Genomic DNA, 115,343 nt, shown 5'->3' on the forward strand with positions numbered 1-115,343 from the left:
AGACCACAAAGGATTTAATCGCGGTCAGCTTCAGCCGCTCACCGGCAATAAAGATATACTTACTGTCCGGAATGACTTTAACCGAGAACGCAGAAAGCCCTTTGTTGTTGGTGCCGGGTTCAAAAGTCACCGCCGCATCTTTCTTTATCAGTTCAGGGTTGGCGACTTTAATCACATGAAAATAGCGGTTATCGCCGTTTTCATCTTTGATAAATCCAAAACCTTTATCTTTAAACCAGGTTGTGATTGTTCCGTTCATCGCTGTTACCGCCTGTTAACTCGTTTATCTGCTCAATTTTTGCAGCGCGCAGTGTAGAATACAATGCCCGCACAGACTATGTTTTTGGCACCTGACTGAGTGATAATTTTGCCGGTGTTCATCTGATTCATTCCCCATTCACCCGGCCAGAAGAAAAGTCATGATGATTTATCGGCTGTCAGGTCAGCCCTTTGGCAGTCACCACTTCGCTGATAAAATCCAGCACTCTTCGCAATAACGGGGAATCCCTTAAATCGGCATGGACCACCAGCCATATCTCCGGAACAAATAGTTCACCGCTGAACGGCACACGTTGCAGATCAGATTCGGCGTCACCGATAAATTGTGGCAGAGACGCCACTCCGGTACCACTTTTCGCAGCCATCAACTGGCTGGTGATATCACTGACGGCACAGCTCAGCGGCCGTCCGTTCGCTGCGGCTACTATCCATTTCGCATGTGGCATAGCGGCATACTGGTTATCGTAGCCAATAAATGCCCAGTCAGACGGCTGGTTTTTCTGTGGGTAATCCCTGTGTGTGTAGAGTGAAAACGGCATGACTCCCAGTTTACGAGCCACATCGTTATCGTCTACAGGGCGGGCCAGCCGCAGAGCGATATCGGCTTCCCGGCGACTCAGGGAGATCCGTGCCGCCTGGCTGACAATGCTGAGTTGAATCTGAGGATAGCGCTGCCGGAAAAGTTGCAGGTTGCCCGCCAGCAGATGAGTCGCCAGCACCGGGGGCGCACTGAGGGTGACCTTGCCCGCTACCTGCTCCTGTTCAGCAAGGGCACTGCGTTCAATGGCAAATGCCGCCTCTTCCATCCGTCTGGCCATACCAATAATCTGCTGTCCAAACGGGGTCACAGAACAGCTGCGGGTGGAACGCCGAACCAGCGTACTGTTAAGGCTTATTTCCAGGCTGTTAAGCCGCCGGCTGACGGTGGCATGATCAACCGCTAAGAGGCGGGCAGCCCCCGACAAACTGCCGGCTTCGGCTACAGCCAGCAAATAACGCAAATCTTCCCAGTTTAGCATCTGTGCATTTTTCCCCGGAGTGTTGTGCAACTATAGGGAATTAACGCACAGCTCACAATTCTCTATGCTGCATCCTCTGAACAAAGGAGTGATGCCGTCATGAATTATCGTACCCGAATCACACAGATTGCCACCTGCCTGGCCTTCGCGATTGTCCTGCTGGACACCAGTGTGGTGAATGTGGCTATCGCCGCAATACGCCTCAGTCTGCACACCGATATGCGTGGTATACAGTGGATCATTAATAGTTATTCCCTGACCTTCTCCGCGCTGTTACTGACCGCCGGCGTTTTGGGGGACAGGTTTGGTTGTAAACCGGTGTTTCTTGCCGGGTTTGCCCTGTTTACTTTCGGGTCATTGTGCTGCGGGCTGTCCCAGACTGCCGGAACATTAATTGCTTCACGGATCATCCAGGGAGCCGGTGCTGCCTTGCTGGTCCCCGCATCACTGTCGCTGATCCACATTTTGTTCCGGGATGATGCCGAGCGCGGAAAAGCCATCGGCTGGTGGGGAGCCGCCGGAGGGATTGCCCTGGCCGCTGGCCCCATGGCCGGAGGCTGGCTGGTGACATGGCAGGGCTGGCCATCGGTATTTCTGTTAAACGTCCCTGCCGGGATTATCGGGCTGCTCATCGTCGCCCGCTATGCTCCGCCTTCCGTGCCACGGCCTGGTAAGCATCCGGATATTGCCGGTCAGTTGACAGTAATCATCACGGCAGGTTCACTGGCTTACGGGCTGATTACTGCGGGGCATAATGGTTGGGCCAGCCACAGTGTACTCAGCTCACTGACCGTTTCCGTGGTCTGCGCGGCGCTGTTTATCGTCGTCGAACGCCGCCATCCTGACCCGATGCTGCCACTCAGCCTGCTCCGCCAGGTCACTTTACGCACCAGTACCCTGGTCGGTTTTATCGCTAACCTGGCATTTTACGGCATGATCTTTGTGCTGAGTCTCTATTTCCAGACGGTACTGCACTACTCTCCGCCACAAGCCGGAAGTGCATTTTTGCCGATGATGGCAATCCTGGTGGTCATGAATATCCTGGCAGGAAGAATCATGCCGAAGGTCGGGGTAAAACGACTGGCTGTGTACGGGTTACTGATCTCTGCCGGCGGCTACGGGTGGCTGATCGGCGCTGGCCCTCTGACAACGCCTCTGGCGATGCTACTGGCCGGTAGCGGGATTGCCCTGGCGATTCCGGCAATCACCAGCGCAGCGCTGGACTCTGTGGCTCCGGGGCAGACGGGTATTGCGGGCGGGCTGCTGAATGCGGCACGGCAGGCTGGCGGGGTTTTTGGGGTAGCGCTGTTTGGCACACTGATTAACAGCCACAACCCAATACAGTTCACTCACGGAATGCATACTGCCCTGGCGATTTCAGCCGGACTGCTGTTGTTCGCTGCCGGAATCAGCGGATTATGGCTTAAACACCGACATAAGGACCGAAAAAACGACACCTTCCGGCCTGACCTGCGGACAGGGGGCATGCGACGGTGTTGTCAGCGCAGTGGCGGCAGCTCTGACAACGTGATGTTCTACCCGGTATTGTTATTCTCCGCCACTCAGTCCCCGACGATGATGATGAACCCGCCCTTCAGCCAACGCGGTAAGCAGTAACACCACGGTAGTCACCCAACTGGCGCATTCCAGTCTTAGCGGCGCAATGATCCATGGGATAAGACAGAGTACGACCGCCCCCGCCAGATGGGGCGCGGGAATTTTTCCGTAAACGGTTTTTTATAAAACGCACTGCCTGCCAGAAAGATCACCGGACCTGCACACAACACCAGGCTGTGTAACAGTCCGGTGGCTTGTTCCGGAGATTCCATGGTCAGGTCATTCCCGACCGCCATCACGATGATGCCGCCTATCAGGATGACATGCAGATAGTGGAACCGGGCCCCCATCCGGCCCTGATCATCAGAGCGGCTGATCGCCAGTGTCGCCTCTTTGCCGGAGGTTCCGAAATAAAGCCACCATACTGCCAGCACCGACAGGAAAGTCGCCGCCATCGCGGAAATTTCAGCAAAACTCCAGTGAGATTCCGCCGACAGTGAACCTCCGGTGGCCAGTAAGGTTTCACCCAGAGCGACAATCACAAATAACTGACAGCGTTCCGTCAGGTGCCCACCCTCAATCGTCCAGTCACGGGTGGAAGATCGCCCCATTCCCGGAAAGGCAAAACCGCTCATCGGCGACAGGTATTCACATAACACCGCAATCACCCACAACAGGGTGCGCAGATCTCCCCCAGCCAGCGCCCCACCAAACCAGAACACCGCCGAAACCAGCAGCCATGCCAGCATCCGTCGGTAATTAGGACTCAGCGCATGTTCACGGCCCAGCACTATCACTATCACTATCACCAGGGTACGTCCGGCCTGTATCACCACATAAGCCAGGGCAAAAATCCACGCCCGCTCAGTGAATGCTTCGGGTATCGCGGCAGACATCACCAGTGCGGCCGCCATCACAAAAAATAATAGTCCGCGAATGGCCGGGGTTTCCGGACTAAACCAGTTGGTTACCCAGCAGGTATATTGCCAGCCCAGCCAGACAGCGAACCAGAGGATTAAGGTGTGCAGTCCCCCTGAAAAACTCAGGTCATGCAATAAACTGTGGCTGAGTTGCGTCACCGCAAACACATACACCAGGTCAAAAAACAGCTCCTCCCATGTCACCCGCGCATGGTGGCCATCACGCTGGCGTAATAACGTCGACGCCAGATTATTATCAGCCATATATAGTCTCTTTATCGTCAGTCAGGGCTTCCTGCACGTCGGTTGCCGCCCGCTTTTAAATGCAACCAACCCGGTACTTTCCGGGATCAGACCAAAAGCACCGGGTAATGATCCTGCCGGGTGCTGCCGGAGACTTCAGGCAACAGGGTATGGCAGTTATTTGGTAGTATAGCCACCATTGACGAGGATAGTTTGTCCGGTCATCCACCAGCCATCAGTGACCAGAAAACGTACCCACGGCACAATATCTTTGATATCGGTCAGACCGGTTTTACTGAATGGTGACAAAGCCGCTGCGGTTTTGTGATAGGCCACGGCATCCGCCCCTTCGGCAGGGTAGAAGAACGGAGTATCCATCGGCCCCGGTCCGATGGCTGTTACCGAAATTCCGCGTTCGCCCAATTCTTTCGACGCCGCCCGGGTGAAATGTTCCACCGGGGCTTTCATACCGGCATAGGCGGCATAATACGGGGTATAGGCGCCCAACAGTGATGTGACCAGCGTACAAATCCGGCCATTATCGTTCAGGTGTTTACCGGCTTCTTTAAGAAAAAAGAAAGCGGTCTTGGCATTCACCGTACTCATCTCGTCAAATTCTGTTTCACTGATATCAGCCATCGGCTTTTTCAGTACCTTGCCGACCGTGTTGATGGCAATATCCGGACGACCAAACTGTGCCACCACATCGGCGAACAGTTTTTCCATCGCCGCCGCTGAACTGAGGTCCGCCTGAAATGCTGCCGCGTTGGCACCGGCAGCAATAATCTCTGCCACGGTATCGTCGGCCTGCTGTCGGGTCGCCGCACTGTTGTAATGTACGGCAACGGCCGCCGCGCCCTGTTGCGCAAAATCACGGGCAATCAGCCCCCCGAGGTTTTTTGCCCCTCCTGCGATAATCACGACTTTACCTTTAAGTGTATGTTCTGACATAACCAGCCCTCTGAGTGAAAGATGATGCGGCGATCCCGCTGATAAGCAGATTAGTACAGATTTTTATTGTATAAAGGTGGATGATTTGTATTCACTATGCAGAAAATACGATTAATAAGTGCTTATGGATTCCATTGAACAGTTTCGTATATTCATCCGTGTCGCAGAGATTGGCAGCTTTATCCGCACGGCGGAAACCCTTGACCGGCCAGCCTCTACCGTGTCGGCAGCCATCCGTGAGCTGGAGAGCCGGCTCGGAACCCGGCTGTTTCACCGTACCACCCGTCACGTTTCTCTGACTTCTGACGGAGAAACCCTGTACGCACGCAGTCAGCAACTGCTACAGGATATGGAAGAAACCGAGAACCTGTTTCGTCAGCAGGACGGCAGGGTGACCGGCAAACTCAGGGTTGATGTACCGGGAAGAGTTGGTAATCAGATAATCATTCCCGCGCTGCCAGATTTCTTTGCCCGCTATCCGCTAATCACCCTCGAACTCGGGGTGACCGATCGCAGTGTCAATCTGACGGAAGAGGCTATCGACTGTGCGGTACGGGTTGGCAAACTCAGCGACTCCGGGTTGATTGCCCGCCCCACCGGAATGCTGAAGCTGATTAATGTGGCCTCTGAAGGTTATCTGAACCGCTATGGCAAACCCACGACCCCGGGGCAACTACAAAATCACTACGTGGTCGGTTATGCTTCTCCGACCTCTGGTCGCCGGGAAAACTGGCAATGGGCCGCAGATGGCGAAACTTTTTCAGCACAGGTGAATGCCATGCTGAGTGTGAATAATGCAGAAGCCTGGATAACTGGCTGCGTCGCAGGGATGGGGATGATTCAGATTCCGGAATATGATGTCGCAGAGCTGCTGGCTGCCGGCACCTTGCATCAGGTGCTACCGGATTACCTGCCCCCCCCACTGCCGGTCAATATCATCTACCCACATCGCCGCCATCTGTCACGACCACTGCAGCTGTTTATCGACTGGCTGGAACCCTTATTGCGGGAAAAAATGCGACTCACCCGCCCACAACGGCCTCGGGTGAGTAAAACTGATTACCGGTAATTACACAGCCTAACGACCCCTGAAGGAATATTTACATTTTTATCATTTAATATAATAGGTTACTTAAAAATATTCTGTCATATCCTTCCGTCGGGCAGATCGGCAATTTTGCAGACACCAGGCAGATGATTTTGCTGGTATCAAAAGATCTCCACGCCCGCCCACAGTGCATATTACGTACCCGCATGGATCACTTTTTTGCGCTATATAAAAAAATACATAATGAATTCAACCACTAACTCCTGAAGAAAAATTCTTTTAACTGAGATTAATCAAACAGTTAAATTTTCATTTTCGTGGAATCAAAACATGGCACGATTCTGGCTTTGCATTAAGTATAAATTTTTCCCTTAAATGCAAAATCAGGAGCTGTCATGGTTAATGTTGTGACTACGGTGAATGAAAGCACATTATTCAGTCGCCAGATGAAACGTGTTTTATACGCCAGTATTATTGGCTCCGTCATTGAATGGTACGATTTTGTGATTTACGGGATGGCGGCAGCACTGGTGTTTAACCATCTCTTTTTTCCAGCCTTTGATCCTTCGGTTGGCATCATTCTTTCACTGAGCACTTATGCCGTCGGCTATTTCTCCAGACCGCTCGGGGGCATCATTTTTGGCCATTTTGGTGACAAGCTGGGACGAAAAGCGATGCTCACACTGACTCTGGTGCTGATGGGGATGGGAACATTTCTGATTGGCTGTCTGCCCACTTATCACCAGATCGGTCTGATGGCGCCGGTTTTACTGGTAATACTGCGCTTTACTCAGGGGCTGGGCATTGGCGGTGAGTGGGCAGGTTCTGTGGCCCTGGCAGTTGAACATGCGCCGAAAAATAACCGCGGACTGATAGGCAGCCTTATTCAGCTCGGCTACCCTCTGGGTGTGCTGCTGTCTACGGCAGTGTTTGCTTTAATGACTCTGCTGCCGGAACCGAGTTTTATGAGTTGGGGATGGCGAGTCCCGTTTCTGGTCAGTATCGTGCTGGTGTTTGCCGGAACACTGATCCGCTACTACGTTGAAGAAAGCCCGGTATTTGAACATTCAGCGAACAAAGCCGCCAAAACGTCGTTACCTTTTCTCGATATTCTTAAACATCACCGTCGGACCTTTTTCACCGCGATTGGAATTAAACTCTCGGAGATCGCCTGGGTGGTGACCATCACCGTGTTTGGTGTCAGCTATGTCACTCAGCAACTGGGATTACCAAAAACCGTCATCCTGAACGGGCTGGTGTGCGCCGCAGCTCTGGAACTGATCACCATCCCCTTATTTGGCTATTTATCCGATCGCTTTGGCCGACGTCCGTTGTTCTTCTGCGGCTGCCTGTTCACCATCATTGCAGCATTTCCGTTGTTCATCCTACTGGATACCCGCGATCCGACCATTATTGCGCTCACTGTAGCTGTGGCTGTCAGCTTTGGTCAGGGCATCATGTTTGGCCCGGAAGCCGCGTGGATTTGTGAGCTGTTTCCTACTCACTTACGTTATACCGGTGCTTCCATGGGAATGCAGATAGGTGGCGCTCTGGGAGGCGGCATAGTCCCTGTGGCGGCATCCGCTTTACTGGTCTGGGCCGGTGGCTCAACCTGGGCCGTGTCAGTCATGCTGATAGTCATCGCCTTACTCACCCTCTGGGCAACCTTTGCCGCCAGAGAAACAGTCCACAGTGATCTTTAGAGGTAATCATGAATTCACTCAACCGACCTGCCAGTAACGACCCAATAACCTTTTGCGGCAAAGTAGAGTTTTTACATCTTTGCCCGCGGGCGTTTCTGCCAATGCGGACCGTAAGCTCATTAAAACTTATTGCCGGTCAGGGGATTGAAGGCGACCGCTACAGCCTGAGCAGCGGTTTTTATTCCCATAAACCAGAGGAAGGACGTCAGGTCACTCTGTTTGAAATTGAAACACTTGAGGCCCTGAAACGGGACCACAATATTGATTTCACCCCGGAAGAACATCGCAGGAATATCACTGTCCGGGGAGTACCGCTTAATCATCTGGTCGGTAAACGCTTTTGGGTGGGCGAGGTATTACTGGAGTCCACACGGCTTTCAACACCCTGTAAACATCTGGAGGAAATTACCGGCAAGCCGGTCTTTGACCCGCTGATTAACCGGTCCGGGCTGAACTGTAAAATTATACAGGGCGGAATTATTTATGTGAACGATGCCATCCGTAATGCGTGAGTGAATACTATGCACCCTATCACTTATATTACTACCAAAATTACCGCCCTTCAGCCGACCGGCGATGATGCCTTATTGATCACTCTGGCTGATCCGGATCGCTGGGAACTTCCCCCGTTTTCTGCCGGAGCTCATATTGATTTACTGCTCGGCAACGGGGTAAGACGTAGCTATTCACTGTGTGGTGATCCCGCGAATCACTATGCGTATCAGTTAGCCGTAAAACGTGAAACAGAGAGTCGCGGCGGATCCCGGTGGATCCATGAACAGTTTTCTCCCGGGATGGAAGTCCGCATCTCCCTGCCACGCTCCACTCTTCAGCTTCAGCCGCACAGGCAACACCATCTGTTAATTGCCGGCGGGATTGGTATTACTCCTATGCTGTCGATGATTTACTCACTGGAACGCGCCGGTCTCTCATATCAGTTGCATTACTTCTACCGCGGATGCCCTCCATTACTGGCGGAAATTCAGCAGGTAGCACAACAGGGTGAAATCTTCCTTTATCCGCACGGATACAGAGAAGGCCGGAAATTTGAATTGCAGGATATTATCCCGCAGCCCGATGAAGAACTGTGTCTCTATTGCTGTGGTCCACAGAGAATGATGGATGCCTTTAATCTGTGCACTGCAGACTGGCAAAGTTCACAATGCCAACAGGAGCATTTCTCCGGCGTGGAGGTAGATGACGCCATGTTTCCGTCCTACCAACTAGAGCTTCGGCAATCCGGTAAAGAAATCACCGTCAGGAAAGGACAGTCTCCATTACAGGCTTTGCTTGAGGCCGATGTTTATGTTGACCACTCATGTGAAGGCGGTATTTGTGGGGCCTGTCGTGTTAACTGGTGTGAAGGCAGCCCGGTACACAGAGATAAAGTACTGACTGAGCAACAACGCCAGCAGGAGCTGATCCTCTGTGTGGCTGGCTGTAAAAGCAACAGGCTGGTGCTCGATTTATAATAATAAACGGCGGGTTTTTCATCGCATCGCTGAAAACTTCAGGCTATAGTGAGCTGCCCTATAACCGAAGAACTCAAGCCTGATCTGCTGAGTCCAGGATGAACACAGATAAGCTATGACCAGTGGCCCTGAAGAAATTACCCGCAAAAAAATTGCTCTGCAACTGAAACAACGCCGCAAAGAATTAAACCTTTCACTGCAGTCCCTGGCAGAAAGTTCAGGGGTCAGCGTGTCGATGATTTCGCGGACGGAGCGTGGTGAAGTTACCCCCTCAACGTCGGTACTTTCGCGACTGGTTAATGCACTGGACTTAAGTTTTGCCGGCCTGATGGGATCCAGAGCCTCAGAAGATATTGTGGTTCTGCGTGCAGGTGAGCACCCTGTTCTCCGGGACAAAGCCAATCACTTTACCCGCACCTGTTTGTCACCGATCCTTCCAGGCAGAGGTATTGATGTGGTTAAAGTAAACCTGGGCGGACATTCAGACTCCGGTGAACTGGTCGCCCACAGCCATTCTGTCAAAGAATATGTCTACGTGCTTCAGGGACAACTACAGATTACGGTGGGAGAAACCGTCAGCCTGTTAAACGCCGGTGATTCCATGTTTTACACGGCCACCGTTCGCCATGGCTTCTCTAATCCAGCGGCAGAAGACTGTGAGTATCTGCTGGTGATTGACGGGAAATAAGCCTGTACGGACTGAGCGATGGCTGACTCGTCATCGCCCATTCTGCAATTCAGGCAGAAAAGTCCGTAGTTTCGGTCAGCTGTAAGGCCTGCAACAGAGTTGCGGGCGTGACGGCGAACGGCAAATCATCCAGGCTGTCAGCCGGGAAACGAATCTGATGGGCAATCTGATACAGTCTGGCCGCCCTGTCGCCCTTCAATCCTGGCAGGCGCAGTGGTGTACCAAACTGCCGTAACAGACTGAGCAACTGCGGATCGGGCTGCTGCAGGCCGTTATCCAGTAATGACTGAAGTAGCAGACTGAAGCCAACCTTTTCCCCGTGCAGCCAGTCATGAAGTTCCGGCTGATGGGTCAGCGTATCATGAATTACATGGGCCACTCCGGGAGTCGCCAGTGAGCCACGAACGCTGTTTGCCAGCCCGGCCAGGGCAATATTCGCTTCAATCACCTTCTCAAGATCTGCGGTCACCTGCTGTGACTGATTAGCGACGACTGCCGCAGCTCCCTGGCGCAGAAAAATGTCAGTGGCCTGCCGGGCTGCCGCCACTTTTAAATCCAACGCCAGCAGATGAGGGTTTTTCCGCTGAAAGGGTTCGAACTCATACCATTTCGCCAGCGCATCGACGATACCGGATCGCAGATAACGCGGGTCCGACGCCGCAATGATGGCACTGTCCACCAGAATCAACGCCGGCATCTGTGACAGTTCGTTGCTGCTCAGATGCCCGCCCTGCGAATTATAGATAATCGCTAACGGCGACCAGGCTGCGCAGGTCGCGGCCAGCGTGGGTACGGTAATCAGCCGACGATCGCCTAAGGCTTCATTCGCCGCTTTGGCGGTATCCAGCACCCGGCCACCGCCAACCGCCAGAATGCCTTCGGCTCCCTGCTGCTGAACATTGTCACGGAAACCCGCCACCGCCTGCGCGGTACATTCTCCCTGCAAATACTCAGTCTCCCAACGGATTCCTGCCTGCTCCAGGCTATGGATCAACTGCGGGTTTACCGCCTGCCAGGCCCGGGGAGAAGTCAGTATCCGCAGATGGCTGGCCAGGGGGCGAATCAGTTCACCGGCCCGGACCAACAGACCTGGTTCCTGCAAATAATTTTGCGGAGATTTTACGCTAAACATCTGAATTCCTTAGCCGGTTAACGACGATGGGCCAGCGAACGCACGACAATATCGCCGGTTTTCTGAATCGCCAGCACCAGGAACAGCAGCATAATCACCGTCCCTGCCATCAGCGTGTTATCAAAACGCTGATAGCCATAACGAATGGCCAAATCTCCCAATCCACCACCGCCCACTACGCCGGCCATGGCAGAGAAACCAATCAGCATAACGATAGTTAACGTAACCCCGGACACCAGCGCAGGTAACGCTTCCGGCAGCAACACCCGGCTGACGATATACCAGAGATTACCGCCCAGTGACTGCACCGCTTCAATACGACCGCGATCCACTTCATTGAGTGCACTTTCCACAATCCGTGAAAAGAACGGAAATGCTCCGAGAGTAATAGGTACCACGGCAGCGGTACTGCCCAGGGTAGTCCCGACAATCAGGCGCGTGAAAGGGATCACCGCGATCAGCATGATCACAAAGGGTAATGCCCGGCCAATGTTCACCACCCAGTTCAACAGGTGAGAAATCACTGGATTTGGCAGTAAGCCGCCCTTACGGGTCAGGAAGAGTAATACACCCACCGGCAGGCCAATCAGCAGCGTAAAGACTGCTGACAACAACACCATATACAGAGTGTCCGTGGTTCCGCTGATCATCAGATCCCGAAACTGTCCCCAGTCTACGCTACGCATCTCTGAGCTGCCTCCGTGAGATATTTTGCCCTGAATGCACGATCGGTATCGCCATCCTGCAACAGTAGTTGCCGGAGTTCCCCGTCAGGGCGGGCCATAATTTGTTGCAGCGTCCCGCTCTCCACCAGTTGGCCTTTTTCCAGTAAGGCCGCACCATGGCAGATACGTTTAACCACCATCATTTCATGAGTGATCAGCACCACCGTTATCTTCAGCTTTTGCTGAATATCGGCCAGTAAATCCAGCACCGAACAGGTGGTTTCCTGATCCAGCGCGCTGGTGGCTTCATCGCACAGCAAATAACGGGGATTGGCCGCCAGTGCGCGGGCAATACCGACCCGCTGCTTCTGTCCTCCAGACAGGCGGCCCGGCCAGGCATCCGCAAAGGCTTCCAGCCCGACCAGTTGTAATAACTCTCTCACCCGCTGCCGGCGCAATGGTTTGGCCACCCCGGCAATCTCCAGCGCCAGATCGATGTTCCGGCTGACGGTGCGTGAGTGCAGCAGATTAAAGTGCTGAAAAATCATCCCCATCTGCTGTCGTTGCTGACGCAGACCGCTGACCGGTAACTGCGCGATATCCTGACCATCAATCAACACCCGCCCCGAAGTGGGTTGTTCCAGGCGGTTCAGACAGCGCAGCAACGTACTTTTCCCCGCCCCGCTGTGTCCGAGGATGCCAAAAATGGTTCCCTGCTCTATGGTCAGTGACACATCACGAATCGCGGGTTCAGCGGCTCCGGGATAGAGTTTGCTGACCTGTTCCAGCCGAATCATTGCCCGGCATCCCTGACTGGGATCACCGACCCGTTATACTTCTTACGAATGAAGTCAGCGACCTGCTGAGATTCCAGATCTTTTGCCAGTTCAATGATCCGTGGATCATTTTTAAGCTCAGGCCGGGTCACCAACAGGTTGGCATAAGGGTTATTTTTGGCTGATTCCAGTCCCAGTGCATCTTTGGCCGGAACCAGCCCGGCTTCCAGTGCATAATTGCCGTTAATAATCGCGGCATCGACATCATCCAGAGATCGCGGGATCTGCGGTGATTCAATTTCGATAATTTTAATCTTTTTAGGGTTATCCACGATGTCTTTCGGGGTCACCAGCACCGAGGTTGCATCGCCGGCAGATTTAAGCTTAATCACCCCTTTGTCCTGGAGTAAATAGAGCGCACGACTCAGGTTGGTGGAATTATTCGGTACCGCGATACTGGCGCCCTGCGGCAGATCGGCCAGCGATTTCACTTTATGAGAATAGATGCCTAATGGCTCGATATGCACCGAGGCCACAACGCTAAAGGTCTTACCCAGCTCTTTTTCCTGATCTTTCAGATAGGGCAGATGCTGAAAATAGTTAGCATCGACATCGCCGGAAGCTAATAATGCATTCGGATTCACACCACCATTCATCTGGATAATTTTCAGATCTAATTTCGGATCTATTTTCTGAACATATTCCAGTATTTCTGAATGAGGTACGGGATCAGCAGCCACCCTTAATGGCGCGGCATGTACCGCCTGGGAAATAATTAACGCCAGCCCTGCCAGACCATAATATGCTGATTTCATCATCTCACTGTTCCTTATTTTCCGAATGAATTGTTATTTATTATTGAGATACTCGCTGTAAAAACGTTCGGCAACCTGCGGGTGGGAGCGCAGGCGACCTTTTAAATAATTCCAGCCCACATCACGCAGCAATGGATTTAACGGATCACTGGCGGGTCCGTTGGCTAATTTCGCCAGATGATCCGGTAACTGGTATAGCGGTACTGTTGCATCGAGCTGCGCACCGAGAAAGAAAGCCACAGACAACCGTTCATGCCCGGCCTGCGGCGAAATAACCCGGTGGATAGTCGCCCGTAAATAGCCATTAGTCGCCAGTTCCAGTAACTCGCCGATATTCACCACAAAAGCATCTGGCACCGGTACCGCATCCACCCAAACATCTGGCGAAACTTCGACCTGTAACCCCCCCTGCTCGTCCTGCAACAACAGGGTTAAGAACCCTGAATCCTTGTGCGCACCCACGCCCTGACGCGACTGGTCGTCGCTACGCCCGGGGTAACGGATGACCTTGATATGTTCGTTAGGATATTCACCATACAGGCTGTCAAACGCATGACGAGGCAGAGACAGCGATTCAGCAAAGGCACGTAATAACTCCAGTGCCACTGAGGTCATCTCCTGTTGCCAGCGGGTCAGCACAATGCGCAGTTCCGGCAGGGTTTCCGGCCACTGGTTGGGCCCCTGCATCCGCTGCCAGACGGGAGCCTTTGGGTCATTTATCGCAGGTCGTTCTGCACCAATATCAAATTGCTCGCGGTAGTCCGGCTGGCTGCGGGTAATTTCCACTCCTGCGCGGTTATAGCCACGAAAATGCGGTGAGTTTGCCATTCTGACGCTCAGCTTATCGGCTTCCGGCAACGCAAAGAAACGCCTTGATATATGCTGAACATGGGAGAGTAATTCAGAAGAAATACCATGGCCGGTCAGATAAAAGAAACCGATATCACGGGCGGCTTTCCCCAGTTTTTCCAGCAGTGCCGCACGTTGTTGCGGGCTGCCCTGTAATTCGGAGAAATCTATCACCGGTAACGCTATATTATCTGCTGCCATGAAAATCTGCTCCTGACTGATGAATAATTTCATCATGCCATTGCAGTTTATTATTCACTACCAACATAAAGTTCTGTGCTTAAGCAAAAAAATGAATATCGCGATTCATTGGTTTATCAGCCAGATACACAGAAAAAATGCTTTATTTTCCAGCCTCTGTACCGTGAATAATAAACTCCGGTGGCTGCCAGGCCGTTATTTCCGGCAGTGGTCCGGTGTATATTTCAACCTCAACAAAACAGGTCTGGGCACTGCAACCCTGACCGAGCCGTGAGCTGCCGGTGTCCGGGGTTAAGATATTCGGATTGCCATGCTTATCCAGCGATCCTTCGAGCATCGGATCCAGCGGATCATACCAGGCGCCGGTCGACATCTGGATCACTCCTGGCAATATATCTTCACTTAACCGCACCCCGGCCAGCAGGGCACCGCGTTGATTAAATACCCTGGCCACAGACTGGTCAGCGATCCCCCGCGTTGCCGCATCCCGGGGATGCATCCAGAGAGGTTCACGGCCCTGAATCTTGGTCTTGCGGCTGACCGACCCCTGGTCATACTGGCTGTGTAACCGGGTCCGGGGCTGGCTGGAGAGTAAATGCAACGGCCATTGCCGTTGCTCCTGTTGCCGGGCAGCCTGTTCATCAGGGTACCAGCAGGCATAGCCCGGAGCCTCCGGATAGCCAAACCCGGCTACGGTCGCGGAGAATAATTCAATTTTCCCCGACGGGGTGGACAGTGGCGCAGCCTGCGGATCTTCACGGAAGTCTTGCAGTAAGATCTGTGGCTTCACCGGCCGCGGATATTCAATAACACCGGCTTGCTGAAATTCGGCGTAACAGGGTAATTCAATGCCCTCCGCAGCAGCCCGCGGCAGCGATTGCTGATACAGGTATTCAAGCCACTGCTGTTCATTGCGGCCTTCGGTAAACCGCTCCGCAAATCCCAGTTTGTCGGCAAGCTGGCTAAAAATAGCATAATCATCCCGGGCTTCGGCGTATGGCGACAACTGTGGGTGCATGGCTATCATAAAACCATCATTAGAAGCGCTGCCAATATCTTCCCGTTCCAGCGAGGTGGTCGCCGGCAGAACAATATCGGCAAATTTTGCCTGCGCGGTCCAGTATTGCTCATGAACAATCACCGCCTCTGGCCGACGCCAGCCACGAATCAACCGGTTAAGATCCTGCTGGTGATGAAAGGCGTTTCCTCCGGCCCAGTAAATCAGCCGGATATCCGGATAGGTCAGGGTCTGACCATCAAACTGATACGGTTTTCCCGGGGCCAGCAACATATCGGTAATTCGTGCAACCGGAATCCGCGCCTTCACCGGATTGATACCGGCCGGCATCCTCGGCCCGGAAAAACGGCGTCGGTGCGCCCCCGCCAGATTAGTAGAGGCATAGCCAAAACCGATCCCTCCGCCCGGGGTTCCGATTTGCCCTAATAGTGAGGTCACGGCAACCAGTGCCCAGAATGCCTGCTCTCCCTGCCTGGCTCGCTGTACAGACCAGGCCATATTGACCATCGTTCGCCGTGCCGCCATCAGACGGGCCAGTGAGCGAATGGTCCCAGCTTCCAGCCCTGTTATCTCTGCAGCCCATTGCGGATTTTTTATCTGACCGTCAGTCACGCCTTGCAGGTAGTTATTAAAGCGGTCAAAACCCACTGTGCAGCGCCGGATAAAATCTTCGTTAACTAACTGCTCTTCGCTCAGAACCTGGCAAATAGCCAGAAGTAATGCGGTATCGGTCCCCGGTTTTATCGCCAGCCAGTCAGAGGAAATGCCACTGGTGAGATCATGACGAACCGGACTGACATTGATAAACCGGCAACCATTGTTCTGCAGGGTTTGCAGCCAGTGGTCCAGCGCATGATCATTGGCACCACCGCCGTTTACCTGAGAGTTTCGCGAAGGTAGTCCGCCAATAGCCACAAATAACTGGCAATGTTCGGCCAGTACCGGCCAGTGAGTATGCTGACGCTGAAGTTCGTCCAGATCACCCAGAATATGGGGCAGCACACGCTCGCCGGCGGCGATGCTGTAGGTGTTGGTACTGCCGGTATAGCCGCCGAAACAGTTGAAAAAACGGTGGAGCTGACTCTGAGCATGATGAAAACGGCCGGCGCTGGCCCAGCCGTAAGACCCCCCGTAAATAGCCTGATGACCGTGGGTTGTCGCCACCCGTTTCAATTCACCGGCGGTCAGACTGAGTGCCTCCTCCCAGCTCACTTCAACAAAGGGTTCCCGGCCACGCTGTTGCGGATTATTTTTGCCCTGTAAAAAACCAAGGCGAACTGCCGGGCGTCGTACCCTGCTGTTTCCCTGAACACTATCCGGCAACGAATAACCAATCGGTGATGGCTGGCGGTCGGCCGCAAAGGGGGTAACCGCAGTCAGGCGACCTTGCTCTACCTGTGCCTGATAGGTTCCCCAGTGAGTGACAATCAATGAATGTCTGGCATTTTTTCGGACGGCTCATCGCGCTCCCGCAGTTTCAGTCAATACCGTTAAGGTGCTTAGTCACGGCGAATTCTGCGTGCCAGCCGGGTACCTACCGTCTGAAGCAGCTGTACCACCACAATCAGTACCAGCGCCGTAGATACTGTGGCAAACACATCAAAGCGCTGATAACCGTAAGTAATCGCCAGATCGCCAATTCCCCCTCCGCCAACGGTACCGGCCATAGCGGTGGCCCCAAGTAAACCGATAGTCGCCGTGGTGAGCGCCAGAACCAGTGAAGCGGCCGCTTCCGGTAACATAAAGTGCCAGATGGTCTGGAATGTACTGGCGCCCATCGCATCGGCAGACTCCAGTATTCCGTCATTCACCTCCAGCAAAGAGCTCTCAATTAACCTGGCGATATACGGAGCGATAAACACCACCAACGGGACAATCGCTCCTGGCGTCCCAATCGTTGTGCCTACCAGCCAGCGGGTCAGCGGCAGGATGGTAATTAACAGAATAATAAACGGCAGTGAGCGCAGAATATTGATAACGGGATTCAGTAACTGATGCACCAGATGGTTGGGCAATATCCCGCCAGGCCGGCAAATCACCAGAATTATCCCCAGCGGAATTCCCGCCAGCGCCCCAAACCCCAGAGAAATACTGACCATCAGCAACGTATCCTGTGCTGCTCCCAGGAACTGATCGCCGGTGACGGCGGTGTTAAAGAAATCAAACATCGCTGATTTTCACCCCTGCATTCACTAAATAGCCGACCGCAGAATCAATATCAGCCGTCTGACCACTGATCCGCAGAATCATAAAACCAAGGATGGTCTGACTCACCTCCGACATACTGGCAAACAGGATATTGACCTGCACCGGATAGTCACGGATCAGCTGATTAATAATCGGTTGCTGTGCCGTCTGCCCGACAAATTCCAGCCGCAGCGCCCTTCCGCCCGGCTGCTCACGAATAGCCGCCAGTGTCTGTTCCGGCAGCCGGTCATGAATAACCGTCTCAACCAGCCCGGCGGTCACCGCCTGCTGTGGCTGACTGAACAGATCCAGCACTCTTCCCTGCTCGACGATTCGCCCTTTGGACATCACGGCGACTTTATGGCAAATTTTTTGTACCACCGACATTTCATGAGTGATCAGCACAATCGTGATCCCATAGCGGCGGTTAATTTCCTGTAATAACAGCAAAATCTGAACCGTGGTATGCGGGTCGAGTGCCGAGGTCGCTTCGTCACACAGTAGGACCGACGGGTTGGTGGCCAGAGCTCTGGCAATACCCACCCGCTGTTTTTGCCCTCCGGACAGTTCATCCGGATAACTCTGAGCCTTGTCACTGAGATTCACAAATGCCAGCAATTCACTGACCCGCTCACGGATCTCCTGTTTACTGCGCCTTTGCAGAATCAGCGGAATAGCCACATTATGAAATACCGTCCGCGAGTTCAGCAGATTAAAGTGCTGGAAAATCATACCGATATCTTTTTTAGCCTGGCTACGCTCCCGCCCCGAAAGGCCCTGCAACGACACACCATTGATCAGGACTTCACCACGGTCGGCAGTTTCCAGGCTATTGATCAACCGCAACAAGGTACTTTTACCGGCCCCGCTGGCGCCAATAACCCCAAAAATCTCACCGCGCTGAATGGTCAGATCAATATTATCTAACGCAGTCACACTTTCGCCTTTACGGGAGAAGACTTTACTGACGGCGTTAAACGTAATGATTGGAGAATTCATTTGAAATAGTCAGGCAATAAATAACCATCATACTGATGGTGAGAAAGAATATAGGATTTAAATTCGGCAGAATGATATCCGGCGATAATATCTTTGGCGAACGGCGCCTGTTTATTTTTCCCGGCGACCGTCACCACGTTAATAAACTGGCTGACCGGGGTTTCGAGTTTCAGTGCCGATGCCAGTTTAATCCCACTGGAGACCGCAAAATTCCCCTGAATTAATCCGTAATCAACATCCGGCAATGCCCGTACCTGCTGAGCATTGTCCATCTCTTTCAGGACCAGCTTATAAGGGTTTTCACTGATATTGCGCTGCGAGAAAGTCGCAGGATCACTGTCCGGGCTTATCTTCAGCCAGCCTAAACTTTGCAGTACCAGCGCGGCACGATACTCATTCGGTGCCTGGTTAGGCACCGAAATCACAGTGCCTGGCGCCGGAGTATTCAGGGTTTTCAGTTTCCCGGCATACAATCCCATAGGCGGAGTGGGTACCTGGACAATCCCGACATTATCAATGCCCAGCCGGTCATTGACTGATTTCAGATACACCGGATGCTGCATAATATTAGCTTCGATTTTCCCCCGGGCAACAGCATCATTCACCTGAATTCCGTCGCTGAAATCCAGATATTCAATCTTATAGCCTTTCTTAATTAAATAAGGAGCCACGCCTTCACGGAACTCATCTTTATAAGGTCCCGGGTTAAATCCTACCCTGATAAGTTTTGTATCCGCGTGAGCCACAGAGAAAAGGGCCGAAGAAGCCAGCAAAGAAATAATAAGCCTGTTCGTCAGTGAACGATACATAAGAAAAAGATCTCCCAAAAATTCCGGTAACTATTGATAAATCACATATCTACCCGAAACTTCCGGTTAGTACCAGACTCTGCTTATGGCTTTTATTTGCTAAGGTTTAGCGTTAATTTGTTATTACCTTTTATCGCTATCTTTATCTTAATTATTGCTTGTGCACTCAGCGGATATCACTGCCGGGCAGCAGCAAGCTGTGAGATAGTTTGTCTGTATGAACTGAAAATGAGAAAACTATGCCGGTATTTCGCTCGTCACCGCTAATAAGTCAGTTAGAAGACAATATCTTTAGTGTGCTGGAGAAAATGGCAGCACAAACCGATGCTTCGCAGAGACCCGTCATTGACCTGTCATCCGGTAGTCCACGACAGCCGACACCGCCGGCGGTGGTCGCAGCCCTGCAGCTGGCCGCCGCCCGGCCAGATAATCACGATTATCCTTCCTTCTGGGGAAAAACAGAGTTACGCCAGGCCATTGCCCGTTATTGCGAGGCCAGTTACGGCTATTGTCCGGACCCGGAGAGTGAAATTGCAATTTTTCAGGGAGCACATATCGGCGTTTCAGGAATTCCCCGTGCTATCCTGAGTCCTGGCGAATACCTGATATCTACCGATCCCTGCTACCCCATCTACCGTTCTGCGGCCGCTCAGGCTCAGGCCAGATTTTATGGTATTCCTTTGCGGGGTGAAACAGAATGCCGGCTTGCTGATGCTGAACTACCCGCATAACCCCACCGGGGCCATTGCTACAGAACAGTTATTTGATGAAGCACTGGACTTTGTGCGGCAGCAGAATATTCCATTGTTGCATGATTTCGCCTATGCCTCAGTGGGCAGCCAGCCTCACCCTGCTCCACTGAGCCTGATGTCCCGTCCTGAGGGCGCAGAATGGGGCGTGGAAATTTATACCATGTCGAAAACCTTCCTGATGGCAGGCTGGCGGCTGGGATTTGCGGTCGGTAATGCCTCGGTAATTAGTGCCTTTAAAAAACTGCACACGCAGAGTTACAGCACGGTATTTGGAGCGATACAGGATGCAGCCGTCACTGCACTCTCACTGCCCCCGGAGGCCGTCAGCCAGTTTGCTGAAGTCTACCATCGTCGCCGTGAGCAGGTCATCCGCAGGCTGGATACCATGCGCTGGCCGGTCGCCCCTGACCAGGGAACGTTCTTTCTGTGGTTGCCGGTGCCGGCAGGCTACCAGAGCCAGCAATTTGCCGAATTTTTACTGCGCGAAGCTCAGGTTCTGGTGGCACCAGGCCAGGCATTTGGCCCGGCCGGAGAAGGCTTTATCCGACTGAGCCTCACCACCGATAACAGCGTACTCGATGAGGCACTGAAGAGAATGGCGGCGTTAAAACTATTCCATTGACCCTGTGCTGAATGGCAGGGTAATTTGCCATTCAGCCTGATTATCCTGCCATGACTTAATGTTCGTCGCTGAATTATTAATTAATCTGCTTCCCTGTACATAAAAATACTCTTTAATCGTCAGTAATTTACCGACAAATAATCCTTAACAAAAAAAAAAAAAAACATAAAAAATATAACTATTAGAATTTTCTTAAGGCGAAAAATATAACCTATGCCAGGCTTAATAGTGAAAAATCACATTAACCGAGGTGAATAATGAGTGATTCAGAAAACACAAAAACTAAAGTTGATTTTCTTCGTGATGTTATTTCACAGCTAAAAGAAATACGCCATTATGCACAGACCAATACCGAAACTTTATCGGCACACTGGCTGGCTTTTGATACCGGTGAATATGAAGATAAAGAACTGGCTGAACGGATTAATACCTTACTGAATCAGCAAGGGAAATTACTGGATGAGACAGAATCCGTGATTCAGGATCTGGAAATTTCGGTAAACCACAGCGAACAGGAAAGTTAATCGTGGTTATCAGGGCACTGGCGGTGCCCTGAAAGTATTCAGTCAAATTAAAGATCGTTTTTCACCACGACTTTATCCGCACCCGGTAAAGTATAAACATTCTCCTGATACCACTTCTCAGACAGTTTTGCCAGCGTACCGTCTTGTTTCAGCGAGGTGAGGATATTATCAATCTTGCTGATCAGAGCCGGGTCTTCCCCTTTCTTGTACAGTACAACGGTCGGGAACAATCCAACGCTGGCAGATGCTTTGATATTCAACGGCACTTTCTTAATAAGTGACAGATACCCGCCGATAGGATAGATAGCAGCATCATATTCCCCCGAATCTACCGAACGGAACATATCCAGGGCCGACTCTTCTCCGGAAGGGGTCAGCGTAATCGGGGTGGCCGCATGTGCCTTGTTGTACTGTTCAATCACCGTATAACGGGCATCATTGACATTAATTGGGTTCAGTTTTTTATGCTTAGTCGCAATATCGTCCAGAGAGTTAATACTGTTATCGTCTTTTCTGACGATTAGCCTTAAATCGCTGATCCCTGTAGGCTGATGCGAATAATCAAAGCTTTTCGCACGATCTTTGTTCAGATAAAAATGGTTTGCTGAAAGATCGTAAGCCCCGGTTTTCAGTCCGGTCAGAATTGCATCCTGAGACACCGTGCTGTAGCTAAATTTATATTCTGGCAATTTCTTCTGAATAATTTTTAACAGTTCGCCATCATAGCCGGAAATGGCTCCGTTCTCATCCACATAAGAGAATGGATAGTTATTGCTGTCCAGCGCGACATTGACCTGTTGCACGGCTGCCTGAGCAAGAGATGCAAACGATGATAATGCCAGCCCGGAAACTATCAGGGCACCTGCCAGTGATTTTTTAAATGACATGAGTATTCCTTTTAATATTATATCAGTGTTTTTTTAATAATAAGATCGATAGCTTTAGCAAATAACAACCCCAGCCCGACAAACAGGATATATACGATCAGGTAGGATTCGACATAATTAAATGTCTGGGCTGAAACAATATTTGATTTAGCCACCACATCAATCACTCCAATAGTAGAAGCTAATGCCGAGTCTTTAATCAAATCCATTACCACGTTACAGAATGCCGGGCTGTTGGCGACCATCATCTGCGGAAAAATAATTCGCCGGAAACTGCTGAACGGTGGCAGATTCACAGCCTTGGCGGCTTCCCACTGGCCGCTGTCCACGGAGCTCCAGGCAGAGCGAAAGAACTCCGAAAAATAACCGGAATAGACAAATACGAGTGAAGCAATAGCCGCAACATTCTGGGGGAGTTTCAGTTTCCAGGCCGATATTCCGTGAATACCCACCAGGTTAAATAACGCCACCAACAGATATGGCAGGGTGTAAAATACCATGTACATCAGAACAATGACCGGTATGGAACGGGTCAGTGACAGATATAGGAAAATCAGCTGCTGTAAGGCACGGTGTTTTACCTTCAGGCTAATCAGGCAGACCACCCCGCCGGCAATCAGCGAAAATAACAATGACAACACAATGATTTGCAGCGTTTCGCCTAATCCGCTAAGGATAAATGGCGTGGAGGTGAATAAAAATGTCTTATCCATGCTATTTACCCGTAATGATCTGGTATTTATTTTCCAGAATTTTTAGCACACCAGAGATGATCATACTGAGCAACCAGTAAATCAGCAGCGTGCTTATAAAAGACTGAATTTGCAGCATTCCATAACTGGCATTCGAAATTCGCTTCGCCAGACCGAATACATCATTAATCCCCACCAGATTCACGACTGAAGTCATTTTTACAATAGTGATCAAAAGGTTGGCAAAGCTTCCCACCGAAATCACACAGGCCTGCGGTAAAATGATTCTGAGGAACCCTGTCAGTGGCGGAATATTACTGGCAGCAATGGCTTCTGCCTGCCCGCTGTCAACCGACTGAATTCCCGAGCGGATAATTTCGGCAAAATAGGCTCCGGCAATCGCCGCAATCGCCCCGATGGCATACCAGATGTCACGGATAGCCGTGATATCGGCTCCGGCTTTCTGCAACAGGAATTTACCACCAAAATAAAACAGCAGGATCACGATGGGAATAGGTGAGGCTCTCATCACTCCGGTATACAGGCCATATAGCCAGCGTCCCGCCGCACCACTGGATCTTAGTGCCAGCAGTACCAGTCCGAGAACAGCACCCGTCAGCACTGAAAACAGGATGATTTCAAGCGTGGTTCCCATCCCGGACAATAACTTAATAAAAACGTCGCTGAAGGTGTTCATATTAGTAATGTGTGACTTTATCGACAAAATTGCGGGTACGTTCATTATTCGCCGCATGGAAAATCACTTGTGGCGTGTCAGATTCAATAATTTTCCCGCCTTCCATAAACACCACCTTGCCGGAGATTTTTTCGGCAAAAGAGAATTCATGGGTAGAGATAATCATGGTCTGACCCGCAGCAGCAATTTTGCGGATAAGCTGTAAAACGCCACCAATATTTTCAGGGTCCAGTGCCGATGTGGGTTCATCAAGCAGCAGAATTTCGGGTTGCAAAGCCAGCGCCCTGGCAATGCCTACACGCTGCTTCTGCCCCCCCGGATAAATTACGCGGATATTCGCCGGCTTTATCCGCCAGCCCCACTTCGGTTAAATATTTAACCGCAATATCTTTTGCCTGAGCCGCCGCTATTTTCTTACCGTAGATAATGCCTTCAGTCACGTTTTGCAAAGCTGTCAGATTATTAAACAGATTATAGTTTTGAAAAACCATACCCGTTTTCTTTCTGATATCACTTTCCTGTTTTTTGTTATAACGACCAAAATCAATCACCGTTCCTGAAATATCCAGGGTACCGCTGTCAGCCGGAGCTAATAAATTCAGGGTTCTCAGCAGCGTTGTTTTCCCGGAACCACTCGGACCAATCAGGGTAATTATTTCGCCCCGCGTTGCTTCCAGCGAGACCTGGCTGAGAATCTCTGCATGACCTATTTTTTTCGAAAGATTACGGGCAGAAAAAATCGATTCCTGCGACATTATTCGTCTCTCCAGCCAAGATCTTTCGCAACCACATCAATTAACAGCTCCAGTGAACGGTTACTCAGCCGATAATCAGGTTCGATAGTATGCGACTGGAAGGCGATATGGGTAGCACGCTCCAGCACACTGTCTTCTGCCAGCAAGCGCCCCACCTGCTGCGGGGTGCCATAATAAGCATCTTTGATGGTAGCAAATTCATTCAGCGCACAGTAATCCTGACTGGCCGGATCGGCATATTTCTCGTCGAACCTTTTGATAAATCCATCTAACCAGTGCTGGCCCTCGCTATGCTCATCGACCACCAGGACAGTGCGGGATACCATAATTCGGGGTTCCGTTCCTGCCGGTAATGCAGCCAGGTAACTGTCAATAATCCGGTGCTGAATAGCCAGTAACGAGGTCTCTCCTCCGGCCACCCTTGGCTGGGTGCGGGATAGCATCAGGCCGTACCCGGCGGCCCCTGCCTGAGCCGCCCCCTGCTCAGAAAACGTCGCCAGCCAGGTTTTCGGCTGCAGATTGTTTGGTGCCGGATAGAGTTGCTGTTTGTTACGCAGTATCTCCTGTAACCTTGCAAAGTTATCGCCAAAGATCTTGCGACGATTCGCGGCCTGTAAGCCGAAGCCTTTAAACGTGGCATCCGTTGCTCCGCTACCCAAACCCAGTTCCAGCCGCTGGTTATGCAGTAAATTCAGAACGGTAGCGTCTTCAATCACCCGCAGTGGGTTTTCAAATGACAGGGTAATCACTGCGGTACCGAGAGTGATGTTATTGGTGACCTGACCAGCCGCCGACAGCAGGACAAAGGGGGAAGGTAAGCCACCTTCTTCACGGTCAAAGTGGTGTTGTGCTATCCAGGCATTATCGTATCCCAGCTTTTCCGCGAGAATAATTTGATCTAATGCAATCTGGTAACGTTGCTGTGCGGAAGTATCATCCAGCAGACGGGTGAGAAAGCCTAACTGTTTTTTTTAGCTGACTAAAGACATAACCGTACCATAAATTATTTCATTATTAATTTTCCTTTTTTAAAAATATCAGCATTAAAAGTTAGCCGCAATCTGCCGCTATACAACCAATTTATCTATCGATATGCTTTTTTTAGCTTTAGAAAAATATTTAATTATTGCTGATTTATTTATCCCAAATTCTTTATTTACTCCGAAAGCCGATATGTATTCATTTTGTATTTATTTAAAATAAATTGTTAATTCAGGATAAAAACAAAGACCTCATTCCAGAGAAGTTGTAAAATCTGATGATTGAAAATTATACAGAAAATCACCGCAAGGATTGAGAAAGAAAAGTATATTGCGGGTTCTGCTGAACAATTATCGAACAGCCCCCGGTTAAGAAATTTTACTCAACACGACCATTTCTCCTCGCGACTTCCCGACGAGGTTTTATCTCAAGCCTGTTTTATATGCGCTCTGGTCAGAAGACAAAGACAATAACCCAGAATCTGCATCCTCCGGTCTGCTCAGTCACTGTCTGAGGAATCCTCCTGTCTGCCTTCTCCGGAAAGCCGGACTAAATGCACCATTAGCCAGAGTTGTTCATCTTCAGACAATTCAGTTTGCCTCTGAGTTTTCACATATTCACAGATTAATAAGGTACACCGGTACACATCAGGATACTGACGAGCCAGTTGCGAGGTTAAAGGATTTTTATTCAGGGAGCGGGATTGCTCTCCTTGCAGACGCTGTATAAAAAAACGTATATGGGTCAGAAATCGTGAATAATTTAAAGATTCGTAGTCAGGAGTGATCTGAAAATGATACTGAACAAGAGTGAAAATATCTTTCAGCATTTTAACTGACTGCATTGCCTTACCCACATCATCCCCGTCGCTTTGCCCGTTCACCAAATGGAAAGCAATATTACCGGCTTCCTCATCCGGAAGAGTGAGTCCGTACTGCAGGTTAATGGTATCCAGTGCCTGTCGGGCGGCCTGATACTGTGCCGGGTAAAAGCGCTGCACTTCATGCAATAAGCGGTTCTGTATCACAATGCCCTGCCGGTGACGTTCAACCGCAAAAGCCAGATGATCTGCCAGGGTGAATAATATCTGACTGCGAACTTTATTTTCCAGTTGCTGGTCGGCCACTGATAATACGTGCTCCGCCATTTGCAGAATATCCTCCGGCAAACTGGCAACCATCTGCAGATAATCCTTCCCGCGAACATTTTCCTGTACCACAAACCGCTTTTCAATTTTGTCATCGATAATGTCATCGCCTGGCCGACTGTTAAATCCCAGCCCTTTCCCCATGACGATCAGTTCACGGTTGTCGTCATCCCTGGTCAGAATAAGACTATTATTCAATACCTTTCCAACTTTCATAGCATCAACTTATTCCGTGGACATTCGGCCATTTCTGGCGATAACGCCACGATACCATGTAAAACTGCGCTTACGAATACGACGCAGAGATCGAAGTTCCTGCTCCCCTCTGTCGACATAGATGAATCCGTAGCGTTTGGCATAACCCTGATGTGTGCTGACTACATCAATGGCGGCCCACGGACAGTAGCCAAACAGCTTTACACCATCCGCGATGGCCAGTTTCATTTGCTCAATATGCTGCCGGTAAAAATCGATACGATAATCGTCATTAATACGGTCGCCGTCCTCCAGCACGTCTCTCGCACCCATACCGTTTTCGGTGATAATCACAGGCAAACCGTACCGCTCAAAGACTTTACGTAATGTCAGGCGTAACCCCACAGGATCTATCACCCAACCATAAGGCGTTTTACCGACAAACGGATTTTCTGCTGCCCGATAAACCCCGGGTTCTCCCAGCATAATCTGCTGGTCCCCGGCCCGTGCTGAAATATCACTGTTGTCTCCCTGACTGGCAGCGATAGTGGCCGTCGAATAATAGTTAATCGCCACAAAATCGGGTTTTGCCGCCGCTAAAATTTCCGGATCCTCTTCTGACATCTCCGGTGCAATTTCCCTGTCTACAAGATAAGACCAGCTGAGCGCGTTATAACGCCCAAGCACCGCAACATCCAGGAAACTCCAGCAACGTAATGTTTCCCAGTTATGGGCAGCAATGGCATCTTCTGGCCGACAGCTTTCCTGGTACATAGAAGTGGTATTGATTGCTGGCCCGATACTGGATTGTGGACACAACTGGTGACATAGCGCAAAGACCCGGGCCTGAGCCACCAGCATATGATGGCTTTGCTGATAGAGTGTTTTTTTGTCCGGCAATGATTTACCTGGCGGTAACCCGATAGCGCCGGGATGCAGGATCATCGTATTCTGTTCGTTGATGGTGAGCCAGTACTTCACTTTATGGCCGTATTCGCGAAACAATATTTCGGCGTAGTCAACAAATGCATCGATGGTTGAACGGTTCAGCCAGCCACCTTCATCTTCCAGGGCCTGCGGCAAATCAAAGTGGTACATAGTCACTATTGGCGTAATACCAGCCTCCAGTAAGGCATCAATTAAGCGATGATAGAAGGCAACTCCTTCAGGATTCAGCACATCCCGTCCAACAGGGAGGACGCGGGACCAGGCTATCGAGAAGCGGTAGGCTTTCAGGCCAAGCTCGGCGAATAAAGCAACATCCTCTTCCATACGATGATAATGATCACTGGCGACTGAAAAATCGGCGGTCCCTGGCGGGTGCAGTAACATATCCACAACCGACGGGCCTTTTCCTCCCCCGTTACCTTCAACCTGATAAGCAGCCGTTGATGCTCCCCAGAGAAAATCGTCCGGAAACTCTGTCGTTTTACGATATTGCATGATCTTTTCCCCTGCCAGTCAGCGTCATCAAAACCTCCCCGAACTCTACTGCTCCCGTTTCAAGGCAATCTTGCAGTGAATAGTCATCACTGTTCACCACAACGACCGGGGTGATTAAATCGTACCCGGCAGCTCTGATAGCTTCGGTATCAAAGCGGACCAACACATCCCCCCGACTCACCTCGTCGCCTGGCTGCAAATCAGAATCAAAATATTTTCCCTGCAGATTCACAGTATCAATACCGATATGAATCAGCAGTTCGAGGCCACTTTCATGCAGAATACCCACCGCATGCCGGGAAGGTAAAAACATCTGGATTTTACCGTTGAAAGGCGCACGGAGTATCCCCTCCTGCGGTTCAATGGCCACACCATTGCCTAACAGGCCTCCGGAAAACACATCATCATTCACCGCCGACAAAGGTTTAACTTCTCCCTGAAGTGGGCTGAATACACGCAGCTCATCATCCTCCGGAGTTTCAGAGGTTAAGGGCGCAACAGTGGCTGTTGTTTCAGGCACAGACAAGACGCTGTCTTCGAAACCCAATATCCAGGTCAGTATAAAAGTCACTACCAGCGCAATCAGACAGGTAATTAATGCATGGACAATGTTCATTGGATTGGCACCGATAAACGCTGGTAATGCCGCCAGTCCCGGAGAAACAAACGCATATCGTACCAGTCCACTCAGGCCGGCATAAATCCCGGCACAACCACCACCAATCATCGCAGCTATCAACGGTCTTTTTAGTCGAAGCGTGACCCCGTATAACGATGGCTCAGTAATTCCCATCAGGGCAGTAAATCCGGCAGAGGAAGCCAGCTGGCGTAACCCACTATTTTTGGTTTTCAGTGCCACACAGAGAGTTGCCGCACCTTGTGCGATATTTGACGCCAGCATTCCCGGACCATTGATCATCTCAAAACCATTTTTACTCAACTGACCTGTCGCTATTGGCGTCATTGCCCATGCTGTTCCGGTAATGACAAGGAACGGTTGTAGTCCCCCCATCAGCATCGGAATTAACCAGCGGGCATGCTGGTCAATAACCGCCGCGGCAGACGCGACCATATCATTCAGAAAGATGCCTAAGGGTCCTACCACCACCAAAGCCAGCGGAGCAGAAAAAATAAGAACAATCATAGGTTTAATGAAAAACTTAATGATTGAAGGGGAATATTTTTCAGCAAAACGTTCTATCCATGACATTAGCCAGACAGTCAAAATGATGGGCAAAACCGACCCGGAATAATCAGCCAGCAAGACTTTGATCCCCAGGAAATCCACGGGTTTGCCTGATGCCATCATCTGTGCAATGCCGGGATGTAATAATACACCGGCCACGGTCATGGCCAGAATCGGGCTACATTCAAATTTGACAGAGGCACCGTAGGCCAGTAACACCGGCAGAAAGAAGAAAGCTGCATCCGCAATAATATTCAGTAACTGGTAGCTACTGCTGTCAGAAGATAAGACTCCCGTGAGAGTCAGAATGACCAGTAATGCTTTTATCATCCCAGCCCCGGTGATAGCAGGGATCACCGGGGTGAACGTGGTAGAGATTACACTGATGATCCGGCTCATTATATTCTGATGTGGGCTATCCTTAACCTCATCTTCACTCTGCGTGGCATCCGGCTGGCTGGCATTACGTTTTTTCTGAATGGCCGAGAATACCCTCTGAACATCATTCCCAATAACAATCTGAAACTGCCCTCCTTTATCGACAACACTAATCACGCCTGGTAACTGTTCGATAGCTGGCGGGTTAACCCGGTTGCGCTGATTAAACTCCATCCGCAGTCGCGTGGCACAATGGGTCAGCGTACGAATATTGGTCTCACCACCAACCTCCCTGATTATCCCTTCCGATAATTCATTGTTATTCATTGTTTTTCTCACATTTAAGCAAAAAAAAAGACCAAAACAGCAATGCTCCCTAAAACGGGAAACATGTCTATTTTGGTCTTGCCTGCGAATGCAGTAACACGCCGCAATAAGATTAATTTCTGAGCTGAGTATTCTTTAGCCTTCACCGACTGGCAATTCACAGAAATTAAAAACGTGATCTAAGTCACATAGCATAACGTTATAGATTCACAGCAAAAATCCGACTAAAGCAAAGGCCAGAGAGGTTGCCTTAACATTTCCCGCAACAAAAACTCTTCCTATACTATACTCCCATATAGTATATTGACTGCGTCACCCGACTGAGAAACTGACCTATGCCGTCTACTCCTGAAGCAAAAAAGAAGACTCTGACCCGTGTCAGACGCATCCGGGGGCAAATTGATGCTCTGGAACGTGCGCTGGATGAAGGTGCAGAATGCCGGGCCATACTGCAGCAGATTGCGGCGGTGCGCGGTGCAGTTAATGGCCTGATGGCCGAAGTGCTGGAGAGTCATATCAGAGAAACGTTTGACGGTTCTGATACAGACAGCCAGCAACTCAATACCTCGGTAAACGATACTATCGATCTGGTTCGCGCTTATCTGAAATAGCGACCCTTTACCATGAATTAAGGATACCCATTATGAAATCACGTGCTGCGGTCGCTTTCGGCCCCGGAAAACCGCTGGAAATTGTTGAAATTGATGTTGCTCCGCCTAAAAAAGGGGAAGTGCTGATCAAAATTACCCACAGTGGTGTCTGCCATACCGATGCGTTTACTCTGTCCGGCAGTGATCCGGAAGGATTGTTCCCGGTTGTTCTGGGACACGAAGGCGCCGGTGTGGTCGTTGAACTGGGAGAAGGTGTGACCAGTGTCAGCGTCGGCGACCATGTTATTCCGTTGTATACCGCTGAATGTGGTGAATGCGATTTCTGTAAGTCAGGTAAAACTAACCTCTGTGTTGCCGTGCGTGAAACCCAGGGGAAAGGAGTGATGCCAGACGGAACCTCACGTTTTTCTTACAATGGTCAGCCGCTGTACCACTATATGGGTTGTTCAACATTCAGTGAATACACCGTAGTGGCAGAAGTGTCACTGGCAAAAATTAACCCTGAAGCCAACCATGAACATGTCTGCCTGCTGGGCTGCGGTGTCACCACCGGTATCGGTGCGGTGCATAACACGGCTAAAGTTCAGGAAGGCGATTCCGTGGCGATTTTCGGCCTTGGCGGAATTGGTCTGGCTGCCGTTCAGGGGGCCCGTCAGGCAAAAGCCGGCCGTATTTTTGCCATTGATACCAACCCGGAAAAATTTGCGCTGGCCAAACAGTTTGGTGCCACCGACTTTATCAATCCCAATGACTACGATAAGCCGATTCAGCAGGTGATTGTCGAAATGACCAAATGGGGTGTTGACCATACCTTTGAATGTATCGGTAATGTCAATGTTATGCGCGCCGCACTGGAAAGCGCACACCGTGGCTGGGGGCAATCGGTGATTATCGGTGTTGCCGGTGCCGGTCAGGAAATTTCAACCCGTCCGTTCCAGCTGGTGACAGGGCGTGTCTGGAAAGGGACTGCATTTGGGGGCGTCAAAGGCCGTTCACAGCTGCCAGGTATGGTAGAAGATTCAATGAAAGGAAAAATTGAGCTGGCTCCGTTTGTGACTCACACCATGGGTCTGGATAAAATTAATGATGCCTTTGACCTGATGCACGAAGGTAAATCCATCCGTACGGTGATTAATTTCTGATGCGTTCCCCCTCCGCGGAGGGGGATTTCTGGTTTATCCGCATTTTTCCTGCTCCCCCTCCTGTCCCTCTGCACTCTGCTGATGCATTCCCTTGTTGATTGCGTACTGACGGTGCGATCGCCGATCCCTGTTTGCCCACACAATAATCAACCCACTGATTTATAATCAATAAAATAAAAAACGATCCTGGCATGATTCATGCTTATTTAATTTCATTCAAGTAACTTGAATTTAAATCAATAACTGGACAGAGCCACCGGAGAGTAAAAACATGCGATTTCCACGACTGAGACTGACGACTGCCGCTGTTGTTTCATGTGCCTTACTGGCGGCATCTGCCGCGGCACATGCCGAAGATTTACTGGCAAGAATTAAACAAAATAAACAAATCACCATCGCCACTGAGGCGCGCTATGCACCCTTTGAATCGGTAGTCGATGGCAAGATCGTGGGTTTCGATGTCGATCTGATGAACTACATCCTGAAGCAACTGCCGGGTGTCAAAGTGAAACAACTGGATCTGCCTTTCCAGAGTATTTTGCCGGGTCTGGACGCGAAAAAGTTCGATTTTGTTGTGACTGCGGTGACAGTGAACAAGCAGCGGATGGATAATTTTGCCTTCTCTTCAGCCATTGCTGAATCCACGGTGGCATTGCTTAAACGCAATGATGACAGTTCTATCAAGTCCCCGGAGGACCTGAGTGGTAAAGTGGTGGGTTCACAGGCGGGATCCGGTCAGTTGCAGATTCTGCAGGACTACAACCAGCATCTGAAAAGCGAAGGTAAACCGGGCATAAAAGAAATCCGCCAGTATGTCAGTTTTGACGAAGCTTATGCGGATCTGGCGACCCACCGGCTGGACGGAGTCGCCCAGTCCCTGGCTAATCTTGGTCCGTTAATCAAAGCGCGGCCTGGCGTGTTCGCGACCCTGCCGGAAATGCTGGGACCGAAAACCTACTTCGGTTGGGTAGGACGTAAAGATGCTGACAGCCAGTCTCTGGTCACCTTCTTCAGCGACGGTATCGCCAGGGCAGAAAAAGACGGCACCATGACTCGTCTGCAACAGAAATGGTTTGGCTTTACCACCCAACTGCCGCAAGGCCCAATGCCGGTACCGAAAATCTAAGGCCGGCACTGATGACTGATTTTATTCAACGGCTGGTGATGTATATCCCGCAATTACGCCACGGCGCAATGGTCACGCTGACGTTGTGTGTGGCAGGAATGGCTATTGGCTTTGTGTTGGCGGTGCTGCTCTGCCAGCTCAGTCAGTCGCGGCATAAAGGGCTGCAGGCCTTCTGTGGCGTTTATTGCAGTTTCTTCCGCGGTACGCCCTTGCTGGCTCAATTGCTGTTGTGCTTCTACCTGCCTACCGCTCTGGGACTGGATATTCCCGGCAGTATAGCCGCCATTATTGTGCTGGCGATGAATACTTCAGCCTATCAGTCACAGATTCTGCGCAGCGGGTTTGATGCTATACCGAAGGGTCAGCTTGAAGCTGCCGCCATCTTTGGTATCAGCCGATTCAGAGTACTGTGCAAAATCCAACTGCCTCAGGTGTTACGCTTAACCCTTAGCGCCCTGGTGTCAGAATTAATCGATGTGATTAAAGTCTCGGCCGTGGTTTCCGTCGTCTCGGTCACAGACTTAATGCGCGTCGGCCAGCAACTGGTCTCTCAGACTTACCGGCCACTGGAGGTTTATCTGGTGACTGCAGTTTTCTATCTGCTGCTGACCAGTTTGCTGTCGACAGCCGCATCGCTGCTGGAAAAACGCTGGAAGGAGCGCTATCAGTGAATGCTTATCTCACCGATTTACCGCTGTTTGTCCACGCTTTGCTGGTGACCTTACAGATAAGCCTGGCGGCAGCATTGCTGGGCGGATTATTGGGATTTGGGCTGAATGCTCTGCGGCTTACCCTGCCCGGGTTCATACTGCCCTACCGCTTTTACATCTGGATTATCCGGGGTACGCCCTATCTGGCTCAGCTGTTTGTCGCCTATTTTGGTCTGGCGGTAATAGGTATCACCCTCAGTGCGGTACAGGCCACCATCCTGTCTCTGGCTTTATACAGTGCGGCATATTTTGCCGAGCTGTTCCGTACCGCATGGAATACCGTCCCGGCGGGCCACATCGAGGCCGCTCGTGTCCACGGTATCGCTGACCGGCGGATTTTCTGGCATATCCAGGCACCACAGGCGTTCAGTTTTTGCCTGCCATTGCTCGGCAACCAGGTCATTCTGACCATTAAAGAGAGCGCTGTCGCCTCGATTATTACCGTGCCTGAACTGACCATGACCGCAGGCCAGATTGTCAGTGACACCTTTTCTTATGTGGTGCCCTACACCCTGCTGGTACTGAGCTATTGGTTCCTGACGCAGAGTGTCACTGTTATTTTTCGTTTCGCCGCACAGCGAACCAACCGTTATCTCAAAGGATGATCGTATGACAACCCTTCCGCTTCTGGAGCTACGCTCCGTGGGTAAATCTTACGGCTCACATCGTGTGCTCAGTGATATCAGTCTGCAGGTGATGCCTGGTGAAATTGTTTCGCTGATAGGCCCTTCAGGGTCAGGAAAAACCACCGCCCTGCGCTGTATGAATTTTCTTGAGACCTATGATGAAGGTGAAGTGATTATTGCCGGCCAGTTACTCGGCTACAGCAGTACTCAACGCGGGGCGAAGTATCAGGACAGCCCTGCCGCTATTGCTGAAGTCCGCCGCCCGTTATCGATGGTCTTTCAGCAGTTCAATCTGTGGCCCCATATGACGGTGCTGGAGAATGTCATGGCTCCACTGGTACTGGGGAAGAATATTGAAAAACATGAGGCCCGGAATCTGGCGACGGCGGCTCTCGACAGAGTCGGAATGCGGCAGAAAATGTCCGCTTATCCGGCACGCTTATCTGGCGGCCAGCAACAGCGGGTTGGTATCGCACGGGCACTGGCAGTCGAGCCACAGCTGATGCTGCTGGATGAACCGACCTCTGCCCTCGACCCTGAACTGGTGGAAGAGGTATTGCAGGTCATTTCATCACTGGCCAGTGCCGGGATGACCATGGTGATGGTCACCCATGAGATGAGTTTTGCCGCCAAAATCTCCAGTCAGGTGGTATTTATGGAGGCGGGAAAAATTATCGAAACCGGTCCGCCTCAAAAATTGTTCCATGCCCCTGAGACAGAACGCTTACAAACGTTTCTGCGCCCCTGGTTTAACCGCAGTCTTAATTTTTCTGATAACAAGGAACTGGTGTCATGAGCAACTCCTGTGCCGGTAAACTGGCAATGGCGATTAACCAACAGCGCCTGGTGGACTCGCTGGAACAGTTGGCCCGCTTTGGCGCCACAGCTGATGGCGGGGTCAACCGCCAGGCACTGTCAGTACTGGACCTGCAGGCAAGGCGCTGGCTGATCGGGCAGGCCGAATCGTTGGGCTGTAGCGTGTTTACCGATGACAGTGCCAATCTGTTTTTTCGCCGCCCCGGGACCTCAGACTTGCCGCCGGTCGTCACCGGCAGCCATACCGACACCCAGCCGAGCGGCGGAAAGTACGATGGCTGTCTGGGAGTGATGGCCGGATTAGAGTGCATTGCCGCACTGAATGATGCCGGCATCACCACCTTACGCCCGGTAGAAGTTGCGGTCTGGATGAATGAAGAAGGCAGCCGTTTCTCTCCGGGGGCGATGGGATCCAGTGCGTTTGTCTATCCTGAACGTCTGTCACACTATCTGCAGGCCACCGATGCGGATCAGGTGACTTTGCAGCAAGCATTGACCGATCATCATCAGGCGTTCCCCGGGCTGCCACACCGTGCGCCAATACCGATGTCCGCTTTCCTGGAGCTGCACATTGAACAAGGCCCGGTGCTGGAAAAGGCAGGCATCAGCCTGGGGGCTGTCACCGGTATTCAGGGCGTGCGCTGGTACCAGGTCATTTGTGAAGGAAGTGCCGCACACGCAGGCACCACTCCCATGCACCTGCGTCGCGATGCCATGTCACTGGCGATGACTGCGACTGAACAGCTCCGTCAACTGGGTGATGCGCTGGCCGGCAGCGAATTACGGATCACCTTTGGCCGCTGGCAGGTCGAACCCAATGCTATCAATACTATTCCTGCCAGAGTGACCTTTAGCGTTGACTTTCGGCATGCAGACCCGACCGTACTGGAGGCTTTCGATCAGCAACTGAAAGAATGTTTGCCTGATTATTGTCAGGCGACTGCCGGCTTTATTCACCCACCGGTACAGTTCCCTGAGGCGATTGTCTCGACCGTAACCGCCGCCTGCCAGGCCCTGAACCAACCCTTTATTCCGCTGCGGTCCGGAGCATTTCACGATGCGATGTACCTGGCCGCCCATTGCCCGACCGGAATGATCTTTGTGCCGAGCCGGGACGGTATCAGCCACAACCCCGCAGAATTTACTGAGCCTGCGGATCTCACCGCCGGCACCCGGGTCCTTGCCTGGTGTCTGGCCGAACTTGCTAATCAATCTGAAACACCGGAGATTTTATGAACGACACCACTTACCCAGCCTGCTGCCATAAAGATAACGGCACCTCATTAGGCCATAACGCAACGCTGGAACAACCCATTTCGGCCGATGGCACCCCGGAAACCGGCAAAACCTATACTGTGCCAGCACGTTGTGGACGGGCAGTGAAACTGAAAAAAGGCCAGGTGATCACTATCACCAATACCCACGGGACTCAGGTCTGTGACACATGGATGTTTAATACAGAGGATATGAGCGAATTTCTGTCGATGGAACACGCCCGCGCGTTTATCGATAAAATCATTCCTAAGCCTGGCGATGCCCTGGTGACTAACCAGCGCCGGCCGATTGGTGAACTGATTGCCGACACCTCGCCAGGTATTCACGATACCCTGATGGCAGCCTGTGATTTGTATCGTTATACTAACCTCGGTGTTGAAGGCTACCACGACAGCTGTGCTGACAATATGCGGATGGCGTTAAACGCTATCGGCCTGCGTGCCAGAGAAGTTCCTCAACCCTTTAACTTATGGATGAATATCCCGGTAAAACCGGATTACACTGTTGACTGGTTGCCGCCGGTGTCAAAACCAGGCGATTATGTACAGATTCGTGCCACGATGGATTGTGTGGTAGTGATGTCCGCCTGCCCTCAGGACATTGTGCCAATCAATGACCTCAATCCGGTCGATGTGCATTTCGTGGTCAATGACTGATACTGCTGACGGCCTCATGATGAGGTCGTTTTTCATTCCAGAGAGTACTGATGGCTAATACTGAAAAAAAAACCACGCAGAATGCAGCTTCAGGGAATTCCGCCAGCCTGCCAGGGCTGGGAGGACGGCTGAAACATGCCCGACTGGTTGCAGAACTGACACTCAAACAAGTCGCAGTACAGGCTGGATGTTCTGAGAGTCTGATTTCCAAACTCGAACACGATGCTGCTTCACCGTCGCTGGCGATGCTTCACCGTCTGGCACGGGCACTGAATACCAATATTTCAGATCTGACTGCCGAAACCTGGGAACAGGAAGAACCCGTACAAACGGCATCAAAACGTTCCCGAACCCGGTTTGTCAAACGCAATAAAGGCGGAGGGATTGAGTTGGAACGGCTGACGCCTTCACGTAAGGGAATGTTATTACAGGGAAACATCCATATTATAGCGCCTGACACCCGCAGTGACGGGCTGATTGAACATCAGGGTGAAGAGATGGGCTATGTATTAACAGGGAGTATTGAACTGATTCTGGGTGACAAAAGCTATTCGCTGTCTGCCGGCGATTCATTCCACTTTCCCAGCCATATTCCTCACGGCTATCATAACCACGGGGATGAAGAGGCACAGGTACTATGGGTTAATACCCCCGTCACCTTCTGACATCGGGTAATCGGCCGGTTTGTCTGGTCTTCAGCTTGCCACAGCCGGATGTTTTCAGGTGACAGAATGACTGCGCACCTGAAACATTCAGATCATTTTACTGCAGCTATGCGGCCTGTAGTTTCATCTCCACGTAAGCGTTGACGCCACTCTCCTGTTATACGGGTGCTGATAGAAATCATTATTTCTATAACTTTAAACAGGTTACCTCCCCGGATAACCCGCTCACCCGTCTGTTGCCTGTTGTTTTATCGTCATCCCGTTACGCTAAGTCACGGTGCAAAAGCATTATTTTAGTGCACACATAAAACTCCATGAACCAAAAAACGACAAATCAGGAAATTATGAGTCTGTTGTTTCACTAAGGCAGTTTGTAAAAAATTTTCCTTAATTCGTCGTAGTTTAGCCAGCACGGGTCGATATCAGCCCCACAGTGGGCCAGGGATGGCCTGATTATTGCTTTGGATAGGAAACTTTAGTTTCCCCCCGGAGCGAACCCGATGAATAAAACCCATGAAACCGGGCTGTTATATGGCCTGAATGAGAAGATACCGACCGTCCCCGCGATTTTTACCGCTATTCAGCACATGCTGGCCAGTATCGTCGGTATTATCACCCCGCCTTTGATCATAGGTTCTACGCTGGGGCTGAATGCCTACATGCCCTATCTGATTAGCATGTCATTATTTGCCTCCGGTCTGGGGACCATCCTGCAGGCCGGACGTTTCTTTTCCATCGGGGCGGGGATGATTTGTCTGCAGGGCACCAGCTTTGCATTTCTGGGAGTGATTATTTCCGGCGGGATGATGATCAAAGGCCAGGGGGGAACTCCGGAGCAGATTCTGGCCATGATCTTTGGTTGCAACCTGGTGGCAGCGATTATCCCGCTGATCGTCAGCCGCTTTATCCATACCTTTTCACGGCTGCTGACCCCGCTGGTGACCGGCAGCGTGATTGTGCTGATCGGTATCAGTCTGATTAAAGTCAGCATCAGTGACTGGGGCGGCGGTTTCGGTGCAGCAGATTTCGGTTCTCCGCGTAACCTGGGGCTGGGCGCGCTGACTCTGATTGTAATTGTGCTGATGAACTGTAGCCGCTCCCCCTGGCTTAGACTATCCGGGATTGTGACCGGGATTGTCGTGGGTAGTGTGGCCGCCTGGCTGACCGGTTCTTTCCATCCGCAATTTTCCTCCGGCGGGCAGTTACTGACCGTGCCGGTCCCGTTCCGTTTCGGTGTGGCGTTTAACCTGAGTGTGTTTATTCCAATCGCCCTGGTCTCACTGATTTCGATAATCGAAGCCGTGGGCGACCTGACAGCCAACTGTATGCTGTCAAAACAGCCGGTTGAAGGCCCTGAATTTGAAAAACGTATCAAGGGTGGAATCCTCGGTGACGGTGTCAGTTGCATCCTGGCCGCCGCTTTCTCCTCTTTCCCGAATACCACATTTGCCCAGAACAACGGCGTGATTCAGATGACGCAGGTTGCCAGCCGTTACGCGGGCTTCTGGATTGGCGGCATCTTTGTGCTGCTCGGCCTGTTCCCGATGTTCAGCCATGTGCTGGAGCAGTTGCCACCTCCGGTGCTTGGCGGTGCCACACTGGTGATGTTTGGCAACGTCGTCGCCGCAGGGATTCGGATTATGACCCGCGAGACCATCGATAACCGCGGCATGCTGATTATTGCCATCTCGTTTGGTGTCGGTCTGGGAATTGAGGCCCAGCCGGATGTGATCAAAGAGCTACCGGCCTTTATCCGCACCCTGCTACAGAGCGCGGTCACCAGCGGCGGTATCCTTGCGATTCTGCTGAACCTGGTACTGCCACGCTCAAAGCATAAACCCGAAGTAAATACTCACACTCATAATGAAAGCAGCAGTTCAATTTCAGGAGAAACGCATGTCTGAACAGCACCCGGTTTCCGGCACCTCCGGGCGCAGGATTTGGATTAAACAGCCACTGGCCTGCTTTACTGCCAGCGACCAACAGGCCAGCGGTGGCCTGGTGATCACCGGAAATACTATCAGTGAAGTGCTGGCCGCTGGACAGCAGCCGTCGCAACCCTGTGATGAAGTGTTTGATGCCCGTGAACACGTGGTGCTCCCCGGGTTGGTAAACACTCACCATCATTTTTATCAGACCCTGACCCGGGCCTGGGGACCGGTGGTCAGTGAGCCGCTGTTTCCCTGGCTGCAACAGTTATATCCGGTCTGGGCAAAACTGACGCCAGAGGCACTGGCTCTGGCGACCGAAGTGGCGATGGCGGAGTTGTTACTCTCAGGTTGTACCACCACCAGCGACCACCACTATCTGTTCCCTCAGGGAATGGAAGATGCCATCGATATTGAAGCTGAAGTGGTCAGCCGCATGGGAATGCGGGCCATGCTGACCCGGGGTTCGATGAGCCTCGGCCAGGCCTCCGGTGGTCTGCCTCCGGAGCATACGGTTCAGACTGCGGAAGATATTCTGGCGGACAGTGAACGCCTGATTAAACGTTATCATCAGCGTGGTGACGGCGCACAGATTCAGATTGCCTTAGCGCCATGCTCTCCTTTTTCGGTCACCACTGATATCATGCGCGCCAGCGCAGAAATGGCTGAAGCTCTGGACGTCCGTTTACATACCCATCTGGCCGAAACGCTGGATGAAGAAGAGTTTTGTCTGAAACGCTTCGGTTTGCGTACCGTTGATTATCTGGATTCGGTGGGCTGGTTAAGTCACCGGACCTGGCTTGCTCACGGTATTCACTTCAATCAACAGGAAATTGAACGTCTGGGAGCTGCCGGCTGCGCGATATGCCATTGTCCGGTCTCTAATATGCGCCTCGCTTCCGGTATCTGCAGAACGCTGGAACTGGAACAGGCCGGTGCGGTGATAAGCCTGGGCGTTGATGGATCGGCCTCAAACGATGCCTCCAACATGATGTACGAAGCCCGCCAGACGCTGTATCTGCAGCGTTTACGTTACGGGGCCAGAGACATTACCCCGGAACTGATCCTGCGCTGGGCTACCCTCGGGGGGGCGAAAGCCCTGGGGCGCAGCGATATCGGACAGTTGTCGGTCGGTAAACAGGCAGATATTGCCCTGTACCGGCTGGATGATTTGCGCTTCAGCGGCAGTCATGATCCACTGGCAGCTTTACTGCTATGCGGTGCGGAACAGGCGGACCGGGTGATGATTGGCGGCACATGGCGGGTTACCGACGGCAGGATTGTCGGGCTGGATACCGAGGCATTGATTGCCCGTCACCGTCAGGCAGCAAAGCAACTGCTCATGGCATAACACTATAAAACAGCGGGGCGGCATTGACTGCCCCCGCATAAAAGTAATGTGGCAAATAAACGGGAATGACTGATGAAAAAAATAACTAATGATAGCAATACACCGCACCGTGCCGGCTGGCAAAAAGCGATAGGTGGCGGATTACTGGCCGCCTGTCTGTTACCGGTGATGGCACAGGCCGTCGCCGATGATGGTAACCCGCAAACTGCCAACGATTTCAGTGAAATTTTCACCAAAGGCAAGGTCAGTGGCAGTATCCGTTCTCTCTACTATTCCACACACAATGCCTATTTTGTCTCTCACTATAACCAGGACACCGTCAGCTACGGGGGTTTCCTGAAATATGAAACGGCGCCTTATGACGGTTTTAACATGGGTGTCAGTGGACTGTTTGTCCGTGGTATTGATCACGGCAGTGCGGACCAGACCGTTAGCGAACTGGGAGAAAACCAGACCAATATCGGTGAAGCCTGGTTACAGTGGAAAGGGGATGATTTCCGCATAACCGGCGGTAACCAGCAGCTGGATTTACCTTTCCTGGGTAACTATGACTGGCGTATCACCCCGATCATTTATCAGGCGGTGGATATGGAATATGGTCAGGGCGAAGACTTCCTGCGCGCGACTAAAGTTTTCCGCTACAAACCCTGGGGCTCCGATACTCAGGGCCGTTATACCGCCTATAACACGACCGATAAAACGGCAGGTATGTGGTCGCTGGGCGCCGGACATCACCTGGATGCCGGCAGCACTCATCTGAATGGCGTGGCCTGGTACGAAAGCTATCGCGACTACACCAATATTTTCTATACCGAAGGTCATGCCAGCTGGAATAACGTCGCCATGACCCCGGATTTCGGGGTGCAATATATTCGTGGTACCGGCAACGGTAAAGATCTGGCGGGTCCGGTGAACAGCCAGAGCATTGGCTGGCAGTTATCCCTGAACCTGACGCCACAATTGAACTGGAAGCTGGGTTATGATTACCTGTCGAATAATGCTAACAGCTATCAGTACGCGCTGGTCACCCCGTACGCACATAACGCCTCATCAGGCCCTTACTTTGCACAACCGTTCTTTACCAGTACCCAGGATCTGGGAAATGGCAACGCCTGGTCGACCAGCCTGAACTATAACTACAATCAGAATCTGACCGTCGGTACCCGTTATACCTGGATGGATCTGACCCCGCCGGCCGCTTCCGGTAGCCTGCGTCAGTCAGAATATCTGGTCTACGGTGTCTGGAACTTTGACGGCGTGCTGAAGGGGCTGAGCCTGAATGATTTCCTCGGGGTGCAGACTTCCCCACTGTACAAGAAAGATTTCTGGCAGAACCGCGTCACTCTGCAATACGATTTCTGATGTATTTACGGCGGGTGCCTGCACCCGTTGTTTTTCCTGCTCTCTTCGAAAATCTCTGATTTCGCCGCCGTCAGCCATTCCCCTTTAGCCACCTTCCGGAAAAGCAATGGCGAAATTAATTTTAAATAAAATAACAACGGACTTAACAACCAGACAAAAAAAAGATTACACTAGCGCTATTATTAACGGGGACCTAATGGAATTGTCATTTGTCATTTCTTATCCGGTTATCGCACACTAAACTTCCTGCAGTTATTGCCATCCTGGCAATACTGATGTTGTTTATTGCCCCGGAAATATCCCGTTCATTACAAAACTCCTCCGCCACACCCACTGCCAGTATCTCTGCTTCTTCTGAGGTGGCAATGCCGGGCATGTCTGTGACCTCGCATATGGTCATGGAGAAACATGCCGCACCCCACTCTGCTCCGGCTGTTGACCCAATGTCGGGAATGGATGATATTGCCTGTGGATACTGCGTGATGCTGCTGCATATGCCGGTACTGCTGGCAATGATGGTCTTCCTGTGCTGGTTCAGTTTACTGTTGCGTCGCGCCCCACCCGCCAGGCGACATTACGCCCTGCCGGTTCGTTTATTCACCGGCGATCTTCAACCCCGGGGTCCTCCCCTCTGCTGCTGAATTTCCTGTTCTGTCTCTGAGGATGAACGGCAGATTATTTTGCTGTAGGTAAATAATATGTGCATTCGCTCAGGAATAATTACGTCTTAAATAAAAGACGGTTATTTCCGTGATTATTCCTCATCATCAGGATCGGACATTTATCTATTTTCAGAATAACTATTCACTGTTGTCATTATGGCCACAGGTCTGGTTTTCAGTCTTCGGGAATAAATTATTCATTGCCATCAGGCGCGTCCCCCGAAATATATTGTTAATTTACGCAGGTCAGTCAATGACCGGCGACTCACAAGGAATGATTATGTCTTTTTCAGCAAAAAATATCGTTGCAGCGTTATCTTTACTGGGCTGTGCGTTACTCAGTCAGCAGGCGCTGGCACATGCTCATCTGACCTCTGCCGAGCCGGCACAACAGAGTGAAGTTTCGGTCTCACCTGACCATTTAACACTGCATTTTTCTGAAGATTTAGAAGCGGCCTTTACCGGCATCACTCTGTCACAGGCCGATGGCAGGCAGGTGGCGACCGGTAAAGCCAGCGTGGAAGATAACGCGAAAAGTACCCTGATTGTGCCGGTGACTCAGCCGCTGAGCCATGGGAAATATCAGGTTGACTGGCATGCACTGTCTGTCGACGGGCATAAAACCAAAGGCAGTTATACTTTCACTGTGAAGTAAGCCCTGTGATGCCGGTATCAGAGGATACCGGCAGTCTCATCGGGGAGGCTCGACAGATAACATGGCTTCATCTTCATGGCTACGCCGCCGAAAATCACTGGGGCTGACCCCTACCCGTTTACGAAAAACCCTGGAAAAATAGAGCTGATCGTCATATCCCACTTCTCTGGCCACCGTGGCCACCGGTTCCAGGGTCGACTGTAGTAATAACCGGGCACGGATAATCCGTTGATCTTCACGCCAGCGCAGCAGGTTGACTCCCAGTTGTTCGCGGAACAGATGAGCCAGCCGTGACGGCGATAAACAAACATGCCGGGCAATATCCTCAATTTTCAGATCACTGGCCAGACGCAGTGTCATAAACTGACAGGCTTCCACAATTCGGGCATCACGAACCTGTTGCTGGTGTCTGGGGTCTTCCTCTGCCGCCCTCAGCAACAGATTTTCCAGCAGATTCATCGACATTTCTTCGGCAAAGGGCCTTCCTGAATTGTGCACCTGCTCAATATTAATAAACATCTGACTGAACTCAGCCTGCAAACTCTCCGGTAACCGTAATCTTCCTACGCCGGATTGCAGGGTGGACCACTGTAACCAGTTACTCCAGAAGGCTCTGGGACGGAAATAGACCCAACGATGAAACCAGTTATCACTGTCCGGCGCCCGGCCATAGTAATGCGCCATTTGCGGCTGAAACAGCAACATATCTCCGGGCTCACAGTCAAAACCGGCTTCGCCTTCAAAAACCCGTCCCTTTCCACTAATGGTGAGATTAAGAATATACCCTTTCATCCCTTCCGGGCGGTCAATAAAGAAATCCAGAGCTCCCCCGGCGGTGATTGGCGTCAACCCCGCCACCAGCCAGGCATTAAAATGATAGCCCGGCAGTAACGGATCTTTCTGTAATTTGCCGGATGACGAATGCAACATCATAAATTCTCCCCGGAACTCAAAGAAGCAAACTCACCAGGCGCATGGTGAATCACAACGCTTTCAGACTTAGCTTTTTTGTTTATAGCGGTCAAAAATAACCGCTGCCAGCAAAATAGCACCCCGTACGACATACTGTGAAAACGGTGAAATATTCAGCAGATTCATGGCATTTTCCACGGTGCCTAATATTAATACCCCGGCTACGACATAAGAAATGCGGCCTACCCCACCTTTTAGCGAAACGCCTCCTAACACACAGGCAGAAATCACTACCAACTCATAGCCCAGCGATGTCATCGGCTGGCCGCTCGTCATGCGGGAGGCCAGAATGATTCCCGCTGCGGCCGATACCAGCCCGGAAAGGATGAAAATAATAATCCGGGTGCGGACGACAGGCACCCCGGCCAGTCTGGCGGCTTCCTCATTACCACCAATCGCCAAAGTATTTCTGCCAAAAATGGTTTTATTTAGCAGGAATCCAAACACGACCATCGTTAAAATCGTCAGCCAGATGGGTGCCGGCACCCCGAGCCAGTTGGCATATCCCAGGCTGAAAAACGAATCATCATCAATGCCCACCGCTTTACCGTCCGAGATGATATAAGCCAGGCCGCGGACAATCTGCATTGTCGCCAGCGTCGTAATCAGGGCATTAATTTTAAGCCGCGCAATCACAAATCCATTGACCAATCCGGTCAGACAACCCAGTAATAAACCGGCCCCCACGCCAATCCACATATTTTCGGTCAGGTTCATCACTACCGCGGTCACCACTCCGGCACAGGCAATCACCGAAGCGACAGACAGATCAAAATCACCGGAAGCCAGGCAAAACAGCATTCCGCAGGCCACCATCCCGGACATCGACATAGCCAGTCCCAGGCCTTTCATATTGATAAACGTGGCAAAGTTAGGCACGAAAATGGCACAGACGATAAACAGCAATGCAAATACCACCAGCATGCCAAAATTGTTCCACAGCCGGTTAAGGCGTTGCCCGGAAGACACTGCCAGCGGTGCGGTGGCAGAAGGGGTTGAAGTTGAATTAGTCATAGTTAACTCCTGGTTTCAGGCAACAGCCGGTTGTCCGGAGGCTACCGGCATCGCCAGGCTCAATGCCTGAGATTCGCTCGCCTGATCATGAGAAAGCTCACCGGCAATGGCACCTTCACGCATCACGAGAATACGATCTGCCAGTCCTAACACTTCTGGCAGGTCACTGGAGGCAAACAATACGGCAACGCCCTGCGAGGCCAGTTGATAGATCAGCTGATAAATTTCATGTTTAGCGCCCACATCGATACCCCGGGTAGGCTCATCCAGTAACATCACTTTAATATGGCTTTCTGACAACCAACGGCCGAGGATAGCTTTCTGCTGATTTCCGCCAGAGAGCCGGGCGATTTGCTGTTCACCGGTCGGGGTCTTGATTTTTAACCCCCGGATATGCTGCCCGGCGTTCTCCAGTTCCCAGTGGTTATCCACCAGCCAGCCCGCCGACAAATGTTCACGCCTGGCGCTGATATTGATATTTTCATTAACTGAGTGAACGGGGATGATACCGTCAGCTTTTCTGTCCTCCGGGCAGAGCAGAATACCGGAACGAATAGCATCGATGGGTTGCGACAGACGGAGTTTTGCCCCCTCCAGCCACACCTCCCCGGAAAGTATTTTGCTGGCACCGAACAGTCCTTTCAGTAATTCGGTCCGTCCGGCACCGACCAGGCCAAATAATCCGACAATTTCCCCGGATCTAACCTGCAGGGAAACCGGTTGTTTCACCCCGGTGGTATGGAATTTATCCAGCCTCAGGCGGGTTTCACCGACGGGACGCGGCTGGTAACCATAGATATCACCAATATCGCGCCCCACCATCGCCTGCACCAGTTGTTGGTGGCTAAGCCGGGTCATATCATCGAAAGTGCAGACGTAGCGACCATCTTTAAATACCGTCACCGCATCACTTAAGGCAAAAATTTCTTCCATCCGGTGCGAGACATAGAGCACCACTTTGCCCTGTGCCCTCAGTTGACGGAGCACACGAAACAGGTGCTCAGTTTCGCGGGCAGACAACGAGCTGGTCGGTTCATCGAAGGCAATCACCTGCGCATCACGCGCCAGCGCTTTGGCTATCTCCACCATCTGCCACTGGCCGAGTGACAGGTATTTAAGCGGAGTTTCCGGGTCGATAGTCATCCCGAGAGCGCTGAGTTGCTGTTGGGCTTTTTGTCGCAACAGCTTTTTATTTAACAATCCACCCTGACCGGGTAACTGACCCAGGAAAATATTCTCGGCAACTGTCAGTTCCGGCACGAGATGCAATTCCTGATAAATAATGGCAATACCCGCCTGTAAAGCCTCGGTGGTATTACTGAATGCCACCGGTTTCCCCTGAAGAATTAACGTTCCTTCGGTGGGGGTATAACTGCCGCTGAGGATTTTCAGTAACGTCGATTTGCCGGCACCATTTTCGCCCATCAATGCATGAATCTGCCCCTGCTTACAACTGAAGGAGATATCCTGCAACGCTTTAACCCCGGGGAAACTTTTGCCTATCCCCTGAAACGCCAGAGGCGCGGAGGTTCTTATCATAACGGCTCCCGATCACAGTCAATGACAACATGATAATTTTGACGCTCCGCCCCCCAGGCGACGGAGCGTGGCTGCGGTTTACATCAGCCCTTTTTTCTTCAGTTCTTGCTTAAAGTTGTCACGGGTAATCAGCACCACATCGGTAACTTCGGTAAATGCGGGCGGTTGTTCATCTTTGGTCACCCAGTTAAACAACATCTGGCTGCTTTTATAGCCGTGGATATCCGGACTCGGTAGTAAAGAACCGTAGAAACCGGTGGCTTTGGCTTTGGAAAGTTCGCTGACGGCATCGACTCCGTTAATGCCAATACCAATCACATCTGCGGCTTTAAATCCCTGGCCTTCGGTCGCCCGAACACCCCCCAACACGGTGTTGTCATTCATACCGACAATCAGCCAGTGCTTAACCTGGGGGTGCTGAACCAGCAACGAATTACCGGCATCCAGCGCCCCCGGAATATCATTTGATTTGGTGGGAATCTGATAAATCTGTGCAGCAGGGAAACCCGAGGCTTTCAGGGCGTCCATAGCGCCGGTAGTACGACGCCTTGCAGTATCCAGTTCATCCGCGGTAATCGCCATCACCGCTGTGTCTTTCACATCCCAGCCACGTTTCTGCATCTCTTTATAGAGTTCCTGGCCCTGGCGCTCACCAATTTTGGTGGCAGCCATCATCACCAGCGGGACAGCAGTCATCGGCTGGCCTTTGGCATTCACGAACTGGTCATCTACCGCAATCACTTTCATATCGTAACTGCGGGCTTTGGCAATGATAGCGGCGCCGAGTTTAGGATCCGGGGTACAGATAACAAAGCCTTTGGCACCGCTGGCCGCCAGGCTATCAATGGCATTCAGCGTTTTTTCTCCGTCAGGAACCGCAATCTTGATGACATTAAACCCCATATCTTTGCCGGCTTTATCGGCAAACGCCCATTCGGTCTGGAACCAGGGTTCTTCTGGTTGCTTGACCAGAAATCCCAGTTTCAGGGTATCTGCCAACACTGAATGGGACATCAGGGCGGCCAGGCCAAGCGCAGCTAACAGTTGGGTAGATTTACGCATTATTCTCTCCGGCAATGGTCACGATGTCGGGTGGCAGAACAATGGACTTCAGCGGTTACGCCTGGCCGAATGGTCACTCCCCCCGGTAAAATCAGGGTTAGTTTTATCCTTGTTTACTTCAGGAAAGGGAGAGCAAAATCACACCACTCAATGACAGCGAATTTATCCATACATTCAGCAAAATTAACCTTTGAGTAACATTTGAAGTCGATCACAATTTCGGTCATTTATCGGATAAAAAAGCAAATAAAGCCATATTTCACAGAAGTTATAGCCACTCCCGGAGGCAAGTGAAAGAACACTTAACCGCTATGAATAGCTGTTTTTTACCAGTTCAGCGGGCAATCCCTTGCCACTGTGTCATCAACAGCCTGGTGTAATTAGCCATCAGCTTAACCGACGGACTGGCGCATTTTTCTGTCGACTCCACCAGTAAGTCAGTAGGCGCTGCAAACTGATAAACACAAACAACAGAATTCCGATGGCAATTTTGGTCCACCAGGAGCTCAGCGTGCCGTCAAAATTAATCCATGTCTGGATCAGGCCCTGAATCAGTACGCCAAACAGAGTCCCCAGTACAGTGCCTACCCCGCCTGACAGTAAGGTCCCTCCGATCACCACTGAGGCTATCGAATCCAGCTCAACCCCGACACCCGCCAGGGCATAGCCGGCAGAGGTATATACCGAGAAGACAATTCCGGCTAACACTGCCAGGGTTGTCGACAGCATATAGACCTTCAGCGTGGTCGCTCTGACCGATACTCCCATCAGCCGGGCAGAGGTCAGGTTTCCGCCGATGGCGTAGACCTGGTTACCAAAGCGACTGCGGTGAGCCAGCAGGATCCCGCCAGCGACCACCACCAGCATAATCACCGCCAGCAGGCTGAGTCGCCCACCTCCCGGAATCTTCCAGCTCAGTGAGGACAAGGTGGTATACAGCGGATCGTCAATCGGGATTGAGTTTTCAGAGATCAGATAACTGCAGCCACGTAGCAGAAACATCCCGGCCAGCGTAATAATAAACGCAGGGATCTTCAGTGCATCAATCAGCCAGCCCATCAGCGCTCCGAAGGCCGCGCCGGCCACCAGAATAATCGCAAATGCCAGCCACGGATCCATATGGTACTGAGTGATCATCCGCGCGATAAACACCCCGGTAAAGGCGATCACCGCCCCTACCGACAGATCGATACCGCCGGAGAGGATCACAAAGGTCATCCCCACCGCAATAATCCCCAGAAACGCATTATCGGTCAGGATATTACAGATCACTCTGGTCGTCGCGAACGCCGGATACTGACTCAGACAAAACAGATAGCCAGCGACAAAGACCACCAGCGTGATCATTAAAGGTAAATAGCGTTTAATCATCAGCGTTCTCTCCGGGTAAACAGCGCCAGAAACCGCGGAGACTGCAACAGCAGCACCGCCATTACCACCAGGGCTTTCACCACCTGATTCAGTTCCGGCTGGAAACCTGACAGTAAAATCCCAGTGTTCATCGCCTGAATAATCAGTGCCCCGATCAGTGACAGAAACAGATTAAACCGCCCCCCGACCAGTGCCGTGCCGCCAATCACCACCGCCAGGATGGCATCCAGCTCCAGCCACAGCCCGGCATTATTCGCATCTGCAGCACGGATATCAGCGGCGACCAGAATCCCGGCCACCGCGGCACAAAGGCCGCTAATCACATAAGCGACAATCACTATCACCGCGCCATTCACCCCGGCATTTCGGGCAGCCCGCAGATTGATCCCTGTTGCTTCAAGGAATAAACCCAGCGCGGTTTTACGCACCAGCAGCCCTGTCAGCAGGGCGATAAATAAAGTGATCCACACCGGCACCGGTAACCCCGCCAGGGCGCCAGACCCCAGCCAGGCCAGCGACGGATTATCAAAGGTGACGATCTGCCCCTGAGTGATCAACTGAGCGATACCCCGCCCGGCCACCATCAGGATCAGTGTCGCCACAAAGGGTTGTATTTTAAGAATAGCCACCAGGATGCCGTTCCACAGACCGCACACGACACCACTGAGCAACGCTGCACCAATCACCACCGGCAGTGAGTGCCCGGCGACCACCATGCTCACAGCGGTCGCCCCGGAGATAGCCATCACCGCTCCGACCGACAGATCGATTCCTCCGGTGGCGATCACCAGCGTCATTCCCAGAGACAGAATAGCGACCGGAGCGGCCCGGTTCAGAATATCGATCGGGCTGCCAAATAACCGGCCATCACGAATCTGTACTGAAAAGAAATTATCCGATACCAGGCTGTCAATAATCAGCACCAGTATCAGGGCGAGAATTTGCGGAATCCCCGGCGGCCAGCGCCGTTTATGTTTCTCCGTCACTACTACGGTTTCAGGAATTTCAGCCATTCTGACCTCCTCCGTCGGCAATCGCGGTCATGATCGTCCCTACCGACAGCCGTTCCAGCGGGATCTCCGCCACCTGGCGGTGATCACGCAAAATAATCACCCTGTCTGCATAGCCCACCAACTCCTCCAGCTCGGACGAGATCACCAGTAGTGCCAGTCCGTCGGCACACAGCGATTCAATCAGCCGGATAATTTCTGCATGGGCACCAATATCGATCCCGCGGGTCGGTTCGTCGAGAATAAGAAACTGGGGTCGGGTCACCAGCCAGCGCGACAACAACACTTTTTGCTGATTCCCCCCGGACAGCAGCTCTACCGGCTGTTCAACATCCGGGGTACGAATCCCCAGGCTTTTGATCAGTCGTTCGGCAATTTCTGTCTGTTGATGGCGGGAGAGTGGCCGAAGCCATCCGCGCTGTGCCTGAAGGGCCAGGATAATATTTTCCCTGACCGAGGCCGCACCAATGATGCCATCGGTTTTACGATCTTCAGGGCAGAATCCTATCCCTGCCCGGGAAGCCCGCGCCGGGGTACGGATATTTTGCGATGCTCCACGGATCGATGCGGTCCCCTGATCGGCACGGCGAATGCCAAACAACACTTCAGCCGTCTCGGTACGACCGGAGCCCAACAGCCCGGCCAGCCCGACGATTTCTCCGGGACGTACCGCCAAATCGAACGGCTCAATATCCCCTTTACGTCCGTACTGACTGAAACTGACCACCGGATTTTCGCTGTGCAGGGTCCGCCCCTGACGTTGTAATGAGGTACTGAGCAGTTCTCTGCCCAGCATCAGTTTAATCAACTCCAGCTGCGGTAATGTCGCGGTATCGCGCGTCGCCACATAACGTCCGTTGCGTAATACCGTGATCCTGTCTGTAATACGGTAAACCTGATCAAGAAAATGGGTCACGAAGATCAGGCTCATCCCGCGCGCTTTCAGCTTTTCCATCAGGGTGAACAGCATTTCGACTTCGCTGGTATCCAGGCTGGCGGTGGGTTCATCCAGAATCAGTATTTGCCCGGACAAATCGACCGCCCGGCAGATGGCGATAATCTGCTGCATAGCCACCGAAAATACACCCAGCGGGGCGGTAACATCCAGTTCAAAGCCATATTCCCGCAACAGTTCACTGGCTTTGCGGTTAAGGGTGCGACGGTCGATTAACCCAAAGCGCCGTGGCTCCCGTCCCATAAACAGGTTATCGGCTACCGACATATTGGGCAGCAGATTCACTTCCTGGTAAACCGTGCCAATGCCGGACTCCTGTGCCTGAGCCGTGCTACGTGGGTTAATTTCCCGGCCATTGAGCAATATGCTGCCCTGATCGCGGGTATATACCCCGGTCAGCACTTTAATCAGTGTCGATTTTCCTGCACCATTTTCCCCCAGCAACGCCATGATTTCGCCTTTCCTGAGAGAAAATGACACATCATCCAGCGCTTTGACGCCCGGAAAGCGCTTACTGATATTTTTCAGGGTCAGTAAGCCGGTGTCCTGTGACAGCTCCATAGGGTTCTCCTCTGGCAGCAGACCGCCTGTGACCAGGCGGTCTGGCGGTTAGTAGCCCATCCCCTGTTTTTTCGCTAACTGCGCCGCGGCGTCAGCCGGTAAATACAGCCGGGAGTCTGTACGGATAATTTTTGGTGGGAGCGTGCCATCTTTTTTGTATTTTTCCAGCGCATCGAAAGCCGGACCGGCCATATCCGGAGTCAGCTCGACGTTGGCGTTAGCTTCACCTTTTTGCATCGCGGTATAGATATCAGGCACACCGTCTATCGAACCGGTCAGGATATCGCTGCCGGGCTTCAGGCCGGCTTCTTTAATCGCCTGAATGGCACCGATGGCCATATCGTCGTTGTGGGCAAACACCATGCAGATATTTTTGCCGTTGTTCTCGGCCTTGATAAAGCTTTCCATCACCTGTTTACCGCCGCTGCGGGTAAAGTCACCGGACTGAGAACGGATGATTTTAATGTTCGGATGGTCGGCAATTGCTTCAGCAAAGCCTTTTTTACGGTCGATGGCGACACTGGCACCCACGGTACCCTGCAGCTCAACCACATTACATTGCTTACCGGCCTCATGTTTTACCAGCCAGTCACCAATCAGCCGCCCTTCCAGCACGTTATCGGCGGTCACAACGGACATGTATAACGACGGGTCTTTAACGGTAATCGCCCTGTCGAGCAGGAATACCGGAATTCCGGCATCTTTAGCTTCGCGTAATACCGGCTCCCAGCCGGTTTGTACCACCGGAGCGATAAATATGGCGTCAACACCCTGGGCAATAAAAGACCGTACCGCTTTAATCTGATTTTCCTGTTTCTGCTGACCATCCGCAATTTTCAGGGTAATACCGTGCTTCTCAGCTTCACGTTTTGCCACGGTAGTTTCTGCAGCCCGCCAGCCAGATTCAGAGCCAACCTGAGAAAAACCGACGGTTAAGTTCTCAGCCATCGCTGCCGACGTCAGGGCTGCGGAGATGGCCGTTGCCAGTAAAATACGTTTCCACATAAGTCACCTCGTGCTTGTAGGGTAGAGTTTTTTATAGGTATTTATTCGCAACCTTCTGTAGCAGAAAAATCGTTGCGTAGAGCAAATATAGATAAGGTTCTGTTCAGCAAATCGCGCCAGCTCACACTTCTGATGACCTCAGCAAAATTGTCCATATCTACAGCCGCAGAGTCATACCGCTTTTTCCACCAGCCCCCTACTGTTTTCCCATGTGCTACCTGAGCGGAGTTTGATTATGTCTTTAACACTGGGGCTCGATTTTGGCAGTGATTCTGTCCGTGCACTGGCGGTGGATTGTGAAAATGGCAAAGAACTTGCCGAAGGTGTGGCCTGGTATCCCCGCTGGAAACAAGGGGAGTTTTGCGATGCCACGGTGAACCAGTTTCGCCACCATCCCCGTGATTATCTGGAAGCGATGGAAAGTGCTCTGCAACAGACCTTAGCGAAGCTGAGTGACCAACAACGACAGCAAATTAGCGGGATTGGTGTGGATACGACCGGCTCAACACCGGCCCCCGTGGACGCCAGCGGCCAGGTTTTGGCTCTGAGACCAGAGTTTGCCGCCAATCCGAATGCCATGTTTATCCTGTGGAAAGACCATACCGCGGTGGATGAAGCCGAAGAGATCACCCGGTTGTGCCATGAATCAGCCGCCGAAGATTACTCTCAGTATATTGGCGGAATCTATTCCAGTGAGTGGTTTTGGGCGAAGATCCTCCATATCACCCGCCAGGATAGTGCCGTTGCTGAACAGGCCGTGGCCTGGGTCGAATTATGTGACTGGATTCCGGCGATTCTTTCCGGAACCACCGCGTTGAATGAGTTCCACCGCAGTCGCTGCGCGGCCGGACATAAAGCGCTATGGCATGAAAGCTGGGGAGGATTACCACCCGCCGCGTTCTTTGACCAGTTGGATCCATTGCTAAACCAGCACCTTCCCTACCCGATGTTCCGCGACACCTTCACCGCAGAAAAACCGGTCGGCAAACTGACGGCTGAGTGGTCATCACGGCTGGGGCTGCCAGCCGGAATAGCCATTGCCGGTGGCGCTTTTGATTGCCATATGGGGGCCGTGGGGGCGGGAGCCCAGCCAAATACGCTGGTCAAAGTGATTGGTACCTCGACCTGCGACATCCTGATTGCCGATAAACAGCAGGTAGGGCAACGCGCTGTTCGCGGTATTTGCGGCCAGGTCGATGGCAGTGTCGTTCCGGATTTTATCGGGCTTGAGGCCGGACAATCTGCCTTCGGTGATATTTACGCCTGGTTTGGCCGGGTATTGAGCTGGCCGCTGGAGAGTCTGGCTGAACAGCATCCGGAGCTTCGGGACACCATAGAGCAAAGCCGTCAGCAACTATTACCGGAACTGACCCGCGCATGGGCCAGTCAGCCGGCGCTCGATCATTTACCGCTGGTCCTCGACTGGCTGAATGGTCGGCGGACACCGAATGCTAACCAGCGACTAAAAGGGGTGATCACTGGCCTGACGCTGGCCAGTGATGCACCGGCTATTTTTGGGGGACTGATTGCGGCGACCGCCTTTGGTGCCCGCGCCATTATGGACTGCTTTACCGGACAGGATATTCCGGTCAACCACGTGATGGCACTGGGCGGAATTGCCCGTAAAAACCCCGTCATTATGCAGGTGTGCTGCGATGTACTGAATCGCCCGTTACAGGTAGTGGCTTCTGATCAGTGTTGTGCACTGGGAGCGGCTATTTTTGCCGCCGTCGCGGCCGGTGAATGGTCGGATATTGCCACCGCGCAACAGCATATGGCCAGTAATATTGAGCAGACACTGCAACCCGACCCGCAACGATCTGCCACTTTCGGGCAACTCTACCAGCGCTATCAGCAATGGGCAGTGGCTGCCGAACAACTCTATACCCCGATCAGCCGGACCTCCGACACGGTCAGTGCCGCAGACGGTATCTCTCTGGCGCATTAAGGAGCATTGAATGAACATTTTTCAACAATATGATATCTGGTTCGTCATCGGCAGCCAGCACCTGTACGGAGAAGAAACTCTTCGCCAGGTCGCCAGCCAGGCGCAACAGGTGGTCGATTCACTTAACTCTCAGGGCGGCCTGCCTTGCCGGTTGCAACTCAAACCGACCGCGACCCGTCCGGATGACATCACCGCACTCTGTCAGCAGGCCAGCAGCGATACAAGGTGTGCCGGGATTATCGTCTGGCTGCATACCTTCTCGCCGGCCAAAATGTGGATTAATGGCCTGAATGTACTGACCAAACCGCTGTTGCAGTTCCACACTCAGTTCAATGACCATATTCCCTGGGGCAGTATCGATATGGACTATATGAACCTGAATCAGACCGCACACGGCGGCCGGGAATTCGGGTTTATTGGTGCCAGAATGCGCTTGTCACACAGCGTGATCACCGGCCACTGGCAGGATCAGGAGACGCTGAAACGTCTGGGCCGCTGGGTGCGTCAGGCCGTCTCGGTACAGGATACCCGCAAACTGAAAGTGGCCAGGTTTGGTGACAATATGCGTGAAGTGGCGGTGACCGAAGGGGACAAGGTGGCGGCACAAATCACCTTTGGCTATGCGGTGAATGGCTATGGTGTCGGGGATCTGGTCAGCGTGGTTAACCAGGTCAGCGACGGCGAGATTCATGCCCTGATAGATGAGTATGAAAGCAGCTATCAGCTGACGCCGGCCGTACAACTCAACGGAGATAAGCGCCAGAATCTGCTGGATGCCGCGCGAATAGAGCTTGGTATGAAACGCTTTCTGAGCGACGGTGGATTCCATGCATTCACCACGACCTTCGAAGATCTTCACGGGCTGAAACAGTTACCGGGTCTGGCGGTACAACGTTTGATGCAGCAAGGTTATGGCTTCGCCGGCGAGGGTGACTGGAAGACCGCCGCGTTACTGAGAATGATGAAAGTAATGGCCAGTGGCCTGCCGGGCGGCACCTCATTTATGGAAGATTACACCTATCATCTGCGCCCTGGCGAACAGCAGGTTCTGGGGTCACACATGCTGGAGATCTGCCCCAGCATTGCCAACGCCGATAAACCGGTGCTGGATGTTCAGGCGCTGGGAATTGGCGGTAAAGAGGATCCTGCCAGGCTTATTTTTGCGGCTCAAACCGGACCGGCGATTAATGCCTCACTGATTGATCTGGGGGATCGTTTCCGCCTGCTGGTTAACTGTGTGGATTCCATTCCCGCACAGCATCCACTGCCTAAACTGCCGGTGGCATCCACATTGTGGCAACCGCAACCGGATCTCTACACCGCCTCTGAGGCCTGGATGCTGGCCGGTGGCGCACACCATACCGTGTTCAGCCAGGCATTGACTCTGGAAGATATGTATCTGTTTGCCGAAATGCACAATATCGAGATCACGGTGATCGATCAGAACACTACCCTGCACGGCCTGAAAGACAGCCTGCGCTGGAATTCTGTCTATTACCGCTGGCAGTCATAATCCTGCGGCCTGTACCGCTGGCCGGTACAGGCCATCACTGAGGACAGAACAATGCTTGAATCACTTAAGCAACAGGTGCTGGCCGCCAATCTGGCTCTGCCGGCACATCATCTGGTGACGTTGACGTGGGGCAACGTCAGTGCGGTAGACCGCCAGCATGGCGTACTTATCATCAAACCTTCAGGAGTGGATTACAGCACGATGACAGCCGACGATATGGTGGTGGTCAGCCTGCAGACCGGTGAGGTGGTGGAAGGTCGCAAACGCCCGTCGTCTGATACGCCAACTCACCGTTTGTTGTATCAGAAATTTCCACAGATTGGCGGCATCGTCCATACTCACTCCCGGCATGCCACCATCTGGGCGCAAGCCGGGCTCAATATACCAGCGAATGGCACCACCCAGGCAGACTACTTCTATGGCGCGGTACCTTGTACACGACCCATGACGGATGATGAAATTAATGGTGAGTATGAGTGGCAGACCGGGGAAGTGATTGTCGAAACTTTCCGGCAACAAGGCCTTGACCCGGGGCAGATCCCTGCGGTGCTGGTCAATTCTCATGGCCCTTTTGCCTGGGGAAAAGATGCCGCTGACGCAGTGCATAACGCTATCGTGTTGGAAGAAATTGCCTATATGGGGCTGTTTTCTCATCAGCTGAACCCGGGGTTGCAGTCAATGCAGCAAACCCTGCTGGATAAGCATTACCTGCGTAAACACGGTAACAACGCCTACTACGGTCAGTAAACGCCCATTTGGTCAGCCGTAGTAAAGTATTTTCTCTACGGCTGACCTGCTCCGCTAAACTTTCCCGACCTGACTTCACATTTACCCTTCTGATAAATCCCTTCATGTTTGATCTCACCGCTGATGTTTCTCCCTGCCGGGAGAGGACGAGGATTTTTCAGGGAAAAAAAATCATTTTTTCTGCATATAAACAACGTATTTCTCTAACATACCGATATTGCTAAGTATTTTCACGCCTTGTTTTTTCGGTACTTATTCAAGTAAAGCGCATTTCAACTATCAATAACAATGAATCCATTCCCCAAACCTATCACTACAGATAATTCCTGGTGGTAATCTCTCTTCAACGGAAATGCTGACTGATGTGTTGCCCGCAAGGCTGGTTATCAGAATGCAGTCCCGGATAAATCACTCACCTGATTTATCTCAACAACAAATGATGCGTTTTACTAATCAGTCATGGGGTCTTAAAATGAAAAAAGTTCTGTTACCAATTGCGGCATTAACTTTAGGTCTGGCATCTGTACAAGCAATCGCTGCCGATGGTACTGTGTCTTTCACCGGTAATATCACTCAGTCAGGCTGCGTTGTTTCAAATGCAACCAACAAAACAATTACTGTGGCGATGGGCAACTACTCAAGCTCTGCGTTAGCGGCTGCTGGACAGGAAGCGGGTCCAAAACCATTTGAAATTGACCTGACTAAATGTGCAACCGGTTCAGTGAAAGTACGTTTTGATGGTACTGCTGTTGCAGGTAACCCAACCTTACTGAAACTGACTTCTACCGGCGCAAGCAATGACCCGTCAACTACAGTGGGTATTAAAATCACTGACTTAGCGAGCGGAGCTGCTTATACTATCGGCGACACCAGCAGTGCTGTGCCTTTCCAGGCGCTTGACTCTACCGGTGCACTGAATATCAAACTGGCGGCCAGATACCACGCGTTTGCAGCCGGCACTCCAAGTGGTGCGGCAAATGCAACCACTGATTTCTCTATCGAGTATCAGTAATCGCTGACACTCTGGTGGCAAAAACAGGTAATAAATAATGAAGAAGTTGTTTATTTTTGCACTGCTGCAGTTGTTTTCCGTCTCTTCGTTTGCGGCGATTCAACTGGAAGCCACCAGAGTTATCTATAATTCGAACAGTAGTTCTGCCTCATTGTCATTAAATAATGGCAGCGACCAAAACTATATGCTGCAAAGCTGGCTGGAAAACGAAAACCCACACAATAACGCTGCAATTCCGATGCAGGTTATTCCGCCAATTATGCGCATCGATGCTGGCAAGGAAGCCACGCTCCGTTTTATTTATTCCGGTCACGGACTGCCCACGAATCGTGAATCACTGTTCTGGATTAATCTGCAGGAAATTCCGCCGTCGGCTAAAGACTCAAATACTTTACAGATTGCGGTACACAGCCGGTTAAAACTTTTCTATCGTCCGCAGGGACTGAATACCACACTGGATAAAGAAGTTCAGAAACTGGTATGGCGGCAAAGTGGAAATAAATTATCTGTTACCAATAATGGCCCGATGTATGTCTCTCTGAACCGCCTGCATCTGGGTAGCGGCAGAGATATTTATCTGGATATGGTGGCACCGGACTCTACCGAACAGTTTACTTTGCCGGCGAATACTCAGGTGGGTTCAGCCGTTTCATTCAGTTATGTCAATGATTTTGGCGGAACCTCAGAAGTGAAAAACTTCCCGACCAAATAAAGACAATTCAGAAGCCGGTCGCCATGAAAAAAAAGATATTTCGCTCTCTGCCGCTTGTTGTTGCTTTACCGAGAATGTTTGTTATTTCTGCGGCCAGCGCTGAAGAGTTTAATATGCAGTTTGTTCATGGCGCGGCAAATATGAATACTGCGCGTGAAGTCTCTGTCGGCGACAGTATTCAGCCAGGTACCTACCCTTTCGATATTTATCTTAATTCTGAAAAAATTGACAGCCTGTCAGTGACCTTTATCCGTAATGATAATGGTGTTGAACCCTGTTTTAGTGCTGAACAATTACACAATTACGGTATTATCTTGCCAGCCCCGGTCGCCGGCCAGCAATGTGTGGATTTAAAAAAACTGATCCCGGACGGAAAGGTAGAACCGGATATTACCCGGCAACGTATTGACCTGACCATTCCACAAACCAGTATGACCGTAGTGCCGAAAGGCTCTATTCCGACACGTCTGTGGGACGAAGGCGTGAATGCCGGATTCGTCAACTACAACCTGGACTACAGTAAAAACAGTTACCATGGGTCATCTTCAGCCTCCAGCAACGAATATACCTACCTGTCGCTGAGTAACGGTCTTAACCTCGGCCGCTGGCGGTTACGGGAGAATGGTAACTATACCCACGATAATACCTCGGGTTCCCACTGGAACAATATTTCCAGTTGGGCGGAAACTGATATTATTTCCATGCGCAGTCGTTTTCTGGTGGGCCAGTCCTCCACCAGCAACAGTGTGTTCGACAGTATCCAGTTCCGTGGCGTTAAACTGAGCAGCGTGGATGACATGCTGCCTGACAGCATGCGTAACTATGCCCCGGTAGTTCGTGGCGTCGCCTCTTCTAATGCCCGGGTTACCATCCGGCAGAACGGCTACCTGGTGTACAGTACCACGGTGCCCCCGGGGCCGTTTGCGATTCATGATATTTATCCGAACACCAGTGGCACGCTGTATGTCACGGTGACCGAGGCCGATGGCTCTTCACACCAGTTTACTGTCGCTTATTCTTCTGTGGCCAATATGCTGCGTGAAGGATTATGGAATTACGAAGTCACTGCCGGTCGTTACCACGATGGTACCGGCGGATACAATCCTGACTTTATTCAGGGAACCGTGGCCCGTGGTATCAGCCATAACCTGACCCCTTATGGTGGAGTCCTGATTGCAGACAATTACCAGTCGGCTGTTGCCGGGATAGGATCCAGCCTGGGTGCGTTTGGTGCTGTGTCACTGGATGGCAGTTATGCTAAAACCAATCTGGCCTCAGGTGGCACCAAACAAGGCCAGAGCTACCGTATTTTGTATGCAAAATCACTGAACGAACTGGGTACCGACTTCCGGTTAGCCGGCTATCGCTATTCGACTTCAGGATATTACGACTTCAACGATGCCGTTCAGGAACGGCGTGAATGGAAAAATGGTCAATATGAGTCTGACTATATTGATCCCAATGATGTCGCTACCGGGACACCCGGCTGGGCACAGACCAATAATGCGACCTACTATTCCAATGTCTACGCCAACAAGCGTCAGCGGATGGAAGTATCGATTAACCAGAGCCTGAATGGTTATGGCAGCATTTATATGAATGCCAACCAGCAGACTTACTGGGGAACCAGTGAAAAAACCCGCACAGTGCAGGTGGGTTACTCCAATTCCTGGAAAGGGGCCAGCTATGGGGTTTACTGGCAGTCTACCCGTTCACAATATGGTTACTCAGACAATAGTGTCAATGTCACCTTGTCGATTCCGCTGGTGATCAACAGCAATAACAACGTTATTGTGTCCACCACTCAGCTGGCGCACGATCAGCAGAGTGGCGACAGTTACAATACCGGCGTTTCCGGTACCCTGCTGAATGATAACCGCCTGAGCTATGGCGTCTCTACCGGCCATACTCAGTCTGGCGGACAAAACAGCAGTGCTAACCTGAGCTACGATGGCAGCAAAGGCAATATTAACGGCAGTTACAGCTATAGCTCTGATTATACTCAGTCTTCACTGGGTGCCAGCGGTGGCCTGGTGGTTCACTCCGGCGGTGTCACTCTGTCACAGCCACTGGGTGATACTTTTGTGATTGTTAAAGCGAAGGATGCGCAAGGAGTAGGCGTACTGAACTCTCCGGGGGTAAAAGTTGACCGCTTCGGCTATGCCATCGTGAATAACGTAACGCCGTACCGTTACAACACCATTGCACTGGATACCGAACAAATGCGGCCGGGTCTGGATATTCCACAGTCCATTATCCAGACCGTACCGACAGAGAAAGCGATTGTCCGGGTGAACTTTAATACCTTCTACGGACACAGTTTGCTTATCCATTCAAGATTAGCGGATAACAGCTTCCCGCAGATCGGTGCCAGTGTATTTAACTCACAAGGCCGTAACAGCGGAACCGTGGGTATGAACGGTGACCTGTACGTGGCAGGTATTGCCGCTGGCGATAAACTGACGGTGAAATGGGGTGATGGCCCTGCCGATAAATGCTATCTGCAGATCCCTGCAAAACTGGATGCTCAAACTAAAACCATGGGTTACCAGGAACTTACACTTACCTGCCAACGCCCCTGAGGAGTCAGGCAATGACGCTGCATATCATTAAAAAACTGACCGGCCTGCTACTGTTGCTGTGTGCAATTTTCGCCAGCCAGCAGAGTTTTGCCCTGTCCTGCCGCCAGGGCAGTAATACTAGTCAGACCAGCCCGACGGGCGCTATCAACCAGGATTTCTCCATCGGTTCGGTGTCGTTTGCAAAATCTGACTTTACGGCCGGCAGGGTGTTGTGGCGCTCTTCAACTTATACCGCCACTTTTACCTGCTGGGATATGCAAAGTCATCCACAGGGGGAAGACGCGTGGCTGTACTGGAACCCTAAGGGTGATCTGAGCAAAATTAACTCTTCCCTGAGTGTCGGGGTCACCATTAATGGTAAAGATTACGATTCCATTAATACCGCCATCGCCAAAAAGGCAATTGATGTTGGCCGCGGAACCGTGGCTGACTCTTATTACTATGCCTACTACAGACAGGCCCGGCCACTGACCATCTCTTTTACCTTCTCTATTTATCTGAAAGCCACCGGGGTCGCTCCGCCTACTACCTTTACCGATATCGGGACTGCCCGTGTATTCCAGGTGGATGGCGAACTGGGGATAAACTCAACCCCTAACAGTAACTATGTGGCTAACCTGACAAATTTTAATAATATTAAGGTCATCCAGTGTACCCCGACGGTGACTATTTCACCGTCTACTATAAACTTTGGCAGCGTAATGCGTGAGACTTCGGCGGTGGGTAAGATTGCCAAAACTATCCCCTTTACCGTAACAGCTAACGTCTCCGGTGGGGGCTGTGTCGGCCAACAACTGGTCGCCAGTTTTAGTAGTAATGATGTGAGTGCTTCCGACAGTACCTTACTTATCCCTTCAACCAAACCGGGTATTGGCGTTTATCTGACCTCCAGCACTGATACCAGTACTCCGATTGTTTTTGGTCAGACCTATAATTTCACCTCCGCTGCCATCACCAGCAGCGATACGACCATTCCGAGGGGCTATATTGCCTATCTGAAATGGTTGACTAACTCTCCGACAGTCGGGACCTTCAATACCACGGCGACCGTCAATATCACGTTCAAATAGTCAGCGTCCGCCCCCGGTTTCCCGGGGGCGGAGAAAACAGGCCATAGCCCCGTCATTTTGAATTGAGCGACAGAATTTGTTGTGGCTTAACGGGGGGACGCAGAGAATTGGCGGGTCAACCGCCATGGAGTTACTTCTTACGCTTAAAATTCACTTCAAACGCATAGGCAATTTTTTGGAAGTTCCGCTGGGTAATCAGTGAAAGATTGGTAAATTTAACCGACATCCGCTGCTGATAACCGGGATGTTCCGGTAATTCATCTTCCAGATCGTTAATGGCAATAATCTCAACATTAGCTTTGAATTCACCATATTCACCGAGGGAGAGTTGTGCTTTCTTAAACACCGATCCCACTTTAATCTTTTCCGATAACGGTTTCTGGGTATAAACCCCGACACCACCGACCGAGAAATCATAAATAATAAACGGCGGAGGGACCGTCAGTCCGGAGACCGGCAACGTGAGTGTAAAGTGCTTCCATATTGGCAGAGGAACCCGCAAATTAATCCGGCGTTGGTAGTACTGAAATTCATCAGGAATATCTCCGACAATCACCACACCGCTATCGGTTTTTTGTGACGCCAGCACCCTGGTGCTGAAGATAATTTTAGCTTCCCGGCCTTCAGCAATCAGGTCGAGCTTATCAGGGAGTGTTGCGGGGTCCTGAAGAGGAATGAGATTGATACGGCCGGATTCCAGGCGCTGCACTTCAAAATCGTACCCCTGTTCTGAGCCCAGATTCAGACGGTGCTTTTCCTTAATCAAAGTCCTCAGGATTGCCATCAGTTCGAAACGATCTTTCTTAATAATCAGGGAATCAGTCTCAAAACGCACCATAACAACAAACCCTTGTTACTTAATCATGCCTGAAGAATAACATATTAAAACAAGAAGAGGTTCACAAGATTACTATGAGAGTTAAGCCAGATTGACCTTTAGCAGTGATGACAGACGGCTGCCCGGGAATCAGGCAGCACGGCACAACTCTTCAATGGTCAGTTCTTTCCAAAGTTTGCCCTGCAGGGCATAGTATGGCATCTGAGATAACCACTGTTCATGGTGATCGGTTTCGATACCTTCCACCACCACATTGCAGTTATTCAGGGCAAAGAAATTCAACAGTGCTTCCATCAACTGGCTGCCGCCAGGCTTGCTCATAAAGTTCCAGAGCAGAAAACGGTCAATTTTTATAAAGCGAAATTGGTTGTCAAAAAAGGCCGAAAAACCCGACAGGCCTGATCCAAAATCATCCAGCCAGACGGTCTGTTTCTTCAGAAATACCGGCGACTGGTTAGGCTCGGCCACCAGACTATCTGATGATTCATTCACTTCAAAATGGATGAAGCTGAGCGCATCTTTATCCCGTGAGAGATAATGTTTGTTAACAAACTCTAATGATTTATCATCGACGTTCAGGGTCACAATCACATCATTGCTCACAAACCATTCCCGGTAAGATTCAATTAATGCAATCTGCGCCTTCAAAATATCGATGCTCATTCCGGGTGTCAGATTCTGGAAAAAAAATTCCGGAGAGATTGCTGTCCCCTGGTTGTTGGCGGTGATTCTGGACAAACACTCAACCGCTAACAATTCTCCGGTTTTACCAAACATCGGCTGGAAAACAAAATTAATTGAAAAATTAGCAAGTTTTAAAGGGGTCATAGCCCACCCGGAGTCATTGAAAAAAAAAGCAGGCCAGTCAGTTAGCCTGAATTTTCAGCGGGCAGATGATGTGCTGCCTGCCTGGCTGCTGAAGAAAGTATACGCCGCCTGATATTTTTACAGATGATTTTATGAGAGTCTCTCCCTATCAATGAAGCAATTTCCATTATAAATTCTGATAAACGGCGACCGGTGTGGGTAAGATTCTGAGAAACTCTTTGCCGCAGGACTGACGGCACTGCCGCTGGCCATCGCCAGTGCGTCCGGGCGGAATTTTATACTAAGAGGATGCAATAAAAGTAAATTAATCTGAACCAAAGCCTGTTGATACGAGATAAACATTTTGCTCACCACAGATTAATAGTTGTGAGTCTGGCGAAAAAATGGCATTTTTTCACATCTTTAAAAAAGGCTCCCGGATATTTCCGGAGATGACCCATAACCATCACAACATCAATTATTACAGGGGGAAAGCGTTGAACGCTTCAGCCACTCATCTTCCACAAAAAAGTGCCGGTTCCGGCGTACTTTTTTTATTCAGATGTTTTCGACACTTGGCTTCGCAGTGTTGTACTCAACACTGGTCTTGTATGCCACGAAAAAGCTGGGATTTAGTGAAAACTCAGCCAACGCGATCATGGGCGTGTTCGGCGCCTTTAATTATGGTCTGCACCTGTTTGGCGGTTATCTCGGTGGCCGCTATCTGAGTAACCGCAATCTGTTCGTTATGGGAATGGTGTTGCAGGTCATCGGTTGTTATCTGATTGCCAGCGCCGGGGTCAGCGGATTGTATTGGGGTCTGGCAATGTTCCTGACCGGCAGCGGATTAAATGTGACCTGCCTTAATATGATGCTGACACAGCGATTTACCCCGGACGACCCGCGTCGTGAAAGTGCTTTCCTGTGGAACTATGCCGGGATGAACCTTGGTTTTTTCATCGGTTTTACCGTCGCGGGTTACTACCAACTGTCTGCCGATTATGAAGCCCTGTTCCTGTTTGCCACTTCCGGTAATCTGATTGCTATTCTGCTGACCTTTATCTACTGGAAACAGGTCAGGGATAAAGATACCCCGCTCAGCACGGTCAGCCCGGCCAGTTTTCGTCAGCGCCTGCTGGCCGGAATTGCCATCCTGTTGGTACTGTTGCCAATCATCAGGTTAATGCTGAGCCATGCAGGGGTCAGCAGCTATTTTGTGATTGCGATTGGTACATTGGTGTTTATCCTGTTGTGCGGCTTAGCTCTCAGACACCCGGTGGCAGAAGAGCGTTCACGGATGGGGGCTTACCTGATCCTGATGCTGGGTTCACTGGTCTTCTGGTCGCTTTATCAGTTAGCGCCAATGGGGTTAATGCTATTCTCGGAAAACAATATTAACCTGAATGTCTATGGCTGGCAGGTAGCACCACAGTGGATTCAGGACATTAATACTATCGTGATTGTTATTGGTGGCCCTCTGCTGGCGGCCGGGTTTAACCGGTTACGGGCTAAAGGCTGGAGAATCGATATTCCGTTGCAGTTTGCCAGTTCGCTGGTATTTATCGGTCTGGGTATGCTGGTGTTACCCGTCGGCATTAGCCTGGCTGGTAGCGATGGTTTAATGGCGTTTAAATGGATTGTCATCAGCTATATTCTGCAAAGCATTGCGGAACTGCTGATTTCGCCTATCGGCTACGCAATGATTGGCAAGCTGGCGCCGAAACAACACCAGGGACTGATGATGGGCAGCTGGATGATGGTGACCGGTGTCGCTTCGGTTCTCGCCGGCTATTTCTCGGGAATGATGCCACAAAATGCAGGTTCCACCCCGCTGGCCACTAACCCGGGATACAGCCATATTTTCAATATTCTCGGCTGGGGATCGGTCATTGCAGCGATTATCATCGCCTTGCTTATTCCGGTGCTTCGTCGGTTAATCAATCCACTCAGCAGCGTAAAATCCTGACGCACATTTCGGCCGGGCAGTTAACTGCCCCGGCCGGACAGATTTTACTCAACTCTGATTTTTCAGGCGCCAGCTGATATTGAGTGCTCCAGCCACCAGCATCACCAGCGCCGTCCCAATAAACACTGCCGGAGTACCCAGTTTACCGGCCACCAGCCCGCCAAACAGTGGTCCGGTCACCTGACCTATATATTGTGCTGAAGTTGAATATCCCAGTAACCGGCCCGTATTATTGGCCCCAGCATGATGACGGATAATTGCGGTGATACAGGGCAACATACCGCCCAACGCCAGCCCCATACAGAAACGCAATACCACTAACTGCCAGACCGCGGTCACAAACGCCTGCGGAATCAGTAAGATCCCGCAGACCACCAGACCGAAAGATAAAACCCGCCAGTGCCCAACTCTGTCGGCCAGTGCGCCGATGCGCGGGGCCGCTAAAATACTGCCGAGGGCAGTCGCCGCCATCACTATTCCGGCCAGCAGGGTGGCATGTTGTAACGATGAGGTAAACGTGGCGACATACAGCGTAATAATCGGTTCAACCGACATACTGGCGAACACCAGTAACATGCCAGATACCCACATAATCTTTACAGGTAACGGTATCGCCGCCGGTGTTTCTTCCACAGCACTGGCTGTTGCTCTTTTGGGTGGCTGGCGCTGTTCTTTCAGTAAGAATAAGGTGGCGAGAAAAGTGATAAAGATGATCGCACCGGTCAATAAAAAAGTCGCACGGATACCTATCCAGCCGGGTAACACGCCACCAACCAAGGGTCCTGCAATATTGCCTGCCATGACACCTGACGAAAGAATCCCGACTGCCCAGCCGGTTTTCTCCTTTGGCGTTTGTGAAGCCACTAAAATCATCGACCCGGAAGCATAGCCCCCCAGTAATCCCGCCAGTAAACGTAATGCCACCAGTTGCCAGGGTGCCGTTGCCATCCCCATCAGTGACATGGCGACAGCCATTCCAAGACTCGCACGGATCAGCATCAGTTTACGACCATATTTGTCCGCCAGACGGCCCCATAGCGGGGCCGTCAGCGCCGCTGTCAGAAAGGTCGCACCGTAGGCCACCGCTGACCAGTGTGCAATGCTGGCTTCTTCTTCTACACCGAGGGAATGAAGGTAAAGCGGCAAAAACGGTAGCAGCAGTGTCATTGCTATCAGAGTGGTGAACGAACCCAGAGTACATACCCAAAGATTGCGTCGCCAGTAAACGTGCTGTTCCGCCGCCTCACCCGAAGATCCTGTCATTGAAATTAACCTGTAGATTGTTGTGGAGATGACAGAATAACTGTCAGCGGAAAAAAGCCCTATATCCGCACGGATATTTACCTGCTGGCTCCGGATTGTTACCACACCGTAATAATCAACTGTGACTGAGTTTCCCGGTCAGCATGTCGCACAACCAGGTTACCGGCGAGGAGGGTTGTTCCGGCTGTTTAAGCAGCAGATAACTGTGATAGCTGGGTAACTGCCAGTCGGGCAATACCGGTTGTAAAACACCGTCCGTTAGCGCCCGGGACACCATATAGGAGGGCAGACAGGCAATCCCGGCACCTGCACAAGCGGCGGTAAGCAATGCCATGCTGTTATTTGCCCGAAAACGGCTGACGGCGTTAATCCCGACTCGTTTTTTTTCACGCTGAAAAGAGAGCGCCGCCTGGTGTGCTGAGCCATGAAAGGTCAGTAACTGGTGGCTGTTAAGATGCTCCGGCCGGGTGACCGGCGGATTCTGCGCCAGATACTCCCGGCTGGCATACAATCCCCAATGGATGACCGATAGCGGCCGGCACCGTTCATATTCCGGTGGACGCTGGCGTACCACAATCGCCACATCAATATCATCCCGCTCCATATCTGGCTCACGGTCACTGAGATCCAGATCGATCCGCACATGGATATGATGCTGCATAAAAGGCTGTAATACCGGCACAATACACTGACAGCCGTAAGTCACCGGAGCCATCAGCCGGACCTGACCACCCGGCTGGCTGTGCATTTGCCGGATAAAATCTTCGGCACTCTCCAGCTGCGCACTGATTCGCTCACAATAGCGATAGTACTGCTGACCACATTCGGTTACCGTCACTTTACGTGTCGTACGATGCAGCAGTTTCATGGCCAGTCGTGTTTCCAGAGCCGCGATCTCCCGGCTGACAGTGGCCGTAGAGATCCCGAGGATTTTAGCCGCCTGGCTAAAGCTTTGTTGCTCCACAACACGGGAGAAAATATACATCGCTAATAAGTTTTCACCCTGTTGCACAACCTATCCTCTTGTTAGATGCCCGTCTCAGCTCAAACGACTGACAACTTATCGTGTAAAAATACGGGTTCAATATCCACCGGAAAATTCAGTGAATTAGCAATAAAACAAGCATCGTGGGCCTTGTGATGCAGATCTGCTGCACGCGGTTGATCTTCTGGATGACGCAGGCGGATCTGTGGTCGCAGAGTCATGCGGGTAAAATGCCCGCGCACGCCCTCAACCATGGTTCCCTCAGCGTTATCCTGATACTCGTCAATAATAATTCCGGCATCAGCACAAACATGCAGATACCACAATTTATGGCAGGCAGAAGCAGAGGCCAGTAGCAATTGTTCCGGATTCCAGCGGGAAGCATCACCACGGAACGCCGGGTCTGCGCTCAAAGCAATGGGATCCCTGCCGGTGGCCTGTAAATCAGATGAGCGATCGTAAGCAGTATAGGAGGAAGTTCCCTCCCCGCGGTTCCCTGTCCATGTCACGGTGACCTGATAATGATGTTGTCTGACAGCCATCTGTAGCTCCTAACCGTTTGAAGATTTCAGGTGATAAAATGCGATTATTGTGGCAGAACCCGCCAATTATGGCGGTTTAATCATAACACTTACTTATTGCTTAACCACTGTCATAACGCAGACACGAATGTGTTCCGGCCCGTAACTGCAGGGGGAACTGGCCCTTTTTTCCGGATAAAACCGCGCCCGAAAATTATCTTCATTGGTCAGCGACTGTCCCCCACAAGTTTAGCTGGCAGACTACCGGCAGGAAAAGTTCCGTATTCTTCGCCTATTAATGTGATCATCATCACATTAATAGTGATTTAAAATGCAACAACTTTTGTCAAATGTGAATTATGTATGATTACTCGCGTATGATATCAGGCATGATCCTGCCTGACAGAGCACCGGCACGACCGGAACTATCTTTATGGTTTGATTTCTTTTTCTGCGTGGTTATTTACTCCGTCAGCGTACGGCGAGATTAGTACAAAAAGCGAGTGGTCAATATAAAATGAAATATAAATTAATGATGGTAGCAACAGTTTTAGCGGGTTCAGTCATGGGCTCGTCTTATGCCGCAGATACATCCCCGCAGTATGTTTCTGACTGGTGGCACCAAAGCGTTAACGTGGTCGGCAGTTACCACACCCGCTTCGGACCGAAAGTGAATAATGATTTATACCTCGAATACGAAGCGTTTGCCCATAAAGACTGGTTTGATTTCTATGGCTATGTCGATGTACCAAAATTCTTTGGAATCGGTAACGGGAACGATAACGGGATCTGGGACAAAGGAGTTGGTTCTCCTCTGTTTATGGAAATTGAACCCCGTTTTTCTATAGATAAGCTGACCGGGACCAGCCTGGCATTCGGCCCCTTTAAAGAGTGGTATTTTGCCAACAACTATATTTATGACATGGGTCCGAATAACGACAACCGACAGAATACCTGGTATATGGGATTAGGTACGGATATCGATACCGGCACTAAACTGGGATTGTCGTTAAACGTTTACGCTAAATATCAGTGGGAAAACTACGGTGCGGCGAATGAAAACAGCTGGGATGGCTACCGCTTTAAAATTAAATACTTCCTGCCTCTGACCACGCTTTGGGGCGGCAATTTAAGTTATATCGGATTTACCAACTTTGACTGGGATTCTGACCTGCGTGAGAAAGCAGGTCCGTCACGTTCCGGGAACTCTATTGCCTCCAGCCATATTCTTTCACTGAGCTATGATCACTGGCACTATTCTCTGGTGGCTCGTTATTTCCATAACGGCGGCCAATGGTCAGAAGGTACCAAACTTAACTTTGGCAGCGGCGATTTCAACACCCGGGCCACCGGCTGGGGATATTATGCCGTTGTCGGTTATAGTTTCTGATAAACACCTCGCTGCCACACCGCGAATGTAATTAGCCTTGTTATTCCTGCAGGAAATCTTTTTTCTGCAGGAATAAAAAACCTGATATCCCCCGCTAATTAATCATATTTAATCTCGTCTTTTTTCTTTTCTTCGACTATTCTGCTGTTTGTTCACTGCTGATCACCCCTGATATCCGATACTAATAATGTGATTCGCAGCATTGCAAATACAGTGATCCCGAGGTTAAGTTCGTTATGTCATCTACCTGTACCACGGCAGGATATTCTGCTGTTCCGCAAATTAATAATTACACCATCGCTGCCCGCATCGATGCATTACCCTCCAGCAAAAGTCTGTGGCGTTTTATTTCTCTTCTGGCACTGGGCGGTTTTTTTGAACTCTATGATTTATTCGAAACGGGATATATTAGTTCAGGTTTACTCTCTGAAAAGATATTTCATCTGGGAAAGGATGGCGTTTTCGGAATATCTGATCAGGCTGCGTTCGCTTCAGTCACTTTTCTGGGGTTATTTGTCGGCGCCAGTTTGCTGGCGAAATATGCCGATAAATTCGGCCGTCGCTTCAGCTTTATGTGTGCCCTCGCCTGGTACGGGATCTTTTCATTAGTGATGGCCTTTCAGAACAGTGCGGAAGGCATTATTTTGTGCCGCTTTCTGGTCGGGATTGGTCTGGGAGTGGAACTGGTCACTATTGATACCTATCTGGCCGAATGGATGCCGGCACATTTACGCAGCCGGGCGTTTGCCTTCTCCTTTTTTATTCAGTTTCTGTCGGTACCGGCCGTGGCGCTGATGTCGTGGTGGCTGATTCCGCAAACACTGCTGAATCTGGAAGGCTGGCGCTGGGTGATTATTGCCGGGGCGGTCTGCTCGTTAGTGATCTGGAGTATTCGCCGCAATCTGCCGGAATCGGCTCGCTGGCTGGCACAACAGGGCCGCCATCAGGAAGCTCACCAGGTGCTTAGCGCCATGGAAATACGTTGTGGGGTGACACCTCCCTCTGTGGAGCAACTGCCACAGGCAGATTTAACGGCCACTCCGCGTAAAGGGAAATTCAGCGAAATATGGGCGCCGGAATGGCGGAAAAGAACGCTGATGCTGGTGGTGATGAACTTCTTCCAGGCGATTGGTTTCTTTGGCTTTGGCAACTGGTTGCCAGCGTTGCTGTCCGGTAAGGGAACCACCCTGACCCACAGCCTGCTGTATGCATTTTTCATTACTCTGGCCTACCCGCTGGGTTCGCTGATTTGCAGCCGCTACGCCGATAAAATCGAAAATAAATGGCAGATTGTGCTGGCCTGTCTGATGACAGTGGTATTTGGGACGTTATTCGCGCTGGTGACTCAGCCGCTGCTGTTAATCGTCTGTGGTTTCCTGGTGACCTATTCCAACGCCTGGCTGACCTACAGTTACCATGCTTATCAGACCGAGATTTTCCCGACACACATCCGTGCCCGGGCAGTAGGATTCTGTTATTCCTTCAGCCGGTTATCGACGGTGTTTAGCAGCATTATGATTGGGCTGATACTTCAGTATGCCGGCAGCCAGGGGGTGATTATCTTTATCGTCCTGAGTATGCTGATAGTGATGCTGTCGGTGGGCATTTATGGTCCGAAAACCCGCGGTCTGAATCTCGAAAATATTTAATTTGTTGGCCGGCTCTCCACATATTCCCTGTGACGGAGAGCCGGACCTGACGGTTAAGGCTGCTTAGGCAATTTCTCTACTGACTCAGCCCCCATTTTTCCCTGTACATCCTCTGATTTTCTCAGCTTCGCGACCTGGTCAGCCGATACCGTCGAGGAGCTGGTATTTCCCCAGCTACTACGGATGAAGTTCACGACATTTGCCACCTGCTGATCGTTAAGCCGCCAGCCAAATGCCGGCATGGTAACCGCTGATGGCGCCCCCTGGACTCCGGGTAACGTATCTCCCGTCAGTACAATATGGATAAGTGAGGTAGGATCCTCAGCCAGCACGACCGGGTTGCCTTTCAGCGCCGGGAAGAAACGAGTATATCCGCTGCCATCGGTTTTATGGCAGGCAGCACAGCTGTCAACATACTCCGCAGCCCCGGTTTGTTGATCGTTACCCTTCCACAGGGCCTGCGAGACAGAATCATCTGCCTTAAATACCTTCTGCTGGCTATCACGCGGTGACAGCGACTTGAGATAGCGGGCTATCGCATTAATATCGTCATCACTCAGATATTGCAGGCTATGCTGAACCACATCGGTCATGCCGCCAAACACGGCGGTATGATCATTTCGTCCATAGCGCAGGAACTGAGCAATGTCGCTGGTCGACCAGCGGCCCAGACCATCACGATCGTCGCCACGCAGATTAGTGGCAGTCCAGCCATCAATGGGCGCACTGCTGCCAGAAAGATAATCTGTACCTTCGCTATTGTTCAGCGCCTTTTCCTGCATGGTGATGCTACGGGGGGTATGGCAGGCACCACAGTGGCCTAACCCTTCAACCAGATAACGCCCTCGCGCCAGCACCGGATCTTCTCCTGGCTGTGCCGTGGCTGGTTTTACCTCCGGAGCAAACATGCCCCGCCATATTGCCAGTGGCCAACGCATAGAGAGCGGCCAGGGGATATCTGTCGCGTGATTAGGTTGACTGACAGGTTTTACACCCTGCATAAAGTAGGCGTAAAGGGCATGCATATCGTCATCACTGACGACTGCATACGACGGATAAGGCATGGCCGGATATAATGTCTCACCATTTTTCGCCACACCATGACGTACTGCTTTCTGAAAATCGTCATAGGTATAATCGCCGATACCGTAAGTCTTATCGGGAGTAATATTGGTCGAATAAATCTTGCCGATAGGCGTTGCCATCGGTAATCCGCCGGCAAAAGGCTGACCGCCTTCGCTGGTATGACAGGCAACACAGTCACCCGCCCGCGCCAGATACTCGCCCCGTTTTACCAAATCCTGCCCACTGTTATCTTCGGCCATGGCAGAAAAAGCCAGTGAACCCAACACCAGCGCTAAAATGCTCTTTTTCATTTTCTGTGCCTCTTATGCCTGTACCAACGGACCCGGATTTTTCAGGTAAACTTCCCGGATGGTTTTGGCTGACCAATAGGTCAGTGCTGCCACCATCCCGGTCGGGTTATAACCTAACCCCTGCGGGAACGCAGAAGCCCCGGGTACAAACACGTTCGACACATCCCAACTTTGCAGATAGCGGTTGATAGCACTGGTTTTCGGATCCTCACCCATGATGGCACCACCATTCATATGGGTCGTCTGATACACCGTGGTATCAAAATGCGTACCCGGAGTCTTAGGCCCCCCCATAATCATTTTCGGATTCATGGCCTGTGCAATGTTGTGCATTTTCGACACCATAAACTGCGACATTTTGATGTCATTCTCTTGCCAGTCAAAAGTCATGCGCAGCAAGGGTTGTCCGTGGACATCCTTATAGTTCGGATCCAGGTCAAGATAGTTGGTACGGTAAGACTGGTGGGCGCCATGCGCATCCATCGAGACATGATGCGTATAGGTATCAGCAACGGCAGCTTTCCATTCACTGCCCCAGGCCGGTGTCCCGGTGGGTACCGGCAGCCCGGAGATAGGTTTAACCCCCGCCTGGTTTACCCATAACGGCGATCCCCCGACAAAACCGTATGGACCATGGTCGAAGTTATCGGCGTTAAAGTCATCCACCCCAACACCCGCGCCACCGGCCCCGATAAACGGATTAGTGGTAATATTTTTGTCAAACAAGGCTTTCAAAGTAGAGATATTCTGATAAGCAAAGTTACGCCCTACCACCCCTTCGTTGGTCACCGGGTTATAGGGTTTACCGATGCCTGAAAGCAGCATCAGATGGACATTGTGAAACTGGAACGCAGACAAAATGACCAGATCAGCGGGCTGTTCAAACTCGCGTCCACTGGCATCGACGTAGGTGACCCCGGTCGCGCGTTTTTTATCGTCGGTCAGATTGACCCGCAGCACATAGGAATCATTACGTAATTCGAATTTAGGTTCCTGACGTAAAGCCGGCAGTATATTGACGTTCGGCGAGGCCTTTGAATACATATAGCAGGCGTAACCACTGCAATATCCGCAGAAATTACACGGCCCCATCTGAGCGCCATAAGTATTGGTGTAAGGACCTGAGGTATTCGCGGATGGCATATCATACGGGTGATAGCCTACAGACTCCGCCGCTTCGGCGAACAATTGTGCCGAATAAGTCCGTTTTTGTGCCTTCAGAGGAAAGTCGCTGGAGCGATCAGGGGCAAACGGGTTCCCTCCTTTGCCCTTTCCAACCAGCTTACCTTTTACCGTCCAGGCCGTTCCGGAAGTCCCAAAAACTTTTTCGGCCTGGTCAAAGAACGGCTCCAGTTCATCGTAACTGACACCAAAATCCTGGATGGTCATCCCCTCCGGGATAAAGTCTTTACCATAACGCTCTTCATAATGGCTACGCAGCCGAAGTTCAGCCGGGTCAACCCGAAAATGAACCCCGGACCAGTGCAGTCCGGCACCACCGGTACCGGTTCCAGGCAGGAACGCATTTAACTGACGATAGGGTACGGCAGTCTGTGATGGATTGTGGCGAACAGTGACCGTGCTTTTCGATAAATCCTGGAACAGCTTCTTACGGATGTTGTAAGTCAACTCATCAATAGACTGCGGGTAAGCGCCGTCCGGATAAGTATCACGCTGTGGGCCACGCTCCAGTGCGACAACATTCAATCCGGCTTCTGTCAGTTCTTTTGCCATAATCGCCCCGGCCCAGCCGAAACCTACAATCACAGCATCTGTTTTTTTCATTACACTGGCCATTTTTATGCCCTTTCTCCGCGAATTGATACCGGTGGGAATGGATAATGTTCACCACGTTCGACCCAGTCCATAAAGTCAGCCCGGGCACCAGGGAAACCAATCAGTTTCCAGCCAGTCATTCCCTGGTTACCGCCGTGAATGGGATCGCTGAAGAAACCTTCGCGGGTGTTCTGCAATAAATATGAAAAAAACAGGGTGGCAGGAAGCCGGGTAAATTTCGCCTGACCAGATTCAAAGGCTTTCAGCGCAGAGATCTGCTGATCGTCGCTCAGCTCAGCAAACACATGACCGTATTGCTGTTTACAGTAATTGTCGGCGTCTTCCAGGCCCAGCCGGTAAATTTGTCTTGGTACCAGCGGCAACTGATAACCCAGTTCTTTCGGAGTATCCGGAGCAAATGGCCCCTGCATATACCAGTTTGAACCAGTGGCATAAGGCGTATCCATTTGCCGGTCGATATATTCAGGCACACCGGCTTCCAGTGCGCCTGGCCCGCGGGAGTCCGCAGGAATTAATCTGGCCACAGCCGCGCTGATAAACGCAAACTCTTCTTTGGTGAACCAGGCAGGCTGGTAGTCACGGGCCTTTTGTGGGCCGTTGGATTGAGTACCGGCAGCCTGAGCTGCCGGGCTAAGTGCAAGTGAACCAATAGCAGTGCTTCCGACAGCCATTGCAGGAGCTAAAGTGATCGTTTTTAGTAAAAAATCCCTGCGAGACTGCCCTTTGATCTGTTCTGACATGACATTGCCTCAGTACCGCATATAATGCAGCATGAAATGTTAAACTTTATAAGATGTTTATTTTGTTCCCGGATAAGTAACAAGCAGGTGTTACCGGTAACAATTCATTTTATTCTACACCTGTTATCACAAAGGTTCAGTAGAAAAAAACATCAATCGCCATTTTTATTAACAATTTCACCCAGGCTGCAGGAGAAGCAGCGGGCAACACTCAGGGTTTGTCACTGTCAGAAACATCCTTCAACAGACAGTTAACAGGCTTTAACGCTATAACAGGATGTGACTATTTAACGGAGTTGCTATGTTTAAAAGTTTTTTTCCACGCCCGGGGCTGTTTTTCGCCAGCGCCGCCATCTGGAGCCTGGTGACCATCCTGGTCTGGTTCTTTTTCGGGGAGCATGCGCTCGAGAGGATTCCGGCATTAGCCAAAGCGGCCAGTAGCCCGCTGCCAACGACCGTATCCCGGTTTATTCATCTGTCACAGGTCTGGTTTTATCTCTATTTCTGGATAGCGACGGCACTGTTTGCTCTGTGCTGGCGGGTGATTGATAACCATCCCTGGCAGTTATGGTCAGTCTGGGGCTCTGCACTGATCATTTTCACCTCCTGGTTCAATGTGCAGGTCGGAGTGGCTATCAACGCCTGGTACGGCCCCTTTGGTGATTTGATTCAAAAAGCCCTGACTAAAGCCGGTTCAGTGCCAATCACCGTATTCTATTCGGAGGTGATTGCTTTCCTGGGCATAGCACTGGTGGCGGTGGTGATTGGGGTGATGAACTCCTTCTTTATCAGCCACTGGGTGTTCCGCTGGCGTACCGCCATGAACAACTACTACATGGCCAACTGGCAGCGTCTGCGTCAGGTAGAAGGTGCGGCACAGCGGGTTCAGGAAGACACCATGCGTTTTGCCAGTACCCTGGAAGACTGGGGGGTCAGCTTTATTCAGGCGATTATGACGCTGATAGCCTTCCTGCCGGTGCTGGTCTCCCTGTCTCATTATGTTAAAGATGTGCCGATTGTCGGTAATATTCCGTATGCATTGGTGATTATCGCGTTGCTGTGGTCACTGTTTGGTACGGCATTACTGGCGCTGGTCGGGATTAAATTACCGGGTCTGGAGTTTCGTAATCAACGGGTTGAGGCCGCGTATCGTAAAGAGCTGGTTTACGGCGAAGATGATGCTGAACGAGCCTCTCCGGCGACGGTTCATGACCTGTTTAGCCGGGTCAGATACAACTACTTCCGGCTCTATTTCCACTACCTGTATTTCAACATTACCCGCATCCTCTATCTGCAGGTTGATAACGTATTTGGTCTGTTCGTTCTGTTCCCGTCAATTGTTGCCGGAACCATTACACTGGGAATAATGAACCAGGTATCGAATGTGTTTGAGCAGGTCCGCTCTTCCTTCCAGTATCTGATCACTTCCTGGTCAACGCTGGTTGAACTGATGTCTATCTATAAACGTCTGAGAAGTTTTGAGCAAATCCTGCAGGATAAACCTCATGACGAAATGATGCACGACGCGGCAGATTAACAGGCACACCGACAGGTTTCTGCGTTATGCAGAGGCCTGTCTCCCCTTCTGGCAGACGCATTCATTTTTAATTCATAAAGCAGGTGCACAATACCCCGCTAATATTCACGATGGTCAGGGAATTTCATGGGTATAGTGACTGCATCTGCTGAAGTATTGCGGTCACCTTGCTTGTACCACCAGTGAACGTTTGCAGAGACGAATTGATTAAGAATGGAACCTAAAAATGAAAAAAACCGGATTATCCTGCCTGATGCTACTGCTGACCGGCGTAGTATCAGCACACTGTATGGCTGCGGACACGGCCAGCATCAAACAACTCCTCGTCAGCCAGATCCATCCTACCCAGCCGGCGGTAGGGTATGATGAGATTCTTTATAAGGTGGCGAAATACCAGGCTAACCCAGGTGAGTTATTTGACAGTTTCTGCGAAGAAAATGGGGCCGGTAAAGCCAGCCATTACGATAGCCAGTCGCGAATCACCCAACCTGCGAGTTTTACCTGCCAGTCAGCCTACGGGACTTACCCGGAGGCGATAAAAAGTGCGGTTATTGCCCCGAATCATCAGGTTTATCTGACTGATGGCCACCATACGGTCAGTGTTTACCGTGATATCGCCCGGGACCAGGACTTCACCTACAGTGTGCGGATCACCAATGATCTGAGCTCGCTGCCAGACATGGCGGCCTTCTGGACCTGGATGCAGCAACATAACCTGACCTGGCTGAAAGATCCGGCAGGCAACGCGGTGACTCCGGCGAATCTGCCGGCGCAGGTCGGAATGAAATTTATGGCGAATGATACCTATCGGTCTGTGCTTTATTTCCTGCGGTCCGTCTCTTATCAGAAACCGAAGGATGCACCGCCATTTCTGGAGTTCTATTTAGGCGACTGGTTGCGTCATCATCAGCCTGCCAGCCAGGATGAATTAACCACCAAGGCAGGGTATGCCGCCTATCTTGCCCGGGCAGCGAAAGCGATGGTTGCCGCAGATGGCAGCCAGCATACCACCAGCGATGCCTCATCACCTACGCTGGATCAGTTGGGTAAACTGGATAAGGTAAACCAGAAAAAACTGGATAAACTGAGCCAACCTGGCGGGAAACTGTCGGTGCTGTTTAGTTCGGCGGTCACTAAATCTTAAACCGCATTCAGAGTCAACTCTGAAGCGCCTGAGCAGGCAAGGGAGCAGGGACGCTCCCTCTGCATTCCCCTTCAGCCGGGGAATGCAGTACCATTGGCTGAATCTTACTTCTTTCCTTGTCGTCTCATCAGCCCGTTTTCGGTTACAGACTAATACGCATCACTTCATCCGGTGCAGTGGCAGGCTTCTGACGTGTCGCCGGTTGTTTCACCGAAACAAACAGAGTTTTACCATCCGCGGACAGCGCCAGACTGTTTGGCAGCCCCGGAGCTTTGATGGTCTGTTTCACCGAATAATCTTTGGCATTAACAATACTGACAGTACCGGCCTTCCGGTGAGTGACATATAACTCGTCACGGGAAGGATTAAATAATACCGACAGTGATTCAGGTACGTCGACAGTATGAATCAGTTTGTCTGTACGTGTATCCACCACCAGTACTCCGGCCTGTTTGAAGTCAGAAATAAACAGCCGGTGCCCTGCTTTATCCAGCGTGATATTCAGCAATGCACTGTCACCGTTTTCGACCAGCTTAACCCGTTTTTCGATGGCATTGGTATGGGTGTTGATCACCAACAACTCGCCATCACCGTTAGAGATGTACAGAGTATGGTTATCGCTGTCGAGCGCGATGCCTGTAGCAATTTTCCCGGTATGCTCAATAGTATTTAGCAGAGTCAGGTTTTTCGCATCAACCACCCAGACAACCCCGTCCCCCCGACCCCCGGAACATACAGACGCTGACTAGCCGCATCAAACACAATTTCACGAACTGCCAACGGGCGAACGGTTTCACTGCGCTGACGGCTATCCAGTACCAGGTGTTTAATTTCAGCACCGGTTTTGGCATTCATCGAGGTGATGGCATTTTCACGGCTGTTCCCCAGGAACAACACGTTATTCTGAGCATCCAGGGCGATACCGAAAGGTTTGTACTGGTTTTTCAGTGCCTGCACGGTATGCAAATCTTTCGGGTCCAGCTGATACACCACCCCGCCTTTGTCATCCCGGCCCTGGGAGCTGGCGACAAATAAGGCATTATCCGGCTGGCTGTACGCCAGTTCATATAAACCACTGCCTACCGGCTGATGAATAGCCGTAGCTTCAGCAGCAAAGGTCTGGGCAGAAAACAGCGCGGTAACCAGTACCAGTGGACGGAAAAAAGCAGAATGAGAACTAAGCATTTAGGTGACTTCTCCAGAGTAAGAAACTGCACATAACCGTAAATATCGACGAATCAAAGATTCGTGATGCAATAACCTGAGAGGAAAGTAAAATGAGTTTCCATATGATAAGAATAATCATTTACATCTAAAATGGATAGTATTTTATCAAACCTCACCCTGATAACACGGAGTCAGTAAGCACTGACTCCGTGTTATCAGGAGAAACTCTGTGAAGAAGCTGCTTAGTGATTTACTGAAGCGGCAAGTGCCTGACGAATAAACCCGCGATGTTGCTCTAACAGGGCTGTCGCCTGAACGGCATCCAGATCTGCCAGCAACATCACGATGGCAGTTTTACAGTGTCCGTGACAGGCATTCAGTGCCTGTTCAGCCGTGGCTGCATCACAGTCAGTGGCCTGCATCACAATATTAATCTGTCGCTTCACCAGTTTATGATTTGTGGCTTCGACATCGACCATCAGATTGCCAAAAACCTTGCCGCTACGGATCATCGCTCCCGTGGTCAGCATATTCAGTACCATCTTTTGTGCAGTGCCGGCTTTCAGACGTGAAGACCCCGTGATCACCTCGGGTCCTACCACAGGCGTCAATGCGATGGCCGCTTTGGCCGCCATTTCCCCCTGCGGATTGCAGCTAAGCGCAATCACCACCGCCCCGCATTGCTCAGCATATTCCATCGCCCCCAGCACATAAGGGGTACGTCCACTGGCGGCAATCCCGACCAGGATATCCCCGGCACTGAAATCCACATTCTGCAAATCGATTGCGCCCTGCTGACAATTATCTTCGGCGTTTTCTACCGCCTGAAGAATCGCGCGGTGTCCACCCGCAATCAGCCCTTGCACCTGTTCAGGCGGGGAACCGAAGGTTGGCGGGCACTCACTGGCATCCAGAATTCCCAGCCGCCCGGAAGTTCCGGCGCCACAGTAAATCAACCGCCCTCCCGCGGCAAAGGCTGCAGTAATGGCATCCACCGCTCTGGCAATCTGCGGCAAAATAGCTTCCACAGCCAGGGCGACTTTCTGGTCTTCCTGATTGATCACCGTCAGCATCTGTTCTGTTGTCAGTTGATCGATAGTGTCACTGGCAGGATTACGGCCTTCCGTAATCATCTTATTCAGGTCAAGCGTCATATCCGTTACCTGTTCTGTGGTAAGTTAGGCTGCATCATAGAACATGCCGCGCAGAGGGGAAAGTGCAGGACGGGCTGGAATAATTTCATCAGAAGAGGAATGGCGGAGCAAAGCATGCGGGGTCAGAGACGACCCCGCACCACACAGGTTAATCAGCCAGTAAATGCGCCTTCATTTTCTGTTCGTAATCGCGGGCTTTGTCGGTATCGAATTGTTTTTCCCAGCGGGCCACAACCAGTACCGCCAGAGCATTACCGACGACGTTAAGGGCAGTACGTGCCATATCCATAATACGGTCAACCCCGGCAATAAATGCCAGACCTTCCAGTGGAATACCGACACTTCCCAGAGTCGCCAGCAGTACCACAAACGAGACTCCGGGTACCCCGGCAATCCCTTTTGAGGTCACCATCAGTGTCAGTACCAGCATAATTTCTTCACTGAGTGACAGATTAATGCCATACAACTGAGCAATAAAAATCGCCGCAATACTCTGATAGAGGGTAGAACCGTCGAGGTTAAACGAGTAGCCGGTAGGCACGACGAAACTGGTGATAGATTTCGGAGCGCCGTAAGCCTCCATCTTTTCCATAATACGTGGCAAAACGGTTTCCGAACTGGCCGTTGAGTAGGCCAGAATCAGCTCATCTTTCAGGATTCGGATAATGGTCATAATCCGTAATCCGCAGATTCTTGCCACTATCCCGAAGATCACCAGCGCAAACACCAGAATTGCGGCATAAACCAGACCGACCAGTTTCGCCAGCGGGAACAGTGAAGCAAAACCAAAGGTGGCAACCGTCACGGCAATTAACGCAAACACCCCGACCGGTGCGTAGCGCATAATCATATGCGTGACTTTAAACATGGTTTCGGAGACCGAACGGAACAGGGTAATCAGCGGGTCGCGGTGCTCTGCAGGCAGTGCTGACAGCCCCATACCGAACATCACCGAAAAGAAAATAATCGCCAGCATGTCACCGTTCACCAGCGAGACAAAAATATTCTGCGGGATCACCGATAAGATGGTAGTCACCAGACTGTGCGGCCCATTCTGCACCTGCTGGGTCGTCGCTTCATATTTAGAAATATCGGTAGTCGCCAGGGTCGACATATCGATACCCGTCCCCGGATGGAACACATTCGCTAATGTGATCCCCAAAATAATGGCTATCGTAGTGATAATTTCGAAGTAAAGGATGGTTTTTACACCGATCCGCCCCAGCTTCTTAGCATCCCCCACTCCGGCGATGCCGACAATCAGTGATGAGATAACAATCGGGACCACAATCATCTTGATCAGATGAATAAAGATGTCACCGGCAGGTTTCAGGATATTGATAATTAACCAGTCACGGTCACCTGGCTGGTTATGCAGGACAGCACCCACAACAATTCCCAAAATCAACGCAATCAGTATTTGCCAGGCAAGACTAATCTTTATGCCTTTCTTCATTTTTGTTTCCTTAGTCAGACTTCCCTTTCATTTCTCATCAACAGAGAATTATTCGGTGAAGTGAACAAACACCGGGTAAAAACAGACCTCAAATCGACGAGAATTGCTGCCAAACCCTGCATAAGAGATAGATAAGTAACATTTTTGGGCAGGTTATGGCAACCTTATTCCATAACGAATAAAAACAACAATTAACTCCGCGAATCTTTACCGCAGGGCGATTTCTGTTATAACTAATTGTTATGGAAATAGTTAATAAGATCAGAATATCCTGAATTCTGTCGCCAGTTCTGAGTGGATAATCAACCGTCAGGCCGTGGAAGCAGATAACAAACCAAAGGAAATAGTTATAATTACTGCTTTTACCTGTGATTTACACTAAAGTGAAAAAAACACCCCGATAATATGACTTTTCTCTGACGCGTGATCTGCAACGCAAAAGCAAAAAATTCCTTCCACCACTCTTTAATTAACCATTTAGTCACATAATACTAACAATAGCAGAGGAGGCCTGACATGAGCCAGATTCACAAGCACCCGATTCCTGCAGGGATTGCTGAAAATGCCCTGATTAACCCGCAGCAATACACAGAAATGTACCGTAATTCGGTAGAAAACCCTGAGGCATTCTGGGCTGAACAGGGAAAAATTCTCGACTGGATAACGCCTTACCAGCAGGTTAAAAACACGTCATTTGCCCCGGGCAATATCAATATTCGCTGGTTTGAGGAGGGTACCCTCAACCTGGCAGCAAACTGTATCGATCGTCACCTGGCGACTCACGCCGATAAAACGGCCATTATCTGGGAAGGTGATGACGCCAGCCAGAGTACCCGTTTGAGCTACCGTGAACTACACCAGCAGGTATGCCGTGCAGCCAATATGCTGACAGATTTAGGCATCCGCAAAGGGGATGTCGTGGCAATCTACATGCCTATGGTGCCGGAAGCTGCCGTCGCTATGCTGGCATGTGCCCGTATTGGCGCGGTGCATACGGTGATTTTTGGTGGTTTCTCACCGGAAGCCGTCGCAGGACGAATCATCGATTGTGGCGCAAAACTGGTGATCACCGCTGATGAAGGTATCCGTGCAGGACGGGCTATTCCCCTGAAAAAAAATGTCGATGAGGCACTGAAAAACCCTGAAGTCACCAGCATTAAAAATGTCGTTGTGTTCCGCAGAACCGGTGGCTTCCCTGGCTAGCAGGAGGGACGAGATCTGTGGTGGCATGATTTGATGGCTGAAGCGGCTGACGAACATACCCCGGTGGCAATGAATGCCGAAGATCCGTTATTTATCCTGTATACCTCCGGGTCTACCGGTAAACCTAAAGGTGTACTGCACACCACCGGCGGCTATCTGGTTTATGCCGCCACGACATTTAAGTATGTATTTGATTATCATCCGGAAGATATCTACTGGTGTACTGCCGATGTCGGCTGGATTACCGGCCACAGCTACCTGTTGTACGGACCGTTGGCCTGTGGCGCGACGACCCTGATTTTCGAAGGCGTTCCAAACTGGCCAACTCCGGCCAGAATGTCTCAGGTAGTGGATAAACACCAGGTCTCTATCTTATACACGGCTCCGACCGCCATCCGCGCATTGATGGCAGAAGGCGATAAAGCGATTGCCGGTACACAGCGCACCAGCCTGCGCATCCTCGGATCCGTGGGGGAACCTATCAACCCTGAAGCCTGGGAATGGTATTACCAGAATATCGGAAACAGCCACTGCCCTATCGTCGATACCTGGTGGCAGACCGAAACGGGGGGTTTTATGATAACCCCACTGCCGGGCGCCACCGAACTGAAAGCGGGCTCTGCAACCCGCCCATTCTTTGGTGTTCAGCCTGCCTTAGTGGATAATGACGGCCTGGTTCAGGAAGGCGCCTGCGAAGGTAACCTGGTGATCACCGACTCCTGGCCTGGCCAGGCACGAACACTGTATGGCGATCATGCCCGTTTTGAGCAGACTTACTTTTCGACCTTTAAGAACTGCTACTTTAGTGGTGACGGAGCACGACGTGATGAAGACGGTGACTACTGGATAACAGGTCGTGTCGATGATGTGCTGAATGTATCCGGCCACCGTCTGGGTACCGCTGAAATCGAATCGGCACTGGTTTCACATCCGAAAATCGCCGAAGCCGCCGTGGTAGGTATTCCCCATGCCATCAAAGGACAGGCTATCTATGCCTACATCACACTGAATGCCGGTGAAGAACCGACCCCGGAGTTGTACAACGAGGTACGTCAGTGGGTGCGTAAAGAAATCGGTCCGATTGCTACCCCGGATGTATTGCACTGGGCGGATATGTTACCTAAAACCCGTTCAGGCAAAATCATGCGCCGTATCCTGCGGAAGATTGCCAGCGGAGACACCTCCGGGCTGGGAGATACTTCCACCCTGGCCGATCCTGGCGTGGTAGAAAAATTACTCGAAGAACAACGGTCGATAAAGATGCCTTAGTCGCCTGAAAATATCAGGGGTGGGTTCTCTGCCCCTGTTTTCAGCCCACACTCCCCGCGTTCCCCGTATTCCGTTTCAAAGATATGCCCGTTCTGATGAATGCAGTCCATCACCGGTGAGCGGCCACACATGGTACGCCACACCGGATAATAAAACAGACAGACCTGCACACTATTTTACCTCCGGAGACATAGCGATGAACGATATCTTGTGTCAGAAAATTGCAGATAACCCCGCCTTCCGTGAACTGGTGAAGAAAAGACAGCATTTCGCCACTCTGCTATCCCTGATTATGCTGGTGCTCTACATTGGTTTTATCTTGCTGATTGCTTTCGCCCCTGACTGGCTGGGCACCCCGTTATCTGCCACCAGTAGCGTGACCCGGGGAATTCCTATCGGTGTGGGGCTCATCGTGATCTCTTTCCTGCTGACCGGACTGTATGTCTGGCGCGCAAACGGAGAATATGATCGCCTAACCCGCCAGGTTATCCGGGAGTGTGAATCATGAAAAAAATCAGCCTGTTCGCACTACTGTGCTATGCCCCGTCATTACTGGCCGCCGATGCTCTGACTGGTGACGTTCACCGCCAGCCGATCAATTATCAGGCCATCGCCATGTTTGTGGTCTTCGTCGCTTTTACCCTGGGAATTACCTGGTGGGCCTCACGCAGGACACGCTCGCGCAGCGATTACTATACCGCCGGGGGGAATATCACTGGATTTCAGAACGGCCTGGCGATGGCAGGCGATTTTATGTCTGCCGCCTCATTTCTCGGGATTTCGGCACTGGTTTACACCTCAGGGTACGACGGACTGATCTACTCGTTGGGTTTCCTGGTAGGTTGGCCGATGATTCTGTTTCTGATTGCCGAACGGCTGAGAAACCTGGGTCGCTACACATTTGCCGATGTAGCCTCCTACCGGTTACAACAAAAACCTATCCGTATCCTGTCAGCCTGCGGTTCACTGGTGGTGGTGGCCTTATATCTGATTGCTCAGATGGTCGGAGCCGGGAAGCTCATTCAACTGCTGTTTGGCCTGAACTATCCGGTCGCCGTCGTCATGGTCGGGATACTGATGGTGTTGTATGTCCTGTTCGGCGGCATGCTGGCAACCACCTGGGTGCAGATTATCAAAGCAGTACTATTACTGTTCGGTGCCACCTTTATGGCGGTGATGGTGATGAAAGCAGCGGGATTCAGTTTCAGCAGCCTGTTTAGCCAGGCCATGGCGGTACATCCAAAAGGTGCGGCGATCATGCGGCCCGGCGGGCTGGTCAGTGACCCGATATCAGCACTTTCCCTGGGGCTGGGACTGATGTTTGGGACGGCAGGCCTGCCCCATATACTGATGCGTTTTTTCACCGTTGCCGATGCGAAAGAAGCCCGGAAGAGCGTATTCTGGGCGACAGGGTTTATGGGGTATTTCTACTTCCTGACCTTCATTATTGGCTTTGGCGCCATTTTACTGGTCAGTGCGAACCCGCAATTCACAGATGCATCAGGCGCACTGGCTGGCGGAACCAATATGGCGGCGGTGCATCTGGCGAACGCTGTGGGTGGCAGTACCTTCCTCGGATTTATTTCCGCCGTCGCCTTTGCCACTATTCTGGCAGTTGTCGCCGGGCTCACCCTCGCAGGGGCTTCTGCCGTTTCGCATGATATCTATGCCAGTGTATTACGCAATGGAAATGCCAGCGAACAACAGGAGTTACGGGTATCGAGGATCACGGTGCTGGTACTGGGAATCGTGGCGATCGCACTCGGTATTCTGTTTGAAAAACAGAATATCGCCTTTATGGTCGGCCTGGCATTCTCCATTGCTGCCAGCTGTAATTTCCCGATCATTTTGCTGTCGATGTACTGGCGAGGGCTAACTACCCGCGGAGCGGTGACCGGGGGCTGGCTGGGATTACTGACCGCCATTGTGTTGATGATCCTTGGCCCGACTATCTGGGTACAGGTGCTGGGACATGAACACCCCGTTTATCCTTATGAATATCCGGCCCTGTTTTCTATGCTGGTTGCGTTTGTCTGTTGCTGGCTGTTTTCGGTCACCGACCATTCAGTGGCTGGCAGAAGTGAGCGGGAACGCTTCACGGCGCAGTTTATCCGGTCACAAACCGGCATTGGGATAGACAGGGGGAAGGCACACTAAAGCGACTCCCCCGCAGGCTGGCCTGCGGGGGAGAAGACTCAGAAGTTTACTGAGGCACTAACGTACGGTCCATCAACCAGTACGTTAGTTTTATTATCACCTTTATTGTTCAGTTCAACATACTGATAACCTGCCCGCAGGTTTAGCATAGAGATCGGTGAAAAACTGATTCCCCCCGCAGCTTCCTGGTAGTTTTGCAGGTGTGTAGAGAACGATTTTGGTGCGTAATAATATTCACCATACACGCCCCACATGTTATTCAGCTGATAGCTGACACCGGAACCGACGGCCACAGCAAAGCCATCTTTACTGTTTTCAGGGTGGGTAAACAGGGCTTTGGCTGTCGGGGAGAAGTTTAACGGACCCACAGACAGGTTATAGCCCAGTGCTGCACCGGTGACACTACCGTCATCATTACTGCGCAGCCAGTTACCTTTAACAAACAGTCCCGGGGATGCGGTACCCAGGCCAAGGTTCAGGTTGGTGCTGTGTCTGCCAACATCTACACTGCCTTCGACTGCCTGAGCCATGCCACTGGCCAGTAAACCTGCCACTCCTGCAGCGAGGATAATTTTTTTCATTGTAATACTCCTGGTTAATAAAAACGCGCACCCGATATTGGAACAGCATAAAATAGGGGCGGCAACCTGTTTATAGGTAAACAGAAGTATATTTCGTCATATTCTGAAATCATCGGGTGATTAAGCCTGCCACATCACATGACCAATAATCGGTGCAGCCAGTACGGTCACCACCCCCGCCAGCATCATCACCAGGCTGGAAACCACGCCTTCCTGAGGGCCCAGTTGATAAGCTTTCGCCGTACCGGCACCGTGAGAGGCAGCCCCCAGACCGGCACCTTTTGCCAGGCTTTGTTTAATCGCCAGTCGAAGAAACATAAAATCACCAATCGCCATCCCGAACACGCCGGTTAATACCACAAACAGCGCGACTAAATCGGGTTGTCCCCCTTCCTGCTGAGCGGCAGCCAGCGCAAACGGGGTGGTAATAGATCGAACCGCGAGACTGCGTTGGATCTCTTCCGGCAAGGTAAACAGCCGGGCCAGCCAGACCGAGCTGCACACCGCGACCAGTGTGGCGGTGATCACCCCGGCACTGAGTGACATCCAGTGACGGCGGATAATATAGATATTCTCATACACCGGCACTGCAAAAGCTAAAGTTGCCGGACCCAGTAACCATAACAACCAGTGGCTTTGAGCAATATAATCACTCCAGCTGATATGAGTCACCAGTAACAGAGCTACCAGCACCAGCGGTGTCATCACCAGCGGCATGAGCAGCAGGATACGCCAGCGGCGGTAGAGCCGCTTATTCAGGTAGTAAACCAGAACAGTCACTACCGCACACAACACACTGATCACTAAATCATTCATCGCGGGCCTGCCTGCGTTCTGCACGCTGAGTTTCATAACGATAGATACGTTCAACCACAAATGAGGTCGCTGCCAATACCATCACAGTACTGATGGCAATCACCAGGCAGATACGCACACCATCCTCACGCAGTAATGTTCCGTAGTTGATCACCGCCACGACCGCAGGGACAAAAAACAACAACATTTCGGCCAGTAACCAGTTGGAACCGGCTTTAACCCATTTCAGGGGTAAAACTCTGGTTACAATCAGTAACAGCATCAGTAGCATACCGACAATATTTGCCGGCAGAGGAATATGCAGCCACAGCACCAGTTGTTCCGAAAAAAGAAAGAAACCGATATAAATCAGTACCTGTACTGGCAACTGCAGCCACCGGGGTAATTTTGTCAGCCGCTGTGAACGAAGGGCCGCAAGCATGGTGAATTCCTCAAAAATAATTGATGAATGCAGTATACATCCTGGCCACAGGGTGAATAAAATGAACTAAAATTATCTCAACCATGCCATTTAGGAATAGTTATGGATGTGAGAGCGATTCGTTACTTTACTGAAGTGGTACGCCAGCAAAGCTTTACCCGTGCGGCAGAAAAACTGTATGTCACTCAACCGACTATCAGCAAAATGCTGCGGCAGTTGGAAGAGGAACTGGGCTGCACCCTGCTGTTAAGAGAAGGACGGAAGCTGTACCTGACCGATAGCGGCAAAGCGGTATACCAACGCGGAAATGCGATTTTGCAGGAATTTCGTCAGTTAGAGGCCGAAATCAGTGATATTAATCAGCTGACAACCGGTGAGTTACGACTGGGGATCCCGCCGATGGTCGGCATGCAAATCGTCGGTTCGATTTCCGCCTTTCATAAACGTTATCCGGGTGTCGAACTGAAAATTTCTGAGTTTGGCGGACTGGCAGCACAACAAGCGGTGTTACAGGGACGCCTGGATATTGCCATGACCGCCCTGCCCGCCGAGAGCGAATTCCCCTTGCAGGTACTGCCGTTAATGGAGCACCCGCTATGTGTGTTAGTCCCCCGTACCCGGGAGTGGCTGCAATGCAAAAGCCTGACCCTGCAGGATGTCTCACGTTACCCGTTACTGGTGTTTAACGAGGAGTTTTCGCTGAACCGCCAGTTACATAAAACGTTTCAGCGTCTTGGCTTATCCCCGACCATTGCTATTCGCAGCGGCCAGTGGGATTTTCTGGCGGCGATGGTACAGGCAGATATGGGAGTGGCGATTCTGCCGGAACCGATTTGCCAGAGACTGGACCCGTCCTCGTTACTGTGGATTCCACTGGAATCAGAGTTGAGGTGGACGCTGGGATTAGTCTGGCGCGAAGGGAATTATATTTCCAGTAGCACCCGGGCATGGATTGATTGCTGCCGGGAGTTCTGGCCCGGAGATCCTCCGGTACTGTCAATTTAGCCGCCAGGAGGCCTGCCTTAGCAGTCAGGTGGCCTCCTGCCAGCCATCACTCTTCTTTTTCGATCAGCAAGGCTTCCAGCAGGTCGAGATCACGCAGAAGTTTCTGCATAGATTCGTTACTGATTTGCTGTGTAGCACGCATATGATAAACCTCTGCCCGTTCAGCACGCAGTGCTGCCAGACGGAAACGACGTTCGAGGTTTTCTGCAAACATCGCTCGTTCAATATCTTCTTTACCGTCAATCCTGCGCCGAAGATTTCCGGTCACCCGGGAACTCACCTCTTTCAGAACATCCGGGTCGATATTCTCTTCACTGTCCTTGGCGAGACGCTCTTCCATTTTATACAGGCTGTCGATGGCGACCTTCGCCATTACCGCACGGGCAGTCCGCAGTTCACGGGCATTTTCACTCTTATCCATGCCCGGCATCCCCCGTAACAAAATAGGTAAAATAATCACGCCAATGATCAGCGAGAACATAATGACCCCGGTGGCAAGGAACACCAGTTCATAGCGCGCCGGAAATGCATCGCCGTTAGCCAGATATAAAGGCACTGACAATACACCTGCGAGGGTGACCGCACCACGTACTCCGGCAAACGTTGCAATCAACAACTCACGGAATGAATAGTTGCTGAACTCCATCGGATTCTTTTTCAGTAACCGGACACTCAAACGCTTCATGATGAACAGCCAGCCAAAACGAACCAGCAGCAGTGCGGCATACACCAGTCCCACATCGGCGAACAGCATCCAGATATTGACATTAGAATCCGCGTTTGCCTGTTGGATAGAGGTTTCCAGGATGCTCGGCAACTGAAGGCCCAGCATCAAAAACACCATGCCGTTAAACACAAACTCCAGCATCTGCCATACACTGTTTGCTCTCAGACGCATCGCCAGCGGAGCCTGGCGGATAATACCTGAACGGGTAATGGTCATCCCTGCGGCCACTGCGGCCAGAATGCCTGAAAAACCGAAGTGTTCCGCGATAATATAAGAAGCAAAAGGTAACAGCAGCAATAACACCGTCTGGGTTGCCGGATCATCACCACTCCAACGACTCATCAGACGCAGGGATTTACCGTACAACCAGCAGATAACCACCCCGGCCACCAGTCCGCCGATAGCCACCTTCAAAAATTCCAGGGTCGCGCCTGACCAGGTGAACACCATGGTTCCCATGGCGACTGCCACCGCAAATTTCAGCGACACCAGACCGGAAGCATCATTCATCAGGGCTTCGCCCTGAACTATCGACATGATTTTTTTAGGAATTCGCCCTTCACCGACAATCCCGGAAAGGGCGACGGCATCGGTGGGTGAAAGCACGGCAGCCAGTGCAAATGCAGGAATCAGCGGGATGCCAGGCACCGTCCAGTAAATCAGGTAACCAATACCCACGACGGTAATCAGTACCAGCACCAATGCCAGGCCGATAATCTCACGTCCGTGGTGCAGAAATTCACTGGTCGGAGTTTTCCAGCCATCGGCGAACAACAGTGGCGGAATAAACAGCACCAGGAACAACTCCGGGTCAAAATCGACATGCAGCCCTATTGAAGGCCATGCCAGTATCGCTCCGGCGATGATCTGTACCAGTGGCAGGGGAATATGAAACGGGAGTAACCGGCCGGCAACGCCGGACAGGGACACCACTAATGTCATGATCAGAATGGTAAAAAAGATTTCCATGCTTTCCTTCTAGCCTCTTCCACAGGCGTTTTATGAACCAGAAACACATCAGTTACTCTGATAGTGTAAAACAAAATAAGGCAGTTAAATGCATCCCGGAGTGCGAAAATTCGTCCAAACCCTCGCTTTACAGATTTCTCCAGGATTCCGGGACCGCCCGGGAATACGGGAACAGCCACTCTTCGCCCTGTAACGGCGACTACTTGTCCGCTACCCGCCACTGATCAGCCACATTATTTCGACCGGCAGCCTGACTCACGCCCTGCGGTAAACCACAGTACCTTCTCCCCAAAATCCGGACTCCATTACTTTGATGCAGCAGAGCGACGCTTTCTTACCGGCGGGGTGAGCGCATCGGCTTCTGGGGTGGAAAGTGCTTCCCCCGCCGGGCCTCTTTCCAGCAACACTGCGCCCTGTCCACTGGCCGCCAACTGATCTCCCGGGTTGCGTAACGGGCAATCGCGCATTGAGAGACAGCCACAGCCGATACAGCCGTTCAGATCATCCCGTAAATGCGTCAGCGTGGCGATTCTTTTATCCAGTTCTTCACGCCAGTGGAGCGTCAGAGCTTCCCATTCACTGGCAGACATGCGCTTATTCGGCGGCAATTGCGCCAGATTTTCGCTGACTGTCGCCAGGGGAATACCAATGCGCTGCGCAACTTTAATAATCGCTACCCGGCGCAATACATCGCGGCTGTAACGCCGCTGATTTCCGCTGTTACGGCTACTGGAGATAAGCCCCTTACTTTCATAAAAATGCAGAGCTGAGACTGCGACCCCGCTCCGACGGGCAACTTCGCCGGGTGTCAGGACAGGTTTCGGATAGTTTCTCTCTTTTTTCATTTTCGGCCTTTACCTCAAGTTAACTTGAGGAATTATACTCCATTCCGACGCAAAAATCCCGAACCACTCCCGGCGATAATATTCGCCGTACAGGACAGAACTATGATGCAAGAAGAGATCATTCATTCGTTAACCCAGTGGATCAACCAGAACCTTGGGAAACATTTATCGATAGATGAAGTCGCTGCTAAATCAGGATATTCGAAATGGCACCTGCAACGTATGTTCCGGGCAGTCACGCAGCAGACGCTGGGGGACTATATTCGTGAGCGCCGGCTGGAGAGGGCCGCCGATGCACTGTGTAAAACCCGACGCCCGGTGTTCGATATTGCCCTGCAGTATGGTTACGAATCGCAGCAGACTTTTTCGCGGGTATTCCGTCGCCAGTTCGACCAGACCCCGACGGCGTATCGTCAGGCGATGCGCTGCCGCGAGATCAGCCCGTCTGAGACTATTCATCGCGAGTCACGGCCGACTTCAGCCCGTCCGGCATCTGTATCGGGGATGATGTAAGTCGTCACGTTGCCGCCCTGACCGGCGGCACCCCGATTTTTCGCAGACTCTCCCGCCAACTCAACCTGCATGACCCTGCATGCTACAAAAAATTACATAGCGTGTATTTTTCGTTCGATTTTCTTACAAAAAAGCCTATAATGTGACCTGCATCACAAAATTCCGTCCCGTCAGGTCCCCCGCTCCCGCGGCAATTTCCCGGATGACGGAGTTTATGTCAGTCGAAAAATTGTTTTAAGCATCGGTTACGGGTAGAAAAAATGGGCACATTAACTGCAGGTTTTCTGATCATGCGCTGGGGGTTACTCAGTGCTTTCGTCATGTTTCTCGCCAGCACAGTGAAAATTAAATGCCGGCAGAACAGTCACTATTTCTTTAGCTTTGTCTGCAGCAGTATTGGTGTAGTCATGTCTTGCTGGTTTGTGACCGGACTAATGGGTATTACCCTGAGCATGCAACAATGGCATCTGTTTGTCAGCAGTGCTCAGGAAGCCTTCATTAATGTGATGGAACTGACACCCACCAGTTGGCCAACTTACTAATTAGCATCGCGGCCTTAGTGCCCGGCAGGCAGTAACAGCATCGCCCCCAGAACCAGGCTGAGCAGCCACGGATAAAGCCGTGCGTGTAACTGGTCTGGTACCAGGAAAATGGCATATCCTGCCAGCCACATTCCGGTAAAACTTCCTGCCATCAGGATAACGGCGGCCTGAACATCGATATAGCCAACGAATCCGGGCATGGCAGGCGATGAATGCCACAGCGATGTGATGGCATAGGTCAGAGTGGCGGTCAGTGCCATTGGCAGGGTGAGTGGATTGGCCAACGCTGCCGCCTGAACCATGGTGGCTCCTCGCCGCCGCATCAACGGCACTGTCATCACACTGCCTCCCACCCCGAGGAAGGCTGCAATCAAACCAATCACCAGCCCGGCCAGGGTAGAATGTTTCAACGGTTGGATTCCCGTATTTCCGACAGCAGCGCTTCGTAAAAAACCGGGCCGGAACAGGCAGTCCAGCAATGTCAGTAACAGATAGACGATAAATCCTGCACGAATCCACTGACCACTGCTGTATTGTGCAGCCACAGATCCGGCTAATCCGCCCAACGCAATCATCAACCACAACGGTTTCAATACCGGGGCAAGCTGTTTGAGCAGCTGTTTCTGACGCAGACTGGCAATCAGGGAAGAGAACAACATCACTGCCGCAGAGGTTGCCACCGCTATTTGCATCACCACACTGCCCTGACCGTTTACCGGTAAATGCTGTCCCACCAGAACTGAAACCAGCAACGGTACTGTGATAAACCCACCGCCAAACCCAAACAACACCGTCGTGACCCCTGAGACAACGCCAGCTATCGCTAAAAAAAGAATCATAAATATTTACCTGTCTGTCACCGTGCGTCAGAGTATATAAACTTCTGGGAATGACTTAATTACGGGCACAGGACAATCATTAACGAATTCAGGCCATCTGAGACAGGGCATGCGTAATACTCCGATTAACAGCGTCGACCATATCCAACGCCCGGTGTTGGCCCTGGCGACCGATTACCCTGCCGATACCTGGCTGGCCCCGCACCAGCACCGCAGGGCGCAGTTTCTCTATAGCATCAGCGGTCTGATGGAGGTTAACAGTGAAGAAGGACAGTGGGTGGTCTTGCCTGGTAGTGGGGTCTGGATACCCGCAGGTAAGGTTCATGCCGTGAGAATGCTCGGTGCCAGTACCCGCAGCCTGTATATTGAGCCAGCAGCGGCCCCGCGCCCTGCCACTCAGTGTGAGGTATTGCATGTCAGCCCGTTACTGCATCAGCTATTGCTCGCCTCTGCGGATATTCCTCTGGATTATCCGGCAGGTAGCCGTGATGAACTAGTCATACTGTTAGTGCTGCAGGAGCTGGCTCTGGCCGGAATCAACCCGCTGTTTACCCCGCTTCCCTTCGATCCCGCGCTGGCAGCCCTTTGCCGTGAGTTCCTTCAGCAACCCGATATCCGGCTGCGCCCTGAGCAGTGGGCAGCCTTATTACATAAAAGTCTACGGACTTTCACTCGTTTCTTCCGGCAACAAACCGGCCTGTCATTTGCTCAGTGGCGGCAGCGTGCCTGCCTCAATTACAGCTTTCTGGCTCTGGGTCGGGGGGAGTCGGTCACGGCTACCGCACTGACTCTGGGTTATCAGAATATCAGTGCCTTCTCTGCTATGTTTCGTCAGGTGACCGGGCAAACTCCCGGTATGTTTCCTTCCGCCCCGCCCGAAGCGAATACCCCACCCGGAACATAAAAAAAATCCCCGCCGGTAGCTGGCTACCGGCGGGGATTGATATTACCAGGGGGTTAACCCGGAAGCTGGATACCGCTTCCGGAACCGCCCCTGTTAAGGCAATTTATAAGCAATAATGTAATCGCCCATTTTCGTACCGAACGAACCGTGTCCGCCGGCAACAATTACCAGATACTGCTTACCGTCTACTTCATAGGTCATTGGTGTTGCCTGACCACCCGCCGGCAGACGTGCCTGCCACAGCAGTTTACCGTCACGCACACTATAGGCACGGATGTAGTCATCCAGAGTAGCGGCGATAAAGAAGATATTACCGGCTGTAGTGATAGGAGCACCCAGCATCGGAGTACCTACAGTAATCGGTGGTAACGGAATCGGGCCACCGCTGTCACGGATAGTACCAATACGTTTTTTCCACACAATCTGGTTAGTTTTCAGGTTAACGGCTGAAACAAAGCCCCATGAAGGTTCCATGCATGGCAGACCGAATGGTGACAGGAACGGATTCAGTTCCACACCAAAAGGCACGCCATACATGTGTTGCAGACCGGCTTCACCACCGGAACCACCGGCACCGTTTTTACCCGGTTCCATTGGGTTGTTTGGACCACGTGGGATCAGTTTTGAAACAAACGGCAGTTGCATTGGGTTAGCAATGGCAAACTCGCTACCACTGTTGACCGAAATACCACCCCATTCAAACATACCCAGGTTACCCGGGAATACCAGGGTGCCCTGCTCTGAAGGTGGAGTGAAAGTCCCGTTATAATGCAGACGTTTGAACATGATACGACAGATCATCTGGTCAAACATCGTACCGCCCCACATCTTACTGTCGGTCAGTTTCGCTTCCGGACGGAAGGTCAGTTCAGAGAACGGCTGAGTCGCAGAGGTATGGTCGCCTTTAGCAGCACCTTGCGGTACCGCACGCTCAGGAGCCGGTACCACCAGCTGACCGGTTGCACGGTTCAGAACAAAGATGTTACCTACTTTGGTCGGAACGTAGATGACAGGAACTTTGTTGCCGTCTTTATCGGTAATATCTGCCAGTGAAGGCTGCGCCGGAATATCCATGTCTCACAGATCGTGGTGGACAGTCTGGTAGAACCAGGCTTCTTTACCTGTGGTGGCATTCAGTGCCAGGATACCACTCGCATAATGTTCCTGCTCAGGAGTACGGTTTCCACCCCAGATATCCGGCGTGGTCACACCCATCGGCAGATATACCAAATCCAGTTTCGGATCGTAAGCAGCTGGTGCCCAGGAGTTTGGTGAGTTCGCTGAATAGTGCTGACCGTCCGCAGGAATTGCGTTCGGATCTTTGGCACCCGGATCGAATGCCCACAGCAGTTTACCGGTTTTCACGTCAAAACCACGGATAACACCTGACGGCTCACGGGTTGAGTAGTTATCGGTAACGGCCCCGGCAATCACAATTACTTTATCGGTAATTACCGGAGGTGATGTTGGTTCATAGCCGCCCGGGAAAGCATTCGGCTGCTGATGCTGCAGATCCAGCTCACCATTATTACCAAAGTCTTTACACAGTTGACCATTTTCAGCATCCACCGCAATCAGACGACCATCGTTAACCGGCAGATAGATACGACGTGAACAGGCCGCCGGAGAAACCGGAGCACTCTGAGGATCTGTTGCCGTATTAAAGTCATGATAGGAAACACCACGACAGGTCATGTGCTGGAAGGTAGGGTCATATTTGATTTTAGGGTCAAAACGCCATTTTTCTTTACCTGTTGCAGCATCAATCGCGACCAGAATCTGGTGCGCTGTACAGGTATAAAGGAGATTACCTACTTTCAGTGGAGTTGATTCGTTAGTGATCTCACCCGGATCATCAGGGCGTTTTACGTCACCAGACTGGTAGGTCCATGCCACCTGCAGATTTTTGACATTGCTTTCGTTAATCTGACTTAATGAAGAGTAACGGTCACCGGCCTGAGTACCACCATAAGCGGTCCAGTCTTTACCGGCAGACACTGGCTGAGTTGCAGGAGCCTGAACATTCAGGTCACCGTAGACTGCCTGCGGGTCTTTGCCGAAAAAGGCGCCAACGACCATGGCCAGGTTGATGACGATAGCAATCACCATCAGCGCAGTAGCTTTACGGTTGGGAGCCGCCAGTTGGCGATAAACAAACGGCAAAATCATCCAGATACCAAACAGTACCCAGATATCGAGACGCGGAGCCAGAGCCCAGAAATCAAGGCCGGATTCGCACCAGGCCCAGATAGCTGTGCCCAGCAGAATGAGTGAGTAAAGATAAAAAGCACAGCTTCTTTTCTTTAACAACATTACAGTGAACACCGCCATAACGATGCCGCTGATGAGATAGTATGCGCTGCCGCCAATTGCCAGTAACCAGCCACCGCCGATTATCAGCCACAAGGTGCAGAACACTGATATTGCTAGTGTGATGAGGCGCAGGCCTCTGGATTCCTGTGACATTGAATTAACCTTAGAATCAACAACTTTATAGATATGTAAAGAGCCGCATAAGGTTAGTCCTTTTTAGTTGTATTTAATATCGTTTTTTGTGATCCATATCCATTGACAATAACATTTGTTCATAGAAATCATGACACGGTACCAACAAATGTGTTCATTTGTTCGCAAAATTTTATGAAAAAAATCCATAGATTAGCGGCAAAATTCAGAATATTACTTTAACTATGGATATACCCATATTGTAGAAAAACCAATTTTTAGAGAATAAATTGGCATAAAAAAATAGGGAAAAAAATATCTTTAAATTGGTTTATGCTGGAGAGTGGTAACGTTTACAGTGAAATAACACTGGGCTGTGAAATTCACATTTTGGTTAAATTAACTTCAGATTCCGCAGCGGAAGCGCCAGATGACTGCCTGGTATCCGGGCCACGACCAGGAAGAGGTGGCCCGGGTTTAGTCAGCGGTGAGGCTAAGATGGATCGGTGACGATTTTTCTACGACGAATCACCCAAATTCCCGCCAGAATAAGCACAATCACTACTCCGGCAGCTATCCCAAACCGCGCCAGCATTACCAGATTCGAGCCAGGGCCACCTTGCCGTACGGTAGCGACCATGGACGCAGTGACGGGTTTAGCCGGTTTGCCGTAGGTCGTGAGTACATAGTTTGCAAGCGATGCTATCTGCTCGTCAGACAGATTATTAATATCATTCGGATGATGACCAAATCCTGGCATAAATACCTGCCCTTCACGGGTGGTACGGTTGACACCATTCAGAATGGTAGCAATCAGGTTATTACTGTTCTGAGCACCGGTCACTGAATTGTGAAACAGGCTCGGATAGTAACTGTCCCTGCTTCCTTGTCCGCCAGCTTCATGGCAGGAGGCACAATTCCCCTGAAACAACGCCAGTCCCTGTTGATTAGCATCAGCAACCTGCTGCTGACTCAGACCACGAATCAGCCCGGTGGCATCGTGATTGTCACCCTGCATAAATCTCGAACCAGAGTTTTCCGGAGTTGCGATTGGCTTAACGGTGCGGATATAGGTAGCAATAGCGTTCAGGTCATTATCTGTCAGATGCTGGAAGCTATGCTCTACCGCTTCTCCCATACTTCCGGCAGCCTGTGCTTTGCCTGGCAGATTACCGGTACGCAGATACTGTACAATATCAGCCTGACTCCAGCGGCCAATCCCTGACTGTGGATCCGAAGTAATATTAGGAGCGTACCATGCCCCTACCTGACCACCACTCAGGAATTTACTGCTTTCCTCTTCCATCAGGGGACCCCTTGGCGTGTGGCAGGTACTGCAGTGTGCTGGACCATCCACCAGATATTTCCCCCGGTTCCACGCGGCACTTTGTGAAGCGTCCGGACTGAATGGCTTATCGTTGAGGAACAACAAATTCCAGGACTTCATCATCATGCGGATATTCATGGGAAACGGTAACTTTGTTTCCTCAGCAGGATGATCCACAGGTTTTACCCTCTGCATAAAATACAGGTACAGATCATGGATATCCTGATCTGTCATTACAGAATATGCAGTATATGGCATCGCCGGATAAAGGTTAGCACCATCTGCACGAATCCCTTTACGTACAGCGTCAGCAAATTGTTGTTCCGTATAGTCGCCAATCCCGTAGGTCTTCGAAGGAGTAATGTTACTGGCAATAATGGTCCCCACCGGAGAAACGATATGCAGTCCTCCGGCAAACGGCAGACCGCCTTTATCAGTATGACAGGCTGCACAGTCAGAAGCCGTTGCCAGATATTCGCCACGGTTAATGGCGGCTGCAGCATCATTCCCTGCGGCCGATGCAGAAGCAGTCCACAGCATACTGCCGGTGAACATCAGTAACAGGGAAAACTTTATGGCATGATTTTTCATTATGCTTTCCCTAATTGTGCATGGATGGCATCTGCGGCTTTTAATGCCAGAGCAGACATGGTCAGCGTACTGTTACCACAGCCTCCGGTAGTCATCGCGGCGCCACCTGGTAAAAACAGGTTTTCGTGGTCATGTGCCCGACAATCGACATCTACCACCGATACGGCAGGGTCAGTTCCCATAATACAGCCGCCCATAATATGGTCACTGTTGGTATATTCGGTCGAAATATCCACTTTGGTGGCCCCCATGGCTTTCGCCAACTGTCGGGCAATAGGTAAGGAGTGGCGCTGTGAACCTTGCCGCACATAGTCACCGACGTCGTAGTAAATGTTCGGTTTAGGTAATCCAAGCCAGTCTTTTTTGGCCGATAAGGTTAACCGGTTATTGGCATCCGGCATCAGCTCATGTTCGATAGCAATTTCGGTGGTACAGGCTGACAGACGACGGATTTCGGTGTCCAGCGCTTTACCGACCAGGCCTTTTTCCAGCGCCGCCATGGCCCCGATCCGGCTGCGGGCCATATTATTGAAACGGAACAATGCCCCGCAATATTCAGATCGGAAACTCCCCTGGGAGGTTTCCATGATACTGCTTCCCTGCACCGGCCCAACACCCGTCCAGGCGGGTTCAGCCAATTCCAGTTCCACTACCAGCTTAGGCTGGTCCATCATATTGCGACCCACCTGATCAGAGCTGTTGGCTACACCATGAGGATTCCTGCTGTCGGTAGACATCAGTAGCAGTTTCGGCGTTTCAATACCATTACAGGCAATGACAAAGACAGATCCGGTAACCCGGTGGGTCTGCTTGTTATTGTCATAATAGTGAACCGCCTGGACTTTATTGTCCTGCCCTGTTTCTATTTTATAGACCACCGCATTTGGCTGAATTTTGCCGCCTTTGGATTCAATACGTGTCAGCGAGGTTGCTGCATCGTACTTAGCGCCAATCGGGCAAACCGGAATGCAGTTATTATTACCGCAACAGGCTGGGCGATCACCGTAAGCAATTCCGCTGTTACGCGCCTGGGCCGATGGCAGATTGGTCAGGCCAATGGATGCTGCGGCATCGGTGAAACGTTGTTCACCCGGCCCAAAAGGCAGACGGCCCATTGGATAAGGTTTGGAACGTACCGGAGGCCATTGCAGTTCCGGCTCAGAGGGCCCGCAGACCCCAAGAGCATATTCTGCACGTGTGTAGTAAGGTTCCAGAGTGGCATAATCAAAAGCCCAGTCCCGACCGACTCCGTAGAGTGTTTTAAGCTTCATATCTTCCGGAGTTAACCGCCAGCAAATTCCCGCCCAGTGCCATGTTGCCCCACCAGCATAGCGAACATATCCCTGCTGGTAGGCCCGTGCATTCGGGCCTTCAAGCTGCAGGTATTCGGCGGCCTGTTCAGGGGTGGCCGACATCAGGTGAGGAGCCCAGGGTTCAGGGGGATAAGGGGCGTTAAAGTGTAACCGCGATACCGGAGGCAAATTCCGGTAGTTTTCGACAATCTGCCAGCGCTCAACCCGTGGGCCGGCTTCCAGCATCACCACGGAGTGGCCACTGTCGAGTAACTGTTCAGCAATCAGGCAACCGACAACCCCGGTGCCAACCACAATCACATCTGCATTCATGATATTTTCCAGCAAAAAATCCGGCCGAGATTTCCTTTGCCGCGCCCTGGCTGCAAAAGAAATCACCTGCTAACCGGTAATATTATTGATTTAGAAATCCGGCATATCGGCCAGCGGAGCCGCATGGGAACTCCAGCCATTGGGGCCGGTAATGGCGTAGGTCGGGATGGTCATGACATCGATAGTCGGCTGATACATTAAGGCTTTTTCATAAGCAAACACCTCAGCCCCCGGCGCATCAATTAGCACGCCTTTATACCAGGCAGAAATAATGCTGAGTGCGGCGTTTTTCAGTTCCCCCTGTGGAATATCTGAGAAAAAATCCTCGACCACTTTTGCCTGCCGGGCCTGAGCCACAGCCAACAAACTGGTTATCTGTTGCCGTGTAATCATGTTGCCACTGATCATCGCGGCAGCCAGACGCTGCCCTGTCACCGGATCAAGCTGATGATTGACCAGTAACTTTGATAACTGCATAAACTGGTTGATGGCAGTTTCGTCTTTTAATGTATCTGCCCAGGCCGGAAGCGATGGCCCCAGATAACTACTGCCTAATAAAATAAGGCCACCGAGCAGTACCTTTCTGCGGGACAAATTGTATTCAGCAGGTGAATCATCCCGAATAATTTCATTTTTCATTGACTATTGCTCCAAAGATTAATAGCAGAAAAGATGTCATTGATTTAACTATCAGCGTCATAACCGATAATTCATTTAATAAAAAACCAACATCAATTCAACATCACAGAATGTTATACCCAATTTTAAGGATGCGTAAATTCAGATGTAACAAATGTTTTTAATATGAAACAAATTATATTACCAACATAGGATAACAAAATAAACCAACAATAAACCCCGTAAAAATTACATTAAAATCAAACATATAAATATTTACTTCGAAAATAAAATAAACAACATTCAGCGAGGAAATGGCAGGTTAACAATAAGAATTTAATAGCTTTTATGTTCGGGATGGCACGTAAAACCTGTAAACAGCAGAGTTAAAAATCAATAACAGCACTTTTTTACTTAGATTTAAAATAACCATCCGGAAATCCGGACAAGTTATTTACCATCATCCGGAAAAGCGAACGGTATTAACTTAACCTCTGGCAACAGATATAATATTTATTATCAATTGGTATAGATAACCTGGGTATTTAATTCTGGTCCGGAGAACTGGAGTGTTGCAGACGATCCTCGGGAGAGAGGAAAAACTCACTGGCTTTGACAGACAGTGAACCTGCGATGAAACCAAACAAAAACAAAATATAAACATAAAAGCTACAAATAGCCGGTGTAATCCACTACCCTGCTGAATGCACAGTCTCTTCTTCAACCGGGTAGCAAACAACTGAAAAGGTCCCTCTTGAAACAGGAACAGCGGCATACTGAGACCGATCCGCAAATGCTTCGTCACTTCAGGTGGCTGGCAGGTATATTTATTCTTTGCATGACCGGTATCACCGTGCTCAGCTTTCTGTATGCACAGAATAAAGTGTCAGCGCAGACAGAATTGATTAACCAGGCCTTGTCGCGGGCAGGCCATGAGCTGACCCTGAATATCCATCGTTATGAATTCATCCCCTATGCTCTGTCTCTGGATGAAACCGTCCGGCATTTTCTCTCTCAGCAGAATGACACCAGGTTGCAGGCTGAAGTCGTCAGAAAAATCAGCTCAATACAGAACAAAGTCGGAGCATTGTCGGTATTTATTACCAACGCCGATGGCAAAATCATCGCAGCCAGTCAGCAAGATCTGACCGGCCATGATGTTCAGTTCCGGCCCTATTTTGTTAACAGCATCAGTACCACGACTGAGCATTTTTTTGGTATCGGAACCACCGGGTCAGTTCCCGGTTACTACCAGGCTAACGCGGTGATCTCTCAGGGAAAAAAACTGGGGGTAGTAGTGGTAAAAATTGATATCGAGGCGCTGGCAAACAGTAAATCTAACTACCTCAATAAAATGTTTTTACTGGATAATAATAATATTATCGTCAGTTCCTCTGACGAATCTATGTTGTTTCACTCCCTCGGTCCTCTCAGCCCACAGCAGATTGCTGCCAGCGATCGAACACACCAGTACAATAATAAAATTATTCCATCACTTACCGGCTATCGTAGTCAGAAAATCGCGGCAGACAGTTATCATGTCAGGTATAACGGCCGGGATTATATTCAGATCAATCAGTACCTTTCCCCATTAAACCTGACACTGGCTCAGCTGTCTCCGGTAGATTCTGTCTATTCGTCAGCAGCGATTATTGTGGCGCTGACAGGAGTGACTCTGGCCATTATTTTTACCGTCATCTCTTTATTCATTCAGCGTCAACATATCATCCGTCTGAAACTAGATAATCAGCAGGCACTGGAGAGCGCCTACAGTCATCTGGAAGAACTGGTTCAGGAACGCAGTCAACAACTGGAGATTCAGAATGCCTCACTAGCCAAAGAAGTTCAGGAGCGTATTCTGTCTGTACAGAAAATGGAGACAATGCAGCAGGAACTGATCAGAACCGAAAAACTGGCAGTGATCGGCCAGCTATCTGCCGGTATTGCTCACGAGATAAATCAGCCGCTTTCTGCCATTAGTGTACTTTCCGAAAATTCAGTGCGTTTTCTGGAACAGGGGCAGACGGATATTCTTAGAAGTAATCTGAAGCGAATCGTAGAGTTGGTAGGATTTATTGGCAGGATCAGTCAGCAACTACGTTCTTTTTCCCGAAACAGTGATGACCTGACCCGGGCCGTTTCTGTTTCGGCCAGTATCGACAATGCACTGATCATGCTTACCCACCGTATCAACCAACAGCAGATCTGTTTCGAACGTCAGGCACCGTCTGGCGATCTGTGGTGTCTGTGTAACAGTACTCGTCTGGAGCAGGTGCTGGTCAACCTGCTGAGTAATAGCATTGAAGCGATTGGCAGCCAGAGGAAAGATGGCACGATTAGCGTAAGCTGGTCCCGACAGGGAGATCAGGCCGTGCTTGCTATCGCAGATAACGGCCCGGGAATTGCGCCTGAAATCCTGACACATATTTTTGAGCCATTCTTTACGACCCGTACCCGCAACGGACTGGGGCTGGGACTGGCTATTTCGGCGGATATTGTTCACTCCTACGGAGGGACGTTGCAGGCCGGGAACCTCAGCTCCGGTGCCTGTTTTACCCTGCGGTTGCCGTTGGCTTCTCCGGATGATAAGGAAACAGTTGATGATTAATTATTCGGTATTGTTAATTGAAGATGATCCTGATGTGAGGCTTGCCTGTACCCAGGCCTTACAGTTGGAGGGCATTGAGATACTGGGAGTGGCTTCGGTTGAGGATGCCAGATTGCACCTTGCTCATTTTCGCCACCAGGGGATCATTGTCACGGATATGCGGTTACCTGGTATCGGTGGCTTCGAATTTCAGAAGGAACTTAACCGGCGGGTTCCGGAAATTCCGGTGATCATTATTACCGGTCATGGTGATATTGAAACTGCTGTGACCGCGATGCATAACGGTGCTTATGATTTTCTGCCTAAGCCTTTTAATGCTCAGCAATTTATCAGTGTGGTGAAACGGGCACTTGATAAACGGCGCCTCGAGCAGGAGATACGTCAGCTACGTAGACAGCTGGCGAATAGCCGGCTACCGGAACATACCCTGTTGGGTAATTCGCTACTGATGTCCGAAATCAGGAATACGCTGACCGACATTGCCACAACCCCGGCAAACGTGATGATTTACGGTGCCTCCGGGACAGGAAAAGCTTTGACCGCCCATTGTCTGCATGAAATGAGTGGCCGGACAGGGCCGTTTGTGACAGTGGACTGCGCAGCTCTGCCTGCGGGATTGTTCGACAGTGAATTGTTTGGTCACGAGGCGGGTTTTTCCGCGGAGTCGCCCGCCGCCCGCATCGGTAAGCTGGAATTTGCCCGCGGCGGAACGTTGTTCCTTGATAAAGTGGAGTTTCTGCCGGCAGCTATCCAGAGTAAACTCAGCCGCGCATTACAGGAAAGAGCTTATGAACGGCCAGGGTCCCATCAGCGTGTTGCTATCGACCTGCGGGTGATCGGCTCCGGAAAGCCGGAACTGGCAGCAATGAAAAGCGACAGCCTTCTCCGCCCTGAATTGCACTTTCTGCTGAATGTCGCCAGCATATCTATGCCACCATTGTGTGAACGCCCGGAAGATATCCCATTGCTGTTCAGCCATTTTGTGGCAAAAGCCGCAGAGCTGTTTGACCGTGAGGCCAGGGAAATCCGGGAATCTGTTCTCACTCAGTTAATGATCAGAGATTGGCCGGGCAATATCCGCGAATTACGTAACGAGGCAGAACGATTTGTACTGGGGATTAACCGCCAGCAGGAACAGAATGCCGATCTGCATAATCTTTCACTGACGGATATTGTCGAGAGTTTCGAATGCCGGCTGATAGTCTCAGAACTGAATAATCAGAAAGGCAATTTAACTCAGGCCGCAAAAAAACTGCACATTGCCAAGAGCACATTGTTCGATAAACTAAAAAAGTACAATATCAAATACTGAGCGGGCTCAGCCCTTCCCGCTCACTCTTTTCAGCCAATGGTGCGGTTACGCCCTGCCAGTATCGAAACTACTATCTGGATAGCCGCAAGGCCCATCAGCAAAGTAAACGGAGCGGCCCACTGATGGGTGTACTGCACCGCCAGCCCAACCAGTGCCGGTCCCGCCGCTGCCATCAGATAACCGATACATTGCGCCATCCCGGATAATGCCGTTGCCTGACTGTGGCCCTGGCTGCGTAAATTAAACAATGACAAGCAGACGACCATCGCAATGCCCGCCCCCATTCCGGCCAGTACCAGCCAAAGCATCGCCTGAGTCGGCTGGTAATACAAACCACTGACCCCAGCCAGAATCAGTACCGAACATAACAGCCCCAGTCCGCGCTGATCTTTAACCCGCGGGATGATGACTGTCATGCTCAGATTGGCCAGCACGGCAATACACTGATACACGAACAGACAGCGACCGGCCACTGCCGCAGAAATACCGACGGTCTGTGCATAAGCGGGAAACCAGTCCACCAGCACATAAAAAACCGTCGAGTGTAACCCCATAAACAGCGCAACCTGCCAGCCGGTACTGCTTTTCCAGGGAGAACGGTACTGTTCCGGGTGGGGATCAAGCGCCGCCAGCCGGGTATGTACAGGTCGGGTACGGGTACGTAGCTGTGGCAACCAGACCAGTAGTGCTATGACGGCCAGTACCGCCCAGGCACCCAATGCGCGGCGCCAACCCTCGGTATCTCCGTTGGCCAGCATCACCGCCGCGCCGGAGGCTATCGCGGCGATAACGCCCATCATCGCCGCATAGCCGCCAATCACTCTTGCAGCTTTCGCCGGGAAACTCCGTTTTGCCAGTGCCGGCAGCAATACATTACAAAATGCGATGGCTGCCCCAAGGATACAGGTCCCACCCCACAGGCCGATACTGCCTCCGGCGGAACGCCAGCTGATGCCAGCCACCAGTAATGCCAGGGCCAGACCGATAACCCTTTCCATCCCCCACTTAGCCGCCATCTTTGGTGCGGCCGGGGCCAGCAGGGCAAAAATCAGTAACGGTAATGCATTAAGCCAGCCCGCCGCGGAATCTGAGATTCCGGTACTGGCCCGGATATCAGAAAGTACCGGGCCAACGACCGTGATCGCCGCTCTGAGATTGGCGCCGACCAAAATGATCCCCGCGAAAAGCAGGGCTGAGGAGAATGACCTTTCTGAAGAGAGGGTCAGTGGTGACTGCGACATGGTTTTATTTCCAGAGAAAAGTGATTACCCGTCAACAAGCCGTTAAACTAAACAGCAGGTTAACATCAGGAGAACACAGTGTACCCGGCCCCTAAAAATGCGGCTAACGCCAACCTGTCAGAGAATTGCTCAGAATCGTCACCGGTACTGCGGCTGGAGACGCCAATGATAGATAAAGATCGGCCGGTGACTCCGTTGCGGTTAGCCGGAAAACGTCGGGAACAGGGCACTTTTCTGGAACAGCACCAGCATCCGCAGGGATTAATCATCGCGATCCACCACGGGTTAGTCATTCTGCACAGTGGCGATGAGGTCACATGTGTACTGCCCGGACAGTTTTGCTGGATCCCCGGTAAACAGGATCACGGTACTCATTGGTTTGGCGCGATTGAAGGGATGTGCCTCTATCTGCAACCAGAACTTGGCGGGGCGTTTCCTGACGTGTCGGTGATTTTCACTCAGACGGCGTTGACCGACGCGATGATCAGTCGGCTGGCAGATGCCCCGTTACTGGAACCAGGGCATGTCCTCAGCCTGCTGGACAGCCTGACCCATGAAATAGCGCTCCTCCCCCGGGGAGGGTTCCATTTGCCCATGCCCACCGAATCCCGGTTACAGCAACTTACCCATCGGTTACTGGACAGGCCTGACCTTAACCACAACATCGAAGAATGGGCTCAGCAGGCCGGTATGTCACTGAGTACCTTATCGCGTCGTTTCCGGCAGCAGACCGGGATTACCCCGGGCCAGTGGCGACAACAGGCGCGTATGCTGCACGCCCTGGAATTACTGTTTAGCGGGCAGAGTGTCACCGAGGTCTCTCTTGCCGTAGGGTATGACAGCCTGAGTGCCTTTATTCACGGCTTTCGAAAGACCTTTGGTATCACCCCCTCCCGCTATTTTTCCCCATCTCCCGCCCCGCAGACAGAGAAAGTATAACTGCGTAGATCCTCCTGCCATTGCCGGCACTGCCAGCGGCGCAATTATTTCCAATACCTTGTTAGCGGCTTGTGGTGAGATGGTCTCTCTCTCGTTTATGTGGCCACGGTTATCGCGTTTATCACAGCTTAAATTATGATCAGGGACTGACCCCATGCTTCAGTTTTCTAATGGTTTTTTACTTAGCCTGTCGTTGTGTCTGGATATCGGTATTGCCAATATCGCGATGATGACACTGGCAATGCAGCGCGGTTATTTTCATGGTTTCTGGCTGGGAATTGGCACCTGTTTCGGTGATCTGGCCTATGCCATTCTGGCACTGGCAGGCATGGCGGTGCTGTTACAGTTCACTACCGTGCGCTGGGTATTGTGGATTGGCGGCGGTGCGATGCTGGTCTGGTTTGCAGTGAAAATGTTGATCGCGGCCTTTCGTCAGTCAACCGCACTGAACAGCGGAGCCCCCCCTCAGTTACGCTCGCTGAGAAGGGAGTTCTTTCGGGGCATAATGCTGGCGATGTCTTCGCCTTCGGCCATTCTCTGGTTTGCTACCGTCGGCGGGGCACTAATCTCAAGGATGGGGCAGCACAGTGTGGCGTCCTCAGGATGGTTTCTGGGTGGCTTTTTTATGGCCGGAGTCCTCTGGACCTGCGCACTCTGTCTGGTTGGCAGCCTGGGGGAAAGTTAATGGGTAACCGTTTACTGAAGTTTTCTTATATCGCCTCTGCGATTATATTCAGTTACTTCGCAGTCACGGTGATTGTCTCCGGCTACCACGAATTTATCCCCGGCTAAGACCTAACCGGGCAATATAGTGACCGGGGGTGATCCCCATCATTTTGCGAAACGCATTGATAAAATGGCTCTGGTCGTAGAATCCGAGACTAATCGCGGCCTCCAGCGGAGAAATATTGCGGCGTAGCAGATTACGCGCCTGGTGTAGCCGGAGCTGCATGTGATACTGCAAGGGTGGCAACCCTGTATAGCGGGTAAACAGCCTGACAAAATGATATTTACTTAATCCGGCGATCTGCGCCAGAGTTTCCAGAGAGGGTTTTTCAGTCAGGTGGCAGCGCAGATAGTCAGTCACTCTGCTGATTTGCTGTGCTTCACTCCCCGTCAGGGAGACGGAAGGTTCCAGCAATTCGCCGCACAACTGTAACAGTTCCTGCTGTTGAAGAGAGTCGTTATCTTCACGGGCCGAATCCGCAAACCGGCAGATAGCATGAAACAACGGCGGATCATCCAGCACCCCTTCACGCAGAACCGGAGCATGAGATCGGCTGCCGAGATTTTCCTGTGCCACCAGCGTTTTCACTACGGACTGGGGCAGATGGATACTGATAAATTCGACACTCTGCTGTGCAAATCCGGAAGACTGAACAGAGGCGGGGTTATACACGGTGACCTGCCCGCTTTTTACGGTTAAATTTTTTCCCGACAGCCAGATTTCCTCAACGCCGCTAAGATTAGCACTGATCACATACTCATCATGAGTATGTCTGGGAAACCCGTCATCACAGGCAATCACCCGGGAACATTCGATGCCATTCCTGCTGAACCACTCGCTGGACTGTAACACTGAAATTTTTCCCCTGTGATTTATCATATTGGTCAGGGTTTATATCAGCATTTAGCGCTGACAAATTCAACACCCGGTTATCGTCCCCCACAGGGCTCAGAGAATAAACGTAGGGAGTTTAGCCCGGATAATGGCGTGTCTGACCGCGGTCATGGCCGATTCACCAGGCATAATAGCGACAGTCATTGAACCACCGGGATTGGTAATAATAAACACCTGAGAAGTGTTGCCTGCGGGTCAAACGCCAGGATGCCAGTAATCTGATACCGCCGAAATACGCCACCCACCGTTTTAGCAGCAACGGAATTCATGTTTCTGATGTGAGGAAGGAGTGAGTTCTCAGTGGCTGTGTGACTAAACTGATGGATCCCGTACCAGTCAAATGCTTTAGAAAGGCCCCCGTACCCTCAGGATACAGGGGGCGTTAAATTACGGTAGTTTATAAGCGATCAGTGAATCGCCCAGCCGGGTCCCAAAAGAACCATGTCCGCCGGCCATAATCACGACATATTGCTTACCATCAACCTCATACGTCATTGGTGTCGCTTGTCCACCTGCCGGCAGACGAGCCTGCCACAGCAGTTTGCCGTCACGGACACTGTACGCCCGCAGGTAGTTGTCCAGTGTGCCAGCAACAAAGAAGATATTACCTGCCGTTGTCACCGGACCGCCCAACATTGGAACACCCATTTTAAAGGGTAGAGGTACCGGCGCACTGTCACGAACAGTACCAATCCGTTTTTTCCAGATGATCTGGTGATTACGTAAATTGATCGCTGAGACAAAGCCCCATGAAGGTTGCAGACAAGGTAAGCCCAACGGTGACAGGAACGGATTCAGTTCAACTCCGTAAGGCACACCATACATATGCTGTACCCCGGACTCTGAACCGGAACCGGCGGCACCATCAGCCCCGGGTTCTATGGGATTGCCTGGTCCGCGTGGGATCAGTTTAGAAATAAAAGGCATCGCCATCGGATTAGCAATCGCAAACTGCTGATCGGTGTTAACAGAGATACCGCCCCATTCAAACATCCCGAAATCACCTGGGAAAACCAGGGTACCCTGCTCAGACGGCGGGGTAAACGGCCCTTCATAGCGCAGTTTATGGAACATCACCCGGCACATCAGCTGGTCAAACATGGTTGCGCCCCACATATCCCTACCCTGCAGCTTATTCTTAGGACGGAAAGTCAGCTCAGAAAAAGGCTGGGTTGGAGACAGATGGTCGCCTTTCGCCGGTCCCTGCGGTACCGGTGTTTCAGGGGCAGGAACGACGGGTTTTCCGGTGTCACGGTTCAGAACAAAAATATTACCCGTTTTGGCCGGAACATAGACCACCGGCACGGTCTTACCCTGCTCATCGGTAATATCTGCCAGGGTTGGCTGTGAGGGTAAATCCATGTCCCAGAGATCATGGTGTACCGTCTGGTAAAACCATGCCAGCTTGCCAGTTGAGGCATGCAGAGCCAGTAAACCGCTGGCAAAACGTTCCTGCAACGCGTTACGCGCACCGCCCCAGATATCCGGGGTCGAAACCCCCATAGGCAGATAAATAATATCCCTCTGCGCGTCATAAGCCGCCGGCGCCCAGGAGTTTGGTGAGTTCGCCACAAATGTCTGCCCGTCAGCAGGCACGGCATTAGGGTCTTTTGCTCCCGGATCAAATACCCATAAGAGTTTCCCGCTGTCGATATCGAAACCGCGGATGACCCCTGATGGTTCACGGGTAGACAAGTTATCAGTGACAGAACCGGCAATGATCACCACTTTATCAGTAATGATGGGCGGTGAGGTTGGCTCATACCCTCCCGGATAAGCGTTCGGCTGCAGGTGTTGCAGGTTCAGTTCACCATTATTAGCAAAATTACTGCAACGTTGTCCGGTTAAGGCATCAACCGCGAACAGACGACCGTCATCAACCGGCAGGAAAATACGCCGTGAACAGGCGGCCGGCGCTGATGAGTCGCCCTGAACAGATTTGATTTCATGATAGGAAACACCCCGGCAGGTAATATGCTGGAATGTCGGATCAGATTTGAGCTGCGGATCAAAACGCCATTTCTCTCTGCCACTGGCAGCATCCAGGGCAATCAGTATCTGATGCGGTGTACAGAGGTACAGCATATTACCGACTTTCAGCGGTGTCACTTCATTAGTGATCTCACCCGGGTCATTCGCTGTTTTATGGTCACCGGTATGGAACTGCCAGGCAACCTGTAATTGTTGAACGTTTTTATCGTTGATTTGTGTCAGCGGAGAATAACGGACCCCTTCCTGAGTACGTCCATAGGCCGGCCAGTCTGCTGCAGACGCCGCAGATTCGGCTGGCGGCTTATCACTGACATTAAGCACACCGTTGATTTCCTGTGGGTCGTGCAGTGACGCGCCCAGCAGCAGCAGGGCATTAATCCCGAGGCCAATCACCATTGCCAGCAATGGTTTTTTACCGGCAGTGTTAAAACGCCGGTAACTGAACGGCAATATCAACCAGATACCAAACAGTATCCAGATATCCAGACGTGGAACCAGGTTCCAGAAGTCAGTCCCCGCCTCCCGCCATGCCCAGAGGGCTGACAGAATCAGGATAAGCGAATAGAGGTAAAATGCACTGCTTCTGCGCTTCCATAACAATATAGAAAATATCGCCATGGCTATACCGCAGATAAGGTAGTAAGCACTCCCTCCGACAGATAATAGCCACACGCCGCCAATCAGCAGCCATGCGGCACAGAATAGCGAAAATATCCGTGTTAACCCATGAAGTATAGTAGAGACCCGAGACATGTTTAAAACCCATCTAATGGATAAAAGTAAAACAGAATACTTAGTGTAACCGTTTACACCAAGTGTTTACAATGAGCTTACAAATAAAAAATAAAAACAGATAAACCTCACAGGTCTCGTGATAACCCCCTAATTACCAGGGATTATTATGCGGATATAAGAAAACACACTGCCGCCACAGATGTAAAAAAACCTGTAATTATTTGGGTAACCGTTTACACAAACATCTGAATTATAGTGTTTTTGATAGCGCAATACTCTGTGGGCATCCGTAAAACAGAATGCATAAATGAAGGGTATCCTGACAGAGAGGATTCAGGGTGTGTGCCTTAACATTAAGGCAATAATCAGGCACAGAATGGTCAGTAACCCATTGAATAAGATATGATTATCGGGTGAAAAAACCGGGAAGGCCATTAGTATGGTAAATTGCTGCAAACTGTTCGCACTTCAGTCAGTGAGTCGTCGCTGTGTGATCTTCATCGGGGTAACAACCCTGTAAGTTTTAATAAATTCCAAAATATGAATTGCATAAAAAACCCCTGAATTAACAGGGGCCTGTGTATTTATTATCTACAAATGATTGTCAGGTCAATCAGAATGGTAGTTCACATAAAGCTGACAAAAAATTCAACAACTCATTGAAAGTATTCGTTTTTATAATAATAGTAAAAAATGCTAATTTATCCAAAATATTGTCAACTTTCTGGACAGGTGCTGTAGTACTATCATTCGCTAAATGTAAAGATAGAATATTAACACTTTCAGCGATATCACCTGAGCAACTCAAGTGGATCCAACACCCGAAATCAATAAGGCGGCTCTTGAAAGGCTGGTTATTTCGATCAAACATTGATTCGCATTTTAGCAAGATCTTGGCGAAATAAAATTCATTACCTCTTTTGCCATCAACTCTATATCAAACCTTGGTATTTGCACCGTTTTCAAGCTGTAATTGGCCAAAACTTGTCAGACCAAGGATCTATTCCGTAGACAGGCACCCGGTCTCCCCATAAAACCGGTGTGTTCATAAGTAGAATTTTCTCGGAATCTGAACCAAGCGGAAACTCTATGAAAAAATCACGTTTTACTGACAGCCAGATTATCGCCATTCTTAAAACAAGCCGAAGCAGGCACACCTTTCCCGGAGCTTTGTCGGGAGCACGGCATCAGCAGTGCCAGCTTTTATCAATGGCGTTTGTAGTTTGGCAGGATGGATGCTGCCCTCATCTCCTAGCCGAAAGGGCTGGAAGAAGAAAACTGTCGTTTCAAAAATGTATGCCGAAGAGCGGCTGAAATCATTCAAGAAGTCATGGCAAGATGTGGAGGAGAAACTGACTAAACCTGTAGGATGACAGAAGACACTCGAACAACCAAAGCTTTCAGACAGGCAGCAACAGGAGCTGTGCCGTATGCACGGCAGGGGGGAACACTCAATCAGTGACCTGACAGAGCTGTTTTCGGTGTCGCGCCCGACGGTTTACCGGACGCTTATACGAGGCAGAGAAAAGCAGTAAATCATTTCACCCATACAAGGAAGAATTATGGCTCAGGATATTTTTATAAAAATTGATGGTATCGAAGGTGAATCTCAGGATTCCACTCATAAAGGAGAGGTTGAGGTACTTGACTGGGACTGGTCTGTTAGTCAGACATCGAATATGCATTCCGGTAGTGGCGGCGGTGCGGGAAAATGTACTGTTGAGGACCTTAATTTTGAGCATTATATCGACAAATCCAGTCCCAACCTTCTTCAGCATTGTCTGACTGGCAAACATATTCCCGAAGCTGTTCTGACAGTAAGAAAAGCAGGTGGCTCTCCGCTGGAATATCTGCGCATTACGCTTCAGGAAATTATCATTACCCGGGGTAGTCCGGTCTACCTCAATACCATGCGGGTCCCGCGCGAAACGGTAAGTTTCGCTTTTTCACGGGTGAAAATGGATTACGTTTTGCAGAATGCAGAGGGAAATTCAGCGGGTACAGTTGCTATGGGTTACGACATTAAAGCCAATGCGAACATTTAAATACAGGTGATATAAGGAAATATAACTATGTTATTCGTTGATAAAAATGGTTTAGTGGATGCGGAACGTATTATTAAGAGATTCAGTACAATAGAGCGCGGTAAACTGGATAAAGTGAACGGGATCGTTGTACATCAGACGGGTGACTCCACAGCAGAAATTTCTTTTAATAGTTATAAACATACAGGCGCAAACGGTGCTCATTTTCTAATAGATAAAGATGGCAATATTTATCAGACTGCCTCAGTTTTCAAAGTCACAAATCATGTCGGCAATATAAGATCCAGATGTTACATGTTAAGATGGCTTGTAGCAGAACTTACTTACACATTGAAAGTACCAATGACTGAAATATTCAGACATCCTGAAGTATCATATAAAGTTAAGACAGAAGCAGGCACAGCCCGATGGTAAAAAAATATTTTCTATATTGGGTGTGATTTTAACCATAAATGTGGCTTTTGCAGACCATACTGCACCCAGGACAATAGTAGAAATAAAAATTAATGAAACAGGAAAAAGTGACGATGAATCGATAAATGTGATTGATGGTTGTCGTGCATTTAAAATCACAGAGAAAGATGTGAGAGAATACTTTTCAAAATCATATCCTGTACCTTTAAACTTCAATATCCATGAACGTTATTCACCTTGTTATGCTAAAGGTTTCATCGAATTCAGCGATAATACTCGTGGTAAATGGAAGATTTCCTCCAGTGGAGGGGCAACCCTTTTATGGGATACTGGTGATGTAGCAACATTATTTTATAATAATTATAAGTGGACAGATCCTTTTGAGGGTACGTACGCTTCGGAGGATGAGTCGGATTCAAAATAAAAATCCACATCGCTATAATCTAAAGTACGTCTGCTGATACGTACTTTACCGCTAATTCTCACAATTTATTAACTTAATTTAACGAACAGCATAGTGCCAAAATTTTGGCGGCTTCCCGCTTACAACCCCCCAAATGCGTAACTCCGCGTAATCCTAATCACACTATGCCAACCACAGATCTACCTATGGTTGGCACTTGGATCCAATAAACTCAAGCATCGGACGGAATACCTCGAATGAGATAGCCTCT

The 115,343-nt window shown here is 51.0% G+C and carries 97 protein-coding genes and 7 pseudogenes (1 of these 104 only partly in view); 50 read left to right on the forward strand and 54 right to left on the reverse strand.

The genetic code is table 11. From position 1 onward, the window contains the following. A protein-coding gene (locus tag HA49_RS15805; protein WP_038023624.1) for a cold-shock protein crosses the window boundary here: on the reverse strand, positions 1-259 show its 5' portion. It extends 218 nt beyond the left edge of the window; the window shows 259 of its 477 coding nt (coding positions 1-259); its start codon is at positions 257-259; its stop codon lies beyond the left edge, outside the window. 178 nt (positions 260-437) lie between these two features. Next, positions 438-1,298: a LysR family transcriptional regulator gene (locus tag HA49_RS15810; protein ID WP_038023626.1), complete on the reverse strand. Its 861-nt coding sequence runs from the start codon at positions 1,296-1,298 to the stop codon at positions 438-440. Positions 1,299-1,397: 99 nt separating this feature from the next. Here HA49_RS15810 and HA49_RS15815 point away from each other — a divergent pair, with 99 nt between their 5' ends. After that, the gene (locus HA49_RS15815) at positions 1,398-2,915 is read left to right on the forward strand and encodes an MFS transporter (RefSeq protein ID WP_072055953.1); all 1,518 of its coding nucleotides are present in this window, start codon (positions 1,398-1,400) and stop codon (positions 2,913-2,915) included. Between the two features lie 35 nt (positions 2,916-2,950). Here the strand turns inward: HA49_RS15815 and HA49_RS15820 are convergent, their stop codons facing one another. Both HA49_RS15820 and HA49_RS15825 read right to left on the reverse strand, forming a co-directional pair. Beyond that, a complete protein-coding gene (locus tag HA49_RS15820; protein ID WP_211259079.1) occupies positions 2,951-4,039 on the reverse strand; it encodes a low temperature requirement protein A in 1,089 nt (362 codons plus the stop codon). Positions 4,040-4,195: 156 nt separating this feature from the next. Next, positions 4,196-4,969, reverse strand: a complete 774-nt coding sequence (locus HA49_RS15825; RefSeq protein ID WP_038023628.1) for an SDR family oxidoreductase — start codon at positions 4,967-4,969, stop codon at positions 4,196-4,198. 124 nt (positions 4,970-5,093) lie between these two features. Here HA49_RS15825 and HA49_RS15830 point away from each other — a divergent pair, with 124 nt between their 5' ends. From HA49_RS15830 to HA49_RS15850, 5 genes are all read left to right on the forward strand, one after another. After that, the gene (locus tag HA49_RS15830) at positions 5,094-6,038 is read left to right on the forward strand and encodes a LysR family transcriptional regulator (RefSeq protein WP_046791876.1); all 945 of its coding nucleotides are present in this window, start codon (positions 5,094-5,096) and stop codon (positions 6,036-6,038) included. 374 nt (positions 6,039-6,412) lie between these two features. After that, positions 6,413-7,720, forward strand: coding sequence for an MFS transporter (locus tag HA49_RS15835; protein ID WP_038023629.1), 1,308 nt, complete (start codon positions 6,413-6,415; stop codon positions 7,718-7,720). Positions 7,721-7,728: 8 nt separating this feature from the next. Further along, on the forward strand, positions 7,729-8,232 hold the full coding sequence (locus HA49_RS15840) for an MOSC domain-containing protein (protein WP_038023631.1): 504 nt from the start codon (positions 7,729-7,731) through the stop codon (positions 8,230-8,232). Positions 8,233-8,241: 9 nt separating this feature from the next. Next, on the forward strand, positions 8,242-9,192 hold the full coding sequence (locus tag HA49_RS15845; protein WP_038023634.1) for a PDR/VanB family oxidoreductase: 951 nt from the start codon (positions 8,242-8,244) through the stop codon (positions 9,190-9,192). 115 nt (positions 9,193-9,307) lie between these two features. Next, positions 9,308-9,880, forward strand: a complete 573-nt coding sequence (locus tag HA49_RS15850) for a helix-turn-helix domain-containing protein (protein ID WP_038023635.1) — start codon at positions 9,308-9,310, stop codon at positions 9,878-9,880. Between the two features lie 49 nt (positions 9,881-9,929). Here HA49_RS15850 and HA49_RS15855 read toward each other — a convergent pair whose 3' ends face one another. From HA49_RS15855 to HA49_RS15895, 9 genes are all read right to left on the reverse strand, one after another. Then, positions 9,930-11,012, reverse strand: a complete 1,083-nt coding sequence (locus HA49_RS15855; protein ID WP_038023639.1) for an iron-containing alcohol dehydrogenase family protein — start codon at positions 11,010-11,012, stop codon at positions 9,930-9,932. A gap of 17 nt (positions 11,013-11,029) precedes the next feature. Continuing rightward, a complete protein-coding gene (locus tag HA49_RS15860; protein ID WP_038023642.1) occupies positions 11,030-11,698 on the reverse strand; it encodes a methionine ABC transporter permease in 669 nt (222 codons plus the stop codon). Continuing rightward, positions 11,686-12,474: a methionine ABC transporter ATP-binding protein gene (locus tag HA49_RS15865; protein ID WP_052752531.1), complete on the reverse strand. Its 789-nt coding sequence runs from the start codon at positions 12,472-12,474 to the stop codon at positions 11,686-11,688. Before HA49_RS15865 ends, HA49_RS15860 begins: the two co-directional genes overlap by 13 nt. Then, on the reverse strand, positions 12,471-13,268 hold the full coding sequence (locus HA49_RS15870; RefSeq protein WP_425427754.1) for a MetQ/NlpA family ABC transporter substrate-binding protein: 798 nt from the start codon (positions 13,266-13,268) through the stop codon (positions 12,471-12,473). The genes HA49_RS15865 and HA49_RS15870 overlap by 4 nt, the downstream gene beginning before the upstream one ends. Positions 13,269-13,301: 33 nt before the next feature. Beyond that, entirely contained in the window at positions 13,302-14,318 is a 1,017-nt protein-coding gene (locus HA49_RS15875) for an isopenicillin N synthase family dioxygenase (RefSeq protein ID WP_038023902.1), read from the reverse strand. Positions 14,319-14,460: 142 nt separating this feature from the next. Further along, complete coding sequence (locus HA49_RS15880) at positions 14,461-16,767, reverse strand: molybdopterin-dependent oxidoreductase (RefSeq protein WP_038023647.1); 2,307 nt, start codon at positions 16,765-16,767, stop codon at positions 14,461-14,463. A gap of 68 nt (positions 16,768-16,835) precedes the next feature. After that, positions 16,836-17,504, reverse strand: coding sequence for a methionine ABC transporter permease (locus tag HA49_RS15885; RefSeq protein ID WP_038023650.1), 669 nt, complete (start codon positions 17,502-17,504; stop codon positions 16,836-16,838). Beyond that, the gene (locus tag HA49_RS15890) at positions 17,497-18,510 is read right to left on the reverse strand and encodes a methionine ABC transporter ATP-binding protein (RefSeq protein ID WP_245610248.1); all 1,014 of its coding nucleotides are present in this window, start codon (positions 18,508-18,510) and stop codon (positions 17,497-17,499) included. The genes HA49_RS15885 and HA49_RS15890 overlap by 8 nt, the downstream gene beginning before the upstream one ends. An 8-nt stretch (positions 18,511-18,518) precedes the next feature. Continuing rightward, positions 18,519-19,331: a MetQ/NlpA family ABC transporter substrate-binding protein gene (locus tag HA49_RS15895; protein WP_038023656.1), complete on the reverse strand. Its 813-nt coding sequence runs from the start codon at positions 19,329-19,331 to the stop codon at positions 18,519-18,521. Between the two features lie 239 nt (positions 19,332-19,570). Here HA49_RS15895 and HA49_RS15900 point away from each other — a divergent pair. After that, positions 19,571-20,705: pseudogene (locus HA49_RS15900) on the forward strand (aminotransferase class I/II-fold pyridoxal phosphate-dependent enzyme). A gap of 257 nt (positions 20,706-20,962) precedes the next feature. After that, positions 20,963-21,229 (forward strand): hypothetical protein, encoded by a 267-nt coding sequence (locus HA49_RS15905; RefSeq protein WP_038023658.1) that lies wholly within the window; start codon positions 20,963-20,965, stop codon positions 21,227-21,229. Positions 21,230-21,276: 47 nt separating this feature from the next. Here the strand turns inward: HA49_RS15905 and HA49_RS15910 are convergent, their stop codons facing one another. The 9 genes from HA49_RS15910 to HA49_RS15945 all read right to left on the reverse strand — a co-directional run bounded on the left by HA49_RS15910 (position 21,277) and on the right by HA49_RS15945 (position 29,917). Further along, complete coding sequence (locus tag HA49_RS15910; protein ID WP_038023660.1) at positions 21,277-22,116, reverse strand: transporter substrate-binding domain-containing protein; 840 nt, start codon at positions 22,114-22,116, stop codon at positions 21,277-21,279. Between the two features lie 17 nt (positions 22,117-22,133). Next, on the reverse strand, positions 22,134-22,829 hold the full coding sequence (locus HA49_RS15915) for an amino acid ABC transporter permease (protein ID WP_052752532.1): 696 nt from the start codon (positions 22,827-22,829) through the stop codon (positions 22,134-22,136). Between the two features lies 1 nt (position 22,830). Continuing rightward, positions 22,831-23,550 (reverse strand): ABC transporter permease subunit, encoded by a 720-nt coding sequence (locus HA49_RS15920; RefSeq protein ID WP_169748782.1) that lies wholly within the window; start codon positions 23,548-23,550, stop codon positions 22,831-22,833. Then, positions 23,507-23,779 carry an ATP-binding cassette domain-containing protein gene (locus HA49_RS21875; RefSeq protein ID WP_245610222.1) on the reverse strand — a complete coding sequence of 91 codons (273 nt, stop codon included), beginning with the start codon at positions 23,777-23,779 and terminating at the stop codon, positions 23,507-23,509. Before HA49_RS21875 ends, HA49_RS15920 begins: the two co-directional genes overlap by 44 nt. Next, positions 23,754-24,260 carry an ATP-binding cassette domain-containing protein gene (locus tag HA49_RS15925; protein ID WP_245610223.1) on the reverse strand — a complete coding sequence of 169 codons (507 nt, stop codon included), beginning with the start codon at positions 24,258-24,260 and terminating at the stop codon, positions 23,754-23,756. The genes HA49_RS21875 and HA49_RS15925 overlap by 26 nt, the downstream gene beginning before the upstream one ends. Beyond that, a complete protein-coding gene (locus HA49_RS15930; protein WP_038023665.1) occupies positions 24,260-25,204 on the reverse strand; it encodes an LLM class flavin-dependent oxidoreductase in 945 nt (314 codons plus the stop codon). Before HA49_RS15930 ends, HA49_RS15925 begins: the two co-directional genes overlap by 1 nt. 536 nt (positions 25,205-25,740) lie before the next feature. After that, complete coding sequence (locus tag HA49_RS15935; protein ID WP_038023668.1) at positions 25,741-26,604, reverse strand: PRD domain-containing protein; 864 nt, start codon at positions 26,602-26,604, stop codon at positions 25,741-25,743. Between the two features lie 9 nt (positions 26,605-26,613). Then, positions 26,614-28,026 carry a glycoside hydrolase family 1 protein gene (locus HA49_RS15940; protein WP_038023669.1) on the reverse strand — a complete coding sequence of 471 codons (1,413 nt, stop codon included), beginning with the start codon at positions 28,024-28,026 and terminating at the stop codon, positions 26,614-26,616. After that, a complete protein-coding gene (locus tag HA49_RS15945) occupies positions 28,013-29,917 on the reverse strand; it encodes a beta-glucoside-specific PTS transporter subunit IIABC (protein ID WP_038023671.1) in 1,905 nt (634 codons plus the stop codon). The genes HA49_RS15940 and HA49_RS15945 overlap by 14 nt, the downstream gene beginning before the upstream one ends. 335 nt (positions 29,918-30,252) lie before the next feature. On the opposite strand from HA49_RS15945, the gene frmR reads away from it, so the two are divergent. From frmR to copC, 14 genes are all read left to right on the forward strand, one after another. Next, positions 30,253-30,528, forward strand: coding sequence for a formaldehyde-responsive transcriptional repressor FrmR (frmR, locus tag HA49_RS15950; RefSeq protein WP_038023675.1), 276 nt, complete (start codon positions 30,253-30,255; stop codon positions 30,526-30,528). A gap of 32 nt (positions 30,529-30,560) precedes the next feature. Continuing rightward, positions 30,561-31,670: an S-(hydroxymethyl)glutathione dehydrogenase/class III alcohol dehydrogenase gene (locus tag HA49_RS15955; protein ID WP_038023677.1), complete on the forward strand. Its 1,110-nt coding sequence runs from the start codon at positions 30,561-30,563 to the stop codon at positions 31,668-31,670. A 271-nt stretch (positions 31,671-31,941) separates the two neighbouring features. Further along, on the forward strand, positions 31,942-32,796 hold the full coding sequence (locus HA49_RS15960) for a transporter substrate-binding domain-containing protein (RefSeq protein ID WP_038023679.1): 855 nt from the start codon (positions 31,942-31,944) through the stop codon (positions 32,794-32,796). An 11-nt stretch (positions 32,797-32,807) separates the two neighbouring features. Then, complete coding sequence (locus HA49_RS15965; protein WP_038023681.1) at positions 32,808-33,467, forward strand: amino acid ABC transporter permease; 660 nt, start codon at positions 32,808-32,810, stop codon at positions 33,465-33,467. After that, positions 33,464-34,111: an amino acid ABC transporter permease gene (locus tag HA49_RS15970; protein WP_038023682.1), complete on the forward strand. Its 648-nt coding sequence runs from the start codon at positions 33,464-33,466 to the stop codon at positions 34,109-34,111. Before HA49_RS15965 ends, HA49_RS15970 begins: the two co-directional genes overlap by 4 nt. 4 nt (positions 34,112-34,115) lie before the next feature. Continuing rightward, positions 34,116-34,928, forward strand: coding sequence for an amino acid ABC transporter ATP-binding protein (locus tag HA49_RS15975; RefSeq protein ID WP_038023685.1), 813 nt, complete (start codon positions 34,116-34,118; stop codon positions 34,926-34,928). Next, positions 34,925-36,184 carry a M20 family metallo-hydrolase gene (locus HA49_RS15980; RefSeq protein ID WP_038023687.1) on the forward strand — a complete coding sequence of 420 codons (1,260 nt, stop codon included), beginning with the start codon at positions 34,925-34,927 and terminating at the stop codon, positions 36,182-36,184. The genes HA49_RS15975 and HA49_RS15980 overlap by 4 nt, the downstream gene beginning before the upstream one ends. Further along, a complete protein-coding gene (locus tag HA49_RS15985; protein ID WP_038023689.1) occupies positions 36,181-36,879 on the forward strand; it encodes a DUF1989 domain-containing protein in 699 nt (232 codons plus the stop codon). The genes HA49_RS15980 and HA49_RS15985 overlap by 4 nt, the downstream gene beginning before the upstream one ends. A gap of 50 nt (positions 36,880-36,929) precedes the next feature. After that, positions 36,930-37,544: a cupin domain-containing protein gene (locus tag HA49_RS15990; protein ID WP_084706444.1), complete on the forward strand. Its 615-nt coding sequence runs from the start codon at positions 36,930-36,932 to the stop codon at positions 37,542-37,544. 500 nt (positions 37,545-38,044) lie between these two features. Then, positions 38,045-39,448 (forward strand): uracil-xanthine permease family protein, encoded by a 1,404-nt coding sequence (locus tag HA49_RS15995; protein ID WP_038023690.1) that lies wholly within the window; start codon positions 38,045-38,047, stop codon positions 39,446-39,448. Further along, positions 39,441-40,823, forward strand: coding sequence for an 8-oxoguanine deaminase (locus HA49_RS16000; RefSeq protein WP_046791877.1), 1,383 nt, complete (start codon positions 39,441-39,443; stop codon positions 40,821-40,823). The genes HA49_RS15995 and HA49_RS16000 overlap by 8 nt, the downstream gene beginning before the upstream one ends. Positions 40,824-40,895: 72 nt before the next feature. After that, entirely contained in the window at positions 40,896-42,185 is a 1,290-nt protein-coding gene (locus HA49_RS16005; RefSeq protein ID WP_245610224.1) for a TonB-dependent receptor, read from the forward strand. 209 nt (positions 42,186-42,394) lie between these two features. Beyond that, positions 42,395-42,826, forward strand: a complete 432-nt coding sequence (locus tag HA49_RS21020) for a DUF2946 domain-containing protein (protein WP_156994681.1) — start codon at positions 42,395-42,397, stop codon at positions 42,824-42,826. Positions 42,827-43,127: 301 nt separating this feature from the next. After that, complete coding sequence (gene copC / locus HA49_RS16015) at positions 43,128-43,502, forward strand: copper homeostasis periplasmic binding protein CopC (protein WP_038023920.1); 375 nt, start codon at positions 43,128-43,130, stop codon at positions 43,500-43,502. A gap of 36 nt (positions 43,503-43,538) precedes the next feature. Here the strand turns inward: copC and araC are convergent, their stop codons facing one another. From araC to ytfQ, 8 genes are all read right to left on the reverse strand, one after another. Then, positions 43,539-44,432, reverse strand: a complete 894-nt coding sequence (araC, locus tag HA49_RS16020; protein WP_038023923.1) for an arabinose operon transcriptional regulator AraC — start codon at positions 44,430-44,432, stop codon at positions 43,539-43,541. 69 nt (positions 44,433-44,501) lie between these two features. Further along, entirely contained in the window at positions 44,502-45,488 is a 987-nt protein-coding gene (gene araH / locus HA49_RS16025; RefSeq protein WP_038023692.1) for an L-arabinose ABC transporter permease AraH, read from the reverse strand. A 15-nt stretch (positions 45,489-45,503) separates the two neighbouring features. After that, the gene (gene araG / locus HA49_RS16030; RefSeq protein WP_038023694.1) at positions 45,504-47,027 is read right to left on the reverse strand and encodes an L-arabinose ABC transporter ATP-binding protein AraG; all 1,524 of its coding nucleotides are present in this window, start codon (positions 47,025-47,027) and stop codon (positions 45,504-45,506) included. 78 nt (positions 47,028-47,105) lie between these two features. Beyond that, positions 47,106-48,089, reverse strand: a complete 984-nt coding sequence (locus tag HA49_RS16035; RefSeq protein ID WP_038023696.1) for an arabinose ABC transporter substrate-binding protein — start codon at positions 48,087-48,089, stop codon at positions 47,106-47,108. A 387-nt stretch (positions 48,090-48,476) separates the two neighbouring features. After that, on the reverse strand, positions 48,477-49,460 hold the full coding sequence (yjfF, locus tag HA49_RS16040) for a galactofuranose ABC transporter, permease protein YjfF (protein ID WP_038023700.1): 984 nt from the start codon (positions 49,458-49,460) through the stop codon (positions 48,477-48,479). Then, positions 49,460-50,473 carry a galactofuranose ABC transporter, ATP-binding protein YtfT gene (gene ytfT, locus HA49_RS16045; RefSeq protein WP_038023701.1) on the reverse strand — a complete coding sequence of 338 codons (1,014 nt, stop codon included), beginning with the start codon at positions 50,471-50,473 and terminating at the stop codon, positions 49,460-49,462. The genes yjfF and ytfT overlap by 1 nt, the downstream gene beginning before the upstream one ends. Continuing rightward, a complete protein-coding gene (locus tag HA49_RS16050; RefSeq protein WP_038023703.1) occupies positions 50,466-51,986 on the reverse strand; it encodes a sugar ABC transporter ATP-binding protein in 1,521 nt (506 codons plus the stop codon). Before HA49_RS16050 ends, ytfT begins: the two co-directional genes overlap by 8 nt. A gap of 48 nt (positions 51,987-52,034) precedes the next feature. Next, positions 52,035-52,991 (reverse strand): galactofuranose ABC transporter, galactofuranose-binding protein YtfQ, encoded by a 957-nt coding sequence (gene ytfQ, locus HA49_RS16055; protein ID WP_038023706.1) that lies wholly within the window; start codon positions 52,989-52,991, stop codon positions 52,035-52,037. A 235-nt stretch (positions 52,992-53,226) separates the two neighbouring features. On the opposite strand from ytfQ, the gene HA49_RS16060 reads away from it, so the two are divergent. The 7 genes from HA49_RS16060 (at position 53,227) to HA49_RS16090 (ending at position 62,575) form a co-directional block, all read left to right on the forward strand. Then, positions 53,227-54,939 (forward strand): ribulokinase, encoded by a 1,713-nt coding sequence (locus tag HA49_RS16060; protein ID WP_038023708.1) that lies wholly within the window; start codon positions 53,227-53,229, stop codon positions 54,937-54,939. A 10-nt stretch (positions 54,940-54,949) separates the two neighbouring features. Beyond that, positions 54,950-56,452 (forward strand): L-arabinose isomerase, encoded by a 1,503-nt coding sequence (araA, locus tag HA49_RS16065; RefSeq protein WP_038023710.1) that lies wholly within the window; start codon positions 54,950-54,952, stop codon positions 56,450-56,452. A 51-nt stretch (positions 56,453-56,503) separates the two neighbouring features. Then, the gene (gene araD / locus HA49_RS16070; protein ID WP_038023713.1) at positions 56,504-57,199 is read left to right on the forward strand and encodes an L-ribulose-5-phosphate 4-epimerase; all 696 of its coding nucleotides are present in this window, start codon (positions 56,504-56,506) and stop codon (positions 57,197-57,199) included. Between the two features lie 472 nt (positions 57,200-57,671). Beyond that, positions 57,672-58,211: a fimbrial protein gene (locus HA49_RS16075; RefSeq protein WP_038023925.1), complete on the forward strand. Its 540-nt coding sequence runs from the start codon at positions 57,672-57,674 to the stop codon at positions 58,209-58,211. 37 nt (positions 58,212-58,248) lie between these two features. Then, positions 58,249-58,923, forward strand: a complete 675-nt coding sequence (locus HA49_RS16080) for a fimbrial biogenesis chaperone (protein ID WP_038023714.1) — start codon at positions 58,249-58,251, stop codon at positions 58,921-58,923. A 23-nt stretch (positions 58,924-58,946) separates the two neighbouring features. Next, complete coding sequence (locus tag HA49_RS16085; protein WP_038023717.1) at positions 58,947-61,505, forward strand: fimbria/pilus outer membrane usher protein; 2,559 nt, start codon at positions 58,947-58,949, stop codon at positions 61,503-61,505. Positions 61,506-61,516: 11 nt separating this feature from the next. Then, positions 61,517-62,575 carry a fimbrial protein gene (locus HA49_RS16090; protein ID WP_038023718.1) on the forward strand — a complete coding sequence of 353 codons (1,059 nt, stop codon included), beginning with the start codon at positions 61,517-61,519 and terminating at the stop codon, positions 62,573-62,575. A gap of 130 nt (positions 62,576-62,705) precedes the next feature. Here HA49_RS16090 and HA49_RS16095 read toward each other — a convergent pair whose 3' ends face one another. Together HA49_RS16095 and HA49_RS16100 are read right to left on the reverse strand one after the other, a co-directional pair. Further along, positions 62,706-63,413, reverse strand: a complete 708-nt coding sequence (locus HA49_RS16095) for a flagellar brake protein (protein WP_038023720.1) — start codon at positions 63,411-63,413, stop codon at positions 62,706-62,708. Positions 63,414-63,542: 129 nt separating this feature from the next. Further along, complete coding sequence (locus HA49_RS16100) at positions 63,543-64,241, reverse strand: EAL domain-containing protein (protein ID WP_038023721.1); 699 nt, start codon at positions 64,239-64,241, stop codon at positions 63,543-63,545. Positions 64,242-64,776: 535 nt separating this feature from the next. Between HA49_RS16100 and HA49_RS16105 the strand changes: the two genes are divergently transcribed. Continuing rightward, complete coding sequence (locus tag HA49_RS16105) at positions 64,777-66,186, forward strand: peptide MFS transporter (protein ID WP_046791878.1); 1,410 nt, start codon at positions 64,777-64,779, stop codon at positions 66,184-66,186. A gap of 48 nt (positions 66,187-66,234) precedes the next feature. On the opposite strand, the gene HA49_RS16110 is transcribed toward HA49_RS16105, so the two are convergent. The 3 genes from HA49_RS16110 to HA49_RS16120 form a co-directional block, all read right to left on the reverse strand. Then, positions 66,235-67,449, reverse strand: a complete 1,215-nt coding sequence (locus HA49_RS16110) for an MFS transporter (protein WP_038023724.1) — start codon at positions 67,447-67,449, stop codon at positions 66,235-66,237. Positions 67,450-67,564: 115 nt separating this feature from the next. Then, complete coding sequence (locus HA49_RS16115; protein ID WP_038023728.1) at positions 67,565-68,461, reverse strand: LysR family transcriptional regulator; 897 nt, start codon at positions 68,459-68,461, stop codon at positions 67,565-67,567. A gap of 32 nt (positions 68,462-68,493) precedes the next feature. Continuing rightward, positions 68,494-68,976: an OsmC family protein gene (locus HA49_RS16120; RefSeq protein WP_038023730.1), complete on the reverse strand. Its 483-nt coding sequence runs from the start codon at positions 68,974-68,976 to the stop codon at positions 68,494-68,496. Between the two features lie 496 nt (positions 68,977-69,472). Here HA49_RS16120 and HA49_RS16125 point away from each other — a divergent pair, with 496 nt between their 5' ends. Beyond that, the gene (locus HA49_RS16125; RefSeq protein WP_038023733.1) at positions 69,473-70,345 is read left to right on the forward strand and encodes a nucleoside-specific channel-forming protein Tsx; all 873 of its coding nucleotides are present in this window, start codon (positions 69,473-69,475) and stop codon (positions 70,343-70,345) included. 236 nt (positions 70,346-70,581) lie between these two features. Then, positions 70,582-71,994, forward strand: coding sequence for an MFS transporter (locus HA49_RS16130; protein WP_038023736.1), 1,413 nt, complete (start codon positions 70,582-70,584; stop codon positions 71,992-71,994). 53 nt (positions 71,995-72,047) lie between these two features. Here the strand turns inward: HA49_RS16130 and HA49_RS16135 are convergent, their stop codons facing one another. From HA49_RS16135 to HA49_RS16145, 3 genes are read right to left on the reverse strand one after another with little or no spacing between them, the layout of a single operon-like run. Then, complete coding sequence (locus HA49_RS16135) at positions 72,048-73,370, reverse strand: c-type cytochrome (protein WP_038023739.1); 1,323 nt, start codon at positions 73,368-73,370, stop codon at positions 72,048-72,050. 12 nt (positions 73,371-73,382) lie between these two features. Beyond that, positions 73,383-75,167: a GMC family oxidoreductase gene (locus tag HA49_RS16140; protein WP_038023741.1), complete on the reverse strand. Its 1,785-nt coding sequence runs from the start codon at positions 75,165-75,167 to the stop codon at positions 73,383-73,385. Between the two features lie 2 nt (positions 75,168-75,169). Continuing rightward, positions 75,170-75,907, reverse strand: coding sequence for a gluconate 2-dehydrogenase subunit 3 family protein (locus HA49_RS16145; protein WP_038023744.1), 738 nt, complete (start codon positions 75,905-75,907; stop codon positions 75,170-75,172). 301 nt (positions 75,908-76,208) lie between these two features. On the opposite strand from HA49_RS16145, the gene sbmA reads away from it, so the two are divergent. Continuing rightward, positions 76,209-77,444 carry a peptide antibiotic transporter SbmA gene (sbmA, locus tag HA49_RS16150; protein WP_038023747.1) on the forward strand — a complete coding sequence of 412 codons (1,236 nt, stop codon included), beginning with the start codon at positions 76,209-76,211 and terminating at the stop codon, positions 77,442-77,444. 226 nt (positions 77,445-77,670) lie between these two features. Next, the gene (locus HA49_RS16155; protein WP_038023750.1) at positions 77,671-78,588 is read left to right on the forward strand and encodes a ParB/Srx family N-terminal domain-containing protein; all 918 of its coding nucleotides are present in this window, start codon (positions 77,671-77,673) and stop codon (positions 78,586-78,588) included. 142 nt (positions 78,589-78,730) lie between these two features. Here HA49_RS16155 and yncE read toward each other — a convergent pair. The 3 genes and pseudogenes from yncE to gltP all read right to left on the reverse strand — a co-directional run bounded on the left by yncE (position 78,731) and on the right by gltP (position 82,365). Then, positions 78,731-79,773: pseudogene (yncE, locus tag HA49_RS16160) on the reverse strand (7-bladed beta-propeller protein YncE). Between the two features lie 224 nt (positions 79,774-79,997). Then, on the reverse strand, positions 79,998-80,909 hold the full coding sequence (murQ, locus tag HA49_RS16165) for an N-acetylmuramic acid 6-phosphate etherase (RefSeq protein WP_038023755.1): 912 nt from the start codon (positions 80,907-80,909) through the stop codon (positions 79,998-80,000). 148 nt (positions 80,910-81,057) lie between these two features. Continuing rightward, on the reverse strand, positions 81,058-82,365 hold the full coding sequence (gene gltP / locus HA49_RS16170) for a glutamate/aspartate:proton symporter GltP (RefSeq protein WP_038023758.1): 1,308 nt from the start codon (positions 82,363-82,365) through the stop codon (positions 81,058-81,060). 516 nt (positions 82,366-82,881) lie between these two features. On the opposite strand from gltP, the pseudogene acs reads away from it, so the two are divergent. The 3 genes and pseudogenes from acs to HA49_RS16185 all read left to right on the forward strand — a co-directional run bounded on the left by acs (position 82,882) and on the right by HA49_RS16185 (position 86,994). Then, positions 82,882-84,837, forward strand: a pseudogene (gene acs, locus HA49_RS16175) (acetate--CoA ligase). Between the two features lie 196 nt (positions 84,838-85,033). Beyond that, positions 85,034-85,345 carry a DUF485 domain-containing protein gene (locus HA49_RS16180; RefSeq protein ID WP_038023761.1) on the forward strand — a complete coding sequence of 104 codons (312 nt, stop codon included), beginning with the start codon at positions 85,034-85,036 and terminating at the stop codon, positions 85,343-85,345. Continuing rightward, on the forward strand, positions 85,342-86,994 hold the full coding sequence (locus tag HA49_RS16185) for a cation acetate symporter (protein ID WP_038023763.1): 1,653 nt from the start codon (positions 85,342-85,344) through the stop codon (positions 86,992-86,994). The genes HA49_RS16180 and HA49_RS16185 overlap by 4 nt, the downstream gene beginning before the upstream one ends. A 38-nt stretch (positions 86,995-87,032) precedes the next feature. On the opposite strand, the gene HA49_RS16190 is transcribed toward HA49_RS16185, so the two are convergent. From HA49_RS16190 to HA49_RS16200, 3 genes are all read right to left on the reverse strand, one after another. Next, positions 87,033-87,575, reverse strand: a complete 543-nt coding sequence (locus tag HA49_RS16190; RefSeq protein WP_038023765.1) for a YfaZ family outer membrane protein — start codon at positions 87,573-87,575, stop codon at positions 87,033-87,035. A gap of 120 nt (positions 87,576-87,695) precedes the next feature. Next, complete coding sequence (locus tag HA49_RS16195; RefSeq protein ID WP_038023767.1) at positions 87,696-88,391, reverse strand: LrgB family protein; 696 nt, start codon at positions 88,389-88,391, stop codon at positions 87,696-87,698. Next, the gene (locus HA49_RS16200) at positions 88,384-88,812 is read right to left on the reverse strand and encodes a CidA/LrgA family protein (RefSeq protein ID WP_038023770.1); all 429 of its coding nucleotides are present in this window, start codon (positions 88,810-88,812) and stop codon (positions 88,384-88,386) included. Before HA49_RS16200 ends, HA49_RS16195 begins: the two co-directional genes overlap by 8 nt. Before the next feature lie 102 nt (positions 88,813-88,914). Here HA49_RS16200 and HA49_RS16205 point away from each other — a divergent pair, with 102 nt between their 5' ends. After that, the gene (locus HA49_RS16205; protein WP_038023773.1) at positions 88,915-89,817 is read left to right on the forward strand and encodes a LysR family transcriptional regulator; all 903 of its coding nucleotides are present in this window, start codon (positions 88,915-88,917) and stop codon (positions 89,815-89,817) included. A gap of 46 nt (positions 89,818-89,863) precedes the next feature. On the opposite strand, the gene HA49_RS16210 is transcribed toward HA49_RS16205, so the two are convergent. Together HA49_RS16210 and soxR are read right to left on the reverse strand one after the other, a co-directional pair. Beyond that, positions 89,864-91,513, reverse strand: a complete 1,650-nt coding sequence (locus HA49_RS16210) for a Na+/H+ antiporter (protein WP_038023776.1) — start codon at positions 91,511-91,513, stop codon at positions 89,864-89,866. Between the two features lie 305 nt (positions 91,514-91,818). Then, a complete protein-coding gene (gene soxR / locus HA49_RS16215) occupies positions 91,819-92,358 on the reverse strand; it encodes a redox-sensitive transcriptional activator SoxR (RefSeq protein WP_084706446.1) in 540 nt (179 codons plus the stop codon). Positions 92,359-92,460: 102 nt separating this feature from the next. Between soxR and soxS the strand changes: the two genes are divergently transcribed. Further along, complete coding sequence (soxS, locus tag HA49_RS16220; RefSeq protein ID WP_046791879.1) at positions 92,461-92,871, forward strand: superoxide response transcriptional regulator SoxS; 411 nt, start codon at positions 92,461-92,463, stop codon at positions 92,869-92,871. 260 nt (positions 92,872-93,131) lie between these two features. After that, entirely contained in the window at positions 93,132-93,413 is a 282-nt protein-coding gene (locus HA49_RS16225; protein WP_038023779.1) for a YjcB family protein, read from the forward strand. Positions 93,414-93,427: 14 nt separating this feature from the next. Here the strand turns inward: HA49_RS16225 and HA49_RS16230 are convergent, their stop codons facing one another. Continuing rightward, a complete protein-coding gene (locus tag HA49_RS16230) occupies positions 93,428-94,252 on the reverse strand; it encodes a sulfite exporter TauE/SafE family protein (protein WP_038023782.1) in 825 nt (274 codons plus the stop codon). Positions 94,253-94,361: 109 nt separating this feature from the next. On the opposite strand from HA49_RS16230, the gene HA49_RS16235 reads away from it, so the two are divergent. Next, a complete protein-coding gene (locus tag HA49_RS16235; protein WP_046791880.1) occupies positions 94,362-95,156 on the forward strand; it encodes an AraC family transcriptional regulator in 795 nt (264 codons plus the stop codon). 93 nt (positions 95,157-95,249) lie between these two features. Here the strand turns inward: HA49_RS16235 and HA49_RS16240 are convergent. The 4 genes and pseudogenes from HA49_RS16240 to HA49_RS16255 form a co-directional block, all read right to left on the reverse strand. Then, positions 95,250-97,622, reverse strand: a pseudogene (locus tag HA49_RS16240) (glucose/quinate/shikimate family membrane-bound PQQ-dependent dehydrogenase). Between the two features lie 472 nt (positions 97,623-98,094). Next, positions 98,095-99,519: a cytochrome c gene (locus HA49_RS16245; RefSeq protein ID WP_046791881.1), complete on the reverse strand. Its 1,425-nt coding sequence runs from the start codon at positions 99,517-99,519 to the stop codon at positions 98,095-98,097. Continuing rightward, positions 99,519-101,144, reverse strand: a complete 1,626-nt coding sequence (locus HA49_RS16250) for a GMC family oxidoreductase (RefSeq protein ID WP_211259080.1) — start codon at positions 101,142-101,144, stop codon at positions 99,519-99,521. The genes HA49_RS16245 and HA49_RS16250 overlap by 1 nt, the downstream gene beginning before the upstream one ends. 90 nt (positions 101,145-101,234) lie before the next feature. Beyond that, complete coding sequence (locus HA49_RS16255; protein WP_038023784.1) at positions 101,235-101,783, reverse strand: sugar dehydrogenase complex small subunit; 549 nt, start codon at positions 101,781-101,783, stop codon at positions 101,235-101,237. Positions 101,784-102,516: 733 nt separating this feature from the next. On the opposite strand from HA49_RS16255, the gene HA49_RS16260 reads away from it, so the two are divergent. Next, complete coding sequence (locus tag HA49_RS16260; RefSeq protein ID WP_156994682.1) at positions 102,517-104,370, forward strand: sensor histidine kinase; 1,854 nt, start codon at positions 102,517-102,519, stop codon at positions 104,368-104,370. After that, a complete protein-coding gene (locus HA49_RS16265) occupies positions 104,363-105,682 on the forward strand; it encodes a sigma-54-dependent transcriptional regulator (protein ID WP_038023788.1) in 1,320 nt (439 codons plus the stop codon). Before HA49_RS16260 ends, HA49_RS16265 begins: the two co-directional genes overlap by 8 nt. Positions 105,683-105,711: 29 nt before the next feature. On the opposite strand, the gene HA49_RS16270 is transcribed toward HA49_RS16265, so the two are convergent. Continuing rightward, positions 105,712-106,923 (reverse strand): MFS transporter, encoded by a 1,212-nt coding sequence (locus HA49_RS16270; RefSeq protein WP_046791882.1) that lies wholly within the window; start codon positions 106,921-106,923, stop codon positions 105,712-105,714. 78 nt (positions 106,924-107,001) lie between these two features. Between HA49_RS16270 and HA49_RS16275 the strand changes: the two genes are divergently transcribed. After that, positions 107,002-107,862 carry a helix-turn-helix domain-containing protein gene (locus HA49_RS16275; protein WP_052752536.1) on the forward strand — a complete coding sequence of 287 codons (861 nt, stop codon included), beginning with the start codon at positions 107,002-107,004 and terminating at the stop codon, positions 107,860-107,862. A 154-nt stretch (positions 107,863-108,016) separates the two neighbouring features. Continuing rightward, positions 108,017-108,654: pseudogene (locus tag HA49_RS16280) on the forward strand (LysE family translocator). On the opposite strand, the gene HA49_RS16285 reads toward HA49_RS16280, so the two are convergent. Continuing rightward, entirely contained in the window at positions 108,641-109,441 is an 801-nt protein-coding gene (locus HA49_RS16285) for an AraC family transcriptional regulator (protein ID WP_038023790.1), read from the reverse strand. The pseudogene HA49_RS16280 and the gene HA49_RS16285 overlap by 14 nt on opposite strands. 429 nt (positions 109,442-109,870) lie before the next feature. Then, on the reverse strand, positions 109,871-112,228 hold the full coding sequence (locus HA49_RS16290) for a glucose/quinate/shikimate family membrane-bound PQQ-dependent dehydrogenase (RefSeq protein ID WP_038023791.1): 2,358 nt from the start codon (positions 112,226-112,228) through the stop codon (positions 109,871-109,873). Positions 112,229-113,299: 1,071 nt separating this feature from the next. Here HA49_RS16290 and HA49_RS21025 point away from each other — a divergent pair. From HA49_RS21025 to HA49_RS16305, 5 genes and pseudogenes are all read left to right on the forward strand, one after another. Next, a pseudogene (locus tag HA49_RS21025) lies at positions 113,300-113,529 on the forward strand (transposase); the annotation flags it as partial. A 66-nt stretch (positions 113,530-113,595) separates the two neighbouring features. Then, positions 113,596-113,745 (forward strand): annotated as a pseudogene (locus HA49_RS21030) (helix-turn-helix domain-containing protein); the annotation flags it as partial. 27 nt (positions 113,746-113,772) lie between these two features. Continuing rightward, positions 113,773-114,255: an Hcp family type VI secretion system effector gene (locus HA49_RS16295; RefSeq protein ID WP_038023794.1), complete on the forward strand. Its 483-nt coding sequence runs from the start codon at positions 113,773-113,775 to the stop codon at positions 114,253-114,255. A 27-nt stretch (positions 114,256-114,282) separates the two neighbouring features. Continuing rightward, positions 114,283-114,669 carry a peptidoglycan recognition protein family protein gene (locus HA49_RS16300; protein ID WP_038023796.1) on the forward strand — a complete coding sequence of 129 codons (387 nt, stop codon included), beginning with the start codon at positions 114,283-114,285 and terminating at the stop codon, positions 114,667-114,669. 22 nt (positions 114,670-114,691) lie between these two features. Beyond that, on the forward strand, positions 114,692-115,093 hold the full coding sequence (locus tag HA49_RS16305) for a hypothetical protein (protein ID WP_245610225.1): 402 nt from the start codon (positions 114,692-114,694) through the stop codon (positions 115,091-115,093). The last annotated feature ends 250 nt before the right edge of the window (positions 115,094-115,343 follow it).

Origin of the sequence: Tatumella morbirosei (assembly GCF_000757425.2) — a bacterium.
GTDB lineage: Bacteria > Pseudomonadota > Gammaproteobacteria > Enterobacterales > Enterobacteriaceae > Tatumella > Tatumella morbirosei.

Bases quoted from the DNA above. Each gene is read 5' to 3' on its own strand.
- HA49_RS16185 (WP_038023763.1), top strand. From the start codon at position 85,342: ATGAAAAAAATCAGCCTGTTCGCACTACTGTGCTATGCCCCGTCATTA.
- ytfT (WP_038023701.1), bottom strand. From the start codon at position 50,473: ATGGCTGAAATTCCTGAAACCGTAGTAGTGACGGAGAAACATAAACGG.
- HA49_RS15995 (WP_038023690.1), top strand. From the start codon at position 38,045: ATGAATAAAACCCATGAAACCGGGCTGTTATATGGCCTGAATGAGAAG.
- HA49_RS15865 (WP_052752531.1), bottom strand. From the start codon at position 12,474: ATGATTCGGCTGGAACAGGTCAGCAAACTCTATCCCGGAGCCGCTGAA.
- HA49_RS15990 (WP_084706444.1), top strand. From the start codon at position 36,930: ATGGCTAATACTGAAAAAAAAACCACGCAGAATGCAGCTTCAGGGAAT.
- HA49_RS15810 (WP_038023626.1), bottom strand. From the start codon at position 1,298: ATGCTAAACTGGGAAGATTTGCGTTATTTGCTGGCTGTAGCCGAAGCC.
- HA49_RS16130 (WP_038023736.1), top strand. From the start codon at position 70,582: ATGTCATCTACCTGTACCACGGCAGGATATTCTGCTGTTCCGCAAATT.
- HA49_RS16090 (WP_038023718.1), top strand. From the start codon at position 61,517: ATGACGCTGCATATCATTAAAAAACTGACCGGCCTGCTACTGTTGCTG.
- araA (WP_038023710.1), top strand. From the start codon at position 54,950: ATGAACATTTTTCAACAATATGATATCTGGTTCGTCATCGGCAGCCAG.
- HA49_RS15910 (WP_038023660.1), bottom strand. From the start codon at position 22,116: ATGTCATTTAAAAAATCACTGGCAGGTGCCCTGATAGTTTCCGGGCTG.
- HA49_RS16060 (WP_038023708.1), top strand. From the start codon at position 53,227: ATGTCTTTAACACTGGGGCTCGATTTTGGCAGTGATTCTGTCCGTGCA.
- HA49_RS16205 (WP_038023773.1), top strand. From the start codon at position 88,915: ATGGATGTGAGAGCGATTCGTTACTTTACTGAAGTGGTACGCCAGCAA.
- HA49_RS16255 (WP_038023784.1), bottom strand. From the start codon at position 101,783: ATGAAAAATGAAATTATTCGGGATGATTCACCTGCTGAATACAATTTG.
- HA49_RS16190 (WP_038023765.1), bottom strand. From the start codon at position 87,575: ATGAAAAAAATTATCCTCGCTGCAGGAGTGGCAGGTTTACTGGCCAGT.
- HA49_RS16270 (WP_046791882.1), bottom strand. From the start codon at position 106,923: ATGTCGCAGTCACCACTGACCCTCTCTTCAGAAAGGTCATTCTCCTCA.
- HA49_RS16000 (WP_046791877.1), top strand. From the start codon at position 39,441: ATGTCTGAACAGCACCCGGTTTCCGGCACCTCCGGGCGCAGGATTTGG.
- murQ (WP_038023755.1), bottom strand. From the start codon at position 80,909: ATGACGCTTGACCTGAATAAGATGATTACGGAAGGCCGTAATCCTGCC.
- HA49_RS16145 (WP_038023744.1), bottom strand. From the start codon at position 75,907: ATGTCAGAACAGATCAAAGGGCAGTCTCGCAGGGATTTTTTACTAAAA.
- HA49_RS15820 (WP_211259079.1), bottom strand. From the start codon at position 4,039: ATGGCTGATAATAATCTGGCGTCGACGTTATTACGCCAGCGTGATGGC.
- araD (WP_038023713.1), top strand. From the start codon at position 56,504: ATGCTTGAATCACTTAAGCAACAGGTGCTGGCCGCCAATCTGGCTCTG.
- HA49_RS16110 (WP_038023724.1), bottom strand. From the start codon at position 67,449: ATGACAGGATCTTCGGGTGAGGCGGCGGAACAGCACGTTTACTGGCGA.
- araG (WP_038023694.1), bottom strand. From the start codon at position 47,027: ATGATAAGAACCTCCGCGCCTCTGGCGTTTCAGGGGATAGGCAAAAGT.
- HA49_RS15830 (WP_046791876.1), top strand. From the start codon at position 5,094: ATGGATTCCATTGAACAGTTTCGTATATTCATCCGTGTCGCAGAGATT.
- HA49_RS15945 (WP_038023671.1), bottom strand. From the start codon at position 29,917: ATGAATAACAATGAATTATCGGAAGGGATAATCAGGGAGGTTGGTGGT.
- HA49_RS15875 (WP_038023902.1), bottom strand. From the start codon at position 14,318: ATGGCAGCAGATAATATAGCGTTACCGGTGATAGATTTCTCCGAATTA.
- soxS (WP_046791879.1), top strand. From the start codon at position 92,461: ATGATGCAAGAAGAGATCATTCATTCGTTAACCCAGTGGATCAACCAG.
- HA49_RS16050 (WP_038023703.1), bottom strand. From the start codon at position 51,986: ATGGAGCTGTCACAGGACACCGGCTTACTGACCCTGAAAAATATCAGT.
- HA49_RS15965 (WP_038023681.1), top strand. From the start codon at position 32,808: ATGACTGATTTTATTCAACGGCTGGTGATGTATATCCCGCAATTACGC.
- HA49_RS15835 (WP_038023629.1), top strand. From the start codon at position 6,413: ATGGTTAATGTTGTGACTACGGTGAATGAAAGCACATTATTCAGTCGC.
- HA49_RS15840 (WP_038023631.1), top strand. From the start codon at position 7,729: ATGAATTCACTCAACCGACCTGCCAGTAACGACCCAATAACCTTTTGC.
- HA49_RS16200 (WP_038023770.1), bottom strand. From the start codon at position 88,812: ATGCTTGCGGCCCTTCGTTCACAGCGGCTGACAAAATTACCCCGGTGG.
- HA49_RS16290 (WP_038023791.1), bottom strand. From the start codon at position 112,228: ATGTCTCGGGTCTCTACTATACTTCATGGGTTAACACGGATATTTTCG.
- HA49_RS15850 (WP_038023635.1), top strand. From the start codon at position 9,308: ATGACCAGTGGCCCTGAAGAAATTACCCGCAAAAAAATTGCTCTGCAA.
- HA49_RS15895 (WP_038023656.1), bottom strand. From the start codon at position 19,331: ATGTATCGTTCACTGACGAACAGGCTTATTATTTCTTTGCTGGCTTCT.
- HA49_RS15845 (WP_038023634.1), top strand. From the start codon at position 8,242: ATGCACCCTATCACTTATATTACTACCAAAATTACCGCCCTTCAGCCG.
- HA49_RS16120 (WP_038023730.1), bottom strand. From the start codon at position 68,976: ATGGCTGTCAGACAACATCATTATCAGGTCACCGTGACATGGACAGGG.
- gltP (WP_038023758.1), bottom strand. From the start codon at position 82,365: ATGAAGAAAGGCATAAAGATTAGTCTTGCCTGGCAAATACTGATTGCG.
- HA49_RS15975 (WP_038023685.1), top strand. From the start codon at position 34,116: ATGACAACCCTTCCGCTTCTGGAGCTACGCTCCGTGGGTAAATCTTAC.
- HA49_RS15955 (WP_038023677.1), top strand. From the start codon at position 30,561: ATGAAATCACGTGCTGCGGTCGCTTTCGGCCCCGGAAAACCGCTGGAA.
- HA49_RS15960 (WP_038023679.1), top strand. From the start codon at position 31,942: ATGCGATTTCCACGACTGAGACTGACGACTGCCGCTGTTGTTTCATGT.
- HA49_RS15885 (WP_038023650.1), bottom strand. From the start codon at position 17,504: ATGTTTGATTTCTTTAACACCGCCGTCACCGGCGATCAGTTCCTGGGA.
- HA49_RS15815 (WP_072055953.1), top strand. From the start codon at position 1,398: ATGAATTATCGTACCCGAATCACACAGATTGCCACCTGCCTGGCCTTC.
- HA49_RS16075 (WP_038023925.1), top strand. From the start codon at position 57,672: ATGAAAAAAGTTCTGTTACCAATTGCGGCATTAACTTTAGGTCTGGCA.
- HA49_RS16210 (WP_038023776.1), bottom strand. From the start codon at position 91,513: ATGGAAATCTTTTTTACCATTCTGATCATGACATTAGTGGTGTCCCTG.
- HA49_RS15920 (WP_169748782.1), bottom strand. From the start codon at position 23,550: ATGAACGTACCCGCAATTTTGTCGATAAAGTCACACATTACTAATATG.
- HA49_RS16230 (WP_038023782.1), bottom strand. From the start codon at position 94,252: ATGATTCTTTTTTTAGCGATAGCTGGCGTTGTCTCAGGGGTCACGACG.
- HA49_RS15925 (WP_245610223.1), bottom strand. From the start codon at position 24,260: ATGTCGCAGGAATCGATTTTTTCTGCCCGTAATCTTTCGAAAAAAATA.
- araH (WP_038023692.1), bottom strand. From the start codon at position 45,488: ATGACTAATTCAACTTCAACCCCTTCTGCCACCGCACCGCTGGCAGTG.
- HA49_RS16265 (WP_038023788.1), top strand. From the start codon at position 104,363: ATGATTAATTATTCGGTATTGTTAATTGAAGATGATCCTGATGTGAGG.
- HA49_RS16195 (WP_038023767.1), bottom strand. From the start codon at position 88,391: ATGAATGATTTAGTGATCAGTGTGTTGTGTGCGGTAGTGACTGTTCTG.
- HA49_RS16155 (WP_038023750.1), top strand. From the start codon at position 77,671: ATGAAAAAAACCGGATTATCCTGCCTGATGCTACTGCTGACCGGCGTA.
- HA49_RS15860 (WP_038023642.1), bottom strand. From the start codon at position 11,698: ATGCGTAGCGTAGACTGGGGACAGTTTCGGGATCTGATGATCAGCGGA.
- HA49_RS16180 (WP_038023761.1), top strand. From the start codon at position 85,034: ATGAACGATATCTTGTGTCAGAAAATTGCAGATAACCCCGCCTTCCGT.
- HA49_RS16245 (WP_046791881.1), bottom strand. From the start codon at position 99,519: ATGAAAAATCATGCCATAAAGTTTTCCCTGTTACTGATGTTCACCGGC.
- HA49_RS16125 (WP_038023733.1), top strand. From the start codon at position 69,473: ATGAAATATAAATTAATGATGGTAGCAACAGTTTTAGCGGGTTCAGTC.
- HA49_RS15980 (WP_038023687.1), top strand. From the start codon at position 34,925: ATGAGCAACTCCTGTGCCGGTAAACTGGCAATGGCGATTAACCAACAG.
- copC (WP_038023920.1), top strand. From the start codon at position 43,128: ATGTCTTTTTCAGCAAAAAATATCGTTGCAGCGTTATCTTTACTGGGC.
- HA49_RS15985 (WP_038023689.1), top strand. From the start codon at position 36,181: ATGAACGACACCACTTACCCAGCCTGCTGCCATAAAGATAACGGCACC.
- HA49_RS16295 (WP_038023794.1), top strand. From the start codon at position 113,773: ATGGCTCAGGATATTTTTATAAAAATTGATGGTATCGAAGGTGAATCT.
- yjfF (WP_038023700.1), bottom strand. From the start codon at position 49,460: ATGATTAAACGCTATTTACCTTTAATGATCACGCTGGTGGTCTTTGTC.
- HA49_RS16235 (WP_046791880.1), top strand. From the start codon at position 94,362: ATGCGTAATACTCCGATTAACAGCGTCGACCATATCCAACGCCCGGTG.
- frmR (WP_038023675.1), top strand. From the start codon at position 30,253: ATGCCGTCTACTCCTGAAGCAAAAAAGAAGACTCTGACCCGTGTCAGA.
- HA49_RS15935 (WP_038023668.1), bottom strand. From the start codon at position 26,604: ATGAAAGTTGGAAAGGTATTGAATAATAGTCTTATTCTGACCAGGGAT.
- HA49_RS16080 (WP_038023714.1), top strand. From the start codon at position 58,249: ATGAAGAAGTTGTTTATTTTTGCACTGCTGCAGTTGTTTTCCGTCTCT.
- HA49_RS15870 (WP_425427754.1), bottom strand. From the start codon at position 13,268: ATGAAATCAGCATATTATGGTCTGGCAGGGCTGGCGTTAATTATTTCC.
- HA49_RS16100 (WP_038023721.1), bottom strand. From the start codon at position 64,241: ATGACCCCTTTAAAACTTGCTAATTTTTCAATTAATTTTGTTTTCCAG.
- HA49_RS15940 (WP_038023669.1), bottom strand. From the start codon at position 28,026: ATGCAATATCGTAAAACGACAGAGTTTCCGGACGATTTTCTCTGGGGA.
- HA49_RS16250 (WP_211259080.1), bottom strand. From the start codon at position 101,144: ATGAATGCAGATGTGATTGTGGTTGGCACCGGGGTTGTCGGTTGCCTG.
- HA49_RS16300 (WP_038023796.1), top strand. From the start codon at position 114,283: ATGTTATTCGTTGATAAAAATGGTTTAGTGGATGCGGAACGTATTATT.
- HA49_RS16140 (WP_038023741.1), bottom strand. From the start codon at position 75,167: ATGGCCAGTGTAATGAAAAAAACAGATGCTGTGATTGTAGGTTTCGGC.
- soxR (WP_084706446.1), bottom strand. From the start codon at position 92,358: ATGAAAAAAGAGAGAAACTATCCGAAACCTGTCCTGACACCCGGCGAA.
- HA49_RS15855 (WP_038023639.1), bottom strand. From the start codon at position 11,012: ATGTTTAGCGTAAAATCTCCGCAAAATTATTTGCAGGAACCAGGTCTG.
- HA49_RS16225 (WP_038023779.1), top strand. From the start codon at position 93,132: ATGGGCACATTAACTGCAGGTTTTCTGATCATGCGCTGGGGGTTACTC.
- HA49_RS15905 (WP_038023658.1), top strand. From the start codon at position 20,963: ATGAGTGATTCAGAAAACACAAAAACTAAAGTTGATTTTCTTCGTGAT.
- HA49_RS15915 (WP_052752532.1), bottom strand. From the start codon at position 22,829: ATGGATAAGACATTTTTATTCACCTCCACGCCATTTATCCTTAGCGGA.
- HA49_RS15825 (WP_038023628.1), bottom strand. From the start codon at position 4,969: ATGTCAGAACATACACTTAAAGGTAAAGTCGTGATTATCGCAGGAGGG.
- HA49_RS16095 (WP_038023720.1), bottom strand. From the start codon at position 63,413: ATGGTGCGTTTTGAGACTGATTCCCTGATTATTAAGAAAGATCGTTTC.
- ytfQ (WP_038023706.1), bottom strand. From the start codon at position 52,991: ATGTGGAAACGTATTTTACTGGCAACGGCCATCTCCGCAGCCCTGACG.
- sbmA (WP_038023747.1), top strand. From the start codon at position 76,209: ATGTTTAAAAGTTTTTTTCCACGCCCGGGGCTGTTTTTCGCCAGCGCC.
- HA49_RS16085 (WP_038023717.1), top strand. From the start codon at position 58,947: ATGAAAAAAAAGATATTTCGCTCTCTGCCGCTTGTTGTTGCTTTACCG.
- HA49_RS16005 (WP_245610224.1), top strand. From the start codon at position 40,896: ATGAAAAAAATAACTAATGATAGCAATACACCGCACCGTGCCGGCTGG.
- araC (WP_038023923.1), bottom strand. From the start codon at position 44,432: ATGTTGCATTCGTCATCCGGCAAATTACAGAAAGATCCGTTACTGCCG.
- HA49_RS16035 (WP_038023696.1), bottom strand. From the start codon at position 48,089: ATGCGTAAATCTACCCAACTGTTAGCTGCGCTTGGCCTGGCCGCCCTG.
- HA49_RS16135 (WP_038023739.1), bottom strand. From the start codon at position 73,370: ATGAAAAAGAGCATTTTAGCGCTGGTGTTGGGTTCACTGGCTTTTTCT.